A 111,777-nucleotide genomic window follows, 5' to 3' on the forward strand; every position below is an offset into this window, starting at 1 on the left:
GAGCGGTGCCGCACGCCGTCGGTCTCGAGCATCGACTTGCGCGCCTCGATCTGCTCGGCATCCAACTCCTCGAGGTTGACGGTGCCGCGCTCGCTGGAGAAGGTCTCGGTGTCGCGGAGCACGCCAACGATGTCGTGGTACTTCGTCAGCGACCAGAAACCGTGGTTCGGGGCATCCTCTTCGTCCCAGTGCACGGGGGAGTTCGCCCGAAGCTCGTCGAAGACCCGCCAGGGGTCGCCGGTCTCGAAGAGGTCCAGATCGGCCAAGGTGACGTTCGTCGTTGAAGTCAACTTTTATCTCGCTATCAGGTTGTGGGATGTTGTTAGGACACGAACAAGTTCACGATAGGGCATACGGACGCGTCGCGACAGGGCGGCGGAGCACGTCGGGCGGTCAATTAGAGTGAGCCGAGTCAGCATCGTCTGCGAGAAGGAGTCCCGATGGCCGGAGCGCACACGCTCGCCGAGACCGAGCGACAGGTCGACGCGCGGCTCGGTGACCTCCGTCTCGACTACTCCGCGATGGCCGTCGCGTCCAACCTGTTCCGCGCGGCCAACGCGGTGCGCAATCACTTCGAACGCACGGTGCTGTCCGAGAACAACCTCTCCTGGACGGCCTTCGTCGTGCTCTGGGTCACCTGGATCTGGGAGCCGATCGAGACCCGCCAGATCGCCCTGGAGGGCGGCTTCTCCAAGGCGACGCTCACCGGCGTGCTTTCCACCCTCGAGGGGCGCGGCTGGCTCGCGCGCGAGCGCAGCCAGGCGGATGGCCGGCTCGTCCTCGTGCGCATGACCGACGCCGGCCGCGATCTCATGACGCAGCTCTTTCCCGACTTCAACCTGCAGGAGCAGCACGTGTCGAGCCCGATCGACCCGGCCAAGCGCGACGAGTTCGCCGAGATGCTGCGCCTCGTGACGGTTCACGTGGAGAAGCGGGACTAGCTGTACTGCCCAGGGGCGTTGGTTGACCAGCTGATGAGTGGGCGGGCTCCGGTCGCGGTGTGGGGCCTGTGGTGATGGTATTCGTGGAGCGATGCCGGGAGCGTGTTTCGGCCCGTCGTACCCCGCCACTGTGCGGCACTCCCTTGCCCCTGGCACGCGTTGTGCAGGACGGGCCGTACAGGACGGGGTTGTGCAGGACGGGTTGTGCGGATAGCGAGCACGACGGGTGCAGAATCGACGGGAGCGTCCTGCAGACCGGGACCGTTCCGGTCGCCACACCCCTGCCGTGTCCTGCGCACGCTGTCCTGCACAACCAGAGTCTGCGGGCTAGGCACCCAAGAGTCCGGGCCCCGTCCTGCAGAACACGGCCCGACCGACGCGGGCGGCACCGCAAATGGGCCGACAGCGAGAAGCGAACGTCCTTAGGGGTGATTCGGAGTCACAGCAGCATCACCGTGGGACAGGAGGACCGCCCAATCAACCAAGCTGCCTGGGCAGTACAACCAGGCCTCGTGATTGCGGTGGTGGCGCCGGGATCAGCGCCGGGCCCGATCGACCAGCTCCGCGAAGATCGCCGCCTGGGCCGGATCCGTCGCGGCGGTGTCCTCCGGATGCCACTGCACCCCGACGGCCCAGCCGGCGGCGTCGATCACCGCGGCCTCCGGGATGCCGTCCGTCGAGCGCGCGACCACCTCGACCCCCTCGCCGAGCCGGTCGAGTGCCTGGTGGTGGTAGCAGGAGGCGCGCACGACCGGGGAGCTCAGGCCGAACAACTGCTCCTGCTGCTCGAAGCGCACGTCGTGCACGTGGTTGCGGTGGTGCCGGGGAAGGTCCTGCACGAGGGTGCCGCCGCGCACGACGTTGACGACGTGCAGGCCGCGGCACACGGCGAGCAGCGGCAGGCCGGCCTGCAGGGCGAAGCGGGCGCTCTCCAGATCCGCGGCATCCTGCACCCCGTCCACGTCGTAGACGTTCTCGGAGGCGACGGTCTGGCCGTAGCTGGCGGGGGAGAGGTCGCCCCCGCCGGGAAGGAGGATGCCGCCGAAGCCGTCGAGGCGGCTCGCCCAGTCGCTTCCCGCGACCGGCAGGAGGGTGAGGGGCTCGCCGCCGGCGGCCCAGACCGCCTCGAGCAGGGCGCGGGCGTTGACGACGGCGCCGTGGCGCAGGGCGGACGTGCTGGAGGCGAATCGGCCGAGGATGGCGATTCTGGGACGCTGCGAAGTGACCACGATGTCTTTCCCAGGTTCGGAACGGGGAGTTGTAGAGCCAATGGCTATTCTGTAGGGTAACTCATTAGCATCCGAATGATTTAACGGCGAGCCATTCGAGACGGGGAGAGCGCATGACCAGCGTTGACGTGGCAGGAACGGCTGTCGACACGAGACACTACATCGGCGGCCTGCGCGTCGCCTCGGCGTCGACCTTCACCAATACCTCCCCGATCGACGGGACGTTTCTCGGCGAGATCGCCCGCGGCGGCGCCGTCGAGGTGGACCTCGCGGTCGAGGCCGCGCGAAACGCCTTTCCGGTGTGGTCGGGGATGCCGCCCACGGAACGCGCCGCGATCCTCAACCGCATCGCCGACCTCGTCGAGGAGAGCGTGGATTCTCTCGCTGCCGTCGAGACCATGGACAACGGGGCGCTCCTGCGAAGCCACCTGCGGGGAGTGATGCCGCGAGTCGCCCACAACTTCCGCTTCTTCGCCGACTGGCTGGTCAACCACCTCGACCACCCGGACTTCGAGACGCGCGGGCACGTCAACCACGTCTCCTGGGACCCGTCCGGCGTCGCCGGCATCATCACGCCGTGGAACGCGCCGCTCATGCTCGCCACCTGGCGGATCGCCCCGGCGCTCGCCGCGGGGGACACCGTCGTGCTCAAGCCGGCCGAGTGGACGCCGCTCACCGCTTCCCTTCTCGCCGACATCACCAAGCGGGCCGGGCTGCCGGATGGCGCCTTCAACGTCGTGCAGGGGATCGGGCGCGAGGCCGGGGCGGCGCTCGTCGCGCACCCGGGTCTCAGCCGCATCTCGTTCACCGGGTCGGTGCCCACCGCCAAGTCGATCGCGCGAGCCGCGGCGGAGAACCTCACCCCGTGCAGCTTCGAACTGGGCGGAAAGAGCCCGTTCCTCGTGCTCGCCGACGCGGACCTCGAGCTCGCGGCCGAGCTCGCCATCGAGCAGTACGACAACGCCGGCCAGGTCTGCCTCTCCGGCACGCGCATCCTCGTGCACGAGAGCATCGAGGCGGAATTCACCGAGGCGTTCCGTCGCAAGGCAGCCGCCATGCGTCAGGGCGACCCGCGGGATCCGGCGACCGACATCGGCCCGCAGGTGCACGAGGCGCACTTCGCCCGGGTCAAGGGATTCGTGGACCGCGCCCGCGCCGAGGGCGCGACCATCGCCATGGGCGGCGGCCCGAACACCGAACTCGGTGGCCTCTACTTCTCGCCGACACTCGTCTACGACCCCACTCCAGGAAGCGAGATCGTGACGCAGGAGGTCTTCGGTCCGGTGCTCACCATGCAGACCTTCTCGACCGACGAGGAGGTGCTCGCCCTCGCGAACGGCACCGAGTTCGGCCTCGCCGCGGTCGTCGTCTCCGGCGACCGGCAGCACGCCGAGGCGATCACCTCCCGGCTCGTCGCCGGCACGATCTGGGTCAACTGCTTCTTCGTGCGCGACCTCCGGGCGCCCTTCGGCGGCTCGAAGAAGTCCGGAGTCGGCCGCGAGGGCGGCACCTGGTCTTTCGATTTCTACGCGGACGTGAAGAACACGGTCGTCGCTCCCAACGGATGGAAGGAATAGCTCATGGGTGAAGTAGTCGGTGTGGGCCTGATCGCTCACGTACCAACCATCATGCTGCCGAAAGAGACGCGCATGGAGCTCAACGAGGGCAAGGACTCGACGCTCGTCTCCGGGTTGGAGAAGCTGCGCAAAGACGTCTTCGAGTCAGATGACTACGACACGGTGATCGTGCTCGACAGTCACTGGGCGACCACCGTCGAGTTCGTGGTGACCTCGCACGAGCGGCGCAGCGGCAAGTTCACCTCGGAGGAGCTGCCGCGGGGAATGCACGGCGTGCCGTACGACTACCTGGGCGACCCGGAGCTGGCCCACCTCATCGCCGGCGAGGCCGAAAAGAACGGCACCTGGATCACCCCGATCAACGACCCGGACCTGCCGGTGATGTACGCCACCATCAACCTCTGGAAGTACCTCGGCGAGGGGCTCCCCGACAAGCGGTGGATCAGCGTGAGCCTCTGCCAGACGGCCACCGACGAGGACTTCCTCCGGGCCGGCCGCGCGATCGGCGAGGCGATCGCCAAGAGCGACCGCCGCGTGATCCTGCTCGCCTCCGGTGCCCTGTCCCACACCTTCTTCAAGCTGCGCGAGCTGCGCAAGCACGAGATGGCGGACCCGAGCCACATCTTCTCCGAGGCCGCCCGGGTCGCCGACTACGAGCGTCTCGACTGGTTCAAGGCCGGCGACCACGCGAAGGTGCTCGAGACGATGCCGGCATTCCACAAGGTGCGGCCGGAGGGCATGTTCGGCCACTGGCTGCTCACGATCGGAGCGATCGGTGAGGAGAACTGCACCGCCCCCGGCGTGCTGTACAGCGAATACGAGAACTCGATCGGCACCGGCCAGGTGCACGTCTGGTTCCCTCGACCGGTTGGCGGATTCCCGAGAGCCAAAGATCTGACGCTGTCGCGTGACTGAGTATCGTCGCATCCTGCTGGACGGCGTCGCCACGCAGACCGTGCGCCACGGTGACGCCCTCGTCGCCGCCGACGGCCGGGAGGTGGGGGTCGACGCGGCCATCCACCTGCCGCCCACCGAGCCGTCCAAGATCATCGCGGTGCATCTCAACTACGCCAGCCGTACGGACGAGTTCATGACGAAGCTGCCCTCTGCGCCCACCTACTTCCACAAGCCGATCACGGCGCTCAACAGCCACCGCGGTTCGGTGGTGCGCCCGCTCGGCTGCAAGTGGCTCAACTTCGAGGGCGAGATCGTGATCGTGATCGGTCGCACCTGCCGCAACGTATCGCCGCAGGACGCCGGCGACTACATCACCGGCTACACGATCGGCAACGACTTCGGCCTGCACGACTTTCGGGACACGGATGCCGGATCGATGCTGCGGGTGAAGGGCAGCGACACGCTCGCCCCGGTCGGCCCGGGCCTCGTCACCGACTGGGACTTCCGCGGCAAGCAGATCCGCACGATCGTGAACGGGGTGGTGAAACAGGACGACAACACCGCCAACATGGAGTGGGACATGAACTACCTGGTCGCCGACATCGCCCGCACCATCACGCTGAGCCCCGGCGACATCCTGTTCAGCGGCACGCCGGCCTCCTCGCGGCCCGTCGAACCCGGGGACGTCGTGGAGGTAGAGGTGGAGGGCCTCGGCCGGTTGAGCAATACCATCGTCGAGGGGCCCACCCCGATCCGCACCGACGTCGGCGCCCAGCCGACCGAGAGTGAAGAGGTCGTTTCGACGGCGCTCGGCGGCGACTGGGAGTTCCGCGGCATCCGCACGCCATCGAAAGACCTGTACCCATCCACCGTGGAGGAGAAGTAGTTGATAAAGATCCAGGTCGACATGACCCTCTGCCAGCACTACGGGCAGTGCGTCTTCGAGGCGCCCAACGTGTTCCATCTCAACGACGACGACAAGCTCGAGTACCTGGCTGAGGCCGACGACTCCGAGCGCGACAACGTCGAATCCGCCGTTGACGTCTGCCCCATGCAGGCCATCCGGATCGTGGAATAGTGTCTGCGCCCGTGGTCATCGTCGGTGCGGCGATGGGGGGACTCCGCACGGCGGAGGCCCTCCGCCGGGCCGGCTACGCGGGCGCGCTCACGGTGATCGGCGACGAGGTGCACGCCCCGTACAACCGGCCGCCGCTCTCCAAGGACGTGCTCTCCACCGGCGTGAGCCACGAGGCCGTCGCCTTTCCGGCCCGCGCGGCCACCGCCGATGTGGACTGGATGCTCGGAACCCGGGTCACCTCGGTCGATCTCGACGCACACACCCTCGTCACGGACGATGGAACCGTGCTCCCGTGGCGCGCTCTCGTGATCGCCACCGGACTGCGCCCCCGCCGGCTGCAACTGCCGCCGATCGCCGGACGGCACTCGGTGCGCACCCTCGACGACGCGATGGCCCTGCGCGATGAACTCGTGCCCGGCGCGCGTGTCGTGCTGGCCGGCTCCGGCTTCATCGGCTGCGAGGTGGCGGCCACCGCGCGCAAGCTTGGCTGCGGGGTGACCGTGGTCTCGCCGAGCGCCGAACCGATAGTGTGCCCGCTCGGGCGCCTGCTGGCCACGGAGCTCCGCCGGCGCCACGAGGCACACGGCGTGAGCTTCCGGCTCGGCAGGACCATCGCCCAGCTCGACGGCGGCAACCGGCTCGACGAGGTCGTGCTCGACGACGGGGAGATTCTGCCGGCGGAGGTGCTGGTCGAGGCGATCGGCTCCGACTGCAACATCGGCTGGCTCGCCTCCACCGACCTCGACCTGAGCGACGGGGTGCTCGCCGACCCGGCGATGCGCGCCATCTCGGTCGACGGGCGGGTGCACGACGACGTGTACGTGGTCGGCGACATCGCACGCTTCCCCAACCTGATGTTCGACGACGTGCCGCGCCGGGTCGAGCACTGGAACATCCCCACCGACACCGGCAAGCGGGCGGGCGCGGTGCTCGGCGCGTGGCTCGCCGACGACGGCACGTACGCCGAGGTCGCCGCCCAGCGCTTCACCCCGATGCCCGCGTTCTGGTCCAACCAGTTCGAGGTGAGCCTGCAGGCCTACGGCCTTCCTGGGCTCGCCGACCCCAACGGCATCCGCATCCTCGCCGGCGACATCGCGTCGGAGGTGATCGTCGGCTACTTCCGCGGCGAGCGACTGGTGGCCGTGGTCGGCCTCGGGCTCAAGGCCGCCCTGCTGCCCTACCGGGAGCAGATCGCGGCGGGCGTCGGCTGACAACGCGGGCGGACCGACACTGGCCCTAGGCTGGCGGCATGACCGAATCCGGCGTCTCCGGCCTGGGATCCCACGGCGACTCGAGCGTCGGCGTCGCGGTGGCCCAGTTCGCCCCGGGGGACGACACGGCGGCAAATCTCGCCAGCATCCGGGACCTCGCGACCCTGGCGGTGGAGCGCGGCGCCTCGCTCGTCGTCTTCCCCGAATACTCCTCCTACTTCACCCCGGACCTCGGCGCCCACTCGCTCGCCGCGGCCGAGCCCCTCGACGGCCCGTTCGTGGCCGGGCTCGAGGCCATCGCGAAGGTGCTCGGAGTGCACCTCGTCGCCGGGATGCTCGAGAAGACCGCGGGGGGCGACCGGTTCTCGAACACCGTCGTGGCGGTGGGCCCGACCGGGGCGATCGTGGCGGCCTATCGCAAGATCCACCTCTACGACGCGTTCGGGCAGAGGGAGAGCGAGTGGGTGCGCCCCGGCGACATCGAGGCGCCTGAGACGTTCCCCCTCGCCGGCTTCACCGTCGGCATCCAGACCTGTTACGACCTCCGGTTTCCCGAGGTCACCCGACGTCTCGTCGACGCCGGCGCCGACCTCGTCGTCGTGCCGAGCGAGTGGGTGCGCGGTCCGCTCAAGGAGCAGCACTGGCGCACGCTCGTCACCGCTCGGGCGCTGGAGAACACGATCTTCGTGGCGGCCGCCGACCAGGCTCCGCCCATCGGCGCCGGCAACAGCATGATCGTCGACCCGATGGGCGTCGAGCTCGCGACTCTCGGCGAGGAGACCTCGGTGGCGGTGGCGTGGCTCGCGCGGTCCCGGATCGAGTCGGTGCGCGAGATCAATCCGGCGCTCCGGATGCGACGTTTCGGTGTCCATCCGCTGTGAAAGGCCCGCTCCGCATACAATGGAGCCAAATTCTTTCGGGGGAGTTCACTGGTGGATCAGCATTACCGCGTCCTGGTTGTCGAAGATGACCCGGACGTGGCCTTCTACACGCGCACGGTTCTCGAAAAGCGCGGCTGCATCGTCACGGTGATTTCCAACCCGACGTTCGCCCGCGCCACCCTCGGAACGTTCGAACCGGATGTCGTGATCACCGACATCGAGATGCCCGGTCTCACCGGCCACGACCTGCTCGATCAGATCCGCGCCGAACGCCCCGGCACGCCCGTCGTCGTCATGACGGCTCACGTCTCGATCGACTACGCGGTCGCGGCCCTGCGCAGCCAGGCCGACGAGTTCCTCACCAAGCCGGTGTCCTCCGCCGACCTCATCTCGGTCGTCACCAGGCTCGCCGAGGAGTCCAGGCGGGCCCGGGCGGCCGTGCCGCCCCGTGAGGCCGTTGTGTCGATCGGCGCTCACCCCGACGACGTCCTGCCATCACCTTCGACTCAGACACCCAGGAGTTGAGGCACGCCGAAGCTCGGTGGGACAACGTCGAGAACACGGGGAGGGCGCTCGCATGACCACGGATTGCACAGGCAGGCATGCCGAACGCTGTCTGGCGGAGAAGATCGTTCCTGGCAACCACGGCGAGGCCTTCCCCCGCGGGGAAATCGAGCTCGATCACCGCTCCGAGCGGGTGCTCATCCCCAAAGCAATCCTGGCGCTCGCGGTGGTCGCGGCGCTCGTCGTTCTCCGAGAGGTCTTCTTCGTATGAGCATTCCCACCGCGATCAAGACGAAGGTGAAGGTGCTCATCGTCGACGACAGCGACGACCAGCGCACCCTCCTGCGCCGGTACTTCGAACGGGCCGGCTGCGACGTGACCGTCGCCGCGTCCGCCGAGGAGGCGATCCTGGCCTACAGCCGTTCGACACCGGATCTCGCCGTGATCGACCTCGTGCTTCCCGGCATGAACGGCTGGGATCTCACCGAGCGGTTGAAGGCGGACCGCCCGGAGTGCAAGATCGCCGTGAGCTCCGTGCTCGACGCCGCGCAATACCCGGCGAGCGATGCCGTGCTGCCGAAGCCGTTCACCGGTGCGCAGATTCGCAGGGTGCTCCGGGATCTCGTGCCGAAGTGGTCGGCGGAGTGACCGAGTCGGTTCCGGCCCGCGTCGTCATCGCGGACGACGACCCGGACATCCGGGCCCTCGTGGCCATCGCGGTGAAACGGGCCGGCCTCGACCTCGTCGAGTCGGCCGCCGACGGCACGGCGGCCTGGCAGGCCCTGCAGTCCCACCGGCCAGACCTGGCCGTACTCGACGTGTCGATGCCCGGACTGACCGGGCTCGAGGTCTGCCGGCTGGCCCGATCCGACGACTCCCTTGACGGCATCCACCTGGTGCTGCTCACCGCGGCCGTGGACGACCAGTCGAGGGCGGCCGGCGCGGACGCCGGGGCTGACGACTTCTTCGTGAAGCCGTTCAGCCCCCGGGAACTCGCTCTCGCGCTCTCCGCGCTCATGAGCAAGGACAACTAATCGCATGAAGAGAGTGTTCGCATGAAGAGCGTGAAACGGCTCTACGCCACGGCCATGAAACGGCTCTCGGTCGACACCCCGTCGCCGGCCCTCAAGCAGTTCCCCACGGTCGCTGTGTTCTCGCTCGCGGCACTGCTCGCGTTCTTCGCCCCGGCGATCACCGTCACCGACCGGGCCGCGATCGTCTCCGCTTGCGTCGTGATGGTCGGCGCGACGCTTCTCTCCGTGTACTTCAGCCGGCTCAGCCGGGTCACCCGCTGGGCGTTGATAGTGCCCGGTTTCTCGATGCTCGCGATCGCGCTCCTGCGCGTCGGCACCGGCGGCCCCACGTCGCTCTTCTCCGCGCTGCTCATCCTGCCGGTGCTCTGGATCGCATCCGAGCAGGGCCGACGGTGGGTGTTCGTGGCGATCGTTGGCTCGTCGGCGAGCATCATGCTGCCGTACGTGCTCTATTGGCACGTCCCCGAGACGCAGAGCGAGTGGCTTCGCGGGGTGTTCGGCCCGCTCGTCTACGGCGTCGTCGCCGCGATCGTGAACGAGCTTTCCCGACAGGGCCGAACGCAGATGTGGTCGATCACGAGGCTCGCGGAGGAGCGGGAGGGGATGCTGCGGGAGACCCTCACCTTCGCCGGCAAGCTCCAGGAGAACGAGTTGAGCCTGCACGCGGCCAACCGCCTCACTCGCAGCGTGCTGGACGCCGTCACCGAGCAGTCGGTGATCGGCACCGACCTCACCGGGCTCATCGACGTCTGGAACCCGGGGGCGGCGGCGATGCTCGGCCTCACCGCGGGCGAGACGCAGGGCAAACGCTACGTCTTCGAATTCCACGACTCCCACGAGCTCGAGGCCCGGTCGCGCGAACTCAACTATCCACCAGGCGAGACGGTTCTCAACCCCGGATTCTCCGCCCTCGTCGAGTCGGCCAGGCTCGGTCGGGCCGAGGTGCGGGACTGGACCTACCGGCGCCACGACGGATCCGAGCTCTCCGTCAACGTGGCCGTGACCCCTCGCGTGGACGAGGAGGGGGCCACGATCGGCTACATCTTCGTCGCGACGGATGTCACCCAGGCACTCGAGGTCGCGCGTCTCAAGGACGAGTTCGTCGGCCTCATCTCCCACGAGCTGCGCACGCCGCTCAGCTCCATCCTCGGCTACCTCGAGCTGATGCGCGACGACGACGAATCGCCCCTGTCCGACGAGCAGCTGCAGTACCTGAGCGTCGCCGAGCGCAACGCCCATCGGCTTCTCCGCCTGGTGGGGGACCTGCTGTTCACTGCCCAGGTCGCGTCCGGCAAGTTCCCGCTCGATGTCGGCACCGTCGCCCTCAGTGACGTGGTCACGGCCGCGGTGCAGTCGGCGAGGCCGGTCGCCGCGGCGGCGGGAATCACGCTCCTGATGGAGTTGCCGAGCGAGCCCGTGGCCGTTCGCGGCGACTCGGTGCGACTCGGGCAGGCCTGCGACAACCTCATCTCCAACGCCGTCAAGTTCACGCCGAGGGGCGGCACGGTCACCGTCGCGCTGGGCTCAACGGCCGAGGACGCGATCGTGAGCGTTCGGGACACGGGCATGGGCATCCCTGCCTCCGAGCTCGACCAGCTCTACGCGCGCTTCTTCCGGGCCTCCACCGCCACGCGCAACGCGGTGCCGGGGGTGGGCCTCGGCCTCACCATCACCAAGGCGATCGTCACCGCCCACGAGGGTGAGCTCGATGTGGAGAGCCAGGAGGGCGTCGGCACGCTGTTCAGCATGTCGCTGCCGCTGCCGAGGAAGTCGCTCCTCGACGCCGCCTGAGGCTTTGCCGCCCCGTTAGCGCCGCAGGTCGGCGAGCTGGGCGGATGCGCGCTCGAGAACGTCCACGCGCTTGCAGAACGCGAATCTGAGGAGCGACGCGTACTCTCCCTTGTTCTCGTCGCTCACGAACGCGCTGATCGGCACCGCCACCACGCCGGCGAGCTCGGGGAGCTGCCGGCAGAGGGCGGCCGCGTCGGTGAATCCGAGCGGAGCGGCATCCGCGACCACAAAATAGGAGCCGCTCGAGCGGCTCACCGCGAAGCCCGCCTTGGCGAGTCCGGCGGAGAGCACGTCCCGCTTGCGTTGAAGCCCGGCGGCGATCCCGGAGAAGAACGAGTCCGGAAGGCCGAGGCCCACGGCGATCGCGGGCTGGAAGGGCGCGCCGTTCACGTAGGTGAGAAACTGCTTCACACTCAGGATCGGCTCCAGGAGCCGGTTGGGCGCCGTGAGCCAGCCGATCTTCCACCCGGTGGTGTTGAAAGTCTTGCCGCCGCTCGAGATGGTGACGGTGCGCTCCCACGCCCCGGGCAGCGTCGCGATCGGCAGGTGACTGGCGCCGAAGGTGAGGTGCTCGTACACCTCGTCGGTCACGATGATGGCGTCGTGCCGGTGGGCGAGCTCCACCACGAGTTCGAGGATCTCGCGGGAGAGCACGGCCCCGGTGGGGTTGTGCGGGTTGTTGATCAGGATGAGTCGGGTTCGATCGCCGACGACCCGTCGCAGCTCGTCGGGGTCGGGCTGAAAGTCGGGAGCGCGCAGGGCCACCGTGCGGTGCACGCCCCGGGAGAGCGCGATGATCGCCGCGTACGAGTCGTAGAACGGCTCGAGGGTGACCACCTCGTCGCCCTCCTCGACCAGGGCGAGGATGGTGGCCGCGAGCGCCTCGGTCGCTCCGGCGGTGACCAGAACCTCGCGATCGGGGTCGGGATTCATTCCGTAGAAGCGCTTCTGGTGGGCGGCGATCGCCTCGCGCAGCACCGGGTAGCCGAGCCCGGGCGGATACTGGTTGAATCCGTCCGTGATCGCGCGGCGGGCGGCATCCAGCACCTCGATCGGGCCGTCCTCGTCTGGGAAGCCCTGCCCGAGGTTGATCGCGCCGGTGGCCGTCGCGAGGGCGGACATCTCGGCAAAAATGGTCGGCCTGAGTTGGCCGTTCGATCCGAGCAGCATGGCGCCTCGCGCCGTGCGTTCCCAGGCTCCGGAGACTGTCATCCGCGGTTGTCTCCACTGTCGTCGATGGGCAAAATAACTGCTCCAACGGTACTCCGTCGCCGCTCGTCCCCACCGCACTCCGGCTGAATTGCAGTAACAGGTGTGGAAAAAGGTGGCCGCGACGCTCCCGGGTGCCCTACCTTGTGCAGCATGCGGAATTTATCTCGCGTATCCCTCGCTGCCCTCGCGGTCGTCGCGATGCTCACCGGATGCGTGAGATCGGAGCCGATTCACCCGCCGCGGTCGACGTCCACGCCAACCCCCTCCGCCGAGCCGCTCTTCGCCTCCGATGCCGAGGCGCTCGCGGCGGCTACCGCCGCCTACGCCGCGTACTTGAAGGTGTCAGACGAGATCCTCATGCAGGGCGGGATTCATCCCGAGCGCATTGACGCCGTTACTACGAAGAGTTGGGCCGACATTCAGGCGGTGAGCTTTCGCGAGGAGCATCAAAAAGGATGGGTCAGTTCCGGTGGATCCCGGTACGACGGAATGACCCTTCAGACCTACGATTCTGACGCGACCGTCGGGTCAGTTGCCGTCGCGGTCTATGTGTGCGTCGACGTGAGCGCGGTCGATGTGCGTGATCGAAACGGTGTCTCTGTTGTTTCATCCGATCGACCAGATCGTGCTCCAATGGAGGTCTCGTTCGAGCGACGCAACGAAGAATCTCAAGATCTACTCGTGTCGGAGGAGGCGCCATGGTCCGGACTAGGAACCTGCTAGGCGTAGCAATTACCAGCTTTGTTGCTGCTGGATTGGCGTGCGTACTTTCCCTCCCCGCTAACGCAAATGCTTCCCACGCATGCACTCTGCTTGAGCGTCAGACAACGGGGTGCCCCACGGTAAACGCCAACATTCGCGACGGCGAGGCAGTGCTCGACGGGTCGGCTAACACCGCCGGGTCGTCCGGGTCGGGCCGGGGCGCCCCCGGGCGCCCGGGAGCGGCATGCCGACGCGCGGCCGGCTGTGTCGGCACCCCGGCCCCGGTTCCGCCGCCGCCCCTGCGCGACGGCTACACGGTGACCTCCCCGGTGACGCTTCGCGACCTGGTCGGCTTTCGACCGGCATCCGGCATCGACTACATGCAACCGAACGGCTGGATGGTGGTGGGCCTGGACACCAACTTCTACGCGGTAGCCGGCCCCCAGGAGCAGCAGGGCCTGCTTCTGGCCCAGCAGGCGTCCGTTCGATTCACCGCGCTGCGGTTTCACTGGTCGTACGGCGACGGTGCCACGCGCAGCACGGCAACGGGCGGCTCGCCGTGGGCGGCTCAGGGCGCCGGCGAGTTCGACGCCACCTCCACCAGCCACATCTATCGCAACCCCGGAACGTATTCGATCGACCTCACCATCGACTTCTCCGCCGAGTACCGCTACGCGGGCGGCGACTGGACTGCCATCGCCGGTTCGATCCCCGTGCAGGCCAACCGCCTCGTGGCCACCGCCAGCGCCGCGCAGACCGTCCTGGTGGGCTCGGACTGCGCCGCCAACCCCACCGGACCGGGCTGCTGAGCGATCCAGACTGTGCCGCAGCGGGCTCCGGTACGAATGGAGGCAAGGGTCGGCAGCCTCACAGCGCGTCCAAATAGAATGCTCAGGTTGCCAGAGGATGCTAGCAACGCTTGGAAGGAGCAGCCCCCATGACCGACGCACCGAAGGACCCAGCTTCCGGGTCCGACACCCCCGAATCTCTCTCCGAAAACGAAGCGCGACTCAACGCCGCGAGCGACAGCACGCCCGCCGTGGAGACCCAGAGCGAGACCACCCCCGTGGATGTCTCGTCCGGTGAACCTTCGAGCCCGGCGACCAGCCAGGCCGCCACCGAGGAGCAGTTCTACGCGCCCACGGCCACTCAGCCCCTCGACCCGACCCTCCACACCACGGCGGCACCCTCCACCGCCAAGCGATCGAGCACCGTCGGCCTCGTCGCGGCCCTCGCGGTCGGCGCCCTCGTGGGCGGTGTGTCCGGCGCCGGTGTTGCAGCGTGGGCGATCACATCCAACCAGGGCAGCCAGACCGCCTCCTCCACCACCACCCCGCAGAACATCACGGTGAACGACACCGAGAGTGTCAACGTGATTACCGCGGTGGCGGCCAAGGCAGGTCCCTCGGTCGTCACCATCTCCGTCTCCAGCAAGTCGGCGGCGGGCACGGGATCCGGCGTCGTGCTCAGCAAGGACGGCTACGTGCTCACGAACACCCACGTCGTGACCCTCGACGGTGAGATCGCGGACCCGGCGGTCAAGGTCACCACGTCGGACGGCCGCCTCTACGACGCCACCGTTGTGGGCACCGACCCGATCGCGGACCTCGCGGTCATCAAGCTCAAGAACCCGAGCAACCTCACCCCGGCGGACTTCGCCGACTCGAGCAAGCTCAACGTCGGGGAGACCGCTATCGCGATCGGCGCACCGCTCGGCCTCTCCAACACGGTCACGGACGGCATCGTGAGCGCCCTCAACCGCAGCATCTCGATCGCCTCGTCGGCCGCACCGAAGTCCGGTTCCGGCGACAGCTCGAGCCCGAACACCAGTCCGTTCGACTTCTGGAACTTCGACAACGGCCAGGGCAACGGCAGCACCCAGGCTCCGGCCACGGCCGCCGCCACGATCTCCCTCCCGGTGATCCAGACGGATGCCGCCATCAACCCCGGCAACTCGGGCGGCGCGCTCCTCGACTCCAACGCGAAGGTGATCGGCATCAACGTGGCCATCGCGAGCGCGAGCGGCACGTCATCCACCTCCGGCAACATCGGAGTCGGCTTCGCCATCCCCTCCAACCTCGCCCAGCGTGTGGCGAACGAGATCATCAAGAACGGCAAGGCCACGCACGGCCTGCTGGGCGCCAGCGTCACGGATGTCTCGTCCACCGACACGAGTACGGTGGTCGGAGCAGTCATCAAGCAGGTCACCGGCGGCGGAGCGGCTGACAAGGCCGGGCTGCAGGCCGGCGACGTGATCACCCAGTTCGACGGTGTCGCGATCACCAGCAGCACCGACCTCACCGCCCAGGTGCGGTTCCTTCCGGCCGGCGCCACGACCGACCTCACCTACGTGCGGGGCGGAAAGACCTCGAACGCCACGGTCACCCTCGGCGCCCTCGGCTGATAGTCGCCCGAATCCAGGCACGGTCCCCGCGAGACGGCGGGGACCGTGCCTGTTTCGTGTCGGCCGCCCGTTTCGAGTCGGCAGCCCGATTCGCCTCGGCTGGTAGGCTCGACCGACCGACCACCCAGCTGTATTGGACCCCATGACGCCAGAGGCACACGCCCTTCCCGGTGTCTCCTACGTGATCCCCGTGCTCAACGAGGTGTCGTACATCGGCAATGCGATTCGCACGGTCCTGGCCCAGGACTATGCCGGCGACGTCGAGGTGATTCTCGCCCTGGGTCCGTCGACGGACGGCACGAACGAGGTGGTGAACGGATTCGCGGCCGCGGACCCCCGAATCGTCACGGTCCTGAACCCGGACACCGACATTCCGGTCGGTCTCAATCTCGCGATCCGGGCGAGCAAGTATCCGATCATCGTGCGCGTCGACGCCCATTCGGAGCTCGAGCCGAGCTACACCCGCCGGGCCATCGAGACCCTGGACCGCACGGGCTCAGCCAACGTCGGCGGGGTCATGAAGGCACAGGGCAAGACCCCGTTCCAGTCCGCGGTCGCTCGCGCGTACAACAGCCGGTTCGGTCTGGGCGGCGGGAGCTATCACGGGGGAGCGGAGGAGGGACCGGCCGAGTCCGCCTATCTCGGGGTCTTCCGCACGGAGGTGCTCAAGGAGGTGGACTACTTCGACGAGACCATCCGCCGCGGCGAGGACTGGGAACTGAACCTCCGCATCCGGGCCGCCGGCCACTCCGTGTGGTTCGACCCGTCGCTCGAGGTCACCTACTGGCCGCGGGAGAGCTGGACCAAGCTCGTGCGCCAGTTCTGTGCCACCGGAATCTGGCGCGGCGAACTCGTCCGCCGATACGCCGGACGCAACCCGTGGCGATTCTTCGCCCCGCCGGCCCTCGTTCTCGCCCTGGTGCTCAGCGTCGTCGTGTTCGTGCTGCAGGTGACGGGAGTGCTCACCGGATGGGCGAGCGTGCTGCTCTCCCTCGTCTACGCCGGCCCCGCCGCCTACCTGGTGCTGCTGCTGCTCCTGAGCTTCTCCCGGGCGGGCGGCCCGGGCTGGCCGGACCGCTGGCGGTTCTTCCTCGTTCTGCCCACGATGCACCTCAGCTGGGGGGTCGGGTTCATCGTCGGCGTGATCCGGGGTGCCCGGGACACGACGGACACCTCGCGCACCGGAATCTGACCACGCGGCCTCAGCCGATGATCCGCTCCTCGAGCAGCCGCCGCACCACTCGCTCCGCCGCCCCGCCGTCGTCGCGCGGGTTGAACCGGCGCTGCCAGGCTCGGTACTTGTCCGCGTAACGCGCGCGCACGGCGTCGCGGTCGCGCACCAGGGCGACGAGTTCGGCGGGATCCGAGACGACGGGCCCCGGCGCGACGGCGCTGAGGTCGAAGTAGAAGCCGCGAAGCTTCTCGCGGTAGTGCACGAGGTCCGGGGTGAAGAAGAACAGCGGCTTGCCGGTGACGGTGAAGTCGAACATCACCGAGGAGTAGTCGGTGATGAGCGCGTCGGCCACGAGGAACAGTTCGGAGATGTCGGGGTAGCCGGTCACGTCGAGCACGTTGCGGGCCTTGAGGTCCTCCCCGGGGAGGAGGGTGCGGGAGTGCCCGCGGATCAGGGTCACGTAGCCGGCGCCGAGGTTCTCGGCGAAGCGCGACACGTCCAGGTGGTCCACGTGGTCCGGCCGGTCGTCGCGCCAGGTGGGCGCGTAGAGCAGCACCGTCACCCCGTCCGGGATGCCGAGTCGTCGTCGAACGGCCGCCGCATCGCCGGTGAGAAGCACGTCGTCGCGCGGATAGCCCTCCTGCCAGACCGGTCCCAGAAATGCATACGCGGAGCGGAATACTTTGGTCGAGTAAGGATTCTGAGCGAGGAGGATGTCCCACCGGGCACGCTCCCGCAGGGTGGCGAGCGCGGGGCGGGCGCCGAGCCGAAGTCGGCTGAGGGCGAGCTTCTTGAGCATCGTGCCGTGCCAGGTCTGCAGCACCGTCTGGTACGAGCGTTTGCGGAATCTCTTGCGCAGCCAGTCGTTGATCACCAGCAGCCGGGCCGAGCCGCGGATGCGCCACCAGTCCTCGCTGCCCTCGATCAGCGCGATCGACCCCTCCGGCACCGCGACGGAGGCATCCGCGACGCTCCAGTATCGGGCGATGTCCGGTCGCAGCCTGGCGAGTTCGCGGTCGATGGCGAGCGGGTTGCAGGACGCGTTCTGACCGTAGAAGCTCTCGAAGAACACCGCGTCGATCGGCTCGAACGTCGCCGAGCGATAGTCGGCCTCGAGCGACGCCTGCTGCAGCGGCCCGCGTTCCCGGTCGCTGAGGGGTGCGGAGAAGCGCAGGCCGAGGCCGTCCTCCCGGTCGTCGAAGGCCACCCGGGTCACCCCCTCGACGAGCTGGGGGGCGGGAAGGTCGGTGTCGACGTCGAGGCGGAGGGGCGAGCCGTCTGCGGTCAGCAGGATTGCCTCGTACTGCCCGGACCGGGGTGGAAGGGCCGCACCTCCCCAGAGCGAATCGAGCAGGGGGAGGGATGCGCTCCAGCGGCCCTTCGCGACGGCGACCGGGGCACCGAGCGTCTGTCGGGAGCCCCGCACCTCGAGTCTCGCCGGGGTGCCGACGCTGACCGATCCCGCGAAGGCGACTGTCGGCGCCGGCGAGCTGAGCACGGTGACCGAGTCGACGATTGCCAGCCCGACCGGCGGCCCGCCTCGCTCGATCCGTGTCATTTCCGCGCCTTCTGTCTGAGGACTATCTCGGAATACACTCTCTCAGCATTCCGGCCGTCCTGAAACGCGAAGTGCCGCGTCGCGAGGTCGGCGGTGTGAGCACGCACCTCGCCCGCCCAGGAGGCGTCGGCCTCGAGTCGGCGGAGTTGGCCGAGCAGTGCCGACCAGGTGCGCACCTCTCGACCGCCGCTGAATTCGCGGTACGGCTCGTAGAATCCGCGGGACTCGGAGTACGACTCCTCATCCGGGGCGAGAAAGAGGATCGGGCCCCCGGTGAGCGAGTAGTCGAGCGCGATGGAGGAATAGTCGGTGATCAAGACGTCGACGGCGGGCAGCACGGGGGTCACGTCGGCGAGTGCGGTCGAGTCGAGCAGCACGACGCGTTCGGATGCCCTCACGCCGGCCCGGTAGTCGCCGACGCTGTGCGGGTGCGGTCGCACTACCAGGAGGGAGTCGCTCGCCAGAAGGTACTCGTCGATGCGGAGCCAGTCGTCCGCGGAGGGGATGCCGGGGTCGGCCTCACCGTCCCGCCAGGTGGGGGCGAAGAGGAGGAGCGTCGAGTCGGTGGGCGGGAGGCCGAGCCGCGTGAAGAGCAGTTCCCGTGCGCGCGCCGACCGCTCGGCCGGGGTGTCGCGGGAGAGCACGTCGTCGCGCGGGTCGCCGGTCACGGCGATCCGGCTTGCCGGCAGCCCGAAGGCCGTGCGCAGCCGATCGGCGGCCAGGGGGGATGCCGCCGGCATGAACGAGATGCCCGCGAACCCCGCGCGATAGGCGCGGCGGAGGGGACCGCGCAACCGCCGCGCCCCGGGCAGGCGGATGCGCATCGTGGCCGGCGAATCGAGCTGGATGAGCTTGAGCGGGATGCCGTGCCAGAGCTGCACGACGAATCCTCCGCGGGTGCCGTAGCGGTTCACATCTCCGAAGCCGTGGGTGACCACGAGAACCCGGGCCCGCAGGGTGAGCCAGAGGCCTCGCGCGCTCGACTTCAGCGTCGCGTCGAGACCGAACCTCCGCGCCTCCGCGAGTTCCCGCTCGTCGCGGGCGAGCCAGTCGAGCCGCGGCGGGGTGGGCTTCGCCCGGGCAAGCAGGAAGAGTTCGAGGGCTCCCTCCCCGATGCCGGATCCGCAGCCGACCACCCACCGGTCGTCCGACCTGGGTACAGCGAGGCTGGCGAGGGCGCCGAGCGCGTAGAGCGGGAGCGACAAGAGCTTCTTCGCATTCCCTGACGCAAAGTTGAACCCGGGCACGAGTGGAGCCTAGCAGGAGGCAATGCGACCGATCGGGGGCTCGATTGCCGGGCGTTCGCACTCCCGCGGCGGTCGCGCTCAGCGCAGGCTGGTTTAATCAGACGGTGCCAATTCTCCGCGACGCAAAAACAGCTCAACGGATCGTAAAGAACCTGATCCGCTCCCGCCTTCACCGGCGCGAACTTGCCCGCCGGGGACCGACGGTGTCCAGCCTGCCCGGCGGCAGCGTGCAGGTTGCTGTCTATTTCGCCGACACGAAGGTGAACCTCTACCAGCTGCGCCAGTGGTACGCGCCCCTCGCCGAACTCTCGAAGACCCGCCCGGTGGCGATCATCGCGCGATCGCCCGGCACGGCCCTGGCGCTGATCGGGGAGTCTCCGGTGCCGGTCGTCTACCTGCGAACGGTGAGCGAGTTGGAAGACTTCGTGGCCAGCCAGGAGTTTCGCATCATCTTTTACGTCAATCAGAACAGCAAGAACTTTCAGATGTTCCGGTACGGCCGCATGTGGCACGTCTTCATCAACCATGGTGAGAGCGACAAGATGTACATGACGACCAACCAGTTCAAGGCGTACGACTACAGCCTCGTGGCCGGAGAGGCGGCACGCGACCGCCTGCGGCGCAAGCTCTGGGACTTCGAACTCGACCGCCGCACGATCATGATCGGCCGACCGCAGGCCGATCACTTCGTCGGGGCGCTGCCATATTCGCCGGATGACCGCTCGGTGGTGCTCTACGCGCCGACCTGGGAGGGCGACAGGGGGGCGGCCGCCTACGGCTCCGTCGCCTCGCACGGGGAGGCGCTCGTGGCGGCCCTGCTCGCCACCGGCCGGCACCGCGTGATCTACCGGCCGCATCCGCGCACCGGCGTCATCGATCAGGACTTCCGGCGCTCGAACGAGGCGATCATCGCGGCGATCGCCGCGGCGAACGCGCAGGATCGCGCGGCGCAGCACGTGTTCGACGACGGTCCGACTCTCGGCTGGCAGCTGGCGGCCGCCGACGTGGCGATCACCGACATCTCGGCGATGGTCTACGACCGCCTCGCCACGGGCAAGCCGCTCATCGTCGCGCGCCCCGTCTCGCCGGACGCGGAGATCGACGCGAGCGGATACCTCGGCGATGCGGAGTGGCTCGCCGCCGAGGATGCCGGGGACATCGTGGCGGCGATCGACCGGGTGCAGCACAACGAGGAGGCCCAGCGTCGGCTCGAATTCTGGGTGGAGCGGCACTTCGGAGACACCACCCCCGGCGAGGCCACCCGGCGTTTCCATGCGGCGGTCGAACACCTCGTCGCGGAGTGGGAGCAGCACGCCGCCCTGCACGCGGCCGACCTGCTCGCGGTTGACGAGTTCGGTCGGGGGTCGTCGCTCGACCTCGAGTCGGACGACGACTAGGGCGTGCTGCTCAGGCTGTGTGGCAAAATCGGCGGATGGCCAGCACTGTGCGTCTCATCCGATCCGCGGAACTCAGCGATGCGCAGTATGCGTATGCGTCGATCGTGGAGAGTGGTGCACGCCTGATCTTCCTCGCGGGGGCGTGTCCTCTGGAGCGGGATGGGAGAACGGCTGCCGTCGGCGACTATGCGGGCCAAGCCGCGAAATGCGTCGAGACGCTCACCGAGGCCCTCCGAGCGGCCGGAGCAACGATCAGCGATGTGGTCAGCACCCGCGTGTTGGTGGCCTCCTCCCAGCGGTCAGACCTCAGCGTGGCGTGGCAGGTGGTTCGGAAGGCGTTCGGAGATCATGACGTGCCCAGCACATTGATGGGCGTCACCGTGCTGGGCTACGAGGGTCAGCTCGTAGAGATCGAGGCCGTCGCCGCGGTGCGTGACTGACGTCTGACCGCATCAGAAACTCACCCGCCAGAGGTATTCCCGGCCGCTCGGCCTGAACCAGCGCACCACGAGCACGGTGCACCTGGCGAGGTCCCGGCCGGAGACCATCACCTCGAGGGACTCACCGGGCAGCAGGGTCGCGGGCAGGCTGGCCGGCATCATCCCCGACCCGAGAAGGCTCACGGTCACGCCGTCCACCGGCTCGGCTCCCGCGTTGGTGAGCACATATCGCCGTGGCCCGGTGTCCCGGTCGAGCCGGAACGGAACCGGGTAGGCGTCGTCGAGGTCGGGATTGCCGGGGGCTGTCATGCGGCGAATCTAGTGAGGGCGTGCGACGGCGTCGCGGTGCCGGTGCACTCCTCCCGCCCGCCGCCCCTGTGAGGGAGGGGCGGCGCTACGGCTTCGGCGGCCGGAGCGCCTTCGGTGGCCGCGGGGTCCTCGGAGCGCGCGGCGACTTCGGGGCCTTCGGCTCGGATGCCGTGCCTCCGAACCGGGGGAGCGCGATCCGCGAGCGGGCGGTCTGCACCCGCACCGGCCGCACCTTCGGTTCGAGCACGAGGGGGAACGACTCGGGCGGCGGCCCAAACGCGTCCCGCGCGCTGGTGACCACCTTGCGACCGAGCATGTGGTTGCCGGTTCCGCCGATCACCGCGCCGATCCCGAAGGGAATCGACCGCCCGATGACGCTCGCGCCCTGCGTGGCGGCGAACCGTTTCACGAACACCCGCTTCACGCGATCGCCGACCTGCCCCATCGCCGCCTGCGGAAGACTCTTCGTCACGAGCTCGCCCCAGAAGCGTCCTCGGGACGGGCCGACGCCGGCCGCCTGACCGGCGAGCTGCTTGACGAGATCGGAGCCGGCGGTGCCGAGCATCATGGTCATCACGAGCGTCCGCGCCCGCTCCGGATCGTCCACGGCGATGCCGTGCACCTCGGTTACCGACTGCGCGAAGAGGGCGCTCGTCTCGAGGAAGCCCGCCGTCTCCACTCCGCTGAGGGCGAGGGAGATGCCGAAGCCGACTCCGGGGATCACGGCGCTCGCCCCGACGGCGGCGCCTCCGGTCGTGACCGCGGTGAGGTAGTGGCGTTCGAGGATGGTCACGATCTGCGCCGGAGTCGCGTCGGGATGGCGCTGCCGAATTCCGCGCACGTGGGCGATCACGAGCGGCCGCTGCACCGAGAGCAGCCGATCGATTCCCGCCTCCACCGGAGCGGGCGGTCGGGCACCGATGGGGAGCGTCACGAGGTGACTCCGTACTCCTCGTTGTAGCGGTCGAGAACCTCGTCGATGGACGCGTCGAGTACGAGCGCGCCCTTGTCGAGGTACAGGCCTCTGGTGCAGAACCGGCGCAGGTCTCTCTCGTTGTGGGACACGAAGAACAGGGTACGCCCGCCCGCCAAGAGCTCCTCGATTCGCCGGTAGCACTTCTCGCGGAAGCCCTTGTCGCCCACGGCGAGCACCTCGTCCACCAGCAGGATGGGCTCCTCGAGCCTCGAAATCACCGAGAACGCGATGCGCACCTTCATGCCGCTCGACAGGTGCTTGTACGGGGTGTCGAGAAAGTCGCCGATCTCGGCGAACTCAATGATCTCGTCGAACTGGGCGTCGATCTCCGCGCGCTTCATGCCGTGCAGGCCGGCGGTGAGGTACACGTTGTCCCGCACCGTGAGGTCGTCGACGAAGCCGCCGGTGATCTCGATCAGCGGGGCGACGCCGGCGTGCACCCCGATGCTGCCCTCGTCGGGGAACACCACCTCGGCCACGAGCTTGAGCAGGGTGGACTTGCCCTGGCCGTTGCGCCCGACCACGCCGATCGCCTCGCCCGGAGCGACGCTGAAAGACACGTTGCGCAGCGCCCAGAACTCGCCGGGCCGGGCTCGCCGTTGCGAGCCGGCGAAGAGGTCCTTGAAGCTGCGGCGCGAACGGCGGTTGCGCTTGAACCGGATGCCGACATCCGAGACGGTGATCACCGGCGCCTTCACGGCGGTCACCGGGGTGCTGAGGTCCGTCACGTCAGATCTCCTTGAGCACTGTAGGAATGGTGCGCCGGAAGACCAGGGCGCCCACGACGAGGATGACGACGGTGAATACGGCGCTCACCGCCACGTCTACCCAGTTCAGCTCGAGCGGGAAGAAAGCAGAACGGTAGAGAGACAGGATGCCGGACATCGGGTTGATCGCGATGAACGGCTTGAGGTGGGTCGGCACCGACTCGAGCCCGTAGACGATCGGCGAAGCGTAGAAGAGGAAACGCAGGCCCAGTTTCACCGCGCGTTCGAGATCCCGGAAGAACACGACGAGCGGAGCAACGATCAGCGCCACGCCGAAGGCGAGTGCAGCCTGGAGAACGATCGCGAGCGGCACGAAGACGACCTGCCAGTGCAGCTGGGCCGGGTTGTTCGTGCCGAGGGAGACCAGGGCGAAGATGATGATCACCGGGAGGCTGACCACGAACTCGATGCCCTTCGAGAGCACGAGACGGGCGACCCAGATCGTGCGCGGGATCTTGGTGGAGCGGATCAGCTTGGCTTCCTTGGTGAAGGCGCGCGTGGCATCCGACACCACCCCGTTGAACCAGGTCCACGGCAGCAGCGCCGTCAGCAGGAACACGATGTATGGCTGCTCGTGGCCGACGGTGCCGCGGTGGAAGATCTGGGTGAACACGATCCAGTAGATCGCCGCCATCACCAGCGGGTCGAGGATCGACCAGAAGTAGCCGAGGAACGAGGTGGAGTAGCGCACCTTGAGGTCGCGGGTGGTCAGCAGCCACAGCGAATGGCGGTAGTTGGCGAACGCCGACCGTGTCGGGCGTGCTTCAAGAGCTGCACTCACGCGATTCGGGTCCTTAGAGATCAAGCACCCCCGCGCTCCGCACTAGACGAAGAGGTTTGCCCGCTCCAGGTCTTCCGCGAAGTCGATCTCTACGGCGTAGAGGTCGGAGATGTCTACCGGCTCAAATCGTAGCTTGTCCTGCTCGATGGCCAGCTCAATGCCGCGCTCGAAGTAGTCCTGGTCGCCGACGCGGCCCAGCTGGCGCAACAGTGCGGCCTTGTCGGCGCGCGACACGTAGTTGATGCCGACGGCCTCGCCCAGCCCGCCCTTGACGGTCTTGGAGAGCTCGTTGATGTACCCCTCGGCGTCGACGGTGTACTTGACCTCTTCGTCCGAGACGCGCTCGGTGTTGACCGAGACGAAGGACTGGTCGCGAGCGACCATCTTCGCCGCGCGCTCCAGGGCCTCCGGGTCGAAGACGACGTCGCCGTTCATCCACAGGACGCCACCGGTCGATGACGCGCGCAGTGCGCGCATCAGGCTCTTGGACGTGTTGGTCTGGTCGTACTGCTCGTTGTAGACGAACGAGGCGTTGGGGAAGGCCTCGATGATGTGTTCGAGCTTGTAGCCGACGACGATGGTGACCTTCGCGGTCTTGCCGAAGGCGTGGTGGATGTTGTCGAACTGCTGCTGCATGATGGTGCGGCCATCGTTGAGTTCGGTCAGCGGCTTGGGCAGCGAGCGGCCGAGACGGCTGCCCATTCCTGCGGCCAAGATGACGATCTGTGTGCTCACGATTGGTCTCCTCAATTGACTGTTGTCCGACTGGGGCGCGGCGTCAACACCAAAAAGGTTTACCGTTTATTCATCCCCAGACACTTGTCTGGACACATCGTTGTGCTCGGCCAAGCCTACCCGGTAGCCCGCGTTTCCGACAGGGAAGGTCCTGTGGATGTTCTCAATTCGTGACAGAACCCCCGGTCGACGCTCAGGCGCACAGGTGCCGTTGATACGGTTAGCAGGTGGATCCAGAACCCGAGAAGAAGCCAGATGCCGAGCCAGTTGAATCGGCGCGTGAGGCGACTCCGAGCGACGGCCCGCTGGCGCCGGTGGCGCCGATTTCCGGCGTGACGCGCACCCCGCGCACCGCTCGGACACCCCGTCAGCGTCCCGCCCCGAGCACCGCGGGCACGCCCGCTGACGGCGCCCCCGACCCGACGACTGACAAGCCCACGACTGACAAGCCGGCTGCAGACACGCCGACGACTGACAAGCCGACCCCGGCGTCCCGACCCGCGCGCCGGCCAAGCGCCCGCTCGACGAGCGCCGCGAAGGCTCCCCGCGCGACTCAGCCGAGGACGACGGCCGACGTCGCTCCCGCCGTCGACACTCCGGCGACCGCAGATCCCGCGACCGCGAATGCCGGTGCCGCGGATACGGTCGGAGCGGCGTCCGCGGACGCCGCCACGGTCGACCCCACGATTGAGAAGCCCGCCGCGACTCCCGCGGCTCGCAAGCCCGCCGCTCCGCGCCGGCCGGCCACGGCGAGAAAGCCGGCGGCTCCCCGAGCCACGGCGTCCCGCGCGCCCGCGACTCCGCGGAAGTCACCCACGAGCGCCGCGACCCGAGCGGCCCTGGCCGCCAAGACGGCGGCAAGCGCGCAGGATGCGGGAATCGCCGATGCCGTTCACGCCGACGCGGCCGTCACCCCTGCGGAAGCGCCAGAACCCGTTGTCGATCCGCCGGTTGTCGACCCGCCGGTTGTCGACGAGCACGTTGTCGATCCGCCCGTCGTCGACACGTCCGTCGCCGATCCGGTCGCCGTGGGCCTCATCGTGGCCGAGGCTCCGGTCGCGAATGACTCGGTCATCGAGAACGCCGTAATCGAAGACCTGGTCATCGAGGCGCCTCTCGTCGCACCGGCGCCGGCCAAGCGGCCCGTCACCAAGAAGCCGACCACACCGGTCAAGCCGCCCGCCAAGGCCCCGGCGAAGCCCTCGACGAAGACCGCGGCGCGAACGCCGGCGGCGGAATCCGTCGAAGCCGACGTCGTGCTCGAGCTTCACGATCTCGTGAAGAGGTTCGGCGACACGGTGGCGGTGGACCATGTGAGCCTCTCGATTCCCACCGGGTCGATCTTCGGAATCGTCGGACCGAACGGCGCGGGCAAGACCACCACCCTGTCCATGGTCACGGGGCTGCTGCGGCCGGACGGCGGCACGATCGCGGTGCACGGGGCCGACGTCTGGACAGACCCCATCGTGGCCAAGCGCAACATGGGAGTGCTGCCCGACCGCCTGCGGCTCTTCGACCGGCTCACCGGGGGCCAGCTGCTCTACTACGCGGGAATCCTCCGTGGGCTCGACCCCCAGACGGTGAAGAAGCGCTCGGCCGACCTCGCCTCGGCGTTCGGCCTCGAGGATGCCCTCGACCGGCTCGTGGCCGACTATTCGGCCGGGATGACGAAGAAGGTCGCGCTCGCGTCGGCCATGATTCACTCTCCGCGGCTGCTCATCCTCGACGAGCCGTTCGAGTCGGTGGACCCGGTGTCGGCGGCGAACGTGACCGAGATCCTGCAGAACTATGCCGCGGCCGGGGGCACCGTCGTGCTTTCCAGCCACAGCATGGACCTCGTGCAGCGCATCTGCGACTACGTCGCCATCGTGGTGTCCGGCTCGGTACTCGCCTCGGGAACCATGGACGAGGTGCGGGGCATCGGATCTCTCGAGGAACGCTTCGTGGAACTCGCCGGCGGACGCAAGACAGCGGAGGGCATGGAGTGGTTGCACAGTTTCTCGGACTGAAGCTCCGACTGCTCGCGAACATCTTTCGCCGCAGTCCCATGCAGGTGATCGGCATTGTGATCGGTCTCGCCTACGGTCTCGGCACCGCGGCTCTCGTGGTGGTCGGATTCCTCGCGCTGAGGTTTGCCGACGTCGCCTTCGCCACGAGCGTGTCCGTCACGCTCGGTTCGCTCATCGTGCTCGGCTTCCTGCTCGTTCCCCTCGCCTTCGGCACCGATGACACGCTCGACCCTCGCGCGTTCTCGCTGCTCGGGGTGCCCACCACCCGGCTCGCGGCCGGCCTGGCGCTCTCCGCCCTCATCGGAGTGCCGGCCCTCGCCATCGCGATCATCGCCATCGCCCAGGTCTTCACCTGGTCCCGCGACCCGTTTGCCGCCTTCCTCGCCCTGGTCGGTGCCGTCGTGATCGTGGCGACCTGTGTGCTCGGTGCGCGGGTGACCACGTCCGTCGCGGCATTCCTGCTCGCCACCCGGCGCGCCCGCGAGGCCACCGGGCTCATCGCCCTGCTCGTGATCGTGTCGTTCTCGCCGGTGGTGGTTCTGCTGGCGACCGTCGACTGGGCGCGGGACGGCCTGCGGGTGCTCCGCTCCGTCGCCGCCGTGGCCGGGTGGACGCCGCTGGGCGCCGTCTGGTCGGCACCCGCCGAGGCGGCCGCGGGCGAGCCGGGGCTCGCGCTGGCCAAACTCGCGATCGCCCTCGCCTTTCTGGGCGTTCTCTGGCTCGGCTGGCGCGCGCTCGTCGCCTGGATGCTCGTGACGCCGCAGCGCGAATCGCGCAAGAGGGCCTATGTGGGTCTGGGCTGGTTCGACCGGATGCCGGGGACGCCGGCCGGAGCGATCGCCGCCCGCAGCATCACCTACTGGCTGCGCGATGCGAGGTACCACACCTCGCTCGTGGCCATCCCGGTGGCACCCATCGTCTTCGTCCTGGCGCTCTCGGTGGCCGGCGTGCCGTGGAACGTGCTCGCCCTCATCCCGGTGCCGGCCATGTGCCTGTTCCTGTCCTGGGCGATCCACAACGACGTCGCCTACGACAACACCGCGATCTGGCTGCACGTGGCCTCCAACGTGTCCGGATGGGCGGACCGTCTCGGTCGGGTCGTTCCCGCCCTCATCATCGGCGTGCCGCTCGTGTTCATCGGGTCGCCGATCGCCGCCTCGTTCTACGGGGACTGGGCGGTGCTCCCGTCGCTGATCGGAGTGAGTGCCTGCATCCTGCTCGCCGGGCTCGGCTTCTCGAGCGTGATCTCCGCGCGCTTCCCGTACCCTTCGGTGCGACCGGGAGACAGCCCGTTCAATCAGCCGCAGGCCAGCGGCACTGCGGCCGGCCTCATCCAGTCGCTGTCGTTCTTCGCCGCCATCATCGTCTCGATGCCGGCGCTTGCCTTCGCGGCGCTCGGACTGTTCGTCAACCCCGCCTGGCACGTCGGCTCGCTCGTTGCCGGCCTGCTCATCGGGCTCGCCGCCCTCGTGCTCGGCATCCTCTGGGGCGGGACGATCTTCTCCCGCCGGGGGCCCGAGCTGTTGGCCTTCACGATGAAGAACTAAAATCGAAGCATGAGCGGTGACACACAGCAGGGCGGCGGCGGCACAGACACGCTTGACCGCGAACTCGAAGAGCTGCTGAACCAGGAGCAGGTTGAAGACGGCGACCACGACCGATACTCGCATTACGTGCAGAAGGACAAGATCCTCAAGTCGGCACTGAGTGGCAAGCCGGTGATCGCGCTGTGCGGCAAGGTGTGGACGCCCGGGCGCGACCCGGAGAAGTTCCCGGTCTGCCCGACCTGCAAGGAGATCTACGAGTCGATGAAGGCGTAGCGCCCTTCTCCCGGCGCGCCGATCTACTCGTAGCGGGTGGCAATCGCCGGGTCGCCGCGGCCGAGCCTCAACGCGTCGGCCGGCAGCTCGGCCATCGCCGAGGCGCGGTGCTCCCTGGCGAGCGCCGTGCCCGCGGCGCCGCGGTAGCGCTCGACCGGGATTCCGGAGTTCATCAGGGGCACCAGGAGCGGCCGGTGCCGGCTCGTCGCCGCCTCCGGCTCGCCGACATGGATCACTTCGGCCGTCGCGCGACCCGCCTCGTCCAACTCGCGCACGGGGAACTTGCGCCCGCCGACCGTCGCCTTGTGCGAGGACCTCTTGGCCACGGAGAGCCACTCGCCGTCGGAGCCCTTGCGCGCCACGAGCTTGTAGACCATGCCAGCCGCGGGGGAACCCGAGCCGGTGACGACGGAGGTGCCGACGCCGTAGGAGTCGACCGGGGCGGCTCGCAGGGCGGCGATGGTGAACTCATCCAGGTCGTTCGTCACGGTGATCCTGGTCTTCGTCGCCCCGAGCGCGTCGAGTTGCCGGCGCACCGCTGCCACCTGCTCCGGCAGGTCTCCGCTGTCGATCCGCACGGCGCCGAGGCCCGTGCCGGCCACCCGCACGGCGAGCTCGACCGCCGCCGGCACGTCGTAGGTGTCGACGAGCAGCGTCGTTCCGACGCCGAGGGCCGCGACCTGCGCGCGAAAGGCGTCCTCCTCGGTGTCATGGAGGAGGGTGAACGAGTGCGCGGCCGTGCCCATGGTGGGGATGCCCCAGCTGCGCCCGGCCTCGAGGTTGCTCGTGGCGCCGAAGCCCGCGATGAAGGCCGCGCGGGCCGCGGCCACGGCGCTGCGCTCGCCGGTGCGGCGCGATCCCATCTCCGCGAGGGGGCGCCCGCTGGCCGCGGACACCATCCGTGCGGCCGCGCTCGCGACGGCGCTGTCGTAGTTGAGCACGCTCAGCGCGAGGGTCTCGAGCAGCACGGCCTCGGCGAACGTGCCGTCAACGACGAGGATGGGGGAGCCGGGAAAGTAGAGCTCCCCCTCCTGGTAGCCCCAGATGTTGCCGGTGAAGCGGTAGTCGGCCAGCCAGTCGATGGCCTTGTCGTAGACGATCTCGTTGTCCCTCAGCCACTCCAGTTCGGCATCCGTGAACCGGAAGTCGGCGATGAGGTCGAGAAGCCGCCCCGTGCCGGCGACCACCCCGTAGCGGCGACCGCCCGGCAGATGACGCGCGAAGACCTCGAACACGCATTCCCGTTCGTGGGTGCCGCTTCTGATGGCCGCATCGACCATGGTCAGCTCGTACTGGTCGGTCAGGAAGGAACTCACGGGGTGCGGAGCGCTGGTCACCGCTCAAGCCTAGCCAGAGCGGCTGCCGGGGCGCTGCCGTGCGGCCTGCGAACTGCGGACGACCGCGGGTCGCGGCTAAACTCGACTCCCGTGGCTGATCCTCTGACAAACTCCGGCGCCCCGATCGGGATCTTCGACTCGGGTGTCGGCGGGCTCACGGTCGCCAGGGCCATCATCGACCAGCTGCCGAACGAATCCATCCTCTATGTGGGGGACACGGCTCACTCGCCGTACGGCCCGAAGCCGATCGCCGACGTTCGCCGTTACACCCTCGCCGTGCTCGACGACCTGGTCGCGCAGGGCGTGAAGATGCTCGTGATCGCCTGCAACACGGCGTCGTCCGCGATGCTGCGCGACGCCCGCGAGCGCTACACCCAGGCGCTCGGGATTCCGGTGGTCGAGGTGATCCAGCCAGCCGTGCGGGCCGCCGTGCGCCAGACGCGCAACGGGCGGGTCGGGGTGATCGGCACGGTCGGCACGATCGGGTCGAAGGCCTACGACGACGCCTTCGCGGCCGCCCCGCACCTCGACCTGTTCACCCAGGCCTGCCCGCGCTTCGTGGAGTTCGTGGAGGCCGGCGTCACGAGCGGACCCGAGCTGTTCGATGTGGCCGAGCACTACCTCTCGCCGCTCAAGGCGGCCGGGATTGACACCCTCGTGCTCGGCTGCACCCACTACCCGCTCATGTCCGCGGCCATCCAGTATGTGATGGGGGAGGACGTGACCCTCGTCTCCAGTGCGGAGGAGACCGCGTTCGACGTGTACCGCACCCTCGTCAAGCACGGCATCCAACGCACCGCGGCGACCCCGCCCGTGCACGTCTACGAGGCCACCGGCGACAGCCAGGCCCAATTCACCTCCCTCGTGACCCGCTTTCTCGGACCGGCGGTGTCGACCGTCGACCTCGTCGAGACCGGCACCATCCACCTCCCAGCTAAGGACGCCATCGCATGAGCACCAGCCAGGCCACCGACACCCCCAGCGGCCCCCGCAGCGACGGACGCGAGCACGACGAGCTGCGCGCCATCACGATCGAGCGGGGCTGGAGCGACCAGGCGGAAGGCTCGGCCCTCATCTCGTTCGGCCGCACCAAGGTTCTCTGCACGGCATCCTTCACCAATGGCGTGCCGCGCTGGATGACCGGCAAGGGCAAGGGCTGGGTGACGGCCGAGTATTCGATGCTTCCGCGCTCCACCAACGACCGCATGGACCGGGAGTCGGTGAAGGGCAAGATCGGCGGGCGCACCCACGAGATCTCCCGTCTCATCGGCCGGAGCCTGCGAGCAGTCGTGGACATGAAATCCCTCGGCGAGAACACCATCGTGATCGACTGCGACGTGCTCCAGGCCGACGGAGGCACCCGCACCGCGGCCATCACCGGCGCCTACGTGGCGCTCGCCGACGCGCTCGAGTGGGGCCGCTCCAAGCGATTCATCGGCCAGAACGCCAAGCCGCTCATCGATAGCGTGTCCGCGGTGTCGGTGGGCATCATCGACGGCGTTCCCATGCTGGACCTGGCCTACGTCGAAGACGTGCGGGCCGAGACCGACATGAACGTGGTGGTCACCGGCCGCGGCCTCTTCGTGGAGGTGCAGGGCACCGCGGAGGGCGCCCCGTTCGACCGTTCGGAGCTCGACTCGCTGCTCGACCTCGCCCTCGGCGGAGCCGCCGACCTCACGAGGCTCCAGGTGGAGACCCTGGGCCGATGACCACCCAGCCGACGACGGGCGGGCCGACGGCCCTCGAGCCGGTGAGGCTCGTGCTGGCGACGCACAACGCCCACAAGGTGGTCGAGCTGCGCCGTATCCTCGGGGCGTCCCTCGACGGCATCGAGCTCATCGCCTACGACGGGCCGGAGCCGGTGGAGGATGGCGAGACCTTCGAGTCGAATGCGCTGATCAAGGCGCGAGCGGCCTCCGAGCACACCGGCCTGCCGGCGATCGCCGACGACTCCGGCATCGCAGTCGAGGCCCTCGGGGGAGCCCCCGGCATCAATTCCGCCCGCTACGCCGGCACCCGCAACGACGCGGACAACGTGCGGCTGCTGCTCGCCAACCTCGTCGGGCAGGAGGAGCGCGGCGCCCAGTTCATCTGCGCGGCCGCCCTCGTGGTGCCCGCGCCGCCGGGCTCGGTCGGTCCGGACGGCCCTCCGGAGGATGCCACGAGTTTCGAGTGGGTGGAAAAGGGAATCTGGGCCGGCACCGTGCTGCACCAGGCGGTCGGCGGCGGCGGCTTCGGCTACGACCCGGTGTTCAAGCCGGCCGGCTACAACGTCTCGTCCGCCGAACTCCACGCCGACGAGAAGAACGCCATCAGCCATCGAGCCCGCGCGTTCGCGGCCCTCATGCCGGTGGTTCGGGAACGATTGGTGCCCTGAGCGGTGCGCGGCGCCGCTGAGGATTCTGGTGTGGCGATGAATCGGGCAGCGGCGCGCCCGGTGCCGCGGGGCGTGTGGCTCCTCGGGCCGGCCTTCGTGGCCGCCATCGCCTACGTCGACCCCGGCAACGTCGCGGCGAACCTCACCGGCGGCGCCCGGTACGGCTACCTGCTCGTCTGGGTGCTGGTGGCGGCGAATCTCATCGCCGCCCTCGTGCAGTACCAGTCGGCCAAGCTCGGCCTGGTCACGGGGCGAACGATGCCCGAGCACCTGGGCGAGCGACTGCGCACTCCGGCCAGGATCGCGTTCTGGGGGCAGGCGGAGCTCGTGGCGGCCGCCACCGACATCGCCGAGGTGATTGGCGGCGCGATCGCGCTCAATCTGCTCTTCGGGCTGCCGCTCTTCGTCGGCGGCCTCATCGTGGGGGTGGTCTCGATGGCCCTTCTCGCATTGCAGAGTCGCTACGGCCAACGACCGTTCGAGACCGTGATCATCGGCCTGCTCACGGTGATCGCGGTCGGCTTCCTCGCGGGGCTGTTCATCAGCCCCCCGGACGGACTCTCGGTGCTCGACGGCCTCATTCCCCGTTTCGACGGCACCGGATCGGTGCTTCTCGCCGCGAGCATGCTGGGCGCGACCGTCATGCCGCACGCGATCTACGTGCACTCCGCCCTCGCGCGGGATCGTCACGGGAGGGCCGGAACCGCGGATGATCGGGCGCGCCTGCTGCGCGCCACCAAGTGGGACGTGGTGATCGCCCTCGGCCTGGCCGGGGTGGTGAACATCGGCATGCTGCTGCTCGCCGCGGTCAACCTGCGGGACGTGGCCGGCACCGACACCATCGCGGGCGCGCACGCGGCGATCGGGTCGGCGCTCGGTCCGGGCATCGCCCTCGTCTTCGCGATCGGCCTCCTCGCCTCGGGACTCGCATCCACCTCTGTGGGCAGCTACGCCGGGGCGACGATCATGGCGGGGTTGATCAAACGGTCCATCCCGGTCTTCGTGCGGCGAGGGGTGACCCTGATCCCCGCGCTCATCGTGCTGGCCGTGGGGGTGAACCCCACCTGGGCGCTCGTGATCAGCCAGGTCTTCCTGAGCTTCGGCATCCCGTTCGCCCTCGTGCCACTCCTCCGGCTCACCAACGATCCGGCGATCATGGGCGAGAGCGCCAACCGCCGGCCGGTGAGATGGGCGCTCGGCGTGGTCGTGGTTCTCGTGGTCGCGCTCAATCTCGCGCTCATCGCGCTCACCCTCGCCGGCTAGTTGTATTGCCCAGGCAGGTCTGTTGGTGCTCCTCTCCCACGCCGCGGCGTCGGTCGGGCCGTGTTCTGCAGGACGGTGCCCGGTGGGGTGGGTGCCTATCTCGCAGACTCTGGTTCTGCAGGACACCTTATGCAGGACAGCCTGTGCAAGACAGCCCGGGCAACACAGTTTGTGCAGGACACGGCCGGGGTGTGGCGACCCGAACGGTCCCGGTCTGCCGGACGCTCCCGTCGTTTCTGCACCTATCGTCCCTGCGCTCCGCCGGAGCCGTCCTGCACTACCCGTCCTGCAGAACTGGAGTCTGCAGGGTGAGCAACCGTGGACGCCCAAGCCGTCCTGCACACACCGCGACCGGCAGCACGCCCGCCCCTCAGTCGGTTGACCAACGTCACTCGGCAGCAGCCAGGGCGGCGGGCCGGCGCGACGCGGGGTACCGTTGGAGTCGCCATGAACAACACTGACCCCGCCTCCGACGTCCCCCTCGACGACTCACCCGCCCACCGGATCGCGGTCGCCGTCGAGCGGTTCGGTGAGAAGAACGTCGCCGAGCGTGCGGCATCCCTGCTTCGCGGCGGCAACGAGGGCGAGGAGTTCCTGCTCTGGGTGGGCGGCCGCCACGCCCAGGGCGTGCTCGACGGAGCACCGCCCCTCTACTGGCCAGAGGTCTGGGGCGCGCGCGCCCTCAACTACGTCTGGGATGAGTCCTGCGAGTCCGCCGTGATCGCCGGGCTCTCCGACCGGGCCTGGCGGGTGCGCGAAATGTGCGCCCGTGTGTGCCTCGGGCGCAAGATCGGCGGCTCCGAGTCCCTCTCGCCCCTGCTCTCCGACGAGAACGAGCGAGTGCGGATCGCCGGCGCCCGGGCCATCGCCGAGGTCGGGGACGCGGAGAACGCCCCGGCCCTCACCGCGATGCTGCGGGATCCGGAAAAGGAAGTTCGCCGGGCCGCGCAGCAGTCCCTCGTGCGCCTGGCGAAGCGGCTCGACCGGCCGCTCGCCTGACGGTCGTTACTCGGCCTTGCGGTCGAAGTACTTGGCGTCGATGACGACGTCTTCGTCGGTCGGCAGCGGGGCGTTCTCGCGACTGGCCTTCCTCGCCTTGATCACCGACTGGATGTAGTGGAACACCGTGGGGATGAGCGTGAGCACGACCGCGGCGAGCAGAATCACGTCGATGTACTTCGACACGAAGGCGGCAACCGGGGGGATGTAGCCGAGCAGGTACCCGCCGAAGGTGAGGCCGGCCGCCCAGATGAGCGCGCCGATGAGGTTGTAGAGCGAGTACTTGCGGTAGTTCATGCGACCCACGCCCGCCGCCACCGGCACGAAGGTGCGCAGCACGGGAACGAATCGGGCGAGCACGACGGCGAACCCGCCGAACCGCTCGAAGAACGCGTTGGTGCGCTTGACGTTCTCGATGCTGAAGAGGCCGGTCTCCTTGCGTTCGAAGATGCGCGGACCGGCCTTCTTGCCGATGAGGTAACCGACCTCGCCGCCGAGGAAGGCGGCGAGTCCGATGGCGGGCACGACCAGCCAGATCGGCACGCCGATTCCGGGGTGGAAGGCCAGCAGACCCGTGATGATCAGGAGGGTGTCACCCGGCAGCAGGAATCCGACCAGGAGTCCGGTCTCGGCGAAGATGATGAGGCAGACACCGACGAGCGCGTACGGCCCGAAGGCATGGATCAGCGATACCGGGTCGAGCCAGGGGATGAGGCCGGAAGATAGCAAAGGGGGAAGCTCCAGTCGTCTGTACTAGACAGGGTAGCCGGTGGGCCGGGAGACAGGATGGGGATAACCTCCCAATTCGGCTCGGTGCGGAAGAAGGGACTCGAACCCTCACGCCTTTCGGCACAGGTACCTAAAACCTGCGTGTATACCAATTTCACCACTCCCGCGAGTGCCGCTCAAGTGTATCCGCACCGCCGGGAGGCCGCCTCATTCGCAACCGAGCGGTGAACCACGAACAAATTTTCGGTGGCGTGTATCAGGCGAAGCATTGCCCTCCTCCTGTCGGGTGATGAGAATTCAAACCATGAACGATAGCGACGCCATCCGCAGCCGGCCCGACGGCCAGCGGCTGGAGTCCTCTGTCATCTGGGATGATGCGGCGGCCGCCTTCGACCGCTGGCTCAGGGGGGCGCCCGGAGCGATGGATGAGTTAGTCACCACCATGACACCCGTTCTCTGGCATGTCGTTCGCGCGTACGGTCTGACCCGGGACCTCGCGCAGGACGTCATCCAGACGACATGGCTGACGCTCGTCCAGCGCTCCGGGTCGATAAACGACTCGCACGCGATCGCGGCCTGGCTGATGACCACGGCGCGGCGGGAGGCCTGGCGCGCGGCGAAGCGCGGTGCGGTGCAGATCCCGGTGGCGGATGAGGTGCTCCATGCCGCCCTCGACGACGAGTCCTCCGCGGAGGACGTGGTTCTCGCCCGCGACGGGGACAGCCGGTTGTGGGCGTGCGTGAGGGCACTCTCCGAGCGGTGCCAGCGACTGTTGCGCATCGTCGCGTTCGAGCACCGCCCCGACTACAGCCAGATCGCTCGTGACCTCGGCATGCCGATCGGCAGCATCGGGCCCACCCGCGGCCGCTGCCTGTCCAAGCTGCGGGAGGCCCTGGTCTCGAGCGGGGGTGAGCGATGACGACCGCCGATCCGCGCTTCCCGCGCGACGACGGCGCCCTCTTCGCGCGTCTGCGCCAGATGTGGATCCGCCGCGACCCGATGCCGCACGACCTCGTCGATTCGGTGCTCGTCGCCCTTGCCACCGAGGGCCTCGTCGAGGAGTACGCGCTGCTCACCATGCTCGAGACGGACCGGCTCGCCGGCGTGCGCGGCGGTGCGGACGCCTCCGGCCAGACCCGGGTCTTCGAATTCGCCGACGGCTCGGTGACGGTGATGCTCCGGGTGAGCGCCCTGAGCGAGCGTCGTCGCCGCGTGGACGGCTGGGTCGCGCCCGCCCGCCCGCTGTCGGTCGTTCTGCGGCACGGGCACGACGAGTGGCTCGCGTCGGTGAGCGCCGAGGGCAGATTCGAGTTCAACGATGTGCCCGCCGGCTCGGTGCGTCTGTTGCTGCGCCCGGATGCCGACGGACGAATCGACGACACCGCACGCCAGGGGTTCACCACACCGCAATTCGACCTGTAGGGAGTTGGCAATGAGAGAAGACAACGACGACTCGCGCCGTCCGACGAGTGAGTGGGACTGGCAGTCGCGGTATCCGCGCTTCCCCGGCCGACTTCTCGACCCCTCGACGGTGAGTGTCGACGGCATCCGCGCGTTCCCCACCGTGTACGTGCCTCAGCGGCTGGTCGTGTCCACCCTTCGCGGCATCGATTCGGTGCTCGGCACCCTCCGCGAGGCGGCGCGGGGACTCGGCTGGGAGGTGGCGCCGGACGAGAAGTTCGGCGAGCGGATCGTCGAGGAGCCGGAGGGGGCGCGGGAGGATCGCCTCGCCAGGTATCCCTGGGCGACCGGACCGCTCGGGGTGTCCCGCCTGCTGATCACGGTGGCGAAGGACACGGCCACCGCCGCGCCCGACGCCTGGACCCTGCTGCAGCGGGCCCGCGCGCTGCCCGGCACGCCGGACCTCCGCGGGGTCGGCCTCGACCACGTTCTCACCCTCGACTCGTCGCTCTCGTCGAATCCGTTCCACTCGACGAACCCCTTCCACTCCACCAATCCGTTCCACTCCACGAACCCGTTCCACTTCACGAACCCTGCCGACTCGAGCGTCGACGTCGGCGCGATCGCGAGCTATGGCGTGCAGGGCAGCGGCGGACTCCAGCCGGTGGCCTTCGCGGGCGCCGCGCCGCGCCGCCGAGTCGACGACGAGCGCGGCAGCCGCAGGCCGGTCGTGGGCACCGTCGACACCGGATGCGGCAACCATCCGTGGCTGGACGGGATCGTGCGCACCGACGTGGGAATCGACGGCCGCGCGATCGGGCACGTCTCGCCCGCCGACGACCCGGAGGTTCATCCCGACCTCGTCGGTCCGCTCGACGGCGCGATCGATGCCGACTCCGGGCACGGCACGTTCATCGCCGGGCTCATCCATCAGGCCTGCCCGGACGCCGATATCGTCGCCTGGCGGGTGGTGGACTCGGACGGCACGATCGTGGAATCCGACCTGGTCGCGACCCTCACCGACATCGGCACCCTCGTGCAGCGGCACGCCTCCGGCCGCGCGGACGGGCTGGCGCTGGACGTGCTCAACCTCTCGATGGGGTACTACCACGAGACGCCGAAAGACGAACTCTTCGACCCCACGATGTACGAGTTGCTCGCCTCGCTGGGCCGCTGCGGCACCGTGGTCACCTGTTCTGCCGGCAACGATGCGACCGAGCGGCCCATGTTCCCGGCGGCCTTCGCTCCCTGGGCCGGGGGCGGCAACCCGAATCCGCTCGATCCGGCCGCCGTGCCGATCGTCGCCGCGGGTGCCCTCAATCCCAACCGGTCGACGGTCGCCCTCTTCAGCAACACCGGGCCGTGGGTGAGCGCCTGGGCGCCGGGGGCGGCCGTGGTCAGCACGATGCCGTCCTTCGAGGGCGGAGGGCTCCCGTTGGCCAGGACGGTGGCCGGCGGCCACACGAGGGAATCGATAGATCCGGACGACTTCCGCGGCCTGTTCGCCGTCTGGAGCGGCACCTCGTTCGCCGCCCCGCTGGTGGCCGGCGCGGTGGCGGCGGCACTGGACGACATCCTCGCCGACGCCGGTGCGTCGTCGTCGCCGGGGCAATCGGTGGAGCGTGCAATCAAGGCCATCCACGAGGCGACCTCAATCGCGCCATAATGGGGCATGCTGTCGGCGGCGGTCCTCTACGAACGAGGCGTCGAGCACGGCAACGCCGGGCGTCACGCCGCGGCGAGACGCGTGCTCGAGGAGGCGGGGCGACGCACCGAGGATGCCGATCTGCTGGCGCGTATCGGCGGCACCATCGCCTACATCGCCTCGGAGACCGGTGACGCGGATGGCGCAATCGCGCTCTGCCGGTCCGCGCTCGAGACCGCGGGCATCGCCCCGCGCACCCGCACCATCCTCACCAGCCAACTGGGCCTGATTGAACTTCGCCGGGGCGACGGCGAGGCCGCCCTTCCCCTGCTGACCTCGGCGATCCACGAATTGGGCGACGACCCGGCGCGCCTCGGCCGGGTGCACCTCAATCGCGGCCTCGTCTACCTCGAGCGCGGCGAGGTCGCGAGCGCCCTCGCCGACTTCGCACGGGCCGCGGAGGCCTTCGTGCGCAGCGACGAGCCGGTGGAGCTGGCGAAGGCGCTCAACAACCAGGGCTACGCGGCGATGCTCGCCGGTGACCTGATCGAGGCCCTGCGCCTCATGGACGAGTCGCGGCCGGTGCTCGCCGCCCTCTCGCCGGTGGCGCTCGCCACCTGTGACGCCGATCGGGCGGAGGTGCTGCTCGCCGCCGGGATGACCGGCGAGGCGACCGAGCTGCTCTGGGGCGTCGGGCGCACCTACGGTTCCCGCGGGCTCCGGCAGGCCCAGGGCGAGGCGGAACTGGTGCTGGCCAGGGCCCTCGTGCTCGAGGATGCGCCTCGCGCGGCCGCCGTCGCCCGTCGCGCGGCGAGACGATTCCGTGCCCGCGGCGCGGAGGGCTGGGCACTGCGCGCCGACGCGTTCGCCATCATGGCGGGGGTGCAGGCCGGCGGCGGCTCGCGCGCTCTCGCCGGGCGGGCCGATGCCGTGGCCGAGCGACTCGCCGCGAGCCACTTCGACGGTGACGCCACGGCGCTTCGGCTGCAGTCCGCGCGGGTGCGGATTCGGGGCGGCCGCCTCGACGACGCCCGCCGCACGATCGCCGGGGTGCGGGTGTCGGCCGGCACCCGGGTGACCACCCGGTTGCTGGCCCGCGAGGTCGGCGCCGAGCTCGCAATCGCCGAGGGACGTCCGCGCCGGGCGCTCGCCATCGCCCGCACCGGCCTGGACGAGCTGGGGGAGTGGCAATCGACGTTCGGCAGTCTCGACCTGCAGAGCTCCCTCGTGATGCACGGACGTCGCCTGGTGCTCGATGGCCTCCGTATCGCGGTGTCGAACGGCCGCCCGGTGGAGGCGTTCGAGTGGTCGGAACGCACCCGCGGCCTGTCGAGTCGAATCGTGCCACTTCGACCGCCCTCCGATCCGCGCACGGCAGACGATCTCACCGAACTTCGGCAGCTCCGTGCCCTCGACCCGGCACCGCAGTCCGCCGACGGCCGGCGGGAGGCGGCGCTGCGGGAGGCCGTCCGGCGCCGGCAATGGGGGGATCGGGGCTCCGGCAGCGTGGCCGCGCTCGCCGGCATCGACGATGTGCAGCGGGAGCTCGCGTGGAGCGGGGCTGTGCTGCTCTCCTACCTATGGTCGGGGGAGTCCCTCACCGCCCTGGTGGTGACGCCGGACGACGCCACGATGACCGACCTCGGAACGTGGGCGCCCATCCGCGGGATTCTCGACGGACTCCTCGCCGACCTCGACATGGCCGCGGCGACGCTGCCCCCGGCGCTGGAACGGGCGGTTCGCGCATCCCTCCGGGAGCGCCTCGACCGGCTCGCGGCCGCCATCGTGTTTCCCGTCCTCTCGCGCCTCGGCGAGGGCAGGATCGTGCTCACCCCACCCGGGGTGCTGTCCGGGGTGCCGTGGTCGATGCTCTCCCCGCTCACCGGCCGCTCGATCACCCTGCCCGTGTCGGCGACTCGCTGGCTCGAACAGCGGCAGACCGCACTCACGCTGGCGACCGCGGGCTTCTCCGCCGGGCCCGGGGTCGAGCGGGCCGTGGAGGAGGTCACGGCGGCCGCCGCGAGCTGGGCGAGCTCAGACGTGCTCCTCGGCTCGGAGGCGACGAGTGAGCGAGTCTCGGCACTCGCCGAACGGGTGGACGTGCTGCACGTCTCGGCGCACGGCAGGCATTCGGCGGACAACCCGCTGTTCTCCGGCATCGAACTCGTGGACGGGCCGTGGTTCGGCTACGACATCGGCCAGCTTCCGCGGGTGCCGTCGGCCGTGGTGCTCTCGGCCTGCGAGCTCGGCCGGAGCGCCGTGCGCTGGGGGCTCGAGGCCCTCGGGATGTCGCAGGCCTGGTTGCACGCGGGGGCTCGCTGCGTGATCGCGTCCCCGGCGATAGTCGGGGATTCGGCGGCCTGCGACCTGCTGTCGGCGGCCCACGACCTGCTGGCCGCTGGTACGGCCCCGGCCGACGCGCTCGCCGCGGCATCCGTCTCGGTGGGCTTCTCGTCGTCGTTCCAGTGTTACGGCGCCGGCTGGTGAGCCCCGCGCCCGGTTAGAGGTGGTCCCTCTCCGCCTCGACGCGGGGAATGAGCGGCACGGCCAGGGCCGGCGGCGCCGCCACGACGAGGAAGGCGAGCGGAAAGCCGACGAGTCCGATGAGCGCGCCGACGAGCGGCCCCACCGCCGAGGCCGCGAGGAACTGGCCGGTGTTCTGCACTCCGAGGGCACGACCCGACCAGGCCGCCCCCGACATCTCGGCGACGGAGGTGAAGGCCAGACCGTTGTCGGCCACCGTCACGGTCATCGCGATCATCAGCACGATCGCGCCGATCAGCCAGCCGGCGCCACCGACGGCGGAGAGCAGCAGCATGACGACGCACGCCGAGATCGCCACCCAGCGCAGGGGGCGAACCCGGCTTCCGACCCGGTCGCTCAGCACACCCACGCCGATCCGGCCCACCGCGCCCACGAACTGGGCCGATCCGACGAGGATGCCCGCCGCGAGCGCCGGCACGCGCAGTTCCGTCACCAGCCAGAGGAGGCCGAAGATGGAGAGAGTGAACTGGGGCACGACCAGGAGCACCGAGACGGCATGGATGCGCCAGAGGAATCCGCTCGCACGGTAGGGATTGCGCGGCCGTTCGCCGATCGCGGCCGGGGCGGGCCGCGGCGGGTTCACGATTCCGATCGCGCAGGCGACGGCGAGCACCGCGGTGAGCGCGAAGGGCACGATGAGGGCGGCGCCGATGCCTCCCGCCGACGCGATCGACGGCACGGTCACCGCGGCGACCGTCACGCCGAGCGGCTGAGCCATCTGCCGGATTCCCATCGCGAGCCCGCGTCGGTCCTGGGGAAACCAGCCCACCACGACCTTCCCGCTGGCCGAGTTCGTGCTCGCCGAGGCGGCACCGCCGAGCAGCAGGAACACCCCGAGCGAGACGTAGCCGGGCGAGGCCGCGGCTGCCAGGGCCGCGAGGGAGGTGAGGGCGAGCCCGCCGGCGATCACCCACTTCTCGCCCACCCGATCGGCGAGTGCACCCCAGGCGATCAGGGTGAGAACCATGCCCATGGTCGGCGCGGCGGCCAACAGCCCGGCCTGGGCGAGGGTCAGTCCGCGCTCGGCGTGCAGGAGCGGGATGAGGAACGCGGGTGTCGTGACGAAGACGGTGCCGGCGGTCTGCGCGGCCACCCCGAGCGCGAGCGCGGTCCAGGCCCGCGTCGCGTGGGGAAAGGGGGCAGCGGAGACCGTTGTCATGTGCGCGTGTTCCTCCCGCATCCGCCAGCACGCCGAATCCGATGGCCGCCCCCGACGCCGTTTGGTCAGCGGACGGTCACGCGGCGTTCACACTGCGGCCAATTCGAGGCAGCATCCGTTTCCTAGTCTCGCAGGATTATGACTGAGATTCCGACGGTGAACCGATGAGCGTCGTGGCCATCATCCCGGCGCGCGGCGGGTCGAAGGGCGTGCCGGCGAAGAACCTCGCCCGGGTCGGCGGGGTGTCGCTGATCGTGCGCGCGGTGTCGGCCGCGCGGGCGAGCAGGCTCATCGACCGGGTGGTCGTGAGCACGGATGACCCGGCGATCGCCGCGGCGGCCCGGTCGGCCGGAGCCACCATCGTGAACCGCCCACCGAGTCTCTCCACCGACCTCGCGACCTCCGAGTCCGCGCTCCTGCACGTGCTCGAGCAGCAGCTCGCCACCCCGGACGTCGTGGTCTTCCTCCAGGCCACCTCGCCCTTCATCAACACGGCGGAGGTCGACGAGGCGATCGAGAGGGTGCGCAGCGGGGTCGAGGACGTGGTGTTCTCCGCCGTGGAGACGCACGCCTTCCTCTGGCGCATCACCGATTCCGGCGCCCTCGGGGTCAACCACGAGCCGGCCGTGCGGCAGCGGCGGCAGGATCGCGAACCGCACTTCCGGGAGACCGGGGCGTTCTACGTGCTGCGCACCGAGGGCTTCGTGCGGGCGAGGCACCGGTTCTTCGGGCGCGTGGGCGTGACCATCGTGGACGAGCGCACGGCGATCGAGATCGACACGGCGGACGAGCTCGAGATGGCGAACGCCCTCGCGCCCCTCGTCGACCCCTCGCTCGAACCGCATCCGATCGACGTCGATGCGGTCGTCACCGACTTCGACGGGGTGCACACCGACGACCGGGTGCTCATCGGCGCCGACGGCTCGGAGTTCGTCACCACCAATCGCTCGGACGGCCTCGGCGTGCGGCTCCTGCGGGAGAGCGGGATGCCCGTGCTGATCCTCTCCAGCGAGGCGCACCCCGTCGTCTCGGCCCGGGCCGCGAAGCTCCGGGTGGAGGTACTCCAGGGCGTGCGGGACAAGGCAGCGGCGCTCACCGGCTGGGCCGAAGACCGCGGCATCCCGCTCGAGCGCATCGCCTATCTCGGCAACGACGTCAACGACCTCGGCTGCCTCGCCATCGTCGGCTGGCCGATAGCGGTGCCGGATGCGATGCCCGAGGTGATCGCCGCCGCTCGAGTGGTGCTCGGCACGCCGGGCGGCTACGGCGCGGTGCGCGAGCTCGCCGACCTGATTTTGACGACCCGCAGTGCACGGATCAACGAGCAATTGGAGGAACCATGGTTGTATCCATCGGCAGTTCAGAGGTAGGCAACGGCGCGGTGTACGTGATCGCGGAGATCGGGCTGAACCACAACGGCGACGTGGATCTCGCGATGCAGCTGATCGACGTGGCCGCAGACGCGGGCGCCCAGGCGGTCAAGTTCCAGAAGCGCACCCCGGAGATCTCCACGCCGGAGCACATGAAGAACACGCCGCGCGAGACGCCGTGGGGTCTCATGACCTACCTGGAGTACCGCTACCGGGTGGAGTTCAGCCGCGAGCAGTACGTGGAGATCGGCGACTACGCCACGTTCCGCGGCCTCGACTGGTTCGCGTCCCCGTGGGACGAGCCGTCCGTCGACTTCCTCGAGGACCTCAACGTCGCCGCCCACAAGGTGGCCTCGGCGTCCGTGACCGACCTCGGTCTGCTCGAGGCCCTCGCGGCCACCGGCAAGCCCGTGATCCTGTCCACCGGCATGTCCACCCTCGACCAGATCGACCGCGCGGTCGCCGTGCTCGGCACGGACAACCTCGTGATCCTGCACGCCACGTCGACCTACCCGCTCCCGCCGGAGGAGGCCAACCTCCGCACGATCACCACCCTCCGCCAGCGCTACCCCGGTGTGCCCATCGGATACTCCGGCCACGAGCGTGGCCTGCAGATCTCGATCGCGGCCGTCGCCCTCGGCGCCGTCGCCGTCGAACGGCACATCACCCTCGACCGCACGATGTGGGGGTCCGACCACGCGGCCTCACTCGAACCGCAGGGCTTCACGCAGTTGGTTCGCGACATCCGAATCGTGGAGGAGGCGCTCGGCGACGGAGTCAAGCGCATCTTCCCCGGGGAGTTGGCACCGCTGGCCAAGCTTCGACGCGTCCCCGCTTGACGACGCCGACCCGCATCCTCGCGATCGCGGACTCCGACTCGTACATCAAGTGGGGGGCCGCCCTGCTCGACCGCGCGCCGGCCGAGTGGGAGAAGACGCTCGTGGTGGTGGCCAGCCCGGTGATGCCGAGCGCCGACCAGCTGTCTGCCGCGCTCACCGGGAGCGAGTCGGACGACTCCCGGCCCGCCATCCTGGACCTCTCGGCCCTCGCCGTGCGGATCGGCCGCCTGCAACCGGATGTCGTGCTCGTCTCCGTGCGCGGGCCGCTCGTGAAGGTGGTGGTACGTGCCGTCGTGGGGGCGGCCACCCGGCGCCCGGTGATCGTCACCGGGCTGCCCGGCATCTCGGTGCCGGCCACCAGGATGGCGATCGCGCACCGCGCCCAGGCCGACCTCTTCGTGCTGCACAGCCGACGGGAGACCCGGGAGTTCGCCGAGCTCGCCGAACGCATGGGCATCGACCAGCGGTTCGCCCTGGCGACGCTGCCGTTCCTGCCGCGCCGCACGCCGGGCCGGCGTGCGGACGGTGACGTGATCTTCGCCGCGCAGGCGAAGGTTCCGTGGGAGAAGGCCGACCGTCTCGCCCTGCTCAGCTGGCTCGCCGAGTCGGCCAGGCGGCATCCGTACCGTCGCGTGATCGTGAAGGTGCGCGCGGCGCTCGGCGAGGCGCAGACGCACGCCGAGACCCACGACTACCCGAGCCTGATGGCGCAGTTGAAGCCCCCGGTCCCCGGCAACCTCGTGGTGGCGGGCGGCGCGATGTCCGACCACCTGGCCGGTGCCGCCGGCCTGGTCACGGTGAGTTCGACGGCCGCGATCGAGGCCGTGGCGCTCGAGGTGCCGGTGCTCGTGATGGCGGACTTCGGCGTGAACGCCGAGCTCATCAACGCGGTCTTCGAGGGCAGCGGCCTGCTCGGCACCTGCGCGGACCTCGTGGACGGCCGCTTCAAGCGGGCCGACCCGGCCTGGCTCGACGACAACTATTTCCACGGCACCGCCGAAGACGACTGGGTGCACCACACGATCGAGCTGCTCGCCCTGCGCGAGGCGGGCGAGCTGCCGCTCAAGTCGCTGAAGCGCGGCACGGCCGGCGGGGTGGTGCGGCGCGCCTGGGACCGCAAGCGCGCCCTCGGCCGGTTCGACCGCTCGCTCGTCGGCGTGATCGCCCTCGTGATCGGCACGCCCGTGCGCATCCTGCTGCTCGCGGTGCGCAAGGTCAACCGGGATCGCAAGCGGGCCGTTCGACTCTGACCCCGGGCCCGCCGCTACCTGTGGACAACCGGCGCGGCCGGGGGCGCTCGCGGCCCACACTGTCGGCATGTCGAGGGCCGTCACGATCATCACCGAGCAGGTGCGCGAGAGGGTGCGCCTGGATGGGGTGGACCTCGGCAACGACCGCGCGCTCGCTGACCGCTATGTTCGGGATGAGGTTCGGCGGTACAGCGAGCGCGCGCTCGGCGGCACCCTGCCGATGCTCGCCGACGAGGGTGCGGCCACCCGGCAGATCGTCGCCTCGATAGCCGGCTTCGGCGCCCTCCAGCCCTACCTCGACGACCCGGAGATCGAGGAGGTCTGGATCAATGGTCCCTCGAGGGTGTTCGTGGCCCGCAACGGCGTGCCCGAGCTCGCCGACGTGGTGCTCACCGGCACCCAGGTGCGCGACCTGGTCGAGCGGATGCTCCAGTCGTCCGGGCGCCGGGTCGACCTGAGCAGCCCATTCGTCGACGCCTCGCTGCCCGACGGCTCGAGGCTGCACGTGGTGATTCCGGACGTGACCCGCGCACACTGGGCGGTCAACATCCGCAAGTTCACCCGGCGCATCCGCGACCTGCAGACCCTCGTCGCGCTCGGATCGCTCACCCACCAGGGCGCCGAGTTCCTGCGGATGTGCGTGCTCGCCGGGCAGAACATCCTCGTCTCCGGCGCCACCCAGAGCGGCAAGACCACGATGCTCAACAGCCTCCTCGCGGCGGCGCGCCCCGGGGAGCGCATCGTCACCGTCGAGGACACCTTCGAACTCGACCTCGCAGCCCGGGACACCGTCGCGATGCAGTGCCGCCAGCCGAGCCTCGAGGGCACCGGCGAGATCACCCTGCGCCGACTCATCAAGGAGGCCCTGCGCATGCGCCCCGACCGACTCGTGGTCGGCGAGGTGCGCGAGGCGGAGTCGCTCGACCTGCTCATCGCGCTGAACTCCGGCATCCCCGGCATGTGTTCCATCCATGCCAATGGGGCGCGCGACGCGCTCGCGAAGCTCTGCACGCTGCCTCTACTGGCCGGCCGCAACATCGACTCCGCCTTCGTGGTGCCCACCGTCGCCTCGTCGGTTGATCTGGTCGTGCACTGCGAGTTGGCGCGCAACGGCAAGAGGCGGGTGACCGAGATCGTGGCGCCGAGCGGACAGGTGACCGCCGGAGTGATCGAGGCGAGCACGATCTTTGCCAGCGAGCGCGGAGTGCTCGAACCGACGGGAAGCTACCCCACCAAGTCCGCGAAGTTCGTCGCCGGCGACTTCGACCTCGCCTCCGTTCTCGGCACGGTGCGCTCGTGAGCGTCGCGCTCGGCCTGCTGCTCGGTCTGGGGATCGTCCTCGCCCTGTCGCCGGCGCTGTGGCCCGCGCCGGACACGGCGGCGACGCCTCCTCGTCTGGCGCGGTTGCTCAGGGAGCGGCTCGCCCAGGCCGGACTGCAGTTCGTGTCGCTTCCCGCCCTCGCGGCCGCGGCGGTGCTAGCGGCGGTGGCCTCCAGCGCCCTCGTCTTCGCCCTCGTGCCGGTGCTCGCCATTGCCGTGATCGCCGGGGGCGTCGCGCTCGTGCTGCCCCTGTCGATCGTGGGCTGGCGCGCGCGAAACCGACGGCGCCGGGCCAGGGTGGTCTGGCCGGATGTCGTGGACCACCTCGTGTCGGCCGTGCGCTCGGGACTCGCCCTGCCCGACAGCGTCGTGGCGCTCGCCCACTCGGGGCCGCCGCTGACCCGAGAGCAGTTCGCCGCCTTCGAACGCGAATACCGGGCCACCGGCAACTTCGCGCTCTGCGCCGACTCGCTCAAGGCGAGCCTCGCCGACCCGGTCGCCGACCGCATCCTGGAGACGCTCCGGATGTCGCGGGAGGTCGGCGGGAGCGAACTCACGACCGTGCTGAGGAGCCTCGCGGGCTACCTCCGGGCGGAGGCGGCGATCCGATCGGAGGTCGAGGCGCGGCAGTCTTGGGTACTCAATGCCGCCAAGCTCGGGGTCGCCTCCCCGTGGGTGATCCTCCTCCTGCTGTCGACCCGTCCGGAGGCGGCCGCGGCCTACAACACCCCGGGCGGGATCGTGGTGATCGTCGCCGGGCTCGCGGTCACCGCGGTGGCCTACCGCGCCATGCTCGCCCTGGCGAGGCTGCCGGAGGAGCGGCGATGGTTCAGTTGACTGCGCTCACCGGCTGGGCGGTTCTCGCCGGAACGGCGCTGGGCATCGGTCTCTGGTCGCTCCTGAGCCTTGTCCCGCGTCTCGGCCGGCCGCGTCTCGCCGACCGCGTGGCCCCGTACCTCGTCGACGTCTCGCCCGGTGCGCGCGAGCTGCTCGGCAGGCGGTCGGCCGACCCGCTCCCGGTCTTCTGGGCGCTCCTCTCGCCCGTCGCCGCGGGGGCACGGAGGGCGCTCGGCTCCCTCGTCGGCGGCTCGGCGACGATCCAGCTGCGGCTCCGGCAGTCGGGGAGCGACCTGTCCGTCGAGGCGTTCCGATCGCGCGAGCTCGGCTGGGCGTTTGGCGGAGTCGTCGCCGGGGTGTTCGCGGCCCTGGCCATCGGGCGCGCACAGTCTCCACCGGCCGTCGTCTACGCCATCATCGTGGTCGGCTCCGCGATCGGCGGCGTGCTGCTCCGCGACTTCCTGCTGCAGCGGGCGGCGCGGCTGCGACTCCACCGGCTGTCGAGCGAGTTGCCCACCGTGCTCGAGTTCCTCACCCTGAGCCTGTCGGCGGGCGAGGGCATCCTGGATGCGATCCGCCGCGTCGCGCGGGTGAGCCACGGGGAGCTCGCGGCCGAGTTCGGCGCGGTCGTCGCGGCGGTGAACACCGGGATCCCGCTCGGCGAGTCCCTCGCGGCGCTCGCCGAGGGCGTGCGCCTCCCGGCGCTCACCCGCTGCGTCGAGCAGATCACCGGCGCCCTCGAACGCGGAACGCCGCTCTCCGAGGTGCTGCGGGCGCAGGCCCAGGACTCGAGGGACGAGGCGAAACGCGAGCTTCTCGAGGTCGCCGGCAAGAAGGAGGTCGCCATGCTCGTGCCCCTGGTCTTTCTGATCCTCCCGGTCACCATCGTTTTCGCCATCTTCCCGGGAATCTTCGTGCTCCAACTGGGCCGGTGACGGCCGAAAGAGAAAGGAAGAAATCATGTCGAGAGTCCGTCGGATGATGCGCGGCCTTGCCGCGGAGGAACGCGGCGACGTGCCGGGCTGGGTGCTCATCACGCTGATGACCGCGGGGCTGGTGATCATCATCTGGGCCCTCGCGGGGCCCGCGCTGAGCAGCGTGTTCCAGCAGGCGATCGAGCGAGTCACCAGCTTCTGATCCCCGTGCGTGCCCTCCGCTCGGTGTTTCGTCGCGACGACGGCTCCGCCCCGGCCGAGTTCGTCATGGTCGGGGCGCTGCTCACCGTGCTCACCCTCTCGGTGATCCAGCTCGGGCTCGCGCTGCACATCCGCAACACCGTGCTCGATGCGGCGGCGGAGGGTGCCCGGTTCGCGGCCCTCGCCGACAACGGTCTGCAGGACGGAGCCGATCGAACTCGCGATCTCATCACCGCGGCGCTGGGAGCCGGCTATGCGGCGGGCGTCTCGGCCGACTACGGGAGCTACCTGGGGCATCCGGCGACCATCGTCACGGTGCGCACCCCGCTGCCGCTCATCGGCCTCGTCGGAATCGACGGCGGGCTGGAGGTGACCGGTCATGCCTCGGTGGAGACGCTGGGTGAATGAGCACGGGGTCACTGAGCGCTGGGTCACTGAGCGCTGGGTGAATGAGCGGGGGTCCACCTCTCTGGAGTTCGTCACGGCCGGGATGCTGTTGCTGCTCCCGCTCGTCTACCTGGTGCTGTCGGTGTCGTCGATCCAGGCCGGCGCCCTCGCCGTGGAGGGGGCGTCCCGCCAGGCTGCCCGGGTGTTCGTGCAGGCCGGCTCTGACGAGGACGGGCGGCGCCAGGCGGAGCGGGCGATCGATTTCGCCCTGGCCGACTACGGACTCGACGGCCGCTCGGTGACGGTCACGATAGCCTGCAGCCCGCGCCCCGAGCGCTGCCTCACCCGCTCGGGCACGGTCACCGTGACGATCGATGGGTCGGTGCCCCTGCCGCTGCTCCCGCCGGTGCTGACCGGCGACTTCCCCCTGGCCGTTCCCCTGCACGCGAGCGCGACCCAGCGGGTCTCCAGATTCTGGGGCACCCGGTGAGGGACAGACCGCGCGACGCCCGCTTCTCCCGCGGCGAGGAGGGCTCGATTCTGCCGCTCACGATCTTCTACGGTTTCCTCTCGCTCGTGCTCATCCTGCTCGTCGTCGCGGCGACCTCGCTCTACCTCGAGCGCAAGCGGCTCTTCACGCTGGCCGACGGCGCGGCGCTCGCGGGCGCCGAGGCGTTCGCCCTGGATGACGTCGCGCTCGGATCGGGCGGCCCGCGGCCGCGGCTGAGGTCGCCGGCGGTCGCCGCCGCGGTGCGCGGCTACCTGGCGGCCGCGCCGGGCGGTATCGACTCGCTCGCGGTGGAGCGGGCGGTGACGACCGACGGGCGGAGCGCGACCGTGGAACTCTCGGGCTACTGGCGCCCGCCCGTGCTGACCGTGTTCGTGCCGACGGGGCTCCGCATCGAGGTGACCGCGGTGGCCCGGTCGGTGTTCTTCTGAGGCGGCGGTCAGGCGTTCGGGGAGTCGCCGTGGCCGACGAAGGCCAGGGTGGTGCCGATGCCGATCATCATCACGCCGCCGGCCGTGCTGAGGTGCTCCACCCGGCGTGGGGACCGGCCGAACCAGTCGCGCGCCGCCCCCGCGGCGAGGGCCCAGACGCTGTCGCTCGCGAGCGCGATGCCCACGAAGATCGCCCCGAGCAGGATCATCTGCACCGGCACGTTGCCGAGGGAGTAGTCCACGAACTGGGGGAGCACCGCGATGAGGAAGACGATGGTCTTGGGGTTGGAGACGCCGACGACGAAACCCTCGCTGAGGATGCGCCCCTTGCTGCGCCGGGACACGGTGGACGTCGCGGCGCTGGCACGCTCGCGCCGGTGCCGGATGGCCTGGATGCCGAGGTAGACGAGGTAGGCGGCGCCGAGCAGCTTGACCACGGTGAACAGCACTATCGACTCCTGCAGCAGCGGCCCGATGCCGAGCGAGATCGCCAGGGCGGCCACGAAGGTGCCCGCCGACGTGCCCAGCACGCTGAGCAGGCCGCCGATGCGGCCGAGGGAGAGCGAGCGGCCGATCACGAACAGCACGGCCGGCCCCGGCATGAGGATGAGCGGGATCGACAGCAGCGCGAACGCCACGAGGTGCGAGGGGGAGACCATGCAGCGATGCTAGCGCCGACGACGGAAGTAGTGTGGACGCAAATGTTCAGCGAGCAGACCCTCTGGGATGTGGTCGTCGTGGGAGCCGGGCCGGCCGGCTCCACGGCGGCGCGTGTCGCGGCCGAGGGCGGGGCATCCGTGCTGCTCGTCGACCGCGCACGGTTCCCCCGCTACAAGACCTGCGGCGGCGGCCTGATCGGCATCTCGCTCGAGCACGTTCCGCCGTCGGTGCTCGCCACCGTGGAGCAGCGGGCGAGCACGGTGCGGTTCTCGCGGCGCGGTGGAGCCGCGCGGTCCATCCGGTCGGGTCGGCAGTTCCTCGCCCTGGTGCAGCGGGAACGGTTCGACGCGGCCCTCGTGCAGGCCGCGGTTGCGGCCGGCGTCACCTTCGCCGAGGGCGTCACGGTGCGCTCGATCGCCGAGGATGCGGGTGGTGAGGTGCTCGTCTCGACCGACGAGGGCGGTATCCGGGCACGCACGGTGATCGGCGCCGACGGCACGAGTGGCCGCTGCGGCCGGTACGTGGGGGTGGTCGCGGGCGGAATCGACCTCGCGCTCGAGCTGGAGATCGCCCGCCCGGCGAATGGCGCGACCTTCGACGACCGCGTCTTCCTGGACTGGGGCGGGAACCCGGGCAGCTACGCCTGGATGTTCCCCAAACGGGATGTGCTCACGGTGGGGGTGATCCAGGCGAAGGGCTCGCCGGACGCCACGCGCGACTACCTGAGGGAGTGGGTGGAGCGGCTGGGGCTGCAGCACGACGAGGTGGTGCGGTCGTCCGGGCATCTCACCCAGTGGCGCACTCCGCGCTCCCCGCTGCGGCGCGGAAACGTGATCGTGGCCGGGGATGCCGCCGGCCTGCTCGACCCGTGGACGAGGGAGGGCATCTCCTACGCCCTCCGCTCCGGCGAGTGGGCGGGGGAGGCGGCGGCGCGCGCCGCCCACGCCGACGAGACGGGCCGGGCGGCGGCCCTCGACTCGTACCTGGCGCGGGTCGACGCCGGGCTGGCGGCCGACATCGCGGCGGGCCTCAGGCTCCTGCGAATCTTCGAGAGGCATCCGGGGCTCGTCCACTCCTTCCTCGCGTTCTCGGTCCTCGGCGGGCGCCTGTTCGTGAGCGTCTGCACCGGAGCGAAGACCCTCTCCGGCATCGTCGGCGCGAGGGCGATGCGCACGGCGCTCGCCCTGCTGCGGCTCTGACTGCCGGCTACCGAGGCGGTTGCTGAACCTGCCTCTCGCGACCGAACTCCACGTACAGGTACTCGGCGGCGTTGCTCGACGTCTCGGGACTCGCTATCACGGCGTAACCGAAGGCGCTGAAGAATCGGGTGTCCGGCTGCGCGAGGCGCACGTGCACGAAGTCTCCCCAGCGCGAGATCGGCTTCTGCTTCGGCGTGCCGTCGGGGTTGAGAACTGGCTTGCCCTTGGCATCGAGCACCGGCACCAGTGTCTGGGCGGTGAGCACGCTCTCCTTGCCGAACCACACGACGAAGTCACCCAGAATGCCGACGGCGTGGCTCGCGTAGTCGCTCCCGCCTCCCCAGGCGAGCGAGATCCCCACCTCGTTGTCGGAATTGGTGGTGAGGCAGGGGTACGCGAATGCCGTCTTCGCGTTCCAGACCTGGGTCTGCTCGATCAGGGAGTAGTTGTTGCCGATGTCGAACTTGGCGATCTGGATGTGAGCCTGCGGAAACGAGAATCCGCCGTGCCCGCCATCCCCGCTGCCCGCGCTCCAGGCGAACCAGAGCTGGTTGTTGACCCGCGTCGACCCGATGATGCGATGGTCGGCGCTGATCCAGTCGCCGAAGTCGGGCGCGGCGGAGGTGATGTCGGCCGTCATCGGCCAGTTCGACACGTCCCGGTCCCGCCAGAAGTAGTCGGCGTCGTCGCCCTTCGACGAGTAGACCCGCATCCGGCTGTTGCTCATGTGGGCCGCCCAGTAGTTCTTCGGCCCGATGTTCTGGGTGGGGGAACCGAAGGTGAAGTTCTTCTCCTGGATGAAGGCGAAGTAGAACGAGAGACTGCGCCCGGCCACCAGGTCGGCCAGGGGGAGCTCGAAGAAGAGCTTGCCCTGGAAGGTGTCGCCGGGGGGAGTGGCGGTGCCGTCGAAGGCGAAGGTGTTCGTGTTGGCGTACAGGTACCTGTCTCCGTAGCTCACATCCGGAAAGTCCATCCAGGTGCTGCCGAGCCCGAAGGTGTCCGAGCTGAAATGCCACTGGCGCCGCCACGCGAGCTTGCCGCCCTTGTACTTCTTAAGGTCGGCCGGGCTGGCCAGCGCGATCTTCACCACGTTCTTTTCGTTGTTCGCCCCCGACTTGCCCTTGAACGCCTGCACGTAGAGCACGAAGCAGTCGATCGACGGCACGTAGTGCACAACCTGGTCGCACCCCCAGCCGCCGTAGTCCTTCTCCTCGGCGAAGAGGTCGGTGAAGGCGAGATCGGAGAAGGTCTGGCCGCCGTCCACCGACAGCTTCAGCCAGAGATTTCCCGACATGATCACGACGTCGCCCGACTTGGCCCCGCTCATGTCGGGCGGCCACCACGAGGTCGACACCCCGGAGTCGGTGAAGTGCCGGAAGGTGACGGGCTCCTGCGTGCCTGCGCCCGAAGGTCCGTTGCGATAGTCCCGCACCTCGGGGGTTGCCGGGGATGGCACGATCCGCCCGACGAAGGGACCGCGCTGAAGGGGCGGAAAATACTCCCCCTCGTGCGGGATCTTGGTGATCAGCTCCCAGCGCGGGTGTTCTTCCTCGAACGGCAGGGGTTCGGCGTGCCCGAGGGACTTGCGCGAATACCCGTCGCGTCCGTCACCGTCGTTGCCGCCATCTTCCCGGATGCCATGCTGCCCACCGGGATCGCGCCGGCAATCACCGTGGTCGTGGTCGTGGTGACAGTCGTGGTCGTGGTGACAGTCGTGAGCGTGGTGGCACTCGTGGTGGTTATCGTGGCCGCGGTGCCCGCACTCGCCGCAACAGCAGGAGTGCGCCCGCTCGAGGCGGTCCAACCGGTCCTGCATCAGCGCCTCGGCCGGATGCGCGGCACGGTAGAGCTCCAGCAATTGCGCGAGCGTGCGGCGCGTCTCGTCCTGCAGATGCTCGAGCCGCTCGATGTCCCTGTCGGTCATGATGCCCTCCTCGCGGCCCTGCGCCACTCGTAGCCCGCGCCGGCGAGCAGCGCGACCGCGACCGCCGCGGACACGGCGACGATGAGCCACTCGAGCGCCCCGCTGCCCTTGTCCGGATCCATTCGGAAGGCGATTTCGATCCACTCCTTCCAGAGCAGGGTCACGGCGAGCAGGCCAATGCTTACCGTGGCGGCGATGATCTCAAGCCAGAACCTTCTTCGCGGATTCCGCGTCATTTCGCTGTCCCGTCGGTCACTTCGAACGCGCGACATGTCGGCTGCGCCGGCAGAGCGGCCGCGTCGATAAGTCGGGCGCGCAGGGTATCGGGTGTCGACGTCGCCGTCGGCTGCGGTTCGTGGCCGTTCGGTCGGATCCGCACGGTGTTCGCGCTCAAAGTACACCCATCGATCGCCGGTCGGCAACCGTTTTCTCGGGCGGTTGCGCGGGGTGCGAGTGTCGCGAGCGGTGCCCGTGGGCTGCCGAAATGTGCCCGGTTGGACGTACAGTCGTTCAATGGATGTGGCCGATGCCTTCGAGGTGCTGGGGGTGGGCGTCGATGCCTCGCCGGCCGAGATCGAGACCGCGTTCAAGCGGCGTGCACGGGACTCGCATCCCGACCGGTTGACGGGCGCCTCGGCGGCCGAGACGGCCGCGGCCGCGTCAGAGTTCATCAGGATCACCGCCGCCCGCGACCTGCTCCTGCGGTTTGCGGCCGAGCGCGGACGGGACGATGCGCGGCCGACGCCGTTCGTCTACACCTCGGGCTCTGCGGCCGGGCTGGTGCGGCGACAGGGGCGGGTCGTGGTGATCTGGGCCGCGCTGCTCGTGGTCGCGAGTGTGTTCTGCTTTCTCGGCGGCACCATCCCGCGGTCGCCCTGGAACCTGCTGCTTCTGGTTCCGCTCAACGTCTTCGCCATCGCGTTCGCGCGCACCGGCCGTCGGGCCTACCTGGCGGGGACCGTGCTCTGGGCCGCGGCCAACGCCCTCGTCGCGGTGATCATCGTGTCGTTCGGCTCCCTGGTCGCGCTCGAGATCCTGCTGCCGCCGGTGATCGCCCTCATCGTGATCGGTCGGGGGCGCGCTCGACGGCAGGAGCGGCGGCTGGGCTAGCTGTCACTCCCTCGCCCCTTGGCGGGCGTTGTGCAGGACGGCTCGGGCGTCCACGGGCGTCCACTCCGCAGACTCCAGTTGTGCAGGACGGCTCGTGCAGGACGGCTCGGACGGAGAGCGAGGACTTCAGGTGCAGAACCGACGGGAGCGTCCTGCAGACCGGGACCGTTCGGGTCGCCACACTCCTGCCGAGTCCTGCATAAGCCGTCCTGCACAACCAGAGTCTGTGCGGTCGGCCGCCAGGACTCGCGGCCCCGTCCTGCAGAACGCGGCCCGACAGACGCGGTCGGGACGACTAGCTGGTCAGCGGCGGTGCGGGGCGAACCGCGGCACGTAGCGCAACAGGATGCCGGCCCCGATGAGCCCGACCACCCCCATCACTCCGCTCGCGACGGCGATCGACGCGGCGGCCACGATGGCCGAGACGGCGAGCGGGGCGGCGGCGCTGCCGGCGTCGCCGGTGAATCGCCACGCGCCGAGGAAGGGGGCGGGGTCGCGCGGGTCGGCCAGGTCGGCGCCGAGGGTCATCAGGATCCCGCTGCCCACGCCGTTGGCGAGCGACATGAAGATGGCCGCGGCGATGAACCAGGCCACCGCGCCGGGCACGTCGTGGGTGAAGGCGAGGATCAGGTGCCCGATGCCGAGACCGATCATCGACGGCAGGGCGCTCCAGAGCCGGCCCCAGCGGTCCATGATCTGGCCGCTCGCGTAGAACAGGGCGAAGTCCACGGCGCCCGCCGCGCCGATGATGAGGGCGGTCTGGGCATCCGGAATCCCGATGCTCACCGCCCACAGCGGCAGGATCACCTGCCGGCTCGCCCGCATGGCCCCGATCAGGGCGGCGCCGGTGCCGAGCCGCGCCAGCACCGCGCGGCTGTTCCAGATGCTGCGGAACAGGCCGTGGGCCTCGTCGGCCACGAGCTTTTCGCCCTCGCGCATCACGGCCGGCGCGCGACTGACGGCGAGCTGCTCCGCCGGATCCCTCAGCACGAGGAGCAGGATCGCCGCCGTCGCGCAGCCCACGATGTGCACCCAGAATACCGACTGCGTGCTGCCGGTGAAGTGGATGACCGCCGCGCTGATGAACGGACCGACGAAGAAGCCGAGTCGGAAGGTGCCGCCGAGCGTGGAGAGGGCGCGGGCGCGGTAGGCGCGCGGCACGAAGCTCGTCATGAACGCGTGTCTGGCCAGGGCGAACACCGCGGTGGACAGGCCGATCGCGAGGATCCCCACGCCGAGAACCCACGGGTTCGGGGCCAGCAAGGCGGTGACGAGGCCGACGATGGAGAGCAGCGCCGCGTAGATCATGGCGGTGCGTTCGCCGATGCGGGAGACGATCCAGCCGCTCGGGATGTCGCCGAAGAGTTCGCCGAGCATGATCATCGAGGCGATCAGGCCGGCGACCGCGAGCGAGGCGCCAAGACTGTTCGCCACCACCGGGATGATCGGGATGATCGCGCCCTCGCCGAGCGAGAAGGCGAGCGTCGGAAGGATGGCGGGTAGGGCTATCGAGCGGAAGCTGAAGTCCTGCTCGGCGGTGCCCATCTCTCTCGATGCTACCCGCGGTCGGAGCGCAGGAGGGGACACCCGACGGGGCCGGTAGGCTGGTGGGGACATGGACGAGCTCGATTTTTCTGAACAGATCGCCGCGCTTCGCTCGACCTTTGCGGACATCCGCTCTGTTGTCGGGGTCGACAAGCTCACGGCGGAGATCGCGGACCTCAGCGAACAGGCTGGCGTGCCCGACCTGTGGGACGACACCGAGAAGGCGCAGAAGATCACCTCGGCGCTCAGCCACAAGCAGGCGGAGCTCGCCAAGATCGTGAGCATCCAGTCGCGGCTCGACGACCTCGAGATCATGGTCGAGCTGGCCAACGAGGAGGCGGACGCCTCGGCCGCCGCCGACGCGCAGGCCGAGCTCACGAGCATCCAGAAGCTGCTCGGCGAGCTCGAGGTGCAGACCCTGCTGAACGGCGAGTTCGACTCCCGCGCCGCCGTCGTCACCATCCGCGCCGGTGCCGGGGGAGTGGACGCCTCGGACTTCGCCGAGATGCTCATGCGGATGTACCTGCGCTGGGCCGAGCAGCACAACTTTGCGGCCAAGGTTCTCGACACGAGCTACGCCGAGGAGGCGGGCATCAAGTCGACGACGATCGAGGTCGACGCGCCGTACGCCTTCGGCACCCTGAGCGTGGAGGCAGGCACGCACCGCCTCGTGCGGATGAGCCCGTTCAACTCGGCGGGCAAGCGGCAGACCAGCTTCGCCGCGGTCGAGGTGATCCCGCTGATCGAGCAGACCGACGTCGTGGAGGTGCCGGAGGGCGACATCCGGGTGGATGTCTTCCGCTCGAGCGGACCGGGCGGCCAGTCGGTGAACACCACGGACTCCGCGGTGCGGATCACCCACATCCCCACCGGCACCGTGGTGTCGATGCAGAACGAGAAGAGCCAGATCCAGAACCGCGCGGCGGCGATGCGGGTGCTGCAGTCCCGCCTGCTGCTGATCGAGCGCGAACGCGAGGCGGCCCAAAAGAAGGAGCTCGCCGGCGTGATCACCGCGAGCTGGGGCGACCAGATGCGCAGCTACGTGCTCGCGCCGTACCAGATGGTGAAGGACCTGCGCACCGACTACGAGGTGAACAACCCCTCCGCCGTGTTCGACGGCGACCTCGACGGGTTCATCAACGCCGGCATCAAGTGGCGCAAGCGCGACAAGAGCGACTAGCCCTTCACCGCCCCCGCCGCGATGTTGGCGATGAAGTGGCGTGAACCGATCAGGAAGACGCCGATGAGCGGCAGCACGCTGATCAGCGCGCCGGCCATCACCATGCCGTAGTCCGTGCCGTAGATGGAGCTCAGCTGCGCGAGGGCCACCTGCAGGGTCTGCCGCTTCGGGTCGACAAGCACGATGAGCGGCCAGACATAGTCGTTCCACGCGCCGATGAAGGTGAAGATGCCGAGGAAGGCCAGCCCGCCGCGCAGCATCGGAACGGCCACCAGGAAGTAGGTCCTGAAGAATCCGGCGCCGTCGATGCGGGCAGCCTCGACGAGTTCGTCGGGGATGGCTCCGGCCGCCAGCTGCCGCAGCAGGAAGATCCCGAACGCGTTGGCCGCCCCCGGAATGATCAGCGCCTGGAACGAGCCGATCCAGCCCAGCTGGCTCATCACCACGAAGTTGGGAACGAGGGAGAGCTGGGCGGGGATCATGAACGTGGCCAGCAGAATCGCGAACAGCGTTCGCCGGAACGGGAACTCGAACTTGGCGAAGGCGAAGGCCGCGAGCGAGTCGAAGAACATGACGAGCACCGTGCAGGACAGGGCCACGAACAGGGTGTTGCCGAGCGCCCCGAACAGGTCGATGCTGGCCAGCACGTGGCCGATGTTCTCGAACAGGTGGGTGCCGAAGATGAGCTTGGGCGGGAATCCGAAGATGTCGGAGGTGGTGTTGGTCGCCATCACGACGAGCCAGTAGAACGGGAAGATCGACAGGATGACGCCGACGATTATGGCGAGGTGGGTGACGATCCTGGCCACCCGGCCCTGCTTCAGCGCCCGGGCATCCCGCCTGGCCTGGGCATCGTCGATCGGGGGCGACGACTGCGGAGGGGTCTGAACCTGCGTCGGGTTGGTCTGCGTGGTCGTCATTTCGTGCGTCCCCACTTCTTGGTTCCGGTTCGTTCACTGACCAGCCGCCAATTGATCGCCGCGAACAGGGCGGCGATCACGAAGAGCGCCCAGCCGATCGCGGAGCCGTAGCCGAAGTCGAACTGGGTGAACGCCTGGTTGTACTGGTAGAGCACGATGGTCATGCCGGACTCGTTGGGGCCTCCGCTGTTGCCCAGCAGCACCTGCGGTTCGGTGAAGAGGCTGAGCCCGCCAATCGTGGAGGTGATCACGGTGAAGAGGATCACCGGCCGCAGCATCGGGATGGTCACCTGGGCGAAGATGCGGGCGGTGCCCGCGCCATCCATCTTGGCGGCGTCGTAGACGTCGGAGGAGATGGCCTGGAGCCCGGCCAGGAAGATTATCGCGTTGTAGCCGGTGAACCTCCAGATCACCATGACCGCGATCGTGGTCTTGATCCCCCAGTCGGAGGTGAGCCAGGGCACGGTGTCCAGGCTCAGGGCCTTGAGGGCGGAGTTCACGATTCCGAAGGTGTCCGAGAAGACCGAACCGAACACGAGGGCCATCGCCACCATGGAGGTGACGTTCGGCATGAAGTAGGCGACGCGGTAGAAGCCCTTGAAGCGGATGTTCTGGTGCAGCAGCACGGCGATCACGAGGGCGAAGAACAGCATCGGGATCGTGGACATGAACCAGATGATGAAGGTGTTCGAGACGGCGTTCCAGAACCGGGGATCGCTCAACAGGTACTGGAATTGGGCGAACCCCACCCACTTCATCGTGCCGATGCCGTCCCAGTCGTGCAGGGAGATGTAGAGCGAGAACACGATCGGGAAGAGCCCGAAGACCAGGAACAGGATGTAGAACGGCGAGATCGCCAGGTATTGCGGCCAATAGCGCCTGAGGGCGGACACCGGGCGGCGAGTCGTCAGCGGGGAGGTCGTCATGTCATCAGCCCCCTCTTCTCGAGCTGACGTATGCCCTGGGCCATGGCGTCGGCCCAGGCACGATCCGGATCCTTGCCCTGGGTCTCGACGTTCACGAGCTCCTTGAGCACCCCCTCCGAGACCTGGCTGTCGTAGGGGCTGATGAAGGTGATCGGCACCTCCTTCGCCGAATCCTGGAAGACCCCGAGCACGTCCTGTCCGCCGAAGAACTTGTCCGGCGCGCTGAGCTGCGGCGACTCGAACGCCTTCGGGGCCGAGGGAAAGAGCTGAACGTCCTTGTAGGTCTGGATCTGGGCCTCCGGCGAGGTGAGCCAGGTGATGAAGTCGAAGGCGGCCTTGGGGTCCTTGCAGCTCTTCGGGATGGCGAGGAACGAGCCGCCGCTGTTGCCGGGGGCGCCGGGTTGGTGGGCGACCGCCCACTTGCCGGAGCTGTTCGGGGCCGTGGCCTTGAGCACGGGACCCCACCAGACCGCCTCGATGTGGCTGGCGACCTTTCCATTCACCCAGGCGGAGTTCATCTCGGCCGGGGTCTGCACCTTCGCGGTGATCCCCGCCTGGGCCGCGGTGACCGCGACATCCCAGGCCCGGCGGATGGTGCCCTCCTGGTCCTGGAACAGGGCGCGACCGGCGGGGGAGAAGTAGCGTTCGGCGCTCGCGTTCACGATCTGGCTGTAGACGATGCTCGCGTTCGCGATCACGGACACCCCCGAGTTGCGCTTGAGCTTCTTCCCCGCGTCGAGCCACGCCGGCCAGGTGTCCGTGGAGGCGGCGACCTCCTCCGGATCGCGCGGGAGCGAGGCGGCGGCGAAGAGGTCGGTGCGGAAGAACTGCGCGGTCGGACCGGTGTCCATCGGCCAGAAGCACATCCGGTCTTTCGGCGTGACCCCGAACTGCCACTTCCAGGGCAGGTAGTCCGCCTTGTGCTCCTGGGCGCCCAACTCGTTCATGTCCACGAACTGGTCTTCCGAGGGAAAGTAGAGCGCGACGTTCGAATTCAACCCGGTGATGTCCGGCACGTAGGCCCGGCCGGCGAGACTCGTTCGGAGCTTCACGTCGAAGTCGCCGCCGATCATGTCGGTGCGCAGCCTCCGCGGCGTGCCGATGATGCTGCGCCGGGCCGAATCCAGGAGTTTCTCGCTGATCGAGCGATTCCAGTACCACAGCGTGAGGAGGTTCGGATCGGTGGAAATCGACTCCGTTCGGGAGCAACCCGCGAGCGCCCCCGTCGCCGCGAGCCCCGCGACGGCCATCGTTCCGGACATGAATCTGCGGCGGGACAAGTTGTCCATCCGGTTTCCCACTCTCATCATTGAGCATGCGTGAACGTTCACGAAAACGTAGCCGACTCTGTCAGGTTCCCGAATGGGTGTCAAGCATGCGCATGTCGGTGCCGCCCGCCCGCGGGCGTCGGCGGCCGCCCACCCGGGTCGCAAAGAACCATTTGACCTGCGGTGCACGGCTCGGTAACCTCGAGACTTCGTGAACGTTCACTACGCAGAGGGAAAAATGACTGCACACGCCCTGAACTGGGGAATCCTGGGGCCCGGAAACATCGCTCGCCGCTTCGCGGGCCAGCTCGCCGACAGCGCAACGGGGCGCCTCGTGGCCGTCGCCAGCCGTGACGCGGGCAAGGCCGAAGCGTTCGCCAGTCAATTCGGGGCCGAGCGAAGCTATTCGAGCTACGAGCAGCTGCTCGCCGACCCCGACGTCGACGCCGTGTACATCTCGCTCGTGCACACGCTGCACGCCGAGTGGACGGTGAAGGCGGCAAACGCCGGCAAGCACGTGCTCGTGGAGAAGCCGATCGCCGTCAACCATGGAACCGCAATGGTCGCTGCGGAGGCCGCGCGGCGCAACGGTGTCGTGCTTCTCGAGGCGTACATGTACCGGTTCCACCCCCAGATCGACACGCTGCTCGAGCTCGTCTCCGGCGGGGCGATCGGCCAAATCCAGCACATCGACGCGAGCTTCTCCTTCGACACCGGCGGCAGCGAGGGACGGCTGTTCGACGAGAGCCTCGCCGGCGGCGGAATCCTCGACGTCGGGGGCTACCCGGTCTCACTGGCCAGGCTCGTCGCCTCGGCGGCGCTCGGTCATCGCAGCGAGCCGGTCTCGCTCACCGCGCAGGGCGCCCTCGGCGACACGAACGTGGACGAGTGGGCCGCGGCGACCCTGCAGTTCGACTCCGGAATCAGTGCCCATGTGCGCACCGGGGTGCGCCTCGACGACGAGGAACGCGTGGTCGTCTACGGCTCGCACGGCACCATCCAGCTGCACACACCGTGGGTGGTCGACCCGTCGGCGAACCCGCGGATCACCGTGCGCCGGGTGGGCGAGCCGGTGCGGGTCATCGAGTGCCCGGCCGGGTCGCAGTACGCGGCGGAGGCCGACGCCGTCGCCGCGGCCGCGGCCGCCGGCACCGCGTCGTCCGACGTCCCGCGCATGACGATCGACGATTCGCTCGCCAACCTCCTCGTGCTCGACCAGTGGCGGGCCGCGATCGGCCTGCGCTACCCGTTCGAGCGCGACGACGCCACGACCAGCACGGTGAGCGGCGAGCCCCTCGCGGTGCGCGCGAATGCCATGGTCTACGGCAGGATCCCGGGCATCGACAAGGACGTGTCGCGACTCGTGATGGGGTGCGACAACCAGCAGAACCTGGCGCACGCCTCCGCGATGTTCGACGACTTCACGGAGCGCGGCGGCAACGCCTTCGACACGGGATACATCTACGGCGGAGGCCTGCAGGAGCGTCTGCTCGGCCAGTGGATCTCGAACCGGGGACTGCGCGAGCAGACCGTGGTGATCGCCAAGGGCGCCCACACTCCGCACTGCGACCCGGAATCGATTACCCGCCAGCTCACCGAGAGCCTCGAGCGGCTGCAGACCGACTACGTTGACATCTACCTCATGCACCGGGACAACGAAGATATTCCGGTCGGGGAATTCGTCGACGTGCTCGACGAGCATGCGCGGGCCGGCCGCATCCGCTCCTTCGGCGGGTCGAATTGGAGCCTCGCGAGATTCGACGAGGCCAACGCGTATGCCGAGGCGAACGGCAAGCAGCACTTCGGCATCCTGAGCAACCACTTCGGGCTCGCGGAGGCGTACGACGTGCCGTGGGATGGCTGCCGGCACGCCACCGACGACGCCTCGAAGGCCTGGCTCAGGCAGACCCAGACGCCGCTGTTCCCGTGGTCGTCGCAGGCCAGGGGGTTCTTCACGGGCAGGGCTCGGCCGGATGACCTCTCCGACCCGGAGCTCGTGCGCTGCTACTACGGCGACGGCAACTTCGAGCGCCTCCGTCGGGCCGAACAGCTCGGCGCCGAGCTCGGCGTGATGGCGACGGCGGTGGCGCTGGCCTACGTGCTGCACCAGCCGTTCCCGACCTTCCCCCTCTTCGGGCCTCGCTCGATCTCCGAGACGCGCACCTCCATGGCCGGGCTGAGTATCGAACTGACGGATGACCAGGTGCGGTGGCTGGACCTGGCCGGCTGAGGGGCGGCGGCCGCCGGGCCGACTGCTAGGGTGCAGAACATGAAGCCGGAACGGTCGCGAGCGAAGCCCGCGACGATCCTGGATGTGGCGAGCGAGGCCGGCGTCTCGCGCCAAACCGTCACCCGCGCCATGAACAACATGTCGGGCATCAACCCCGCGACGAAGCAGCGGGTGCTCGAGGTGGCGAGGGCACTCAAGTACCGCCCGAGCCGGTTCGCCCGGGGACTGGTCGTCCCGCATCCGCTCACCATGGGGCTGCTGCTCGATGACATGACCAACCCGTTCTACTCCGAGTTGGCGGCCAGCGTGGTGTCGTCGGCGGCGGAGTCGGGCTGGAACGTGATCTTCGCCGACACCGCCCATGGCGTCGCCGGGCCGCGCCCGATCCTCGAGTCGCTCGCCATGCAGGTCGACGCCGTAATCGGCTACCTTCGGGTGGGCCCAGACGAGCTCGACGAGATCTTCGGCGACCTGCCGGTCGTCGTGCTCGAGAAGGCTCCGGAGCCGGGGGACCGGTCGGTGATCACCTTCGACTTCGAGCCCGGTCTGCGCTCCGGCATCGCGCACCTGCTCGACGCCGGCCGGCGGCACATCGCGATGCTCGACGCCGGCAGCGGCCACGAGCCGTCCGACCGCGGCGAGCTGTTCGAGAAGATCATGGTCGAGCGCGGCCTCGAGCCGATCCGCATCGCGGGTGGTCCCACCATTGCCGACGGTGTCGGCGTCATGCGGCGACTGCTCGAGTCGAGGCCCGAGGTCGATGCGGTGATCGCGTTCAACGACCTGGTCGCGATGGGGGCCATGAAGGAGCTCCATCGCGTGGGGGTCGAGATCCCGGGCCGCTGTGCGGTCCTCGGCATCGACGGCCTGTCGATCGGCGAGATCGTCACGCCGGAGCTGTCCAGCCTGGCCCTCGACCTCCGCGCCGTCGGGCGGCTCGCGGTCGAACTGGCTGTGGGGATGCACGCGGGCGAGCTCCCGATGACGGGACCCGAGGTGCAGCGCACGGTGAGCCACACGCTCCTGCTGCGCGCCACCGCCTGAGCGCCCGGTTCGAGGCCCGGCGCCGAGAGACGGACCGGCTCAGACCGGCATGCCGCATCCGCAGCTCTGCCGCACGATGAGGTTGGTGGGGTAGCGGCTGAAGGCGTCGGATGCCGTGGGGGCGACGAGCCGCTCGACCGCCTCCTCCGCCATCTCCGCCACGGGCTGCTGCACCGTGGTGAGGGCGGGCCAGGTGTACTCGGCCTCTGGCGATCCGTCGAAGGAGACGACGGCGATCTCGTCGGGAATGGCGATCCCCGCCTCGTGGAGGGCGCGGAGCACGCCGACGGCCTGGAAGTCCGAGCTCACGAAGATGGCGGTCGGGCGGTTGTCGTCGGCGATCAGCTGCTGGCCAGCGGCGTATCCCCCCTCCCGGGAGAAGGCGGCGGCCGCTGCGGGTCCTGCCGTGAGCCCGGCGGCGGTGAGGGCATCCCGCCAGCCGCGTTCCCTCACGTCCGGTGGCCCCATCTCGCCCACGTACCCGATGGTGGTGTGTCCGTGCCCGATGAGGTGGTTGACGCCCAGGCGGGCACCCTCGTAGAGGTCGGGTCCGACCGACGGCACGCCGTCGACGGCCGTGAATTGGTTGATCAGCACGGTGCGGATGCCGCACTCGCTGATCGCGGCCAGGGTCGGCATCGTCACCTGGGCGGCCACGATCATCCCGTCGACCTGCCGCAGGGCGAGCTCCCGGATGCTGCTGGCGACATCGTGGCCGGGGCCGTCGAAGTTCACCACGATGAGGGCATAGCCGTGCGCGGTCGCGGTGTGCTCGAGAACGCGGCCGAGCTCCACGAAGAACGGGTTTCCGGAGTCCGGAACCACGACACCGAACATCTTCGTGTGACCGATCTTGAGCGCCCGGGCCGCGGCATTCGGGCGGTAGCCGAGCACACGGATCGCCTCTTGCACCCGAGCGCGGGTGGCGGGGGCCACCGCGCGGGGGCCGGCGTTCACGGTGTAGCTCACGACGGCGGGGCTCACCCCGGCGTAACGAGCGACATCGGCCCGCGTCGCCCGTCTGGCGGGGGCGGCGTCAACCGTGTCCATTGCGGCCCGACCTTTCTCGGTGCGCCTGGGTGCCAGGGTGCTCGAACATGACCGCGCGGGGCGGCGTGGAACCGATGATATATCGCCGGTCGATCAGCGCGCCGATGCCGGCTCCGCTCCCGCGCTGACCGCGACCGGGAGCGACTCGGGAGCGTCGCCGAAATCGTCGATCGGCAGGCGGGCGCCGCCGTTGAGCGCTGACTCGTGGGCGACGATTCCCGGGAGCGTGAATCGCGCGGCCACCCAGGCGTTCACCGGCGGCAGCGATCCGTTGACCACCGCGGTGACGAAGTCGTCGGCGAGGAAGTGGTGGCTTCCCTCGTGCCCGTCCGGTGCGCCGATGTACGAGTCGGGGAGGCGAGACGAGTCGTGGACCTCGGCGTGGCCGGAGATGAACGAGGTGCGAAGCTCGGGGGCGACGTGCGCCAGGATCTCGTCGTCGGGCGACATCGTCTCGGCGGTGGCGAGAAGGGTCGAGACGTCTTCGACGCCGTCCTTGGTCTGCCAGACCGAGACCTCGGCGAGCTGCTCGAAGCTGCCCTCGGTGCCGAAGAAGCGGAATCGGGACTCGCGGATGTGGGACGGGTAGCCGACCCGGCGCATCTCGTTGATGCGCATCGATCCGCCGCCGTCCAGTTCGAACAGGGCGGTCGCATTGGAGAAGTCATTGTCGAACATGCTCGTCTCGCGATCGAACACGCCGTCCCCGCGCTGGTCCCGCACACCGATGCAGCTCACGCTGACCGCGTGCGTCGGCAGGGCGCCGAGAACGCCGCCGATGGAATGCGTGGGGTAGAGCATGGGCGGATAGCTCGCCGTGCGCTTCCACTCCGCGCCCCCGCTGTACTCGTACGCGGCGTAGAAGCCCAGGTCCATGTCGTGAACGTAGTCACCCTCCGCGTAGAAGACCCGGCCGAAGGCGCCGGAGGCGAGTTTCTTGCGAGCGAAGACGGTCGCCGGGTTGTAGTAGCTCGTCTCGCCCATCATGTAGGTGAGCCCGGTCTCGCGCACCGCGTCGATGATGGCGGCGATCTCGTCGCGGGAGATCGCCATCGGCACCGCCGAATAGACGTGCTTGCCCGCGCGGAGGGCGGCGAGAACCAGCGCGCCATGCGTCCAGCGCTGGGTGAAGATGGCGACCGCGTCGACATCCGAGGCCAACATCGCCTCGAAGTCGGGAAACGTCCCGTCCAGCCCCTGCAGCTCGTCGAGCTCGCTTGCCCGCTCGGGCAGGAGGTCCGTGACGTGGACGCGGGAGACCCCGGGATGCAGCTTGAACAGCTTCGTGAACTGGCCGGCGAACTGACCGGCGCCCACGACGCCAATGGAGATCGACATGGTGTGACCCTTTCTGGAGATAGCTCACAGTTGCACAGGAAATCTACACGCGTCAACACCCTGTTTGGGCGCCAGGTGTCCAGTCAATGAAACGAGTGCGGCGATCCTTGCGCTTGACTAGTGACTCGTGTAGCTTTTCGCGAAGGTCCAGCAGGCGACTGCCCGGCCGCGGCTGGCCCGACGGCGAAACGAAGCAAATTTCACATCCCAATGGAGGAATGTCAATGAGATCGCGATCGCTGTTCGTCGTCGCCGGTGCGACTGCCCTCGTTCTCGCGCTGGTCGGGTGCGGCTCAGCGCCCGGGTCGAGCCAGCCGAAGTCCACCCTGGAGTTCCAGACCGGGCAGTCGGTGGACTCCGTGTTCCTCAAGCAGCTCACGACCATCACGAAGAAGTTCGAATCGGCGAACCCGGGAATCACCGTTGATCTCAGGCCATCGACCTCCAGCTACGAATCGGACATCAAGGTGCGCCTCGCCTCGGGCAACGTGCCGGACATCTGGTGGACGCACGGCTGGTCTCTGCTGCGGTACAGCAAGTTCCTCGTTCCGCTGCAGAACGAGGCCTGGGCGAAGGACTTCAACCCGGCCCTCGCCCCGGCGATGAAGAACGCCAGTGGACAGTTTTTCGCCTTCCCGGTGGACACGGATGTCGCGGGCATCATCTACAACAAGGACGTGCTCGCGGCCTCGGGCGTCTCGGTCGCCGGCCTCACCACCTGGGATGCCTTCGGCGCGGCGGCCGAGAAGATCGCCGCCACCGGCATCGCGCCGATCACCGTCTCCGGCAAGGCCAACGGGCCGGCCGGCAACCTCGCCGACTGGATCGCCTCCGGGGCGTACTCGAAGTCGGAGCTCGCCAAGTTGTCCGGCGGCACCTTCGTCGACGCCCCGTACACCCACGTGCTCGACCTGATCGCGGCGTGGAAGAAGGAGTCGCTGTTCAACCCCGACTACGTCTCCGCGACATCCGACGACATGTCTCGTGCCCTGGCGACCGGCAAGGCCGCGTTCGCGTTCAGCCAGAACACCACGGCCGGCGATGCGCTCCAGTACAACCCCAAGGCCAACCTGGGCTACTTCCCCGTGCCCTCGCTCACCGGCGGCAAGCCGTACCTGATCGGCGGGGAGATGAACGCGTTCGGGATCTCGAAGACCTCGAAGCACCTCAAGGATGCGAAGGCATTCATCGCCTACCTGGCCAAGCCGGCCAACGCCACGGTTCTCGCGAAGGCCGCTGGCTCCATCCCGGGGCTGACGAATGTGACGCCCGACCTCGGAGCGCTGCAGGCCAGCTATGACTCGGTCGTGAAGCCGGGCAAATACCCACTCGTGCCATACTTCGACCGGGTCTACCTGCCCAACGGCATGTGGAACACCATGGTGACGACCGCGGACTCGGTGGTGACGGGCGGCAAGGCGAACGTCGCCGCGGGGGTTTCCACTATGTCGAAGGACTTCGCCAGACTGGATGCCCAGACCAAGTAGCCGCGAAGGCCGACCGGGAGCGCGCATGACTCAGGCCTCGACGCGGGGCACCGCCCTGGCGGCCGCGCCCGCCCGGGTCGCGCCGAGGAGGGTGCGACCGCGGGTGCGGGGCGGCGGACTCATCAACCTGCTCTACCTGCCGGCGGTGCTGTTGTTCGCCGTCTTCACGGTCTATCCGCTGCTCAGCGGAGTCGGCTTCTCCTTCACCGACTGGGACGGCTACAGCCCGGACAGGGCCTTCGTCGCGCTGCAGAACTACCTGCGGCTCTTCCAGGACGCCACCTTCAGGCTCGTTCTGCTCAACACCTTCGGGTATGGGATCGGCAGCACCGTGCTGCAGCAGCTGCTCGGGCTCGCGCTCGCGGTGGCCCTCGACCGGCCATTCCGCGGCCGATCCGCCGCGCGGGCCATCATCTACCTGCCGGTGCTCGTCTCGCCCGTGATCATGGGCACGATGTACTACCTGCTCTTCCAGTACAACCAGGGGGCGTTCAACGACATCGTCGTGTTCTTCGGCGGGGCGCGCGTGGCGTGGCTGAGCGACCAGTCGGCGGCGGTCGCCATCATCGTGGTGGTCAACTCCCTGCAGTTCGTGGGCATCTCGATGATCATCTATCTCGCCGGCCTGCAGGCGATCCCCACCAGCTACTACGAGGCCGCGATGCTCGACGGTGCAGGGTCGTGGCAGCGGTTCACCGCGATCACCCTTCCCCTGCTGCAGCCGGCCTTCGCGACGAGCATCGTGCTCAACCTGATCGGCGGGCTCAAGCTCTTCGACGTGATCAAGGTCATGACGGGCGGCGGCCCCGGCTACACCACCAACTCGGTGTCGACGCTGATTGGAGTCACCTACTTCGAGAACCAGAGCGCCGGGTACGCCTCGGCGATGGGGATCGTGCTCTTCATCATCATCGCCGTCTTCACCCTCGCGCTCAATGCCCTTCTCAATCGCCGACGACTGGAGCAGCAGTGAGCGGCGCTCGCACGGCGGGCCGGCGCACCGGCAGGATCGCGATCGGCGCGGCGCTCCTCGCGGTGATCCTGCTGCAGCTGCTGCCCTTCTACGTCGCCCTGACCACGGCGCTCAAGACCAGGACGGACCTCTCCTCGCAGTGGCTGCTCCCGATCGGCGACCTGTTCTGGGGCAACTTCGACACCGCCATCCGGGACGGCGGCATACTCCGGGCAATCGGCAACAGCGCGGTCGTCACCGTCGTCGCCACCGCCATCGTCTGCGTTCTCGGCGCGCTCGCCGCCTACCCCCTCGCCCGTCGGCGGACGACGCTCAACAAGGCGGTGCTGCTCGCGATCATCGGCCTGATCATGATTCCGCCGCTGAGCATCCTGGTTCCGCTGTATTCGATGCTCAACCGCTTGGGGGCGATCAACACCTACTGGGGCATCATCCTGGTGATGGCGACGACCCAGCTTCCGCTCGCGATCTTCCTCTACTCCTCCTTCATGCGATCGCTGCCGATCGCGGTGGAGGAGGCGGCGGTGATGGATGGGGCCAACCTGCTCCAGGTGCTCTTCCTGGTGATCTTCCCGATGCTCAAGCCCGTCACCGCCACGGTGGTGATCCTCGCCGGCGTCGCGATCTGGAACGACTACGCGCTGTCGGTCTACGTGCTGACCGACCCGCAGGTGAAGACCATCGCGCCGGCGATCGGCGCCTTCTTCTCCACCCAGTCCAGCAACCTCGGGGCGGCCGCCGCCGCGTCGCTGATGGGCTTCCTTCCGGTGCTGGTGGCCTATCTGTTCCTGCAGCGCTACTTCATTCGCGGGATCGTGGCGGGGTCGGAGCGCTGACGGGCGGCTCGGCAGCCGCACCTCGCACCTCGCGAGGAGTCTCGCCGGTCGAGAAACCTGAGAGTCCGGGCATCCGGCCTGTCGCTGTGCTCAGGATGCCTCGGCCGAACCTAGAGTCGGAGGGTCATGATTCGGTTTGATCAGGTAACCAAGCTCTACAAGGGCAACGCGCGGCCGGCGCTCAATGCGGTGACGCTTGAGATATTACGCGGTGAGTTCGTGTTCCTCGTTGGGGCGTCCGGCAGCGGCAAGTCGAGCTTTCTGCGACTCGTGCTCAAGGAGGAGAGCCCCTCGAAGGGCCAGATCCATGTGCTCGGCCAGAACCTCGGCGGGCTCACGAGCCGCAAGGTGCCGTTCTTCCGGCGCAACCTCGGTGTCGTCTTCCAGGACTTCCGGCTGCTGCCGCAGAAGAACGTGTTCGACAACGTGGCCTTCTCGCTTCAGGTGATCGGCAAGTCCCGCGGCTTCATCCAGGAGGCCGTGCCAGACGTGCTCAAGATGGTCGGTCTCGCCGGCAAGACCAATCGGCTCCCGCACGAGCTCTCGGGCGGCGAGCAGCAGCGCGTCGCGATCGCGCGCGCCATCGTCAACAAGCCGGCCATCCTGCTCGCCGACGAGCCGACGGGAAACCTCGACCCCTCCACGAGCGCGGGCATCATGACTCTGCTCGAGCGGATCAGCCAGAGCGGCACCACCGTGATCATGGCCACCCACGACGCGGGAATCGTCGATCAGATGCAGCGCCGGGTGATCGAACTGGTGAGCGGCCAGATCGTGCGCGACGAACGCCAGGGCGGCTACCAGACCCAGACGATTCCGCTCCAGGGCTTCGGCCCGTCGTCCATGCCGCGCCAGAATCTCGGCATTGCCGGCCAGGCCGAGGAGGCGATCCGATGAGGTTCGGCCTGATCATGTCGGAGGTCGGACACGGACTGCGACGCAACTTCTCGATGGTCGTGTCCGTGGTTCTCGTCACCTTCATCTCCCTCACCTTCGTGGGGGCGGCGATCCTGCTCCAGTTCCAGATCGGCCAGATGAAGGGCTACTGGTACGACCGGGCCCAGGTGGCCGTCTACATGTGCACGAGCCTGTCGACCGACGGCAACTGCAAGCTCGCCGAGGCGACGAAGGACCAGAAGGCGCTGGTCGAGGCGCAGCTCAAGTCGCCCGCCATCGCCGGCCTGATCAAGAGGGTCGACTTCGAGAACCACGACCAAGTCTACGCCGAGTACAAGGCGCAGTTCGGCGACACCACCGGCTCGGACTTCGTGACGCCTGCCTTCCTGCCGGAGACCTTCTGGATCAACCTCAAGGACCCTCAGCAGGCCGACGTGATCGTGGAGAGCGTGTCTGACCTGCCCGGGGTCGAACAGGTGAAGGACCAACGCAAGTACCTCGATCCGATCTTCACCGCGCTCAACGCCGCGAGCTTCACCGCCGTCGGCGTCGCCGCGCTGATGCTCGTCGCCGCCGTGCTGCTCATCGCCACGACCATCCGCCTGTCGGCGTTCTCCCGGCGCCGCGAGCTGGGGATCATGCGGCTGGTCGGAGCATCGAACCGGTTCATCCAGACGCCGTTCATTCTCGAGGGGGTGATCGCCGCGCTCATCGGATCGGTTCTCGCGAGCGCGGCCGTCGTCGCGATCGTGAAGTTCTTCGTGCAGGGCTACCTCGGCGGCCAGGCCCAGGACACCCCGTTCATCGGGATGTCCGACGCCCTGATCGTGGTGCCGATCCTGCTCGTGGTGGGCGCTGTGCTTGCCGCGTCGTCGGCGAGCTTCGCGATCGGCCGGTACCTGAAGGTCTAGAACCCGTCCGCGGTGGAGCGCGGTGGGAAGCTCAGGTTAGACTGATGGGCTGCTCACGACGTGTGGGCCGGACAACAGGAGTGAATCGTGCCCAGGGAACGTGGCCAGAAGGTTGTGGCCACCAATCGTAAAGCCCGCCACGACTACACCATCGAGGACACCTTCGAGGCCGGACTGGTCTTGACGGGAACCGAGGTGAAGTCGCTGCGGGCCGGCAGGGCGTCCCTCGTCGACGGCTACGGGTTCATCGAGAACGGCGAGGCCTGGCTCGACGCCGTGCACATCCCCGAGTTCAACCAGGGGTCGTGGAACAATCATCCGCCCCGCCGCAAGCGCAAGATGCTGTTGCACAAGGCCCAGATCCTCAAGATCCACAACAAGGTGAAGGAGGGCGGGTACACGCTCGTCCCCCTGTCGATCTACTTCAGCGACGGCAATGCCAAGGTGGAGCTCGCCGTGGCCAAGGGCAAGAAGGAGTACGACAAGCGCCAGGCGTTGCGGGAGCGCCAGGACAACCGCGAGGCCGATCGGGCGATGTCCGCCCGGCGCCACCTGGGGGACTGACCGGGCCCCGATCCGGCGTCGGTGGCGACCGCTCGCTTCCGCGCCCGATCCGGCGTAGGATAGAGGGCTGCCTCGGTAGCGAAGCCAGCGCCCGCGAGGGTGCTGATTGACAAGTCAACAGTGCGCGATAACGACCGCCTCCAGCAGAGAATTCGGCTGCCCGGGGTGAGCATGGGGATGATCGGTTTCGACATTGCCTGCGCAAGTGTGAGAAGCGGGTCGAGGATGCAGGGTTAACTCGTTAACGATCTCTGCAAACAATAAGTGCGAAAACAAACCGCGCTGACTTCGCTCTTGCTGCATAAGCAAAAGCACTAAATGAAGTCCGTCAGACCGGCGACGCTCTCTAACCGGATCCTGGCGCAATTTAGAGGGATTGCTGCTGTGTTACGCCTTCGGGGCACAGCGGGACTTTTACCAGGGCTGGGCTCGTCGGATTGGATGCCAGTGGCAAATTCCGGAGCCGAGTAGAACGCTTTCACTGGCTACACCCGTAGAAGGCACATGACCACAGCAGTGGACGGGGGTTCAATTCCCCCCATCTCCACCATGGTCGTTATCGCGCACCGTTGACCACCTTCCGTCGGCGATCGCATTCGGCTACGCGCACGTGGAGAGCGGGACATCGACCGATGGCCAGGAAACGCGAACGGCGATCTGCGCCGGCCCGACCGTACGTGCCGGTGCCCCGCGCCGAGCCCATCACGGTCGAGCACGCGGTCGAGGAGGCCATGCTCATCGCCCGTTCGGCCCTCACGATGGAGGTCAAGAACCGCATAATCGTCGGTGCCCTTCGTGACGACCTGGCGTTCGACCCGGCCGAGACGGCCGGACTGGTGAAGAGCGAGCTCGCCGTGCTGTCCCGGGAACAGGCGGGCTACGCGAGGCGCATGAACCGGCTCGCGGTCGCCGTGTCCGGGGCGAGGGGATCGTCGATCCGCGACCACGACTACGGCCCGCGCGACTACCGGGTGCTCACCCACCGGGGCAAGATCTACGCTGCCCTCTCCGAGGAGCTCGAGCGACTCGTGGGGGACGAGGCGTTCGTGGACGACGTGGTGGAGACCGCCAGGGCCCAGGCCTGGGCGGAACTGGGCAGGACCATCGTGAGCCGGCTCGAGCGCACCTTCGGGGCACACCGGGACCCGGACTATGCCATCGACCGCATCGACCGGATGCGGTCGCTCGTGGAGGTCGACCTCGCCGCCCTGGACCGCAAGTCGCACTAGCCCCGGCTCAGTCCACCCGCAGCCAGACGAACTGGTGCGGGGCGAGCAGCAGACCGCCGGAGAGCAGCACCCGCGTGCCGGTCACGAGGTCGAGGGCGACCGCGGGCAGCCCGGAGAGCGTGAGCGCGGCGACCCTCTCCGCGCTGTCCGCGAAGTTCGCGAGCACCACCACCGCCGACCCGCCGCCCCGGCCGGGTCGCTGGTAGCCGAGCACGTGGTCGTTCTTCGCGTCGAACGGCACGAGGCGGCCGCCCGCGAACTCCGGGGTGCCCGCTCGGGTGTCGATGAGCCGGCGCAGGCGCGTGTAGAGGGCGCCGGCGGCGGTCGCCGGGTCGTTCCGGTGGAAGTAGGCGTCGGCGGGATACTTCGGCCGACCCACCCACCGGCTGTCGTCAGCGTGGGCCGGCACGTCAAGGTAGCCGTAGTCGTTGAGCTGCCCCACCTCGTCGCCCAGATAGAGCAGGGGGATGCCGCCCGTGCTCAGGATTATCGAGTGGGCAAGCAGCACCCGGTCGACGCCCTGGGGGTCGTGCGCCTCGAGTCCGGCGAGCGAGGCCGTGGTGCCGGAGATGCGGCAGTCCCCGGTGCGCGGATTGTCCTGGAACGGCACCCCGCGCGCGAAGCTCCCCTCGAACCGGTTGACGAAGAAGGCGTTGAGGAATCGGCGGTGGTCGGACCCGTTGATGCCGAGCTCGGCGACGTCCTCGTCGGCGAAGGTCCAGCCGATGTCGTCGTGACTGCGCACGTAGTTGACCCAGGCCGTGCCCGGCGCGATCTCATGACGCCGGTCGAGGGCCTGGGACAGCATCCGCACGTCCCGGGTGGCGAGTGAGCTCCAGATCAGCGCCATCTGCAGCGGGTTGTAGCTGAGTTGGCACTCCTTCTCGTCGATGTACTCCACGACCTGGTCGGGATGCACGATCGCCTCCGACTTGAAGAGCAGCGACGGCGCGGCGATTCGGCACACCGCGTTGAAGGCCTGGATGAGCCAGTGCGCCTGGGGCAGGTTCTCGCACGAGGTGCCGAGCTCCTTCCAGATGAACGCCACGGCGTCCATCCGCAGCACGTCCACGCCCTGGTTGGCGAGGAACAGCATTTCGCCCGCCATCGCCCGGAACACGGCGGGATTCTGGTAGTTGAGGTCCCACTGGAACGAGTGGAAGGTGGTCCACACCCATCGGCCGTCGTCCAGCCGCACGAACGAGCCGGGATGGTCGTCGGGGAAGATCTCCCGCACCGTCTGCTCGTAGGCGTCCGGCATCTCCCGGTCCGGGAAGATCCAGTAGAAGGCCTCGTGCTCCGGGTCGCCGGCGAGGGCCTCCCGCGCCCACTCGTGCTCGTTCGAGGTGTGGTTGAAGATGAAGTCGACGACGAGCGAGATTCCGTTCTCCCGCAGCTCCGCGGTGAGGTCGGCGAGCTGCGCCATCGTTCCGAGGCTGGGGTTGACGGCGCGATAGCTCGAGACGGCGTAGCCGCCGTCGGAGTTCTCCGCCGGCGCGAGGAAGAGCGGCATCAGGTGCAGGTAGGTGAGGCCGAGTTCGCGGAAGTAGGGGATCCTGGCCCGGATGCCGGAGAGGTCGCCCGCGTAGAGGTCGACGTAGCAGACTCCGCCCAGCATGCGGTTGGACTGGAACCAGTCGGGAGTGGCCGCGCGCCGCGAGTCGATGGCCTTGAGGTCCGCCGGCCTGTCCTGCCAGGAATTCGCCGCGTCGATCGCCAACAGCGCGAGTTGCTCCACCGCCTCCTGGCCGTCGCCGTAGATGTCACGGAAGAGTCTCTCGAGCCGGGGGAACTCGGCGTCGAAGCGCCTCTCGAGCGACCTCCAGTCCGTATCGGTGGTGGTGTCGCGGCGAACGGCCGCGACTCGGTGCAGGAGGGGAAGCGTCATCGCTTCCGTCCGCTCGTCAGTGGGGCACACGAGTGCAAGTGTATTGCGCGGACCCTCCCGGCCCGGAGCCTGCGCGCCGCACCGTTTGCAATTCTGCAGATGCCCAGTGCGAATACGCCGGTTGACCGGCGTTCCAGGTGCAGGAATACTCATTAGGTCCTCTCCGGGGCCGAAAATGGTGCCGCCAGCACGCCCGGAGCGATGTCGACGTTCACGAGGAGAGAGCACCGATGAGCGAGCCCAGACCGCCTGCTGGCAACGACTCGACGGGCGGGGGTGGGCCGCTGGGCGGGAGCCGTGCCGTCGTCACCGGTGGCGCGAGCGGCATCGGAGCGGCCGCCGCTCGGGCCCTCGCCGCGCGCGGCGCCCACGTGGTGGTCGCCGACGTCGATGCGATCGGTGCGGCGGAGCTCGCCGCCGAGATCGGCGGGTCGTCGTGGGCGATCGACCTGCTCGACGCAGACGCGCTCGGCGACCGCGCGCTCGCCGAGGCCCTCGATGGCGTGGATATCCTCGTCAACAACGCGGGCATCCAGCGCATCAGCCCGATCCAGGACTTCGACCCGCGCGACTTCCGGCGCATCATCTCGCTCATGCTCGAGGCCCCATTCCTCCTGATCAGGGCGGCGCTCCCGGGCATGTACCAGCGGGGCTTCGGACGCATCATCAACGTGTCGTCGGTTCACGGAATCCGCGCGTCGCCGTTCAAGGCGGCCTACGTCTCGGCGAAGCATGGTCTCGAGGGGCTGTCGAAGGTCACGGCGCTGGAGGGCGGGCCATTCGGCGTCACGAGCAACTGCGTGAGCCCCGGCTACGTGCGCACCCCGCTCGTGGAGAAGCAGATCGCCGAGCAGGCGCTCGCTCATGGCATCCCCGAGTCCGAGGTGCTCGAGAGGGTGATGCTCACCGAGAGCGCGATCAAGCGGCTCGTCGAGCCGGAGGAGGTCGGCTCGCTCGTGGCCTGGCTGGCCTCCCGGGAGGCCGCCATGGTCACCGGGGCGAGCTACACGATGGACGGCGGCTGGTCGGCGCGCTGATCGCCCGGGGGCGCCGGCTCGGCCGCGGCTCCCATCAGTTCGGTGTGGAAGGCGCGGGTCTGCTCGCGCAGGGCGTCGGCGACCGCGGCGACCGCCGGTTGCCGAAGCGACTCCGACCGCAGCACCATCCAATACGGAAGCATCTCGGCGAAGTCCCCGGGCAGCAGGCGCACGAGGTCCGGGTGCCGGTCGGCCATGAAGCACGGCAGGAAGCCGATGCCGGCCCCGGCCCTCGCCGCCTCCACGTGCACGAAGACGTTCGTGGAGCTGATCGCGTCGCGCATGGTCGGCACGAGCCTCCTCGGCGCATCGAGGTCGTCCACCTGAAGCATCGAATCCACGAAGTAGACGAGCGGATGCGCGATGAGTTCGTCCACGGTGGTGGGTGTGCCGTGCTCGGCGAGATACTCGCGCGAGGCGTACATGCCGAGCACGTAGTCGCCGAGCTTGATCGCCTCCGCCCGGTGCACCTGCGGTTCGCCGACCACGATCTCGATGTCGAGCCCCGAGCGGTGCTGCATCGCCCGCCGGGTCACGGTGACGATCTCCACGCTCAGGGTGGGATTGTCGCGCTGCAGGGCTGCGATCGCGGGGGCGGCGATGTAGGCGCTGAACCCGTCGGTCGCCGACATCCGCACCACCCCGGTGAGCTGCCGCGCGTCGCCCGGTGCGCCGCCGAGCATCGACACCGCCGACTCCACGTCTTCCGCGGCGCGCACCGCACGGCGACCGAGGTCGGTGAGTTCCCAGCCGCCGACGGTGCGGGAGAGCACCCGCCCGGCGAGGGACTTCTCGAGGGCGCCGATCCGGCGCGAGACCGTGGTGTGATTGAGACCGAGGCTCTCGGCGGCCGTGGTGAATCGTCCGGTTCGCGACACGGCCAGCAGGATGAGAAGGTCGTCGGGATGGGGTGCGGGCGGAGGCGCCATCGGATCCAACATATCTGCAAGTATGCACACGAAATGTGCGCAAGTGGTCATTGATGCCCACCATCTCTGCAGGAATACTCAGTGGAGCCCCGTAGCGCAGCAGTCGAGAGCGGCGGGTTCCCACGACAGGTGTCAGCGACGACACCGGAGGAGACACAGATGAGCGTCAGTAGCAGCGCCGAAACCGTCGAAACGGGACGTGGGGGACCGCGAGGCGGCAGCGCAGAGACCTCCGGGCTCAAGAAGATCGTCGCCGCCTCCATGGCCGGCACCGTGGTGGAGTGGTACGAGTTCTTCCTCTACGCGACCGCGGCCAGCCTCGTCTTCGGCACCTTCTTCTTCCCCAACGCGGGCACCCAGCTCGACGGCATCATCGCCGCCTTCCTCACCTACGCGGTCGGCTTCATCGCGCGCCCCATCGGCGGCATCGTGTTCGGCCAGATCGGCGACCGCCTCGGCCGCAAGCACACCCTGCAGGTGACGATCATCCTGGTGGGGGTCGCGACCTTCCTCATGGGCTGCCTGCCGGGCTACAACACCATCGGCTACTGGGCGCCGGCGCTGCTCGTGGCGCTGCGCTTCATCCAGGGCTTCGCGGTCGGCGGCGAGTGGGGCGGGGCCGTGCTGCTCGTTGCCGAGCACAGCCCGGACAAGTCCCGCGGATTCTGGTCGAGCTGGCCGCAGGCGGCGGTGCCGGTGGGCAACCTCCTGGCGACCCTCGTGCTGCTGACGATGTCGTGGATCCTCCCTTCCGACCAGTTCCTCGGCTGGGGCTGGAGGGTGGCGTTCTGGCTCTCGGCCATCATCGTGCTCATCGGCTACTACATCCGCACCCACGTGAGCGAGGCACCGATCTTTCTCGAGGCGCGCGCCCAGGTGGAGGCCGAGAAGGCGATCAGCTACGGCGTGGGCGAGGTCATCCGCAAGTACCCCAAGGGCATCCTCCAGGCGATGGGCCTGCGGTTCGCGGAGAACATCCTCTACTACATCATCGTGAGCTTCTCGATCGTCTACCTCGTCACGGTGCACCAGTACAACACGAGCCAGCTGCTGCTGGCCCTGCTGATCGCGCACGCTGTGCACTTCCTCGTGATCCCGCAGGTCGGCCGCCTCTCCGACCGGATCGGCCGCAAGCCTGTCTACCTGATCGGGGCGGTGCTCGGCGCCACCTGGGCGTTCTTCGCATTCCCGATGTTCGACACTCTCAACCCGGTCGTCATCGTGCTGGCCATCACCATCGGCCTGTGCTTCCACGCCTTCATGTACGCCGGCCAGCCGGCAATCATGTCGGAGATGTTCCCCACCCGCATGCGCTACTCGGGGGTCTCGCTCGGCTACCAGGTCACGTCGATCCTCGCCGGCTCGCTCGCCCCGATCATCGCGACGGCGCTGCTTCAGCAGTACAAGTCGTGGGTGCCGGTGGCCATCTACATCGTGATCGCCTGCGCCATCACGGCGTTCACCGTGATCACGCTGCGCGAGACCAGGGGAGCCTCGCTGCGGGACGTGGACTTCGCCGACGCGAAGAAGCACGGCCTCGCGACCGCGCACCGCTCGGTGTAGCGGCACCGGGAGACGTCGAGCGCGGTCGCCCCTCGGGGTGGCCGCGCTCTCGCCGTGTCTGGCCCTCGGGGGGAGTCCGCTGGGTTTCGGCCCACCGGTCTGGCAAGCTGGTGTCAGCATCCGGCCGGGAGAGGACGGGAATCATGACCACGCAACCGAGGTCCGTCGTCGTCGGCATCGTGCCAGGGCAATCGGATGACGTGGTGCTCCAGGCCGCGATGTTCGCCAGCCGATTCGAGGCCCAGCTCGTCTGCGCGTTCGTGGAGACGAGCCGCTACGTGGTGGAGGAGCTGGCCGACGGGAGCGTGCGATCGCTCCCCTTCGACCCCGACCTGCCCGAGCTGCGCGACGAGGTCTTCGACCCGGAACTCGCCGCCCACCTCGAGTCGCTGCTCTCGGCACGGAACGTGCGCTGGAGCACTCGCGCGCTCGCCGGTGATCCGGCCCGCGCGCTCGGCCACCTCGCCGAGGCGGTCGACGCCGCGATGATCGTCGTCGGCACCCGACGCACCTCGTCGAGGCGAGGCATCCGGGAGTTCTTCGGTGGCTCGGTCGCGGCCCAGCTCGCCCATCGCCAACACCGCCCGGTCGTCGTGATTCCTCAGGCCCCGGTGTCGATCGAGCAGCCGCTGCCCTGGGAACCCGCTTGACCGGCAGGGCCCACGACGGTCGCGAGGGTGCGCGGCCCATCCATCTGCGCTGGCGCTACCTGGGGCTCGTCGCCGTCGGCGGGGCGGTCGGAACGGCGCTGCGCGAGGCCCTCGGCCTGCTGCTTCCTCCGGTCGGAGGCATCGATGTCGCCGTGCTCGGCATCAACGTCGTCGGGGCCTTCGCGCTCGGGGTGCTGCTGGAGCACCTCGCCAGGCGCGGCACAGACGAGGGCGGCCGGCGAACCGCGCGACTGCTGCTCGGCACCGGGCTGCTCGGCGGATTCACGACCTACAGTGCGCTCGCGGCCGACACGAGCCTCCTCTTCGCGGTCGACCGCGCCTGGCCCGCGCTGGCCTACGGCCTCGGATCGGTGCTGATCGGTGCGCTCGCGGCCTGGGCGGGGATCACCGTCTCGGCCGCCGCCGGGCGGCCGCGCCGCTCGACGGGGGACGGCGAGTGAACCCGCTGCTCTTCCTCGCGATCTCGGTCGCGGGCGGCGTCGGAGCGGCCCTCCGGCTCGCCGTCGACGGCATCCTGCGGTCCCGCATCCGCATCGCCTATCCGCTGGGCACCACGGTGATCAACGTCACGGGCTCGCTCGTTCTCGGCTTTCTCGTCGGTCTCGCGCTCACCGGGGTGCTGTCGACGGAGTGGCGACTCGTTCTCGGCACCGGCCTCATGGGCGGCTACACCACCTTCAGCACGGCGAGCGTCGAGACGGTGCGCCTCCTGCAGAGCCGCCGGTTCGCCGCGGCGCTCGGTACCGGTCTGGGGATGCTCGTGGTCTCCGTGCTGGCTGCGAGCCTCGGGCTGTGGGCCGGGTCCCGGTTCTGACCCTCAGGCGAAGCGCCGCACGACCTCGTCGTGCAGCAGCCCGTTTGTGGCGATCGCGGACCCGTGCCACGGGCCGGACTCTCCGGCCACCGAGGTGAAGCGGCCACCGGCCTCCTCGACGATCGGGATGAGGGCGGCGATGTCCCACGGCTTCATGTCGTATTCGCCGGCGATCTCCACGAGTCCCTCGGCCACCATCATGTACGGCCACATGTCCCCGTAGTCCCGGCTGCGCCAGACGCTCCTCGCCAGGCCGAGGAACTCGTCGAGCTTGCCGGCCTGCTCCCAGCGCAGGAGGCCGCTGCAGCTCATCGACGCGTCGGCGAGGCTGCTCACCGCCGAGACGGCGATCCGCCGCTCGCTCGAACCGGTGGCCGAACCGAGCGTGTCGTCGATGAAGGCGCCGAGCCCCTTCGCGGCCCACCAGCGCTTGCCGAGGGCCGGGGCGCTCACGACGCCGACCACGGGCACGCCGTCGACCGCCAGCGAGATGAGGCTCGCCCAGACCGGGACTCCGCGCACGTAGTTGGCGGTGCCGTCGATCGGGTCGATGATCCATTGCCGGGCGGATGCCCCGCCGGAGTCGTCGAGGCTGCCGGGCTCCTCGCCCGCCTCCTCGCCGAGCACGGAGTCGTGTGGACGGCTGTCGCGGAGCGCGGCCCGGATCGCCGCCTCGACGGCCCTGTCGGCATCCGTCACGTGGGTCATGTCCGGCTTCATCGACACGGCGAGATCGTTGGCGCGGAATCGGTCCATCGAGATGGCATCGGCCATGTCGGCGAGCTCGCGGGCGAGCCTGAGGTCAGACTGCAGGGAATAGGCGGTGTCGGTCACGTCTCAAGGCTAGGGCAGGCGGCCCCGCCCCTGGGCCCGCCGTCCCAATTCCTCCCTCCCTCCCTCCCCTTCCGAAATCCATGCAATCCGTGCCGACACGCCGCTCGGCCGCCCAGACACGCCGGGGCCGGATCAGAAATGCATGGATTTCGGAAGGGGAAGGGGAAGGGGACGGAGGGAGGAGGGAGGCGCGGGTCAGGCGGCGAGGGAGGCCAGCAGGCGCTGGAAGGAGTCGAGCCGCAGCGCGCCGGCCTCGCCGAGTTCGCCCGCCGCGACGCGCTCGGCGATCGCGCAGTCCGGCGCGTCCGGCAGGTGGGTGCAGCCGCGAGGGCAGTCCTCGGCGATCTTCGCCAGGTCGGTGAAGGAGCGCAGGATGTTCTCGGGGTTGACGTGGCCGAGCCCGAACGAACGCACGCCGGGGGTGTCGATGATCCAGCCGTCGCCCACCCGGTAGGAGATCGTGGACGACGAGGTGTGCCTGCCGCGCCCGGTGACGGCGTTCACCCGGCCGATCGCCCGGTTGGCGTCCGGCACGAGGGCATTGACGAGAGTGGACTTGCCCACGCCGGAGTGGCCGACGGCCACCGTCGTGTGGCCCACCAGCAGGGCCATGATCTCCTCGGTCGGCATGGCGTCTGCCCCGCTGCGCACGACGGTCACGTCGAGCGCGGCGAAGTTGGCGAGGAACTCGGTGGGGTCGGCGAGGTCGGTCTTGGTGATGCAGATGATCGGCTTGAGCCCCGCGTCGAACGCGGCGACGAGGTAGCGGTCCACGAGCCGCGGCCGCGGTTCCGGGTTCGCCGCGGCGACGACGATGAGCATCTGGTCGGCGTTCGCCACGATGATGCGCTCGACCTCGTCCGAGTCGTCCGCGCTTCGTCGAAGCACCGTGGTCCGGGGCTGGATGCGCACGATTCGCGAAAGCGTGCCGGTCTCGCCCGAGGTGTCGCCGACGAGGTCGACGAGGTCGCCCGTGACGATCGCCTTCTTGCGCAGCTCGCTCGCGCGGGAGGCGGTGGCCTCGTGCTCCTCCGGCGTGCCCTCTCCCACGAGCACCGAGTATCGGCCGCGGTCGACGGTGAACACGCGCCCGGTGACCGCGTCGCCATGCTCCGGGCGGATCTTGGTGCGCGCGCGGTTGCCCTTGGGGTTCGGCCTCGACTTCGCCTCGTAGTCGGCGTACTTGTCCTCGTCGTCGTCATCGACGTCGGTGAGCCAACTCACCGCCGGGCCCCGATCACCGCTGGCCGGTCACAGGAGACCGAGCGGATCGACGGAGGGCTTGCTGAGGCCGAGGAGCCGGCCCATCCAGAGCTCGACGAACTGGGGCAGCGTCTTGGCCGTGGTGCCGATGTCGTCGACCAGGATGCCGGGAACGGCGAGGCCGATCATGGCCCCGGCGGTGGCCATGCGGTGGTCCTCGTAGCTGTGCCAGAGCCCGCCGTGCATCGGCTTCGGACGGATGACGAGGCCGTCCTCGGTCTCCGTCACGTCACCGCCGATGGCGTTGATCTCCGCGCTGAGCGCCGCGAGCCGGTCGGTCTCGTGGCCACGCAGGTGGGCGATGCCGGTGAGCACCGTCTCTCCGTCGGCGAGGGCGGCGAGGGCAGCGACGGTCGGCGCCAGTTCGCTCGAATTGTCGAGGCGGATGCCGTGGATCGCGCCCGAGCCGGTGACGGTCAGCTCGCCGAGACCGCCCCCGGTCTCGTCGAACCGCACCTCCGCTCCCATGTCAGCGAGGATGGTCGCCATCTGGGCTCCGACCTGGGTGGTCTCGCTCGGCCAGCCGGTGACGGTGACCGATCCGCTGGCGATGAGGGCGGCGCCGAGGAAGGGGCCGGCGTTGGAGAGGTCGGGTTCGATGGCGATGTCCGCGCCGGAGATCGGCCCGGGCGGCACCACCCAGACGCCCGGCTCCGGGCTCTGCACGGTGACGCCGCGCCCGGCCAGGGTGGCGATGGTCATCTCGATGTGCGCGAGGCTCGGCAGTCCGTCCCCGGTGTGCCGGAGGGTGAGGCCGTTCTCGAAGCGGGCGCCGACGAGGAGCAGGCCGGAGACGAACTGGCTGGACGCGCTCGCATCGATCGCGATCTCGCCACCGCGAACCGAGCCCGTGCCGTACAGGCTGAACGGAAGCCGGCCTCGGCCGTCGTCGTTCACATCCACGCCGAGGGCGCGAAGCGAGTCGATGGTGGTGCGCATGGGGCGCCTTCGGGCGGCAGCGTCGCCGTCGAAGGCCACCGGGCCGAGGGCGAGGGCGGCAACCGGGGGGAGGAAACGCATCACGGTGCCGGCGAGGCCGCAGTCGATGGAGGTGCCGCCGGCGAGCTCGGCCGGAGTGATCCGCAGGTCGGCGCCGTAGGCGTTGTCGCCCGGCAGCTCCTCGATCACGGTGCCGAGCGCGCGAAGCGCCTGGATCATGAGGGCCGTGTCCCTGGAGTGCAGGGGCGCCCGCAGCGTAGACGGGCCGTCGGCGATGGCGGAGAGCACGAGCTCACGGTTGGTGAGGGACTTCGATCCTGGCAGGCTCAGGCGCGCCGAAAGGAGGCCGGGCGCGAGTGGCGCCGGCCAGGGGCCCGGGGTGTCGTCGACCACGAGCTCGTCGTCGCCGAAGGGATTGAACTCTGGCCCGGAATACTTGAATACCTGCATCGGTTACTAGGGTATCGGCACTTCACGGAACACAACGGAAAGCACATCGGTGACCCTCTTACTCGAACGGCCAGGCGTAAAGCGCCCGGCTCCTCGACATCCCGGCAAAGTAAGCTTGTCGGCGATGACGAATTCGACGGAAGACACGACGGCGCCGAACAGCACGGCACCGAGCACGACGGCGCCGGGAACCACCGCACAGGCGGAGATCGACGCCAAGGCGGATGTGCGCGCGCTCTTCGAGACCCAGGCCATTCCGTTCATGGACCAGTTGTACGCCGCGGGGCTCCGCATGACGCGCAACCCGGCGGACGCCGCCGACCTCGTGCAGGAGACCTTCGTCAAGGCGTTCGCCGCCTTCGGCCAGTTCCAGCAGGGCACGAACCTCAAGGCCTGGCTGTACCGCATCCTGACGAACACGTTCATCAACAACTACCGCAAGAAGCAGCGTGACCCGTACCAGGGCACGATTGACGATCTTGAGGACTGGCAGCTCGGCGGGGCCGAGTCTGTCACGCAGGGTCGCTCGACCCGCTCGGCCGAGGCCGAAGCGATCGACCACCTGCCGGACAGTGCGGTGAAGGATGCCCTGCAGGCGATCCCGGAGGATTTCCGCATGGCCGTGTACTTCGCCGACGTCGAGGGCTTCTCCTACCAGGAGATAGCCGACATTATGAAGACCCCCGTGGGGACCGTGATGAGCCGCCTGCATCGTGGCAGGCGCCTGCTTCGCGATCTCCTCGCCGACTACGCGCTCGACCGCGGAATCTCGGCGGCGGGGCCCGCCACTGCGAGGAGCAAGAAGAAATGACCGATTGCGGTTGCGACAAGGCCAAGGCCGAACTCGAAGAGTATTTGCATCAGGAACTGGCCGAGCAGGACGCCCAGGACATCGCCGAGCACCTGGCGACCTGCACGGGCTGCACCGAGGAGCACCTCGTGGGCCTGACGCTCACGCTCAAGGTGCAGAAGGCGTGCCAGGAGAAGGCGCCGGCAGACCTGCGTGACCAGGTGCTGCTGCGACTGCGCGAAATGCAGTCCAGCCGCTAGACGGCAGCCCACGGCGACAGCGGCCGGACTCGGCTTCGCGCCGAGTCGCGACTTAACGAACCGACCGCCCCGTCGATGACGAGGCGGTCGGGTTCGCAAGCACTCCGCTAGCCGATCGTCAGCGCCTTGTTGATGAGTTCGACCTGCTCCTGAGCGCTGCGCTTGGCAGACCCCGAGGCGGGAGAGGCGGATGCCGGGCGAGACGCCACCGAGATCGAGCGACCATTGAGCCGCTTGGCGAGTTCGAGCCCGATGAACGGCCACGCCCCCATGTTCTCCGGCTCGTCCTGCGCCCACACGAGGTCGGCGTTCGGATACTGGGCGAGCACGGCGTCGAGCTGGGCCTGGGGGAGCGGGTAGTACTGCTCCAGCCGAACGAGCGCGACGTCGGTCTGCTCGCGCTTCTCCACCTCGGCCAGCAGGTCGTAGTAGATCTTGCCGGCGTTCAGCACGACCCGGCGCACGGCCGAGGCGTCCCGGATGCGGGAGTCGTCGAGCACCGGTTCGAACTTGCCGTTGGTGAAGTCGGAGACATTGCTCGTCGCACCGCGCAGTCGCAGCATGGCCTTCGGGGTGAAGACGATGAGCGGTCGACGGGGCCGGGCGTAGGCCTGTCGACGCAGCAGGTGGAAGTACGACGCCGGGGTCGACGGTCGCGCCACGGTCATGTTGTTCTCGGCACAGAGCTGAAGGTAGCGCTCGATGCGGGCCGACGAGTGGTCGGGTCCCTGGCCCTCATAGCCGTGCGGCAGCAGCAGCACGACGCTCGAGCGCTGGCCCCACTTCTGCTCGGCGGCGGAGATGAACTCGTCGATGATGGTCTGGGCGCCGTTGGCGAAGTCGCCGAACTGGGCCTCCCAGAGCACCAGGGCATCCGCCCGCTCCACCGAGTAGCCGTATTCGAAGCCCATTGCCGCGTACTCGCTGAGCAGCGAGTCATAGATCCAGAACCTGGCCTGGTTGTCGCTGAGGTTGCCGAGCGGCAGCCACTCCTGGCCGTTCACCCGGTCGTGAAGCACCGCGTGGCGCTGCACGAAGGTGCCTCGCCTCGTGTCCTGGCCGGCCATCCGCACCGGCGTTCCCTCGATGAGCAGGGAGCCGAGCGCGAGGAGCTCGCCGAAGGCCCAGTCGATCGAGCCGTTGCGGCTCATGTCGAAGCGCTTCTTGAGCAGCTGCTGCAGCTTGGGGTGCACCGAGAAGCCGACCGGCGGGTTGTCGTGGGCGTCGCCGATGAGCGAGATGACGCTCTCGTTGACGGCGGTCGACGTCGGCTCTCCGGCCGCGTCATCCTGCTGGGACTCCGGGCGCTCGAGGTCGGCGACGGCATTGCCGTCCTGGACGATGATCGGCATCGAGCCGGTCTGGGCCGCGTGGGTCTCGGCGAACGCGCGCTCCAGGCGGTCCTGGAAGTCGGCGTGGGCCGCCTCGTACTCCTCCTGGGTGATGTCGCCGCGACCGATGAGGGCCTCGACGTAGAGGGTGCGCACCGAGCGCTTCGCCTCGATCAGGTTGTACATGAGCGGCTGCGTCATCGAGGGGTCGTCGCCCTCGTTGTGGCCGCGGCGGCGGTAGCAGATGAGGTCGATGACCACGTCGCGGTGGAACCGCTGGCGGTACGCGAAGGCGAGCTCCGCGACGCGCACCACGGCCTCCGGGTCGTCGCCGTTCACGTGGAAGATCGGCGACTGGATGGTCTTGGCCACGTCCGTGGAGTAGATCGACGTACGACCCTCCCCGGGGGGAGTCGTGAAGCCGACCTGGTTGTTGATGTTCACGTGCACGGTGCCGCCGGTGCGGTAGGCGCGCAGCTGCGACATCTGCAGGATCTCCGCCACGATGCCCTGGCCCGCCATCGCCGCGTCGCCGTGGACCATGATCGGCAGCACGGTGAACGTGCCGATCGGCTTGCGGTCCTGCTTGGCCCGCACGATTCCCTCGAGCACGCCGTCGACGGCCTCGAGGTGGGAGGGGTTCGCCGCGATGTAGACCGGGATCTGGTCGCCGTTGGCGCTGGTGAACGTGCCCTCCGTGCCGAGGTGGTACTTCACATCGCCGGAGCCCTGCACCGTGCGCGGGTCCTGGGTGCCCTCGAACTCGCGGAAGATCTGCCCGTAGGTCTTGCCCGCGATGTTGGTGAGCACGTTGAGGCGGCCGCGGTGGGCCATGCCGATGGCGACCTCGTCGAGGTCGGCATCCGCCGCGCCCTGCAGGATCGCGTCGAGCAGGGCGATAGTGGACTCGCCACCCTCGAGGCTGAAGCGCTTCTGGCCCACGTACTTGGTCTGCAGGAAGGTCTCGAACGCCTCGGCCTCGTTGAGCTTGCCGAGAACCCGAAGCTGGGCGTCCTTGGTCGGCTTCGTGTACGCCTGCTCCACGTGCTCCTGGATCCAGCGTCGCTGCTCCGGGTCCTGGATGTGCATGTACTCGATGCCGATGGTGCGCACGTACGAGTCGCGCAGCACGCCGAGGATCTCGCGCAGGTGGGCGGACTTCTTGCCGCCGAATCCGCCGGTGACGAACTCGCGGTCCAGGTCCCAGAAGGTGAGGCCGTGGCTGGAGATGTCGAGGTCGGGGTGCGAGCGCTGGCGGTACTCCAGCGGGTCGATGTCCGCCATGAGGTGGCCGCGCACGCGGAAGGAGTTGATGAGCTCCTGCACGCGGGCCGTCTTGCCGACCTGGTTGGCGAGGTCCACGTGGATGTCCGAGGCCCAGTGGATGGGCTCGTACGGGATGCGCAGGTCGGAGAAGATGTCCTCGTAGAAGCCGCGCTCGCCGATCAGCAGCTCGTGCACCTTCTTGAGGAACTCGCCGGAGCCCGCGCCCTGGATCACCCGGTGGTCGTAGGTGGAGGTGAGGGTGATGGTCTTGCCGATGCCGAGCTCGGCGAGCGTGACCTGGGACATGCCCTGGAACTCCGCCGGATACTCCAGCGCGCCGGCTCCCACGATGCAGCCGGCGCCGCGCATGAGGCGCGGCACGGAGTGCTCGGTGCCGATGCCGCCGGGGTTGGTCAGCGAGATGGTGTTGCCCTGGAAGTCCGGGGCGGTCAGCTTGTTGGCGCGCGCGCGGCTGACCACGTCTTCATACCCGGCGAGGAATTCGTTGAATCCCATCTCCTCGGTGCGCTTGATGCCCGGCACCAGGAGGGCGCGGGTGCCGTCGGGCTTCGGCAGGTCGATCGCGATGCCGAGGTTGATGTGCGCCGGCGCGACGACAGAGGGCTTGCCGTCCTTCTCCTCGTAGTAGACGTTCTGGCTCGGGAACTCCTTGAGCGTCTTGACGATCGCCCAGGCGATGAGGTGGGTGAACGACACCTTGCCGCCGCGGGCACGCTTGAGGTGGTTGTTGATCACGATGCGGTTGTCGATCATGAGCTTGGCCGGGATGGTGCGCACGCTCGTCGCGGTGGGGACCGTGAGGCTGGCGTCCATGTTCGCGGCCAGCGACTTGGACATGCCCTTGAGGGTGGAGACGACATCCTGCGGCTCGCCCGCCTCGGTGTCTTCGGCGACCACGGGAGCCTGGGCGGCAGAGGCCGGCGCCTGCGCCGGGATCGGCTGCGGCTTCGGCTGGATGGAGGTGGTGCGGGCGATCGGCTGGGTGGCCGGCGCGACGTTCGAGGCCGTGGGTTCCTCGACCGGGGTCTCTTGGGCCGGGGCCTCCTGGACCGGGGTCTGAAGTGCCTCGGGGGCGGCATCCGGTGCCTTCGCCGCCTCGACGACGGTCTCGGGAATCTGGGGCTCTGCGGTGACTGGCTGCTCGGTGACCGGCTGCTCGGCGACGGGCTCTTCGGCGACCGGCTGCTCGGCGACGGGCTCTGCGACCGGCTGTTCCGTGGTCTCGGCCTGGGCCGGGTCCGCGGTCGGTGCCTCGGTCGTCAGTTGGTGGTAGCTCTCCAGAATCGGCCACCATGACTGGTCCACCGAATTCTTGTCGACGATGAATCGTTCGTACATCTCGTCAACGAGCCATTCGTTGGCTCCGAACTCGCCCGAGGATCCGTCCTCCGCTGCAAGTCCGGTCACTTGGCTAGACACAGCCCACCGCCCACTCTCTTAACCGTCGCTGTCCGTTGTCACTGTTGGACCGGGTGTCGGCCTTCGCTGGCCACACACTCGTCAAGCTTAATCACTTTCGATCGGCCACACCGACCGCGCCTCCAAGGGATTACCTTTATTTTCATGGAGTTTTACGAGACGACGCCCAGCCACGACCTCACATACTCAGACGTGTTCCTGGTGCCCAGCCACTCCGATGTGGGAAGTCGGCTCGCCGTCTCACTCGCCCCGGGAGACGGCACCGGGGCGACCATCCCGGTCATTTCGGCCAACATGAACTCGGTCACCGGGCCGCGCATCGCGGCGACCCTCGCCCGTCGCGGCGGGCTGGGCGTGCTGCCTCAAGACCTGCATCTGCAGGACCTCGACGCGGCCATCCGCTGGGTGAAGGAGCAGCCGGTGGCGTTCGACACTCCGCTCGTGCTCCGGCCGGATCAACTCGTCGCCGACGCCCTGCGCCAGATTCCGGCCCTCGAGGGGCACGGCATCGTGATCAAGGACTCGAGCGGGGTGTACCTGGGCTGCATCTCCGCCGCGCGCCTCGACACCGTGCTTCCCGAGACCCCGCTCGGCGACCTGCTGACCGGGCGACTGACGTCGATCGACGCCGACGACGTGACCGATGCCCGGGCCGCCTTCGACCTGATGGTCGCGGCCGATCTCGAATTCGCCCCCGTGCTGCACCACGGGGCCATCGTGGGCACCCTCAGCCGCACGAGCGCGCTCCGCTCGACTCTGTACACGCCGGCGCTCGACTCGCACGGCCGCCTGCGGGTCGCCGCCGCGCTCGGCATCAACGGGGATGTCGCCAGAAGGGCGAAGGCGCTCGCGGCCGCCGGGGTCGACATCCTCGTGCTCGATACCGCCCACGGCCACCAGGCCGGCATGCTGCGCGCGATCGAGGCCGTCGCCGCCCTCGACCTCGGGCTGCCGATCGTGGCCGGCAACGTCGTGACCACCGCCGGGGTGAAGGACCTCGTCTCCGCGGGCGCCAACATCGTCAAGGTGGGAGTGGGCCCGGGCGCCATGTGCACGACCCGCATGATGACCGCCGTCGGGCGTCCGCAGTTCTCCGCCGTGCTCGAGACGGCGGCGGCGGCCCGCGAGCTCGGGGCGCACGTCTGGGCGGATGGCGGGGTGCGCTACCCGCGGGACGTCGCGCTCGCGCTCGCGGCCGGCGCATCCTCGGTCATGATCGGCTCCTGGTTCGCCGGCACGATCGAGGCCCCGGGCTTCATCGAGACGGACGAGGACGGCGAACTGTACAAGGACAGCTGGGGGATGGCCTCCACCAAGGCTGTGCACGACCGCTTCGACAGGCTCGACCCGTACGAGCTGGCTCGCAAGGAGCTCTTCGCCGAGGGCATCTCCTCGTCGAGGATCTACCTCGACCCGCTGCGTCCCTCGGTGGAAGACCTCGTCGACATGATCACGGCCGGGCTGCGCAGCTCGTTCACCTACGCCGGGGCGTCCGACCTCGGCCAGTTCCGCGAGCGTGCCCTCGTCGGCATCCAGTCGGCGGCCGGCTACGAGGAGGGCAAGGCGCTCCCGGTCTCCTGGTGACGCCGACCGCGGCGGCGGCGACGACCGGGAGAACGCCGGGTTCTCTCCAGTACACTTGAGCGAATAATGGACGACCCTCCCTCCAGGCGCCGTGCCGGCCAGACCGATGTCAGGCAGTCCCGTGTATGAGCTGATCATGCTGGGCATCGGCCTGCTCCTGACCGTCGGCACCGGTTTCTTCGTCGCCTCGGAGTTCTCGCTCGTCAACCTCAGCCGCCCGGATCTGGAGTCGCGGGCCGCGCGCGGCGAGAAGAACCTCGGCCTCACCATCGGCGCGCTCAAGGTCACCTCCACCCACCTCTCCAGCGCGCAGCTCGGCATCACTCTGACCACCCTCCTCACCGGGTACACCATGCAGCCGGCGATCAGCTCGCTCCTGGTGGCCCCGCTCACCGCGATCGGCTGGCCGAAGGGCGTGATCACCGTCGTCGCCTCGATCGCCGCGGTGGCGATAGCCACGCTCGTCTCGATGATCATCGGCGAACTCGTGCCCAAGAACTTCGCGCTCGCGCTTCCGCTACCCACCGCCAAGCTCGTGATCCCCTTCCAGGTGGGCTTCACCACGGTGTTCCGGCCCTTCGTCACCGTGCTCAACAACACGGCCAACCTCATGCTGCGCGCCGTGGGCATCGAGCCGAAGGAGGAGCTCTCTTCCGCACGCACCGCGGAGGAACTGCGTTCCCTCGTGCGCCGATCGGCGACCGAGGGCAGCATGGACCGTGACACGGCGACCCTGCTCGCCCGCACACTCGTGTTCAGCGAGCACATCGCGGCCGACGTGATGACGCCGCGGCCCAGGGTGTCGAGCGTGGAGCGGGGAGATCCGGCGCAGACGGTGCTCGAGCTCGCGCGCAGCACCGGCTTCTCCCGATTCCCCGTCGTCGATGACGGCATCGACGACGTCGTGGGCCTCGTTCACGTGAAGCAGGCGATGGCCGTGCCCCGGGGCCGGCGTGCCGACGTGCCGGTGTCAGCGCTGCAGACCGAGGCGCTGCGGGTGCCGGAAACCATGAAACTCGACATTCTGCTCGGCGAGCTTCGCGGCCGCGGCTACCAGATGGCCGTGGTCGTCGACGAGTACGGAGGCACCGCCGGCGTCGTCACCCTCGAGGACCTCGTGGAGGAGCTCGTGGGCGAGGTGTCCGACGAGCACGACCGCACCCGCGCGGGCGTCGTGCGATCCCGGGACTGGCTCACCTTCCCCGGAATCCTCCGTCCCGACGAGCTGCTGGAGCGCGCGGATGTCGTGGTGCCGGAGGACGGCCCGTACGAGACCGTGGGCGGCTTCATCATGAGCGAGCTCGGGCGACTCCCGCTGGTCGGCGACGTCGTGGCGGTCGACGGCGGCGAGTTCCGGGTGGAGCGGATGGACGGCCGACGCATCGACCGGGTGCGGTACACCCCCACCGCGATCGACGACGACGGTGCGGCCGAGGGCGGTGTTCGCGCATGAGCGACTGGGCGGGAATCGCGTGGCTGGCCGGACTGCTGCTGGTCAACGCCTTCTTCGTCGGCGCGGAGTTCGCCGTGATCTCGGCCAGGCGGTCGCAGATCGAGCCGCGCGCCGAGGCGGGCAGCCGGGCGGCGAAGTCGACCCTGTACGCCATAGAACACGCCACCCTCATGCTCGCGACCAGCCAGCTCGGAATCACCGTGTGTTCGCTGCTCATTTTGAACGTGTCTGAGCCGGCGATCCACCACCTCCTCGAGGGTCCCCTCCGACTCACCGGCTGGCCGGAGGAGGTGATCGGCACGATCGGTTTCGTCATCGCGCTCATTGCCGTGTCGTTCCTGCACGTGGTGTTCGGCGAGATGGTGCCCAAGAACCTCTCCTTCTCGGTTCCGGACCGCGCCGCCCTCATCCTCGCGCCGCCGCTCGTGTTCCTGTCCATGGTGTTCCGGCCGATAATCTCCGGGCTCAACCACTCCGCGAACGGATTCCTCCGGCTGTTCAGGGTCGAACCGAAGAACGAGGCGAACAGCGCGTTCACCGTGGATGAGGTGGCCAACATCGTCGCCCAGTCCACCAAGGAGGGCGTGCTCACCGACAGCATCGGGGCGCTCAACGCCGCCTTCGAGTTCAGCGCCAAGAAGGTGAAGGACATCGCCGTCGGCATGCCGGATCTCGTGAGCCTCTCCGAGGCGGCGACGCCCAAGGAGGTGGAGCGCGCGGTGGCCCGAAGCGGATTCTCCCGCTACGTGCTCGTCAACGACGAGGGCGAACCCACGGGCTACCTTCACCTCAAGGACGTGCTCGACCTGGAGGACCCGGTGGAGTTCACCGAGCCGGTGCCGCCCAAGCGCATCCGCCAGCTCATCTCGATCTTCCGCGGCACCGATCTCGAGGACGCCCTCGCGGCCATGCGCCGCTCTGGGGTGCACCTCGCCCGGGTGTTCGACGAGACCGGGGCCACCCGGGGGGTGCTGTTCCTCGAGGACATCATCGAAGAGCTGGTCGGAGAGGTGCAGGACGCGACTCGGCGTCGCTAGTATCTCGTTCCGGGATCTCGTGCCGGATCAGCGTTCCGGATTTGCGTTCCGGATTTGCGTTCCGGTTCGCGGAGCCGGGGCGGCAGGGCTCCGCCCAAAGATGCCCGCCGAACCCCGAGCCCTGCCGCCCCGGCTCCGCCGATCGCTGACGGGGTGCTCCGGCTCCGCCGATCGCTGACGGGGTGCTCCGGCTTCGCCGATCGCATTCGGAACGGGGGGTGCTCCGGCTTTGCCGATCGCCGACGGTGCGGTGGGCGCCCGGCCGCTCTCCTGGTGGGTTGGGGTGGGGGTGGTCAGGCGGTGGGCCACTTGGCGCGGAGGTACTGGGCGGGCCAGTAGTCGAGCTCCACGCCCAGCTCGTGCGCCGCGCGCAGCACGAAGTGCGGGTCCCGCATTATCGCGCGACCGAGCATCACGGCATCCGCCTTGCCGGACGAGACGATCTCCTCGGCCTGGCGGGCGTCGGTGATCAGCCCGACCGCGTTCACCTCCACGCTCGAGGTGTGCTTGACGAAGTCGGCGAGCGGCACCTGGTAGCCGGGCTCGAGGGGGATGGTGACGCCGGAGACGAGCCCGCCGCTCGAGACGTCGAAGAGGTCGGCGCCGGCATCCCTCGCCCAGCCCGCGACCGTGGCGACCTGCTCCTTGTCGAGACCGCGCTCCGCGTAGTCGGTGGCGGAGAACCGCACGAACAGCGGAACCGGGTCACCGACCTCCGCGCGCACCGCGCGAACCACCTCGAGCAGGAGTCGCGCCCGATTATCCAGGCTCCCGCCGTACTCGTCGGTGCGCAGGTTCGAGAGCGGGGAGAGGAACTGGTGCAGAAGGTAGCCGTGCGCCGCGTGCAGCTCCAGCACGTCGAATCCGGCCTCGACGGAGCGCCGGGCCGCCGCGGCGAAGTCGGCCACGACCCGCGCGATGCCGCGCGCATCGAGAGCCCCCGGGGTCGCATAGCCCGCGAAGGCGATGGCGGAGGGTGCGACGGCCGGCCAGCCGCCCTCGTCGGCCGGCACGCTGCCGTGCTGCGCATCCCATGGCCGGCGGGTGGAGGCCTTGCGTCCCGCGTGGGCGAGCTGGATGCCGGCGGCGGCACCCTGCGAGTGGATGAACGCGACGATCCCGGCCCAGGCTTCGCGCTGCTCGTCGGTGTAGATGCCGGTGTCCTGCGGGGAGATGCGGCCGGCGGCGGTCACCGCCGTCGCCTCCGTCATGACGAGCCCGGCTCCGCCCTTCGCGAAGCCGCCGAGGTGCACGAGATGCCAGTCGGTGGGCACTCCGTCCTGCTTCTCCACCGAGTACTCACACATCGGCGCGACCCACAGGCGGTTGCGGAAGGTGACGGAGCGGATGCTGTATGGGGTGAAGATCGCGGGAGTTGACACGGCCTACCTGACTGAGAGGGATTCGAGAAAGATCCGCAGTTCCCCGGCACCGACGAAGTGGTGCCCGGTGATGCCGAGCGCCTCGGCGCCGTCGACATTGACCTGCTTGTTATCTATGAAGACCATTTGCTGGGGAGTTATTCCGAGTTCGCGGGCCACCTCGAGGTAGATGTCGGGGTTCGGCTTGATCGTGGAAAGCTCGGCGCTGATGAACATCCGCTCGAAGAAGCGGGCCATCGGGGAGAACCGGAACGGGCTCGCGAAGTCGAACCCCGCGTTCGACAGCAGGGCGACCCGGGTTCCGCCGTCGTGGAGGTCGGCGATCACGTCGAAGGTCGCCGGGTTGACGCTGAGCCAGCCGGTGAAGTCGGCCACCCACAGCTCGTGGATCGTCGCCTCCGACCACTCCACGCCCAAATCGGAGGCCACCAGCATCCAGTAGTCGCGGATGCTCGTCGTGCCCTGGTCGAGCCCGTCGCGATGCTCCCAGTAGGCCGGCCAGAACGACTCGTCCGGCACGCCGGCCACCGCCAGCAGATCGGCCCGGTCGCGCTCGCTCGGGCTGTGCGAGATGACCTCGCCGTAGTCGAAGACCACCACGCGGTCGGGGATCGTCAGTGCCATAGCGCTCCTTGGGTTCGCCATCCAAACTATCGTGAGACCCATGAGCACCTTCACCGACTGGACGCCGGACGACGCTCGCGAGCACATCGCGATGCCACGGGCGCACGACGACAAGTACTCGCGAGGGGTGCTCGGCATGATCACCGGGTCCGACGCCTACCCCGGAGCGGCCGTGCTCGGGGTGGAGGCCGCCCTGCGCACCGGAGTTGGGATGGTGCGCTACCTCGGCGACGACCGGCCGACACAGCTCGTGCTGCAGCGCCGGCCGGAAACCGTCACCGCACCCGGCCGGGTGCAGGCCTGGCTGCTCGGCTCCGGGATGGATGCCGCCCAGCGCGACGAGGAGACGTCGCGGCGGCTCGCGGCCACGCTCGCCGACGGCCACCCGACGGTGATCGACGCCGGCGCCCTCGACCTGATCGGCCGGGCAGCAGGGCCCGTCGTGATCACGCCGCACTTCGGCGAGCTCGCGCGCGTGGTCGGAGCGACGAAGGACCAGGTCGCCTCGAACCCGGCCGCGTGGGCGGTCAGGGCCGCCGAAGAGCTCGGCGTCACCGTGTTGCTCAAGGGCCACCAGACCTTTGTCGCCGCGCCGGATGGCTCCCGGATCGTGGCCTCCAGCGCCCCGCCCTGGCTCGCCACGGCGGGCGCCGGCGACGCGCTCGGCGGCATCCTCGGCGCGCTCGTCGCGACCCACTCCGCCGAGGTCGCCGCAGACCCTGGCGCGCTGGCCAGGCTCGCGGCCACCGCGGCGGTCGTCCACGGTCTCGCGGCCGATCGTGCGAGCGCGGGAGGTCCCCTGGTCGTGCTGGATGTCGCCGTGGCCGTGTCGCGCGTGATCGCCGACCTCGTGCGGCGGTGAGGGCGACCACCACACGCCGGGTGAGGGCCGCACGATACGCTGGGCAGTCATGAGCTCCGCGGCACACTCCAGGTCGGACTGGGCATCCTCCGTTCGCGAGATCACGTCGAGCCGGATCGTGCTGTGGATCGCGTTCGTGCTCGTGCACCTCTGGCTCGGCCTGGTCAACCTGACCGGCCCCGGCCTGCCGCTCGGCGACGTGAGCTATGTCTACAAGTTCTGGACCGACCAGGCCATCGTCTCCCACTACTGGGTGGGCATCGACGGATCGTGGGTCTATCCGATCGTCGCGCTCGTGCCCATGCTGATGGCGCGCGTCTTCGGGCCCGAACTCTACTCGAGCACCTGGTTCAGCCTCGTGATGGTGCTGGACGCCGTCGCCCTCGCGTTCATCGTGGGCTGGGGACGGCAGCGAGGCCACGTCGACGTCGGCTGGTGGTGGGTGCTCTTCCTGCTGCTGCTGGGCCCGATCGCCCTGGGGCGCATCGACTCGATCACCGTTCCGCTCGCCATCGTGGGCATGCTCCAGGTGGTGAAGCGGCCGGGTGCGGCCGCGGCGCTGCTCACGATCGCCACGTGGATCAAGGTCTGGCCGGCCGCGCTGCTCGCCGCGATCGTCATCTCGGTCAGGTCCCGGCTGCGCGTGATCGCGGTGAGTGTGGCCACGAGCATCGCAATCGTGCTGGCCGCCCTCGCCCTCGGCGCCGGATCCAACGTGTTCAGCTTCGTCGGCCAGCAGGCGGCTCGGGGGCTGCAGGTCGAGGCGCCGGTCTCCACGATCTGGCTCTGGGCGGGCTGGGCGCACGTGCCGAACGTCTACGTCTACTACGACCAGGTGCTGCTCACCTGGCAGGTGCGCGGGCCAGGGGTCTCCACCGCGAGCGGGCTCATGACACCGCTGCTCGCCCTCGTGCTGGCCGGAGTGGTCATCGTGGCGGTGCTCGCCATGCGCCGCGGCGCCCGCTCCCTCGAGGTGCTTCCCGCCCTGTCCCTCGCCTTCGTCTGTGCGTTCATCGCGGTGAACAAGGTCGGCTCGCCGCAGTACATCACCTGGCTGGCGGTTCCGGTCATCCTCGGCCTCGTCACGCTCCGGGAGGGTCACGGCCGATCGTTCCGCACCCCCGCCATCGTCGTGCTCGTGCTCGCGGTGCTCACCCAGGCGATCTATCCCTACCTGTACGGCTACCTCATCGGCCTCAACGCCGTCATGCTCCTGGTGCTGAGCGCGCGGAACCTCCTCGTCTTCGTGCTGCTGGGCTGGTCCCTCGTTGCGGTCTGGCGCGCGCCCGGCCTGAGGGACGAGCGGTGGTTCGCCTCGTCCGACGCGGCCGTGTCGGCGGCGAGCTGGCCGTTCCCGGCCAGGAAGCCCGTCGATCGCGCCCGTGCTGCCGATGGTGACCGGGCAGCCGATGGTGACACGCTGGACCGAAGTCCCTGACCGACCGCCAGACCGAACAACCAGAACGAACGAGGGAGTCACCGTGCTTGTGGCATTTTCGATAGCGCCGAGCGGCGGCGCGGAGGGCGACTCGGTGCACGATGCGGTCGCCGCGGCGGTGCGGGTGGTGCGCGAGTCCGGCCTGCCGAACCACACCGACGCGATGTTCACGACCATCGAGGGGGAGTGGGACGAGGTATTCGACGTGATCAGGCGGGCGACAGATGCCGTCGGCGCGTTCGGCACGCGGGTGTCGCTGGTGTTGAAGGCCGACATCCGCCCCGGGCACACCGGTGAGCTCACCGGCAAGGTCGAGCGCCTGGAACGCGCGATCGAGGCGGCCGAGCCCGCCGACTGACCGTCGGCGCGGGACGGGGACGTCCCGACGACTGCCCGGCTATACTGGAGAACGTAGGTTCTCAGTCTGGACGGGAGGCAGCGATGGACGACGACGACGCCCGCGAGCTCGCCCTCGAGGCCGCCGAGCGTCTCTTCACCGCGCGCGGCATCCAGACCGTGGGAATGGATGACCTGCGCAACGAGGCCGGAATCTCCCTCAAGCGCATCTACGGACTTTTCCCGTCGAAGGACGCCATCGTGGAGCAGGTGCTCGTGCGCCTCAACCGGTCCTGGATGTGGGGCGTGATCGAATTCGGCGCACGGGTGGACTCCCCGCGGGACAAGCTGCTCGCGATCTTCGACTTTCTTGAGGACCGCTTCCGCCAGGGCGACTACCGCGGCTGCGTGTTCATCAACGCGTTCGGGGAGCTCGGTCCAACCGCGCCGCTCGTCGCGGAGGTGGTGCGGCGTCACAAGGCCGAATTCCTGGGCTATGTTGCCGGGCTCGTCGAGCGCTCCGACGCCCCGGCATCCCTCGCCCCCCAGCTCGTACTTCTCGCCGAGGGAGCCCAGAGCACCGCCGGCATCTTCGGCGACCCCGATCCGGCCGCCCAGGCCCGCGCGGCGGCCGCCACCCTCATCGACGCCGCCCTCGTGGATGCTCGACCCTGACGGGCCGCACCGCCGTCCGTGGCGCCGCGTCGGTGGCGCGTTCTAGAGTGGTGACGTGCCCTCGCGCACGGTACCGTCGCGAATAGGCACCTCCCCGTCGCTCGATGAAGAGCCGCCCAGCCACCTTCCTCGAGTTCAGAACGGTTCGCCCCATGCCAGCACTCTCCCCGGCCCGTGTGCGCCTCGCGCTGCTCGCCCTCGCCCTCGGCGGCTTCGCCATCGGTTCGACGGAGTTCGTGGCGATGGGCCTGCTGCCCAATCTCGCCCACGACCTGCTCCCCGGCCTCTACGCGCACTCCCGCGAGGCGGCGAACGCGCAGGCCGGCTGGCTCGTCTCCGCCTACGCCCTCGGGGTGGTGGTGGGCGCGCCCACCATCGCCGCGATGGCCGCGCGCTTCCCGCGCAAGAAGCTGCTGCTCGTGCTCGTGGCCGCCTTCACGGTGGGGACGATCGCCTCGGCCGTGCTTCCGAGCTTCGGGCTCGTGCTCGCGGCGCGCTTCCTCGCCGGGCTTCCGCACGGCGCGTACTTCGGCGTCGCGGCTCTCGTCGCCGCGTCCCTCATGGGGCCCGGCAAGCGCGGCAAGGGAGTCGCGATAGTGCTCTCGGGCCTCACCATCGCCAACATCGTCGGCGTGCCATCCATCACCTACCTCGGACAGGTCACCAGCTGGCGGATCGCCTACCTCGCCGTGGCTCTCATCTTCGCGCTCACCTTCGTGGCGATCGCCTTCCTGGTGCCGTTCCAGCCGGGGGATGCCGGGGCGACCATGCGCCGCGAGCTGAAGGCGTTCGCACGGCTGCAGGTGTGGCTCGCGCTGCTCATCGGAGCCGTCGGTTTCGGCGGATTCTTCGCCGTGTACACCTACATCTCGCCGATGGTCACGGAGGTGGCCCGGCTCGGGGCGATCTTCGTGCCGCTCGTGCTCGTCGTCGTGGGGGTCGGGATGACGATCGGCAACCTGATCGGGGGCTGGAGCGCCGACCGAAACGTGATGGGCTCGATCTTCGCCTACTTCGGCGTGTTCGTCGTGGCGCTCACCGGGCTCGCGCTCACGGCCAACACGGTGGCCGGCCTGCTCGCGTTCACGTTCCTCGTCGGCTTCGGAGCTGCGGCGCTGTCACCGGCCATCCAGACGAGGCTGATGGATGTCGCCGGAGACAGCCAGACCCTCGCGGCGGCAGTCAACCACGCGGCCCTCAACCTCGGGAACAGCCTCGGCGCGTTCCTGGGCGGCGTCGCCATCGGTGCGGGTCTCGGCTACCTCTCGCCGAGCTGGTTCGGCCTGCTGTTGTGCGTGCCCGGTCTGGGCCTCGCGATCGCGAGCCTGCTCCTGCAGCGGCGGCGCGGCGGCGGGCAGCTCGGCGAGGCCCCGGCGCTCGCCTGACGCCGGGCGGCCTCCCGCATCCGCCCCTTCCGCCCTCTTCCGAAATCCATGCATTCCTTGCCAGTCCGCGGCGTGTTGCCACAAACTGTTGGCGTGTCGCCAGGATTGCATGGATTTCGGAAGCGAAGCGAAGCGAAGCGAAGGCAGAGGGGAGGGGACCGCGGAGGCGACTAGAGCGAGTGCTGCGGTGCGTCGGTCGAGATGAGGATGCCGTCCTGGATCGCGCGCTTGCGGAGCGCGACCTTCGTGCCGACGTCGATCCCGGCAACGCGGTACTTCTCGCGGATGCGCTTGAGGTACGACTTGGCGGTCTCCTCGGAGATGCCGAGCTGGTAGGCCACGGCCTTCACGGGCTCGCCGCCGCCGTAGAGCGCCATCACGCGCCGTTCCTGGGCGCTGAGCTTCGGTGCGCCGCCCACGTCGCTCGCGTTGAGGGCGAGGTCGAGCTCGGCCGACACGTACGACTCGCCCTTGGAGGCGGCCCGGATCGCCTCGACGATCATCTCGGCGTCCTCGCTCTTCACGAGGTAGCCGAGGGCACCCGCGGCGAGGGCCTCCCGCACCACGTTCGGCTCGGAGTACGTGCTCATGAGCACCGTCTTGACCCCGGTGGTCTTCAGGGTCGAGATCTTGAGCGAGATCGGGATGTTGTCCTTGAGGTCGAGGTCGAGAAGCACGACATCCACCGGGAACTCGGTGTGGGTGAGGAGGTCGGGCCAGGTCGACACGGCAGCGACCATGTTGATGTCGCTTGCGGCGCCGCGGATCCACTCGGTGAGCGCCCCGAGCAGCATCTTGTGGTCGTCGACGAGAGCGAGTCGAATTCGATTGTCTATGTCCGGCACTGGTAATCCCATCCTGTGAACTGCTTGTTGTGCATGTTATTGGTCTGCCGGGTTCGCTACGACGCACTCTATCTCGACACGCAGGCTCGAGTTCTGGGTCGAATCGATGAAACGGCCCACTTTGCCGATCGCATCCCAGGTTGCCGGGTCGACCCGATTTCGGGAGACGCCGGTGGTGGTGATCACGAGCGGCACCGTGATCGTCTTCGAGCCGGGCTCCCGCGGGGCGGTGACCGGGCCCAGGGTGAGCTGCGCGGTCGGACTCGCCTTGCCCTGGTCGTTCACGAGCAGCCACACCGCGGCGAGGAGCCCGTCCCGCTGCTGCGGGCCGAGCAGACCGGCCAGACTGCCGCGGTCGGCGAGCGTGACCGCCTTGCCCAGCTGCTCCGACTCCGTGATGGCGTGGTACAGCCAGGTCTCCCGGCGCCCCTCGATGAGGTGAAGCCGCAGTTCCGTGGCGAGCGACGCCGCGATCGACGCCGTCTTCGGGCCGAGTGGCAGGGGGATCCGCCCGTTGGAGACCGAATCGAGCAACTCCTCCGCCGCGAGGTCGAGCCTGGCGAGCTCCTCGGACGCGAGCATCCCCACGGCGAACCGGGGCGCGGACACCGTGCTCTGCACGAGCACCCGGTCGAGCTCGAGCTGAACTATGCGCCGGAATCGACGGATCACGAACACCCCGAAGAGGGCGGGCATCACGGCCACCGCCACCGCGATGATCTGCGCCGGAGTCGTCAGCGGGGTGAGCTTGGTGGTGAGCAGGATGGCGGCCACGAGGCACAGCCCGAGCAGGGCCGCGGCGCCGAGGATCTCCCGGGCCCGGCGCAGGGTCAGCGCCGCCAGCAGACCGAACCCGGCGGAGATGGATGCCGTGGCGAAGGTGCCGACATCGTGCAGCGGCCAGATGGCGAACAGGTCGAGGCCGACGACCGCGGCGAGGGACAGCAGGTAGGCGCCGAACATCCAGTTGGGCATGCGTTCGCCCCGGGTGGAGATGGCCACCGCCACCGCGATGACGGCGATTGCGTAGATGACCCACGCGGCGGCGACCGGCAGCACGTTGGGGTAGTCCCCGAGGTGCAGCATGAACATGCCGATTCCGTAGAGCCCCTGCAGCCCGGCGAGTGCCGTGGCCCCGATGCCGAGGTATCCCGTGCCCAGGCTCGCCCCGCGCGCGCTGGCCTGGCGCATGGCCCGGCCGGCCGTCGAGCCGGCAGGAACGCCGCCGCGACTGCGCCGGCCGAGGATGATGCCGAGGGTGTTCTCTTCCGGTCGTGCGTACTCGCTCACTTCGGCACCTCGAGCACGACGGTCGTTCCGGCGCCGGGAGAGGAGAAGAGCCGCGCGTTGCCGCCAACGTCCTTGAGCCTGCCGACCACCGAGTCCTTAAAGCCCAGACGCGCCTCGTCGATGTCTTTGAGGTCGAAACCGACCCCGGCGTCGGTCACCATCGCCCGCACGGTGAACTCGTCGTCGGTGATGGTGACGTGGGCGTCGGTGACCCCGGAGTGCCTGCGCACGTTCTCGAGGCACTCGGCGAGGGCGAGCAGAAAGGCGTCGAGCACCTCGCTCGGCAGCAGCACCTGGCCGGTGCCGTGCCAGCTCACCTCGAGGCCCATGCGGCCGAACCGTTGCTTCACCGACTCGAGGGTGGTGCCGAGTGCGCTCTCCTCGACCGGTTCGAGGTTGTAGACGCCAGACGACTGCGGAACCGGGCTCGCACCCAACCGCAGCTGGCGAAGCAGTCGCGCATCCTCGCCCGCCTGCTGCTGCAGGGCGGAGGCGGCGACGCCGACCCCCGAGTGGGCGAGCAGGGTGAGGGTGGCGAGCACGGTGTCGTGCAGCAGCCGCGCGCCCTGGCGACGTTGCGCCTCGGTCTCGCTCGCCTGGCGCTCCGCACGATGCGCGCGGCCGATGCTGTAGATGCGGCGGGCCGCCCGGGGCACGCTCGCGCCGAGCCAGTAGCCGAACACCGTGGCGAGCAGCCAGCCCAGCAGGATCGCAGCGAGCTCGGGCGAGAAGAAACCCGGGGCGCCGATGACCAGCCCGGAGAGGGTGGCCGCGGCCACGAACGACAAGACGAGCAGGCCGAGGCGTCCGATGCCGCTGACGAGCACGATCGCGAATGAGGCGATCGAGCCGGCGGCGAGCGGAACGATGGCCGTGCCGATCGACGCAGCAGGAGGTGCGCCGATTTGCAGTTGCACCACGATCAGGATCGCGAGCCCCGAGGCAACGCCGAGGAGCACCCAGACCACGGACTGGTTCACGCCGACCCGGTACTGGCAGAGCGCGAGCAGCAGGAAGAAGGGCACCACCGCGATGTAGGTGGGCAGGTCAAGGATTCCGGGAACGCTGAAGCACAGCAGGGCTACTGCGGTCGAGCCAAGGCCGATTGCCCGAGCGGCGCGCTGCAAGAGGCGATCGCGCTCTTTGGCGATGAGTTCCACGTAAGCAATGGTCACACACTGGCACCTTAAGTGGGGGTTAGACACCACTCGGCAGGGGAAGCAGAGCGCGCTACTTTTGCGTAAGGAACAAGAGGGGCTCAGCCGAGCTGTCGGACACCATGCTCACAGCCAGACCGTCCGGGGGGATGCGCCGAGGGAGCCGCGGGAGACCGTGGCCCCCTCGCGGCCGGCCTCCGGCTACTCCGGGGTGAGCCAGCCTTCACGGATCCCGTGGCGGCGGAGCAGGATCTTCGTGCCGAGGTCCAGGCCGATGTCGCGGTACTTTCTGCGGCCCCGCTTGATGTACGACTTGACCGTCTCTTCCGTGGTCCCCATCTCGCTCGCGACCTCGCGGATGGACCGGCCGGAGGCGTAGAGCGCGAGGGCCCGGTGCTCCTGCTTGCCGAGGCCGGGGTCGTCGGAGATGGAGATCTCGGCGAGGGCACCGGTGAGGTGCGAGTTGCGGTACTGCTCGCCGTTCGCCACCGTGCGGATCGCGGCGATGAGCTCGTCGGCGGATTCGGTCTTCGGCACGAAGGCGAGGGCGCCAGCCCTGATGGCGCCCTGGATGGACGATGCATCGGCGTGCCTGCTCATCACGACGGTTCGAGTGCCGGCGGCGCTCAGCGCGCGAACCTTGGTTCCGATGGCGATGCTGTCGTCCAGGTTGAGGTCGAGCACGGTGACATCGGTGGGGAAGGCGGGGTGGGACAGCAGCCCGGACCAGGTGGCCTCTCGGATGACGACCGTGATTCCGAGCCGACGGGCCCCGATGTGCGCGGCGATCCCGTCGACCACCAGCCGGTGGTCGTCGACGATGGCGACACTGATGGCGGACGGCACTTCCCGCCTGGTCGTGACAGCCAACGCTTCCTCCCGGCGGTCCGCGTGATCGGGTAATGCCACAGACCGCTCTGTACACCGAGCATAGTCAAGGTGACAGGAACCCGCTTGTACCCCGTTCAGGAGGCGAGCAGCCGCGCGACTTCCGTTCCGACGAGGTCGTCCTCGATGAGGAAGCCGTCGTGTCCGAACTCGGAGTGGATCACGACCGCCGTGCCGCCGTCGATGTTGTTGGTGAGACGACTCGCGATCGCCACCTGGTCGGCGACCGGGAAGAGCCGGTCGCTGTCGATGCCCAGCACGAGGCTCTTCGCGGTGACTGCCGCCAGGGCGGCCGCGCTTCCTCCGCGGTCGCGCCCGATGTCGTGCGAGTTCATCGCCTGCACGAGCAGGATGTAGCTGTTGGCGTCGAACCGGCGGGTGAATTTGTTGCCGTGGAAGTCGAGGTAGCTCTCCACCGCGAACTTGCCCTCGGCGCCGAGCGGGCTGATGCTCGACTGCCAGCTGCGTTGGAACCGGTCGTTGAGCTCCGTGGGGGAACGATAATTGAGAAGCGCCATGCGCCGGGCGAGAGCCAGGCCGCGGTACGGGCCATCGCCATCCGCCGCCTCGTAGTATTCGCCGTCCGCGAAGCCGGGATCCATGTGGATCGCCTCGATCTGCACCGAGTTGAGCGCGATCTGGTCCGCGCTGCTCAGGATGGGCGCGGCGATGATCGCCACCCGCTCGAGCCGATCGGGGTGCCCGATCGCCCACTCGAGGGACTGCATGCCGCCCATCGACCCGCCGATCACCGCCGCCCAGCGGTCGATGCCGATGGCGTCGGAGAAGGCGACCTGGGCCGCGACCTGGTCGCGGATGGTGAGGTAGGGGAAGCGAGGTCCCCACTCGCGGCCGTCCGGGGCGAGGGAGGCCGGGCCGGTGCTGCCCTGGCAGCCGCCGAGCATGTTCGGGGCGACGACGTGCCAGCGGTCGGTGTCGATGTACTTGCCGGGGCCGATGATGCCTGACCACCATCCCGCGGTGGGGTGGCCGTGGCCGGGGGCGCCGAGCACGTGGCTGTCGCCGGTGAGGGCGTGCAGCACGAGGATCGCATTGCTGCGGTCGGCGTTGAGCTCACCCCAGGTCTCGTAGGCGATCCTGGCGAACGGCAGCGCCCCGCCGCGCTCGAGCCTCTGCTCGCCGATCGACACGAACTGGCGGTCGCCGGGCGGGTCGCCCTCGCGCCACGCCCCGGTGGCCGACGGCTTGCCGATGATGGCCCTCACGTTGGCCTCGGTGACGAAGCTCGATGGGACCGTGTCCTCGGGTGTCTGCCAATCCATGTCTAGGCAAGTATCCCCAATAGCGCGGGGCCCGATGTCATTGTTACGACATCGGGCCCCGGCAGGGCGGGCGCGCGGCCCTTCGGTCAGGCGTTCTGCGAGGAACTCGTCGCGGCCCGTGCCGCGGCGAACCCGGCGCTCAGGTCGGCGATGATGTCGTCGATGTTCTCGAGGCCGACCGACAGGCGCACGAGGCCCGGGGTGACGCCCGAGGTGAGCTGCTGCTCCGGGGTGAGCTGCGAGTGGGTGGTGGACGCCGGGTGGATGATGAGGCTGCGCACGTCACCGATGTTGGCGAGGTGACTGAACAGCGTCACGCTGTTGACGAGCGCGCGGCCGGCCTCCACGCCGCCCTTGAGCTCGAACGACAGCACGGCACCGACGCCCTTGGGGGCGTACTCGTTGGCCTTGGCGTACCACGGGCTCGACGGCAGGCCGGAGTAGTTGACCGAGGCCACGTCCGGGTGGTCTTCCAGCCACTCGGCCACCGTCTGCGCGTTCTTCACGTGGCGTTCGATCCGCAGGCTGAGCGTCTCGATGCCCTGGATCAGCTGCCAGGCGCTCGCCGGGGCGATGGCCGAGCCGAGGTCGCGCAGCAGCTGCACGCGCGCCTTGATGATGTAGGCGATGCCGTCGCCGAGCACCGTCGTGTAGCTCGCGCCGTGGTACGAGGGGTCGGGCTCGGTGAGGCCGGGGAACTTCTCCACGTTCTTCGACCACTCGAACTTTCCGCCGTCGACGATCACGCCGCCGATCACAGCGCCGTGGCCGCCGAGGAACTTGGTGGCCGAGTGCACGATGATGTCCGCGCCGTGCTCGAACGGACGGATCAGGTACGGGGTGGCGATCGTGTTGTCGACGATCAGCGGCACGCCGGCCCCGTGCGCCACGTCGGCGACGAGCCGGATGTCGAGGATGTTGATCTTGGGGTTGCCGACGGTCTCCGCGAAAAAGAGCTTGGTGTTCGGGCGGACGGCGCGGGCCCACTCGTCGGCGTCATCCTGGTTCTCCACGAACGTGGTCTCGATGCCGAGCTTGGCGAGGGTGTACTTGAAGAGGTTGTACGTTCCGCCGTAGATCGACGAAGACGAGACGATGTGGTCACCGGACTGGGCGATGTTGAGCACCGCGAAGACCTCGGCGGCCTGGCCGGAGGAGACGAGGAGGGCAGCGGTGCCCCCCTCGAGCGCGGCGACGCGCTCCTCGACCACGGCCTGGGTGGGGTTCTGGATGCGGGTGTAGATGTTGCCGAATTCGGCGAGGGCGAAGAGGTTCTGGGCATGCTCCGCGCTGTTGAACACGTAGGAGGTGGTCTGGTAGATCGGCGTGGCGCGAGCATTGGTCGTGGGGTCCGGCGAGGCTCCCGAGTGGATCTGCTTGGTCTCGAACTTCCAGTCGGCGGCGTTGTCGCTCATGTCGGGTGCTCCTTGGTCGGTGTGCGGCGCTGGTCGCGATTCTCTGGCGAACAAACGCCTCGTGGCATGCAGCCTAGGAACCATGGCTGGGAGACGGCAATGGGCACGACACACGGCGTAATGATCTCGCCGGACGGGATTGTGCCCCGCGACTAGTCGTGTGAGAGTAGTCGCGTGTCATCCATCCGTCTCTTCATCCTGGGCTCGCTCGCGCAGCGCGGGCCCATGCACGGGCACGCCCTGCTCCTGCTCGCCGAAGAGGAACACATCGACGAATGGACCGACTTCGCGGCGAGCGCCGTCTACGGGGCCATGAAACGCCTCGCGGCGGAGGGACTCATCGCGGGGGAGCGGGTGGAGAAGCAGGGCAACTACCCGGAGCGGCAGGTCTACCGCATCACGGTCGACGGCGTGCGGGCGCTCGACCAGCTGCGGTTGCACGGGCTCACCGAGATCGTGATCAAACCCGACCCGCTCGATCTCGCCCTCGCGCGGCTCGACCCGGACCGGCTCGACCGGCTGCCGGCGCTGATCGAAGAACGCCTCGGTCGCCTGCGCGCCACCGCCGAGGCGAACGAGGCCCACCTCGAGTCCATCAAGCAGTACCTCACCCTCGCCGAAACCTGGTCGATGCGGCATCAGCTCTCCCGCTGGCGTGGCGAGATCGCCTGGCACGAACAACTCCTCGCAGCACTACCCGACATCATCGCGGACGAACTGTCCCGAAAGGACGCCCCTCATGAGTGAGACCACCGCAGTCGGGGCTCCCGCCCTGGCCGTCGCCCCCCGCCGAGCCTGGCAGGCCCTCAGTGTGCTGCTGATCGGGATGTTCATGTCCCTGCTGGACGCCACGATCGTGAACGTGGCCCTGCCGACCATCCGCACCAGCCTGGACGCGAACGAGGCGACCCTCTCCTGGATCATCTCCGGGTACGCCCTCGCCTTCGGACTCGTGCTCATCCCGTCCGGACGCCTCGGCGACCGGTTCGGTCACAAGTGGATCTTCTTCACCGGCCTCGTGCTCTTCACCGCCGCGAGCCTCGCCTGCGGTCTCGCGCAGGACAGCACCCAACTCGTCGTCGCCCGGGTGATCCAGGGCCTCGCCGGCGGAATCTACCTTCCGGCCGTGACGGCCTTCATCCAGTTGCTCTTCCCGCCCCGCGCCCGTGGCAAGGCCTTCGCCATCATGGGCGCGGTCATCGGTGTCTCCTCGGCCCTCGGCCCGATCGTCGGTGGCCTGCTCATCCAGGCCTTCGGCGAGAAGGAGGGCTGGCGCTACGTCTTCGACGTGAACGTGCCGATCGGCATCATCGCCCTCGTCGCGGCCGTGTTCCTGCTGCCGCGGGGAGCGGCGAGCACCAAGAGCTTCGGCGGGGTCGACTGGATCGGCCTGGTGCTTCTCGCCGGCGGCCTGGTCGCCATCCTCGTGCCGCTCATCGAGGGGCAGACGGTGGGCTGGAAGCCCTGGACCTTCATCTCCCTCGCGAGCGGAGTGGCGCTGATCGTGCTCTTCGCGGTGTGGGAGATCTTCTACACGAGGCGGGGCAAGAGCCCGCTCGTGCCGCCCCACCTCTACAGCCACGCGGCGTTCACGGGAGGCACCATCCTCGCCCTCGTCTACTTCGCGGCCTTCACCAGCATCTTCTTCTCCATCTCGATCCTCTGGCAGTTTTGCCTCGGGCACACGGCCCTCGAGTCCGGCCTCGTCTCCATCCCGTTCGCGATCGGCAGCATCGTCGGCGCCTCGCAGAGTAATCGCCTCGCGGCGCGGCTCGGCCGCACGGTGCTGGTGATCGGGGTCGGCATGCTGACCGTCGGTCTCGCCGCGGTGTGGATCATCCTGATCGCCGTTCCGGCCGCCGATCTCACCAACTGGGCGCTGCTGCTGCCGCTCCTCGTCGCCGGGGTCGGCAGCGGCCTGTTCATTGCGCCGAACGCGCAGTTCATCGTGGCGACGGTCGACCCGCAGGAGGCCGGCGCCGCGAGCGGAGTGATCGGCACGATGCAGCGCCTCGGCAGCGCGATCGGGATCGCGGTGATCGGCAGTGTCTTCTTCGGCACCCTCGTGATCGAGAAGCCCACCTTCACCGGTCGTCCGAGCGCCGCCGAGATCAAGGATGCCGTGGCCCAGAACGTGGCGATCGGGTTCACCACCAGCGCCGCCTCGGCGATCGCGTTGAGCGCGCTCTTCGCCCTCGTCGCGTTCTTCCTCGTGTTCGCCCTGCCGAGGCGGGTCAACCGCGGGTTCGCCGAGTAGTCGCTACCGACTGCGCCGGGACCCGGTGGGGTCGGTGCGCGACTCACCGCCGCGTTTCTCGTCGACCTCGATGAACAGCCAGCGCGGCTTCGGCTCGATGATCGGCCGGAAGATGCGCTGGCTGAGCGTGCTGGAGAGGGCGATGGAGATGCCGATGCTCGCCAGGATTATCGAGACGAGCCATACCGCCGACGAGTGGTCGCCCGTGAGCACGCCCGTCTCCCGCAGCGGGTAGAGGATGAAGCTGTGCAGCAGGTAGACGTACATCGTGGCCTGCCCGAAGCCCGTGATCCAGGTGTCGGAGCGCGGCACGAGCACGAAGAACGCGGCGCTCAACAGGGCGGCGAGCGCGATGAATCCGAGGCGCACGAAGCCGGCCCACCACTCGCCCCGGCCGAGGCCGTCGTACGAGTCGTCGTAGAAGAACCAGTGCGGGTCGATGGACCTCCACCAGGCGATCGGGACGACGACGGCCGCGCCCCACGCGAGGAACACGCCGATCGCCGCCCCGCGGATCCACCAGGTCTGCCGGTCGACAACCCGCCACTTGTCCACGAGCTTCCACTGCCGCACCTGCCAGCCGAGAACGAAGAACGGCAGGATTCCGATCGCGCGGGAGAGGGAGAACGTGCTGTCCACGTTGTTGATGTACCCCACTCCGACGGAGAGCAGCACGCTCCAGAGCAGGGGGAAGCGCAGGATCGCGAGGTACGGCAGCACGAGCCGGAAGATGCCGAGCGCGAGCAGGAACCAGAGGGTCCAGTGCGGGGTTGTCGGGTTGGCGTTGGTCGAACCCTCGACGAGAAACTGCACGACGCTCCAGACCGTCTGCATGATCAGGTAGGGCAGCAGGATGTCGGTGAACACCTTCTTCATCTGCCTCGAGGTGGGCGGGCTCGCCTTGGAGAAGTAGCCGCTGATCATCGCGAAGGCCGGCATGTGGAACGCGTAGATGAACAGGTAGACGGCCAGGGCGTTGTTGGAGTCCTCGGTGAGGCGTTGCACGCCGTGGCCGATCACCACGAGGGTCACGCAGAGGAAACGCGCGTTGTCCCAGAGCGGCACGCGGCGTTTCGGAGTCGGGTTCGTCCCGTGCGTCGCGGCAATCGGGGCGGTCGTCACCCGACAACCCTAGCCGCGCTACGGTTGAGACCAACCGACCTGAGGGAGTGGATGTGGCCGAGCGACGTGTAGTGGTGACCGGGGCGAGTTCGGGCATCGGGGCCGCGACCGTTCGGCTGTTCCGGGAACGCGGCTGGAGCGTGCTGGGGGTGGCCCGGCGCACGGACCGGCTCGAGCAACTGGCGGCCGAGACCGGCTGCGACATCTTCACCGCCGACGTGACGGACCAGGCCCAGGTCGACGCGCTGCGCGACCATCTCGCCGGCCTCGGACCGGTTCACGCCCTCGTCAACAACGCCGGCGGCGCCTTCGGCATGGCCTCGGTCGAGGCGAGCGAGGCGGAGGACTGGGCGCGGATGTTCGACGTCAACGTCGTCGCCGTCAAGCGCGTCACGAGTGCGCTGCTTCCCCTGCTGAGGGCCGCGGCGGCCGCCGACGGCCACGCCGACATCCTCACCGTCACCTCCATCGCCGGCCATGTGGCCTACGAGGGCGGCGGGGGATACAACGCCTCCAAGTTCGCGGCCCACGCGCTCGTCGCGGTGCTTCGGCTCGAGCTCGCCGGCGAGCCGATCCGCGTGCTCGAGATCGCGCCCGGGATGGTCAAGACCGACGAGTTCTCGCTGGTTCGTTTCGGCGGCGACCGGGCGCGAGCCGACTCGGTCTACGAGAACGTGCCCAACCCGCTCCACGCGGAGGACATCGCCGAGGCGATCGTCCACTCGATCGAGCTGCCCGGCCACGTGAACCTCGACCTGGTGACCATCAAGCCGGTCGCGCAGGCGGCGCCCCACAAGGTGATCAGGGGCGAGCTGCGTCCGAAGGGCCACTAGCCCCGGCGGTCAGGGGCGAGCGGCGACCTCGTCGAGCCGGGCGAACGCGAGCCCGGCCAGGTACGCGGCGGCGGCCGGCAGCACGCTGTCGTCGAACCTGGCCAGGTTCGAGTGGTTGTACGGAGCGGTGGCCGGATCGAGCTCGGGCGGGCACGCCCCCACGAACACGAAGGCCCCGGGCACGGCCCCCAGGATGGCGGCGAAGTCCTCCGCGCCGCCGATCGGGGTCGGCATCTCGCGATAGCCGTCGGCGCCGAACATCTCCACGGCCACGCGCTCGGCGAGCGCCGCGTGTTCCGGGGAGTTGACCACCGGTTCCGTCACCGACAGGAACTCGACGTCGGCGGTGAGGCCGTGGGCCGTGGCGATTCCCTGCACGAGTTCGCGGCTGAACCGCTCGACGTTGGCGAGGCTCTCGAGTGAGAACGTGCGCACCGTCGCGCCGAACGACGAGGTGCTCGGGATGACGTTGTTGGTGCCCTCCTCGCCGCCGCGGATCCAGCCGACGGTGATGATCACCGGATCGAAGGCGTTGAACCGGCGGGTGACCATCGTCTGCAGGCCCGTCACGATCTCGGCGAGCGCCTGGTTCGGGTCGAGCGCCAGGTGCGGGGCCGAGCCGTGGCCGCCGGCCCCCCGCAGGGTCACGTCGAGAGTCGCCGATCCGGCCATCAGGGGGCCGGGACGGGTGGAGACGAGTCCGCTCGGCGCCGCGGTGGTCACGTGCACGGCGTAGGCGCCGACGAGTTCGCCGTGCGCCAGGTCGAGCGCGCCCTCCTCGAGCATGCGGTCAGCGCCGTTGTCTCCCTCCTCGCCCGGCTGGAAGAGGAACAGCACCTCGCCGGCGAGCCGGTCCCGGTGGGTCGCCAGCAGATGGATGGCGCCCACCCCGATCGCGCCGTGCAGGTCGTGGCCGCAGGCGTGCATCCTGCCGGGGAT

General features: G+C 69.0%; 108 protein-coding genes, 1 tRNA gene, 1 other RNA gene and 1 pseudogene (1 of these 111 only partly in view). 72 read left to right on the forward strand and 39 right to left on the reverse strand.

Translation table 11 applies throughout. The features are described from left to right. Nucleotides 1-266 (reverse strand): annotated as a pseudogene (locus ACHZD8_RS04655) (cytochrome P450); the annotation flags it as partial. Nucleotides 267-440: 174 nt separating this feature from the next. Here ACHZD8_RS04655 and ACHZD8_RS04660 point away from each other — a divergent pair. Further along, nucleotides 441-941, forward strand: coding sequence for a MarR family winged helix-turn-helix transcriptional regulator (locus ACHZD8_RS04660; protein ID WP_394768990.1), 501 nt, complete (start codon nt 441-443; stop codon nt 939-941). A gap of 536 nt (nt 942-1,477) precedes the next feature. Here the strand turns inward: ACHZD8_RS04660 and ACHZD8_RS04665 are convergent. Then, nucleotides 1,478-2,170 carry a gamma-glutamyl-gamma-aminobutyrate hydrolase family protein gene (locus tag ACHZD8_RS04665; protein WP_394768991.1) on the reverse strand — a complete coding sequence of 231 codons (693 nt, stop codon included), beginning with the start codon at nt 2,168-2,170 and terminating at the stop codon, nt 1,478-1,480. A 113-nt stretch (nt 2,171-2,283) separates the two neighbouring features. Between ACHZD8_RS04665 and ACHZD8_RS04670 the strand changes: the two genes are divergently transcribed. The 11 genes from ACHZD8_RS04670 to ACHZD8_RS04720 are packed head-to-tail and all read left to right on the forward strand — an operon-like array spanning nt 2,284 to nt 11,143. Next, nucleotides 2,284-3,747 (forward strand): aldehyde dehydrogenase, encoded by a 1,464-nt coding sequence (locus ACHZD8_RS04670; RefSeq protein ID WP_394768992.1) that lies wholly within the window; start codon nt 2,284-2,286, stop codon nt 3,745-3,747. A 3-nt stretch (nt 3,748-3,750) separates the two neighbouring features. Next, nucleotides 3,751-4,662, forward strand: coding sequence for a catechol 1,2-dioxygenase (locus ACHZD8_RS04675; protein WP_394768993.1), 912 nt, complete (start codon nt 3,751-3,753; stop codon nt 4,660-4,662). Next, entirely contained in the window at nt 4,655-5,530 is an 876-nt protein-coding gene (locus ACHZD8_RS04680; RefSeq protein WP_394768994.1) for a fumarylacetoacetate hydrolase family protein, read from the forward strand. The genes ACHZD8_RS04675 and ACHZD8_RS04680 overlap by 8 nt, the downstream gene beginning before the upstream one ends. Further along, nucleotides 5,531-5,722 (forward strand): ferredoxin, encoded by a 192-nt coding sequence (locus tag ACHZD8_RS04685; RefSeq protein WP_394768995.1) that lies wholly within the window; start codon nt 5,531-5,533, stop codon nt 5,720-5,722. Then, on the forward strand, nt 5,722-6,933 hold the full coding sequence (locus ACHZD8_RS04690) for an NAD(P)/FAD-dependent oxidoreductase (protein WP_394768996.1): 1,212 nt from the start codon (nt 5,722-5,724) through the stop codon (nt 6,931-6,933). The genes ACHZD8_RS04685 and ACHZD8_RS04690 overlap by 1 nt, the downstream gene beginning before the upstream one ends. A gap of 38 nt (nt 6,934-6,971) precedes the next feature. Next, complete coding sequence (locus ACHZD8_RS04695) at nt 6,972-7,814, forward strand: carbon-nitrogen hydrolase family protein (protein WP_394768997.1); 843 nt, start codon at nt 6,972-6,974, stop codon at nt 7,812-7,814. A gap of 51 nt (nt 7,815-7,865) precedes the next feature. Next, a complete protein-coding gene (locus ACHZD8_RS04700; protein WP_394768999.1) occupies nt 7,866-8,339 on the forward strand; it encodes a response regulator in 474 nt (157 codons plus the stop codon). A gap of 52 nt (nt 8,340-8,391) precedes the next feature. Next, nucleotides 8,392-8,589 (forward strand): hypothetical protein, encoded by a 198-nt coding sequence (locus tag ACHZD8_RS04705; protein ID WP_394769000.1) that lies wholly within the window; start codon nt 8,392-8,394, stop codon nt 8,587-8,589. Further along, the gene (locus ACHZD8_RS04710; protein WP_394769001.1) at nt 8,586-8,966 is read left to right on the forward strand and encodes a response regulator; all 381 of its coding nucleotides are present in this window, start codon (nt 8,586-8,588) and stop codon (nt 8,964-8,966) included. Before ACHZD8_RS04705 ends, ACHZD8_RS04710 begins: the two co-directional genes overlap by 4 nt. Beyond that, the gene (locus ACHZD8_RS04715) at nt 8,951-9,352 is read left to right on the forward strand and encodes a response regulator transcription factor (RefSeq protein WP_394769002.1); all 402 of its coding nucleotides are present in this window, start codon (nt 8,951-8,953) and stop codon (nt 9,350-9,352) included. The genes ACHZD8_RS04710 and ACHZD8_RS04715 overlap by 16 nt, the downstream gene beginning before the upstream one ends. Before the next feature lie 21 nt (nt 9,353-9,373). Further along, nucleotides 9,374-11,143 (forward strand): ATP-binding protein, encoded by a 1,770-nt coding sequence (locus ACHZD8_RS04720; protein ID WP_394769003.1) that lies wholly within the window; start codon nt 9,374-9,376, stop codon nt 11,141-11,143. 15 nt (nt 11,144-11,158) lie between these two features. Here the strand turns inward: ACHZD8_RS04720 and ACHZD8_RS04725 are convergent, their stop codons facing one another. Beyond that, entirely contained in the window at nt 11,159-12,355 is a 1,197-nt protein-coding gene (locus ACHZD8_RS04725) for an aminotransferase class I/II-fold pyridoxal phosphate-dependent enzyme (protein WP_394769004.1), read from the reverse strand. 150 nt (nt 12,356-12,505) lie between these two features. On the opposite strand from ACHZD8_RS04725, the gene ACHZD8_RS04730 reads away from it, so the two are divergent. The 4 genes from ACHZD8_RS04730 (at nt 12,506) to ACHZD8_RS04745 (ending at nt 16,653) form a co-directional block, all read left to right on the forward strand. Then, nucleotides 12,506-13,078: a hypothetical protein gene (locus tag ACHZD8_RS04730; RefSeq protein ID WP_394769005.1), complete on the forward strand. Its 573-nt coding sequence runs from the start codon at nt 12,506-12,508 to the stop codon at nt 13,076-13,078. Nucleotides 13,079-13,227: 149 nt separating this feature from the next. Next, on the forward strand, nt 13,228-13,866 hold the full coding sequence (locus ACHZD8_RS04735) for a hypothetical protein (protein ID WP_394769006.1): 639 nt from the start codon (nt 13,228-13,230) through the stop codon (nt 13,864-13,866). A 128-nt stretch (nt 13,867-13,994) separates the two neighbouring features. Beyond that, the gene (locus ACHZD8_RS04740) at nt 13,995-15,461 is read left to right on the forward strand and encodes a S1C family serine protease (RefSeq protein WP_394769007.1); all 1,467 of its coding nucleotides are present in this window, start codon (nt 13,995-13,997) and stop codon (nt 15,459-15,461) included. Nucleotides 15,462-15,603: 142 nt separating this feature from the next. Further along, nucleotides 15,604-16,653: a glycosyltransferase family 2 protein gene (locus ACHZD8_RS04745; RefSeq protein WP_394769008.1), complete on the forward strand. Its 1,050-nt coding sequence runs from the start codon at nt 15,604-15,606 to the stop codon at nt 16,651-16,653. Between the two features lie 10 nt (nt 16,654-16,663). On the opposite strand, the gene ACHZD8_RS04750 is transcribed toward ACHZD8_RS04745, so the two are convergent. Further along, a complete protein-coding gene (locus ACHZD8_RS04750; RefSeq protein ID WP_394769009.1) occupies nt 16,664-18,193 on the reverse strand; it encodes a CDP-glycerol glycerophosphotransferase family protein in 1,530 nt (509 codons plus the stop codon). Further along, a complete protein-coding gene (locus ACHZD8_RS04755; RefSeq protein ID WP_394769010.1) occupies nt 18,190-19,440 on the reverse strand; it encodes a CDP-glycerol glycerophosphotransferase family protein in 1,251 nt (416 codons plus the stop codon). Before ACHZD8_RS04755 ends, ACHZD8_RS04750 begins: the two co-directional genes overlap by 4 nt. A 104-nt stretch (nt 19,441-19,544) precedes the next feature. Here ACHZD8_RS04755 and ACHZD8_RS04760 point away from each other — a divergent pair, with 104 nt between their 5' ends. Further along, on the forward strand, nt 19,545-20,837 hold the full coding sequence (locus tag ACHZD8_RS04760; RefSeq protein WP_394769011.1) for a CDP-glycerol glycerophosphotransferase family protein: 1,293 nt from the start codon (nt 19,545-19,547) through the stop codon (nt 20,835-20,837). A gap of 35 nt (nt 20,838-20,872) precedes the next feature. Then, nucleotides 20,873-21,277: a RidA family protein gene (locus ACHZD8_RS04765; RefSeq protein WP_394769012.1), complete on the forward strand. Its 405-nt coding sequence runs from the start codon at nt 20,873-20,875 to the stop codon at nt 21,275-21,277. Between the two features lie 12 nt (nt 21,278-21,289). Here ACHZD8_RS04765 and ACHZD8_RS04770 read toward each other — a convergent pair whose 3' ends face one another. The 5 genes from ACHZD8_RS04770 to ACHZD8_RS04790 all read right to left on the reverse strand — a co-directional run bounded on the left by ACHZD8_RS04770 (nt 21,290) and on the right by ACHZD8_RS04790 (nt 24,845). Continuing rightward, nucleotides 21,290-21,586 carry a hypothetical protein gene (locus ACHZD8_RS04770; RefSeq protein WP_394769013.1) on the reverse strand — a complete coding sequence of 99 codons (297 nt, stop codon included), beginning with the start codon at nt 21,584-21,586 and terminating at the stop codon, nt 21,290-21,292. Between the two features lie 85 nt (nt 21,587-21,671). After that, the gene (locus ACHZD8_RS04775; RefSeq protein WP_394769014.1) at nt 21,672-22,520 is read right to left on the reverse strand and encodes a hypothetical protein; all 849 of its coding nucleotides are present in this window, start codon (nt 22,518-22,520) and stop codon (nt 21,672-21,674) included. Next, nucleotides 22,517-23,290 carry an ABC transporter ATP-binding protein gene (locus tag ACHZD8_RS04780; RefSeq protein WP_394769015.1) on the reverse strand — a complete coding sequence of 258 codons (774 nt, stop codon included), beginning with the start codon at nt 23,288-23,290 and terminating at the stop codon, nt 22,517-22,519. Before ACHZD8_RS04780 ends, ACHZD8_RS04775 begins: the two co-directional genes overlap by 4 nt. A 1-nt stretch (nt 23,291) precedes the next feature. Further along, complete coding sequence (locus ACHZD8_RS04785; protein ID WP_394769016.1) at nt 23,292-24,110, reverse strand: ABC transporter permease; 819 nt, start codon at nt 24,108-24,110, stop codon at nt 23,292-23,294. A gap of 42 nt (nt 24,111-24,152) precedes the next feature. Next, a complete protein-coding gene (locus ACHZD8_RS04790) occupies nt 24,153-24,845 on the reverse strand; it encodes an NTP transferase domain-containing protein (protein ID WP_394769017.1) in 693 nt (230 codons plus the stop codon). A gap of 227 nt (nt 24,846-25,072) precedes the next feature. Here ACHZD8_RS04790 and ACHZD8_RS04795 point away from each other — a divergent pair, with 227 nt between their 5' ends. The 3 genes from ACHZD8_RS04795 to ACHZD8_RS04805 are packed head-to-tail and all read left to right on the forward strand — an operon-like array spanning nt 25,073 to nt 28,674. Beyond that, on the forward strand, nt 25,073-26,854 hold the full coding sequence (locus ACHZD8_RS04795) for an ATP-binding cassette domain-containing protein (protein ID WP_394769019.1): 1,782 nt from the start codon (nt 25,073-25,075) through the stop codon (nt 26,852-26,854). Continuing rightward, on the forward strand, nt 26,830-28,401 hold the full coding sequence (locus tag ACHZD8_RS04800) for a hypothetical protein (RefSeq protein WP_394769020.1): 1,572 nt from the start codon (nt 26,830-26,832) through the stop codon (nt 28,399-28,401). Before ACHZD8_RS04795 ends, ACHZD8_RS04800 begins: the two co-directional genes overlap by 25 nt. A 9-nt stretch (nt 28,402-28,410) precedes the next feature. Further along, entirely contained in the window at nt 28,411-28,674 is a 264-nt protein-coding gene (locus ACHZD8_RS04805) for a DUF3039 domain-containing protein (protein ID WP_394769021.1), read from the forward strand. A 23-nt stretch (nt 28,675-28,697) separates the two neighbouring features. Here the strand turns inward: ACHZD8_RS04805 and ACHZD8_RS04810 are convergent, their stop codons facing one another. After that, nucleotides 28,698-30,011, reverse strand: coding sequence for a nicotinate phosphoribosyltransferase (locus tag ACHZD8_RS04810; protein WP_394769022.1), 1,314 nt, complete (start codon nt 30,009-30,011; stop codon nt 28,698-28,700). A 90-nt stretch (nt 30,012-30,101) separates the two neighbouring features. Between ACHZD8_RS04810 and murI the strand changes: the two genes are divergently transcribed. The 5 genes from murI (at nt 30,102) to ACHZD8_RS04835 (ending at nt 34,650) form a co-directional block, all read left to right on the forward strand. Beyond that, on the forward strand, nt 30,102-30,965 hold the full coding sequence (gene murI / locus ACHZD8_RS04815; protein WP_394769023.1) for a glutamate racemase: 864 nt from the start codon (nt 30,102-30,104) through the stop codon (nt 30,963-30,965). Beyond that, complete coding sequence (rph, locus tag ACHZD8_RS04820; RefSeq protein ID WP_394769024.1) at nt 30,962-31,720, forward strand: ribonuclease PH; 759 nt, start codon at nt 30,962-30,964, stop codon at nt 31,718-31,720. Before murI ends, rph begins: the two co-directional genes overlap by 4 nt. Continuing rightward, nucleotides 31,717-32,388, forward strand: a complete 672-nt coding sequence (gene rdgB, locus ACHZD8_RS04825; RefSeq protein WP_394769025.1) for an RdgB/HAM1 family non-canonical purine NTP pyrophosphatase — start codon at nt 31,717-31,719, stop codon at nt 32,386-32,388. The genes rph and rdgB overlap by 4 nt, the downstream gene beginning before the upstream one ends. Nucleotides 32,389-32,424: 36 nt before the next feature. Further along, nucleotides 32,425-33,651, forward strand: coding sequence for an Nramp family divalent metal transporter (locus ACHZD8_RS04830; protein WP_394769097.1), 1,227 nt, complete (start codon nt 32,425-32,427; stop codon nt 33,649-33,651). 447 nt (nt 33,652-34,098) lie between these two features. After that, nucleotides 34,099-34,650, forward strand: a complete 552-nt coding sequence (locus ACHZD8_RS04835; RefSeq protein WP_394769026.1) for a HEAT repeat domain-containing protein — start codon at nt 34,099-34,101, stop codon at nt 34,648-34,650. Nucleotides 34,651-34,656: 6 nt separating this feature from the next. Here the strand turns inward: ACHZD8_RS04835 and ACHZD8_RS04840 are convergent, their stop codons facing one another. Further along, a complete protein-coding gene (locus tag ACHZD8_RS04840) occupies nt 34,657-35,379 on the reverse strand; it encodes a DedA family protein (RefSeq protein ID WP_394769027.1) in 723 nt (240 codons plus the stop codon). Nucleotides 35,380-35,464: 85 nt separating this feature from the next. Beyond that, nucleotides 35,465-35,546: transfer RNA gene (locus ACHZD8_RS04845), tRNA-Leu, on the reverse strand. 137 nt (nt 35,547-35,683) lie between these two features. On the opposite strand from ACHZD8_RS04845, the gene ACHZD8_RS04850 reads away from it, so the two are divergent. From ACHZD8_RS04850 to ACHZD8_RS04865, 4 genes are read left to right on the forward strand one after another with little or no spacing between them, the layout of a single operon-like run. After that, nucleotides 35,684-36,298 (forward strand): RNA polymerase sigma factor, encoded by a 615-nt coding sequence (locus ACHZD8_RS04850; protein ID WP_394769028.1) that lies wholly within the window; start codon nt 35,684-35,686, stop codon nt 36,296-36,298. Beyond that, nucleotides 36,295-36,801: a hypothetical protein gene (locus ACHZD8_RS04855; protein WP_394769029.1), complete on the forward strand. Its 507-nt coding sequence runs from the start codon at nt 36,295-36,297 to the stop codon at nt 36,799-36,801. The genes ACHZD8_RS04850 and ACHZD8_RS04855 overlap by 4 nt, the downstream gene beginning before the upstream one ends. Before the next feature lie 10 nt (nt 36,802-36,811). Continuing rightward, complete coding sequence (locus ACHZD8_RS04860; RefSeq protein WP_394769030.1) at nt 36,812-38,446, forward strand: S8 family serine peptidase; 1,635 nt, start codon at nt 36,812-36,814, stop codon at nt 38,444-38,446. Nucleotides 38,447-38,452: 6 nt separating this feature from the next. Beyond that, on the forward strand, nt 38,453-40,912 hold the full coding sequence (locus tag ACHZD8_RS04865; protein WP_394769031.1) for a CHAT domain-containing protein: 2,460 nt from the start codon (nt 38,453-38,455) through the stop codon (nt 40,910-40,912). Between the two features lie 13 nt (nt 40,913-40,925). Here the strand turns inward: ACHZD8_RS04865 and ACHZD8_RS04870 are convergent, their stop codons facing one another. Then, nucleotides 40,926-42,128, reverse strand: coding sequence for an MFS transporter (locus ACHZD8_RS04870; RefSeq protein WP_394769032.1), 1,203 nt, complete (start codon nt 42,126-42,128; stop codon nt 40,926-40,928). Nucleotides 42,129-42,292: 164 nt separating this feature from the next. On the opposite strand from ACHZD8_RS04870, the gene ACHZD8_RS04875 reads away from it, so the two are divergent. The 10 genes from ACHZD8_RS04875 (at nt 42,293) to ACHZD8_RS04920 (ending at nt 50,206) form a co-directional block, all read left to right on the forward strand. Then, the gene (locus ACHZD8_RS04875; RefSeq protein WP_394769033.1) at nt 42,293-43,498 is read left to right on the forward strand and encodes a cytidylyltransferase domain-containing protein; all 1,206 of its coding nucleotides are present in this window, start codon (nt 42,293-42,295) and stop codon (nt 43,496-43,498) included. Then, nucleotides 43,468-44,337 (forward strand): N-acetylneuraminate synthase family protein, encoded by an 870-nt coding sequence (locus tag ACHZD8_RS04880; protein WP_394769035.1) that lies wholly within the window; start codon nt 43,468-43,470, stop codon nt 44,335-44,337. The genes ACHZD8_RS04875 and ACHZD8_RS04880 overlap by 31 nt, the downstream gene beginning before the upstream one ends. Further along, nucleotides 44,334-45,587 carry a DUF6716 putative glycosyltransferase gene (locus ACHZD8_RS04885; protein WP_394769036.1) on the forward strand — a complete coding sequence of 418 codons (1,254 nt, stop codon included), beginning with the start codon at nt 44,334-44,336 and terminating at the stop codon, nt 45,585-45,587. Before ACHZD8_RS04880 ends, ACHZD8_RS04885 begins: the two co-directional genes overlap by 4 nt. A 67-nt stretch (nt 45,588-45,654) precedes the next feature. After that, entirely contained in the window at nt 45,655-46,887 is a 1,233-nt protein-coding gene (locus tag ACHZD8_RS04890; protein ID WP_394769037.1) for a CpaF family protein, read from the forward strand. Then, a complete protein-coding gene (locus ACHZD8_RS04895; RefSeq protein WP_394769038.1) occupies nt 46,884-47,744 on the forward strand; it encodes a type II secretion system F family protein in 861 nt (286 codons plus the stop codon). Before ACHZD8_RS04890 ends, ACHZD8_RS04895 begins: the two co-directional genes overlap by 4 nt. Beyond that, nucleotides 47,732-48,679: a type II secretion system F family protein gene (locus ACHZD8_RS04900; protein WP_394769039.1), complete on the forward strand. Its 948-nt coding sequence runs from the start codon at nt 47,732-47,734 to the stop codon at nt 48,677-48,679. The genes ACHZD8_RS04895 and ACHZD8_RS04900 overlap by 13 nt, the downstream gene beginning before the upstream one ends. Before the next feature lie 25 nt (nt 48,680-48,704). Then, entirely contained in the window at nt 48,705-48,881 is a 177-nt protein-coding gene (locus ACHZD8_RS04905; RefSeq protein ID WP_394769040.1) for a hypothetical protein, read from the forward strand. Between the two features lie 65 nt (nt 48,882-48,946). Next, nucleotides 48,947-49,288, forward strand: a complete 342-nt coding sequence (locus ACHZD8_RS04910) for a TadE/TadG family type IV pilus assembly protein (protein ID WP_394769098.1) — start codon at nt 48,947-48,949, stop codon at nt 49,286-49,288. After that, on the forward strand, nt 49,260-49,757 hold the full coding sequence (locus tag ACHZD8_RS04915) for a hypothetical protein (protein ID WP_394769041.1): 498 nt from the start codon (nt 49,260-49,262) through the stop codon (nt 49,755-49,757). The genes ACHZD8_RS04910 and ACHZD8_RS04915 overlap by 29 nt, the downstream gene beginning before the upstream one ends. Continuing rightward, on the forward strand, nt 49,754-50,206 hold the full coding sequence (locus ACHZD8_RS04920) for a pilus assembly protein TadG-related protein (protein ID WP_394769042.1): 453 nt from the start codon (nt 49,754-49,756) through the stop codon (nt 50,204-50,206). Before ACHZD8_RS04915 ends, ACHZD8_RS04920 begins: the two co-directional genes overlap by 4 nt. Before the next feature lie 8 nt (nt 50,207-50,214). Here ACHZD8_RS04920 and ACHZD8_RS04925 read toward each other — a convergent pair whose 3' ends face one another. Then, the gene (locus ACHZD8_RS04925; protein ID WP_394769043.1) at nt 50,215-50,865 is read right to left on the reverse strand and encodes a LysE family translocator; all 651 of its coding nucleotides are present in this window, start codon (nt 50,863-50,865) and stop codon (nt 50,215-50,217) included. A 42-nt stretch (nt 50,866-50,907) separates the two neighbouring features. Between ACHZD8_RS04925 and ACHZD8_RS04930 the strand changes: the two genes are divergently transcribed. Further along, nucleotides 50,908-52,065, forward strand: a complete 1,158-nt coding sequence (locus tag ACHZD8_RS04930) for a geranylgeranyl reductase family protein (protein WP_394769044.1) — start codon at nt 50,908-50,910, stop codon at nt 52,063-52,065. 7 nt (nt 52,066-52,072) lie between these two features. On the opposite strand, the gene ACHZD8_RS04935 is transcribed toward ACHZD8_RS04930, so the two are convergent. Next, nucleotides 52,073-53,521 carry a hypothetical protein gene (locus ACHZD8_RS04935; protein WP_394769046.1) on the reverse strand — a complete coding sequence of 483 codons (1,449 nt, stop codon included), beginning with the start codon at nt 53,519-53,521 and terminating at the stop codon, nt 52,073-52,075. 51 nt (nt 53,522-53,572) lie between these two features. Here ACHZD8_RS04935 and ACHZD8_RS04940 point away from each other — a divergent pair, with 51 nt between their 5' ends. Further along, nucleotides 53,573-54,022, forward strand: a complete 450-nt coding sequence (locus tag ACHZD8_RS04940; protein ID WP_394769047.1) for a hypothetical protein — start codon at nt 53,573-53,575, stop codon at nt 54,020-54,022. Here the strand turns inward: ACHZD8_RS04940 and ACHZD8_RS04945 are convergent. Continuing rightward, a complete protein-coding gene (locus ACHZD8_RS04945; protein WP_394769048.1) occupies nt 53,986-54,225 on the reverse strand; it encodes a hypothetical protein in 240 nt (79 codons plus the stop codon). The two genes, ACHZD8_RS04940 and ACHZD8_RS04945, sit on opposite strands and share 37 nt — an antisense overlap. Before the next feature lie 277 nt (nt 54,226-54,502). Between ACHZD8_RS04945 and ACHZD8_RS04950 the strand changes: the two genes are divergently transcribed. Beyond that, complete coding sequence (locus ACHZD8_RS04950) at nt 54,503-55,099, forward strand: J domain-containing protein (RefSeq protein WP_394769049.1); 597 nt, start codon at nt 54,503-54,505, stop codon at nt 55,097-55,099. A gap of 303 nt (nt 55,100-55,402) precedes the next feature. Here the strand turns inward: ACHZD8_RS04950 and ACHZD8_RS04955 are convergent, their stop codons facing one another. Then, on the reverse strand, nt 55,403-56,644 hold the full coding sequence (locus tag ACHZD8_RS04955; RefSeq protein WP_394769050.1) for an MFS transporter: 1,242 nt from the start codon (nt 56,642-56,644) through the stop codon (nt 55,403-55,405). A 70-nt stretch (nt 56,645-56,714) separates the two neighbouring features. On the opposite strand from ACHZD8_RS04955, the gene prfB reads away from it, so the two are divergent. Then, entirely contained in the window at nt 56,715-57,824 is a 1,110-nt protein-coding gene (gene prfB, locus ACHZD8_RS04960; protein WP_394769051.1) for a peptide chain release factor 2, read from the forward strand. On the opposite strand, the gene ACHZD8_RS04965 is transcribed toward prfB, so the two are convergent. Genes ACHZD8_RS04965 through ACHZD8_RS04975 form a run of 3 tightly spaced genes read right to left on the reverse strand, consistent with a single transcriptional unit; the run spans nt 57,821 to nt 60,959 of the window. Further along, complete coding sequence (locus ACHZD8_RS04965; RefSeq protein WP_394769052.1) at nt 57,821-58,744, reverse strand: carbohydrate ABC transporter permease; 924 nt, start codon at nt 58,742-58,744, stop codon at nt 57,821-57,823. The two genes, prfB and ACHZD8_RS04965, sit on opposite strands and share 4 nt — an antisense overlap. Then, nucleotides 58,741-59,670 carry a carbohydrate ABC transporter permease gene (locus ACHZD8_RS04970; protein ID WP_394769053.1) on the reverse strand — a complete coding sequence of 310 codons (930 nt, stop codon included), beginning with the start codon at nt 59,668-59,670 and terminating at the stop codon, nt 58,741-58,743. Before ACHZD8_RS04970 ends, ACHZD8_RS04965 begins: the two co-directional genes overlap by 4 nt. Beyond that, nucleotides 59,667-60,959, reverse strand: coding sequence for an extracellular solute-binding protein (locus tag ACHZD8_RS04975; protein ID WP_394769054.1), 1,293 nt, complete (start codon nt 60,957-60,959; stop codon nt 59,667-59,669). The genes ACHZD8_RS04970 and ACHZD8_RS04975 overlap by 4 nt, the downstream gene beginning before the upstream one ends. Nucleotides 60,960-61,176: 217 nt before the next feature. Here ACHZD8_RS04975 and ACHZD8_RS04980 point away from each other — a divergent pair, with 217 nt between their 5' ends. Further along, entirely contained in the window at nt 61,177-63,168 is a 1,992-nt protein-coding gene (locus ACHZD8_RS04980) for an aldo/keto reductase (RefSeq protein WP_394769055.1), read from the forward strand. Between the two features lie 39 nt (nt 63,169-63,207). After that, entirely contained in the window at nt 63,208-64,212 is a 1,005-nt protein-coding gene (locus tag ACHZD8_RS04985) for a LacI family DNA-binding transcriptional regulator (protein WP_394769056.1), read from the forward strand. A gap of 39 nt (nt 64,213-64,251) precedes the next feature. On the opposite strand, the gene ACHZD8_RS04990 is transcribed toward ACHZD8_RS04985, so the two are convergent. Beyond that, complete coding sequence (locus tag ACHZD8_RS04990) at nt 64,252-65,262, reverse strand: LacI family DNA-binding transcriptional regulator (protein WP_394769057.1); 1,011 nt, start codon at nt 65,260-65,262, stop codon at nt 64,252-64,254. 93 nt (nt 65,263-65,355) lie between these two features. Continuing rightward, nucleotides 65,356-66,600, reverse strand: a complete 1,245-nt coding sequence (locus ACHZD8_RS04995; protein WP_394769058.1) for a Gfo/Idh/MocA family protein — start codon at nt 66,598-66,600, stop codon at nt 65,356-65,358. A gap of 224 nt (nt 66,601-66,824) precedes the next feature. On the opposite strand from ACHZD8_RS04995, the gene ACHZD8_RS05000 reads away from it, so the two are divergent. From ACHZD8_RS05000 to ACHZD8_RS05035, 8 genes are all read left to right on the forward strand, one after another. Continuing rightward, the gene (locus ACHZD8_RS05000; protein WP_394769059.1) at nt 66,825-68,087 is read left to right on the forward strand and encodes an ABC transporter substrate-binding protein; all 1,263 of its coding nucleotides are present in this window, start codon (nt 66,825-66,827) and stop codon (nt 68,085-68,087) included. A gap of 25 nt (nt 68,088-68,112) precedes the next feature. Next, nucleotides 68,113-69,060 carry a carbohydrate ABC transporter permease gene (locus tag ACHZD8_RS05005; protein ID WP_394769060.1) on the forward strand — a complete coding sequence of 316 codons (948 nt, stop codon included), beginning with the start codon at nt 68,113-68,115 and terminating at the stop codon, nt 69,058-69,060. After that, nucleotides 69,057-69,896, forward strand: coding sequence for a carbohydrate ABC transporter permease (locus ACHZD8_RS05010; protein ID WP_394769061.1), 840 nt, complete (start codon nt 69,057-69,059; stop codon nt 69,894-69,896). The genes ACHZD8_RS05005 and ACHZD8_RS05010 overlap by 4 nt, the downstream gene beginning before the upstream one ends. A gap of 126 nt (nt 69,897-70,022) precedes the next feature. After that, nucleotides 70,023-70,793: a cell division ATP-binding protein FtsE gene (ftsE, locus tag ACHZD8_RS05015; protein WP_331899835.1), complete on the forward strand. Its 771-nt coding sequence runs from the start codon at nt 70,023-70,025 to the stop codon at nt 70,791-70,793. Beyond that, the gene (ftsX, locus tag ACHZD8_RS05020) at nt 70,790-71,704 is read left to right on the forward strand and encodes a permease-like cell division protein FtsX (RefSeq protein WP_147782904.1); all 915 of its coding nucleotides are present in this window, start codon (nt 70,790-70,792) and stop codon (nt 71,702-71,704) included. The genes ftsE and ftsX overlap by 4 nt, the downstream gene beginning before the upstream one ends. Before the next feature lie 87 nt (nt 71,705-71,791). Continuing rightward, nucleotides 71,792-72,268 carry an SsrA-binding protein SmpB gene (smpB, locus tag ACHZD8_RS05025; RefSeq protein ID WP_147782905.1) on the forward strand — a complete coding sequence of 159 codons (477 nt, stop codon included), beginning with the start codon at nt 71,792-71,794 and terminating at the stop codon, nt 72,266-72,268. A 173-nt stretch (nt 72,269-72,441) separates the two neighbouring features. After that, nucleotides 72,442-72,818: a transfer-messenger RNA gene (ssrA, locus tag ACHZD8_RS05030) on the forward strand. An 82-nt stretch (nt 72,819-72,900) separates the two neighbouring features. Next, complete coding sequence (locus ACHZD8_RS05035) at nt 72,901-73,497, forward strand: hypothetical protein (RefSeq protein ID WP_394769063.1); 597 nt, start codon at nt 72,901-72,903, stop codon at nt 73,495-73,497. Nucleotides 73,498-73,504: 7 nt separating this feature from the next. Here the strand turns inward: ACHZD8_RS05035 and ACHZD8_RS05040 are convergent, their stop codons facing one another. After that, a complete protein-coding gene (locus tag ACHZD8_RS05040) occupies nt 73,505-75,385 on the reverse strand; it encodes an alpha-amylase family protein (protein WP_394769064.1) in 1,881 nt (626 codons plus the stop codon). A 230-nt stretch (nt 75,386-75,615) separates the two neighbouring features. Between ACHZD8_RS05040 and ACHZD8_RS05045 the strand changes: the two genes are divergently transcribed. Next, nucleotides 75,616-76,422: a 3-hydroxybutyrate dehydrogenase gene (locus ACHZD8_RS05045; protein ID WP_394769065.1), complete on the forward strand. Its 807-nt coding sequence runs from the start codon at nt 75,616-75,618 to the stop codon at nt 76,420-76,422. On the opposite strand, the gene ACHZD8_RS05050 is transcribed toward ACHZD8_RS05045, so the two are convergent. After that, on the reverse strand, nt 76,389-77,351 hold the full coding sequence (locus ACHZD8_RS05050) for a LysR family transcriptional regulator (RefSeq protein ID WP_394769066.1): 963 nt from the start codon (nt 77,349-77,351) through the stop codon (nt 76,389-76,391). The two genes, ACHZD8_RS05045 and ACHZD8_RS05050, sit on opposite strands and share 34 nt — an antisense overlap. Before the next feature lie 159 nt (nt 77,352-77,510). Between ACHZD8_RS05050 and ACHZD8_RS05055 the strand changes: the two genes are divergently transcribed. The 4 genes from ACHZD8_RS05055 (at nt 77,511) to crcB (ending at nt 80,399) form a co-directional block, all read left to right on the forward strand. Beyond that, the gene (locus ACHZD8_RS05055; protein WP_394769067.1) at nt 77,511-78,914 is read left to right on the forward strand and encodes an MFS transporter; all 1,404 of its coding nucleotides are present in this window, start codon (nt 77,511-77,513) and stop codon (nt 78,912-78,914) included. Nucleotides 78,915-79,057: 143 nt separating this feature from the next. Next, the gene (locus tag ACHZD8_RS05060) at nt 79,058-79,564 is read left to right on the forward strand and encodes a universal stress protein (protein ID WP_394769068.1); all 507 of its coding nucleotides are present in this window, start codon (nt 79,058-79,060) and stop codon (nt 79,562-79,564) included. After that, nucleotides 79,561-80,025: a fluoride efflux transporter FluC gene (locus ACHZD8_RS05065; RefSeq protein ID WP_394769069.1), complete on the forward strand. Its 465-nt coding sequence runs from the start codon at nt 79,561-79,563 to the stop codon at nt 80,023-80,025. The genes ACHZD8_RS05060 and ACHZD8_RS05065 overlap by 4 nt, the downstream gene beginning before the upstream one ends. Beyond that, entirely contained in the window at nt 80,022-80,399 is a 378-nt protein-coding gene (gene crcB / locus ACHZD8_RS05070) for a fluoride efflux transporter CrcB (RefSeq protein ID WP_394769070.1), read from the forward strand. Before ACHZD8_RS05065 ends, crcB begins: the two co-directional genes overlap by 4 nt. 3 nt (nt 80,400-80,402) lie before the next feature. On the opposite strand, the gene ACHZD8_RS05075 is transcribed toward crcB, so the two are convergent. The 3 genes from ACHZD8_RS05075 to aroA all read right to left on the reverse strand — a co-directional run bounded on the left by ACHZD8_RS05075 (nt 80,403) and on the right by aroA (nt 83,885). After that, nucleotides 80,403-81,233: an inositol monophosphatase family protein gene (locus ACHZD8_RS05075; RefSeq protein WP_394769071.1), complete on the reverse strand. Its 831-nt coding sequence runs from the start codon at nt 81,231-81,233 to the stop codon at nt 80,403-80,405. 195 nt (nt 81,234-81,428) lie between these two features. After that, nucleotides 81,429-82,457, reverse strand: coding sequence for a ribosome small subunit-dependent GTPase A (gene rsgA / locus ACHZD8_RS05080; RefSeq protein WP_394769072.1), 1,029 nt, complete (start codon nt 82,455-82,457; stop codon nt 81,429-81,431). A 27-nt stretch (nt 82,458-82,484) separates the two neighbouring features. Continuing rightward, entirely contained in the window at nt 82,485-83,885 is a 1,401-nt protein-coding gene (gene aroA, locus ACHZD8_RS05085) for a 3-phosphoshikimate 1-carboxyvinyltransferase (RefSeq protein WP_394769073.1), read from the reverse strand. A 124-nt stretch (nt 83,886-84,009) separates the two neighbouring features. Between aroA and ACHZD8_RS05090 the strand changes: the two genes are divergently transcribed. Both ACHZD8_RS05090 and ACHZD8_RS05095 read left to right on the forward strand, forming a co-directional pair. Then, complete coding sequence (locus ACHZD8_RS05090) at nt 84,010-84,696, forward strand: sigma-70 family RNA polymerase sigma factor (protein ID WP_394769074.1); 687 nt, start codon at nt 84,010-84,012, stop codon at nt 84,694-84,696. Next, on the forward strand, nt 84,693-84,935 hold the full coding sequence (locus ACHZD8_RS05095; protein ID WP_394769075.1) for an anti-sigma factor family protein: 243 nt from the start codon (nt 84,693-84,695) through the stop codon (nt 84,933-84,935). Before ACHZD8_RS05090 ends, ACHZD8_RS05095 begins: the two co-directional genes overlap by 4 nt. A 107-nt stretch (nt 84,936-85,042) precedes the next feature. Here ACHZD8_RS05095 and ACHZD8_RS05100 read toward each other — a convergent pair whose 3' ends face one another. Further along, nucleotides 85,043-88,972 (reverse strand): multifunctional oxoglutarate decarboxylase/oxoglutarate dehydrogenase thiamine pyrophosphate-binding subunit/dihydrolipoyllysine-residue succinyltransferase subunit, encoded by a 3,930-nt coding sequence (locus tag ACHZD8_RS05100; RefSeq protein WP_394769076.1) that lies wholly within the window; start codon nt 88,970-88,972, stop codon nt 85,043-85,045. A 144-nt stretch (nt 88,973-89,116) separates the two neighbouring features. Here ACHZD8_RS05100 and ACHZD8_RS05105 point away from each other — a divergent pair, with 144 nt between their 5' ends. The 3 genes from ACHZD8_RS05105 (at nt 89,117) to ACHZD8_RS05115 (ending at nt 93,046) form a co-directional block, all read left to right on the forward strand. Continuing rightward, nucleotides 89,117-90,556, forward strand: coding sequence for a GuaB1 family IMP dehydrogenase-related protein (locus tag ACHZD8_RS05105; RefSeq protein ID WP_394769077.1), 1,440 nt, complete (start codon nt 89,117-89,119; stop codon nt 90,554-90,556). Nucleotides 90,557-90,692: 136 nt separating this feature from the next. Further along, nucleotides 90,693-92,009 carry a hemolysin family protein gene (locus tag ACHZD8_RS05110; protein WP_394769099.1) on the forward strand — a complete coding sequence of 439 codons (1,317 nt, stop codon included), beginning with the start codon at nt 90,693-90,695 and terminating at the stop codon, nt 92,007-92,009. Continuing rightward, complete coding sequence (locus ACHZD8_RS05115) at nt 92,006-93,046, forward strand: hemolysin family protein (protein WP_394769078.1); 1,041 nt, start codon at nt 92,006-92,008, stop codon at nt 93,044-93,046. Before ACHZD8_RS05110 ends, ACHZD8_RS05115 begins: the two co-directional genes overlap by 4 nt. A 293-nt stretch (nt 93,047-93,339) precedes the next feature. On the opposite strand, the gene ACHZD8_RS05120 is transcribed toward ACHZD8_RS05115, so the two are convergent. Continuing rightward, on the reverse strand, nt 93,340-94,428 hold the full coding sequence (locus ACHZD8_RS05120) for an NADH:flavin oxidoreductase/NADH oxidase (protein WP_394769079.1): 1,089 nt from the start codon (nt 94,426-94,428) through the stop codon (nt 93,340-93,342). Nucleotides 94,429-94,431: 3 nt separating this feature from the next. After that, nucleotides 94,432-95,052 (reverse strand): HAD family hydrolase, encoded by a 621-nt coding sequence (locus tag ACHZD8_RS05125; RefSeq protein WP_394769080.1) that lies wholly within the window; start codon nt 95,050-95,052, stop codon nt 94,432-94,434. A 40-nt stretch (nt 95,053-95,092) separates the two neighbouring features. Here ACHZD8_RS05125 and ACHZD8_RS05130 point away from each other — a divergent pair, with 40 nt between their 5' ends. The 5 genes from ACHZD8_RS05130 to ACHZD8_RS05150 all read left to right on the forward strand — a co-directional run bounded on the left by ACHZD8_RS05130 (nt 95,093) and on the right by ACHZD8_RS05150 (nt 99,748). Next, a complete protein-coding gene (locus ACHZD8_RS05130; RefSeq protein WP_394769081.1) occupies nt 95,093-95,914 on the forward strand; it encodes an NAD(P)H-hydrate dehydratase in 822 nt (273 codons plus the stop codon). Between the two features lie 49 nt (nt 95,915-95,963). Beyond that, on the forward strand, nt 95,964-97,352 hold the full coding sequence (locus ACHZD8_RS05135) for a glycosyltransferase 87 family protein (RefSeq protein ID WP_394769082.1): 1,389 nt from the start codon (nt 95,964-95,966) through the stop codon (nt 97,350-97,352). 43 nt (nt 97,353-97,395) lie between these two features. Further along, on the forward strand, nt 97,396-97,710 hold the full coding sequence (locus tag ACHZD8_RS05140) for an MTH1187 family thiamine-binding protein (RefSeq protein WP_394769083.1): 315 nt from the start codon (nt 97,396-97,398) through the stop codon (nt 97,708-97,710). Between the two features lie 83 nt (nt 97,711-97,793). Then, nucleotides 97,794-98,363, forward strand: a complete 570-nt coding sequence (locus tag ACHZD8_RS05145) for a TetR/AcrR family transcriptional regulator (RefSeq protein ID WP_394769084.1) — start codon at nt 97,794-97,796, stop codon at nt 98,361-98,363. A 152-nt stretch (nt 98,364-98,515) separates the two neighbouring features. After that, the gene (locus ACHZD8_RS05150) at nt 98,516-99,748 is read left to right on the forward strand and encodes an MFS transporter (protein WP_394769085.1); all 1,233 of its coding nucleotides are present in this window, start codon (nt 98,516-98,518) and stop codon (nt 99,746-99,748) included. A gap of 170 nt (nt 99,749-99,918) precedes the next feature. Here the strand turns inward: ACHZD8_RS05150 and ACHZD8_RS05155 are convergent, their stop codons facing one another. The 6 genes from ACHZD8_RS05155 to ACHZD8_RS05180 all read right to left on the reverse strand — a co-directional run bounded on the left by ACHZD8_RS05155 (nt 99,919) and on the right by ACHZD8_RS05180 (nt 106,626). Next, nucleotides 99,919-100,593, reverse strand: a complete 675-nt coding sequence (locus tag ACHZD8_RS05155) for a response regulator (protein ID WP_394769086.1) — start codon at nt 100,591-100,593, stop codon at nt 99,919-99,921. Nucleotides 100,594-100,629: 36 nt separating this feature from the next. Beyond that, the gene (locus tag ACHZD8_RS05160) at nt 100,630-101,883 is read right to left on the reverse strand and encodes a hypothetical protein (RefSeq protein ID WP_394769087.1); all 1,254 of its coding nucleotides are present in this window, start codon (nt 101,881-101,883) and stop codon (nt 100,630-100,632) included. Further along, nucleotides 101,880-103,043 carry an ATP-binding protein gene (locus ACHZD8_RS05165; protein ID WP_394769100.1) on the reverse strand — a complete coding sequence of 388 codons (1,164 nt, stop codon included), beginning with the start codon at nt 103,041-103,043 and terminating at the stop codon, nt 101,880-101,882. Before ACHZD8_RS05165 ends, ACHZD8_RS05160 begins: the two co-directional genes overlap by 4 nt. Nucleotides 103,044-103,241: 198 nt before the next feature. Beyond that, nucleotides 103,242-103,910 (reverse strand): response regulator, encoded by a 669-nt coding sequence (locus ACHZD8_RS05170; protein WP_394769088.1) that lies wholly within the window; start codon nt 103,908-103,910, stop codon nt 103,242-103,244. Between the two features lie 95 nt (nt 103,911-104,005). After that, a complete protein-coding gene (locus tag ACHZD8_RS05175; protein WP_394769089.1) occupies nt 104,006-105,211 on the reverse strand; it encodes a homoserine O-acetyltransferase in 1,206 nt (401 codons plus the stop codon). A gap of 86 nt (nt 105,212-105,297) precedes the next feature. Continuing rightward, complete coding sequence (locus ACHZD8_RS05180) at nt 105,298-106,626, reverse strand: bifunctional o-acetylhomoserine/o-acetylserine sulfhydrylase (RefSeq protein ID WP_394769090.1); 1,329 nt, start codon at nt 106,624-106,626, stop codon at nt 105,298-105,300. A gap of 174 nt (nt 106,627-106,800) precedes the next feature. On the opposite strand from ACHZD8_RS05180, the gene ACHZD8_RS05185 reads away from it, so the two are divergent. Further along, on the forward strand, nt 106,801-107,373 hold the full coding sequence (locus tag ACHZD8_RS05185) for a PadR family transcriptional regulator (protein WP_394769091.1): 573 nt from the start codon (nt 106,801-106,803) through the stop codon (nt 107,371-107,373). Continuing rightward, on the forward strand, nt 107,366-108,883 hold the full coding sequence (locus tag ACHZD8_RS05190; protein WP_394769092.1) for an MFS transporter: 1,518 nt from the start codon (nt 107,366-107,368) through the stop codon (nt 108,881-108,883). Before ACHZD8_RS05185 ends, ACHZD8_RS05190 begins: the two co-directional genes overlap by 8 nt. Before the next feature lie 3 nt (nt 108,884-108,886). Here the strand turns inward: ACHZD8_RS05190 and ACHZD8_RS05195 are convergent, their stop codons facing one another. Continuing rightward, the gene (locus tag ACHZD8_RS05195) at nt 108,887-110,005 is read right to left on the reverse strand and encodes an acyltransferase family protein (protein ID WP_394769093.1); all 1,119 of its coding nucleotides are present in this window, start codon (nt 110,003-110,005) and stop codon (nt 108,887-108,889) included. Between the two features lie 53 nt (nt 110,006-110,058). On the opposite strand from ACHZD8_RS05195, the gene ACHZD8_RS05200 reads away from it, so the two are divergent. Next, the gene (locus ACHZD8_RS05200; RefSeq protein ID WP_394769094.1) at nt 110,059-110,838 is read left to right on the forward strand and encodes an SDR family NAD(P)-dependent oxidoreductase; all 780 of its coding nucleotides are present in this window, start codon (nt 110,059-110,061) and stop codon (nt 110,836-110,838) included. A gap of 9 nt (nt 110,839-110,847) precedes the next feature. Here ACHZD8_RS05200 and ACHZD8_RS05205 read toward each other — a convergent pair whose 3' ends face one another. Further along, nucleotides 110,848-111,777, reverse strand: partial view of a M20 family metallopeptidase gene (locus ACHZD8_RS05205; protein ID WP_394769095.1) — the 3' portion only. The gene runs 288 nt beyond the window's last position; 930 of the gene's 1,218 nt are visible here — the last part of the coding sequence; its start codon lies off the right edge, out of view — the gene reads right to left on this strand; the stop codon is at nt 110,848-110,850.

It is taken from the genome of Lacisediminihabitans sp. (genome assembly GCF_043726815.1).
Taxonomy (GTDB): domain Bacteria; phylum Actinomycetota; class Actinomycetes; order Actinomycetales; family Microbacteriaceae; genus Lacisediminihabitans.

Excerpts from the sequence above, each read along its gene's own strand:
- ACHZD8_RS04730 (WP_394769005.1), top strand. The coding sequence starts at position 12,506 with ATGCGGAATTTATCTCGCGTATCCCTCGCTGCCCTCGCGGTCGTCGCG.
- ACHZD8_RS04980 (WP_394769055.1), top strand. The coding sequence starts at position 61,177 with ATGACTGCACACGCCCTGAACTGGGGAATCCTGGGGCCCGGAAACATC.
- ACHZD8_RS04805 (WP_394769021.1), top strand. The coding sequence starts at position 28,411 with ATGAGCGGTGACACACAGCAGGGCGGCGGCGGCACAGACACGCTTGAC.
- ACHZD8_RS05180 (WP_394769090.1), bottom strand. The coding sequence starts at position 106,626 with ATGAGCGACAACGCCGCCGACTGGAAGTTCGAGACCAAGCAGATCCAC.
- ACHZD8_RS04985 (WP_394769056.1), top strand. The coding sequence starts at position 63,208 with ATGAAGCCGGAACGGTCGCGAGCGAAGCCCGCGACGATCCTGGATGTG.
- ACHZD8_RS05090 (WP_394769074.1), top strand. The coding sequence starts at position 84,010 with ATGACGAATTCGACGGAAGACACGACGGCGCCGAACAGCACGGCACCG.
- ACHZD8_RS04970 (WP_394769053.1), bottom strand. The coding sequence starts at position 59,670 with ATGACGACCTCCCCGCTGACGACTCGCCGCCCGGTGTCCGCCCTCAGG.
- ACHZD8_RS04660 (WP_394768990.1), top strand. The coding sequence starts at position 441 with ATGGCCGGAGCGCACACGCTCGCCGAGACCGAGCGACAGGTCGACGCG.
- ACHZD8_RS05050 (WP_394769066.1), bottom strand. The coding sequence starts at position 77,351 with ATGGCGCCTCCGCCCGCACCCCATCCCGACGACCTTCTCATCCTGCTG.
- ACHZD8_RS05060 (WP_394769068.1), top strand. The coding sequence starts at position 79,058 with ATGACCACGCAACCGAGGTCCGTCGTCGTCGGCATCGTGCCAGGGCAA.
- ACHZD8_RS04950 (WP_394769049.1), top strand. The coding sequence starts at position 54,503 with ATGGATGTGGCCGATGCCTTCGAGGTGCTGGGGGTGGGCGTCGATGCC.
- ACHZD8_RS05135 (WP_394769082.1), top strand. The coding sequence starts at position 95,964 with ATGAGCTCCGCGGCACACTCCAGGTCGGACTGGGCATCCTCCGTTCGC.
- ACHZD8_RS04915 (WP_394769041.1), top strand. The coding sequence starts at position 49,260 with ATGCCTCGGTGGAGACGCTGGGTGAATGAGCACGGGGTCACTGAGCGC.
- prfB (WP_394769051.1), top strand. The coding sequence starts at position 56,715 with ATGGACGAGCTCGATTTTTCTGAACAGATCGCCGCGCTTCGCTCGACC.
- ACHZD8_RS04705 (WP_394769000.1), top strand. The coding sequence starts at position 8,392 with ATGACCACGGATTGCACAGGCAGGCATGCCGAACGCTGTCTGGCGGAG.
- rph (WP_394769024.1), top strand. The coding sequence starts at position 30,962 with ATGAGCACCAGCCAGGCCACCGACACCCCCAGCGGCCCCCGCAGCGAC.
- ACHZD8_RS05115 (WP_394769078.1), top strand. The coding sequence starts at position 92,006 with ATGAGCGACTGGGCGGGAATCGCGTGGCTGGCCGGACTGCTGCTGGTC.
- ACHZD8_RS05190 (WP_394769092.1), top strand. The coding sequence starts at position 107,366 with ATGAGTGAGACCACCGCAGTCGGGGCTCCCGCCCTGGCCGTCGCCCCC.
- ftsX (WP_147782904.1), top strand. The coding sequence starts at position 70,790 with ATGAGGTTCGGCCTGATCATGTCGGAGGTCGGACACGGACTGCGACGC.
- ACHZD8_RS04750 (WP_394769009.1), bottom strand. The coding sequence starts at position 18,193 with ATGACACGGATCGAGCGAGGCGGGCCGCCGGTCGGGCTGGCAATCGTC.
- ACHZD8_RS05005 (WP_394769060.1), top strand. The coding sequence starts at position 68,113 with ATGACTCAGGCCTCGACGCGGGGCACCGCCCTGGCGGCCGCGCCCGCC.
- ACHZD8_RS05095 (WP_394769075.1), top strand. The coding sequence starts at position 84,693 with ATGACCGATTGCGGTTGCGACAAGGCCAAGGCCGAACTCGAAGAGTAT.
- ACHZD8_RS04865 (WP_394769031.1), top strand. The coding sequence starts at position 38,453 with ATGCTGTCGGCGGCGGTCCTCTACGAACGAGGCGTCGAGCACGGCAAC.
- ACHZD8_RS05125 (WP_394769080.1), bottom strand. The coding sequence starts at position 95,052 with ATGGCACTGACGATCCCCGACCGCGTGGTGGTCTTCGACTACGGCGAG.
- ACHZD8_RS04995 (WP_394769058.1), bottom strand. The coding sequence starts at position 66,600 with ATGTCGATCTCCATTGGCGTCGTGGGCGCCGGTCAGTTCGCCGGCCAG.
- ACHZD8_RS04670 (WP_394768992.1), top strand. The coding sequence starts at position 2,284 with ATGACCAGCGTTGACGTGGCAGGAACGGCTGTCGACACGAGACACTAC.
- ACHZD8_RS04975 (WP_394769054.1), bottom strand. The coding sequence starts at position 60,959 with ATGGACAACTTGTCCCGCCGCAGATTCATGTCCGGAACGATGGCCGTC.
- ACHZD8_RS04965 (WP_394769052.1), bottom strand. The coding sequence starts at position 58,744 with ATGACGACCACGCAGACCAACCCGACGCAGGTTCAGACCCCTCCGCAG.
- ACHZD8_RS04880 (WP_394769035.1), top strand. The coding sequence starts at position 43,468 with ATGGTTGTATCCATCGGCAGTTCAGAGGTAGGCAACGGCGCGGTGTAC.
- ACHZD8_RS04830 (WP_394769097.1), top strand. The coding sequence starts at position 32,425 with ATGAATCGGGCAGCGGCGCGCCCGGTGCCGCGGGGCGTGTGGCTCCTC.
- ACHZD8_RS04945 (WP_394769048.1), bottom strand. The coding sequence starts at position 54,225 with ATGACGCGGAATCCGCGAAGAAGGTTCTGGCTTGAGATCATCGCCGCC.
- ACHZD8_RS05040 (WP_394769064.1), bottom strand. The coding sequence starts at position 75,385 with ATGACGCTTCCCCTCCTGCACCGAGTCGCGGCCGTTCGCCGCGACACC.
- ACHZD8_RS04870 (WP_394769032.1), bottom strand. The coding sequence starts at position 42,128 with ATGACAACGGTCTCCGCTGCCCCCTTTCCCCACGCGACGCGGGCCTGG.
- ACHZD8_RS04765 (WP_394769012.1), top strand. The coding sequence starts at position 20,873 with ATGGCCAGCACTGTGCGTCTCATCCGATCCGCGGAACTCAGCGATGCG.
- ACHZD8_RS04955 (WP_394769050.1), bottom strand. The coding sequence starts at position 56,644 with ATGGGCACCGCCGAGCAGGACTTCAGCTTCCGCTCGATAGCCCTACCC.
- ACHZD8_RS04890 (WP_394769037.1), top strand. The coding sequence starts at position 45,655 with ATGTCGAGGGCCGTCACGATCATCACCGAGCAGGTGCGCGAGAGGGTG.
- ACHZD8_RS04710 (WP_394769001.1), top strand. The coding sequence starts at position 8,586 with ATGAGCATTCCCACCGCGATCAAGACGAAGGTGAAGGTGCTCATCGTC.
- ACHZD8_RS05035 (WP_394769063.1), top strand. The coding sequence starts at position 72,901 with ATGGCCAGGAAACGCGAACGGCGATCTGCGCCGGCCCGACCGTACGTG.
- ACHZD8_RS04770 (WP_394769013.1), bottom strand. The coding sequence starts at position 21,586 with ATGACAGCCCCCGGCAATCCCGACCTCGACGACGCCTACCCGGTTCCG.
- ACHZD8_RS05105 (WP_394769077.1), top strand. The coding sequence starts at position 89,117 with ATGGAGTTTTACGAGACGACGCCCAGCCACGACCTCACATACTCAGAC.
- ACHZD8_RS04905 (WP_394769040.1), top strand. The coding sequence starts at position 48,705 with ATGTCGAGAGTCCGTCGGATGATGCGCGGCCTTGCCGCGGAGGAACGC.
- ACHZD8_RS05055 (WP_394769067.1), top strand. The coding sequence starts at position 77,511 with ATGAGCGTCAGTAGCAGCGCCGAAACCGTCGAAACGGGACGTGGGGGA.
- ACHZD8_RS04910 (WP_394769098.1), top strand. The coding sequence starts at position 48,947 with ATGGTCGGGGCGCTGCTCACCGTGCTCACCCTCTCGGTGATCCAGCTC.
- ACHZD8_RS04695 (WP_394768997.1), top strand. The coding sequence starts at position 6,972 with ATGACCGAATCCGGCGTCTCCGGCCTGGGATCCCACGGCGACTCGAGC.
- ACHZD8_RS04740 (WP_394769007.1), top strand. The coding sequence starts at position 13,995 with ATGACCGACGCACCGAAGGACCCAGCTTCCGGGTCCGACACCCCCGAA.
- ACHZD8_RS04745 (WP_394769008.1), top strand. The coding sequence starts at position 15,604 with ATGACGCCAGAGGCACACGCCCTTCCCGGTGTCTCCTACGTGATCCCC.
- ACHZD8_RS04720 (WP_394769003.1), top strand. The coding sequence starts at position 9,374 with ATGAAGAGCGTGAAACGGCTCTACGCCACGGCCATGAAACGGCTCTCG.
- ACHZD8_RS04835 (WP_394769026.1), top strand. The coding sequence starts at position 34,099 with ATGAACAACACTGACCCCGCCTCCGACGTCCCCCTCGACGACTCACCC.
- ACHZD8_RS04900 (WP_394769039.1), top strand. The coding sequence starts at position 47,732 with ATGGTTCAGTTGACTGCGCTCACCGGCTGGGCGGTTCTCGCCGGAACG.
- ACHZD8_RS05130 (WP_394769081.1), top strand. The coding sequence starts at position 95,093 with ATGAGCACCTTCACCGACTGGACGCCGGACGACGCTCGCGAGCACATC.
- ACHZD8_RS04855 (WP_394769029.1), top strand. The coding sequence starts at position 36,295 with ATGACGACCGCCGATCCGCGCTTCCCGCGCGACGACGGCGCCCTCTTC.
- aroA (WP_394769073.1), bottom strand. The coding sequence starts at position 83,885 with ATGCAGGTATTCAAGTATTCCGGGCCAGAGTTCAATCCCTTCGGCGAC.
- ACHZD8_RS05150 (WP_394769085.1), top strand. The coding sequence starts at position 98,516 with ATGCCAGCACTCTCCCCGGCCCGTGTGCGCCTCGCGCTGCTCGCCCTC.
- ACHZD8_RS04850 (WP_394769028.1), top strand. The coding sequence starts at position 35,684 with ATGAACGATAGCGACGCCATCCGCAGCCGGCCCGACGGCCAGCGGCTG.
- ACHZD8_RS04725 (WP_394769004.1), bottom strand. The coding sequence starts at position 12,355 with ATGACAGTCTCCGGAGCCTGGGAACGCACGGCGCGAGGCGCCATGCTG.
- ACHZD8_RS05110 (WP_394769099.1), top strand. The coding sequence starts at position 90,693 with ATGCTGGGCATCGGCCTGCTCCTGACCGTCGGCACCGGTTTCTTCGTC.
- ACHZD8_RS05175 (WP_394769089.1), bottom strand. The coding sequence starts at position 105,211 with ATGGATTGGCAGACACCCGAGGACACGGTCCCATCGAGCTTCGTCACC.
- ACHZD8_RS05145 (WP_394769084.1), top strand. The coding sequence starts at position 97,794 with ATGGACGACGACGACGCCCGCGAGCTCGCCCTCGAGGCCGCCGAGCGT.
- ACHZD8_RS04990 (WP_394769057.1), bottom strand. The coding sequence starts at position 65,262 with ATGGACACGGTTGACGCCGCCCCCGCCAGACGGGCGACGCGGGCCGAT.
- ACHZD8_RS04925 (WP_394769043.1), bottom strand. The coding sequence starts at position 50,865 with ATGGTCTCCCCCTCGCACCTCGTGGCGTTCGCGCTGCTGTCGATCCCG.
- ACHZD8_RS04675 (WP_394768993.1), top strand. The coding sequence starts at position 3,751 with ATGGGTGAAGTAGTCGGTGTGGGCCTGATCGCTCACGTACCAACCATC.
- ACHZD8_RS04930 (WP_394769044.1), top strand. The coding sequence starts at position 50,908 with ATGTTCAGCGAGCAGACCCTCTGGGATGTGGTCGTCGTGGGAGCCGGG.
- rdgB (WP_394769025.1), top strand. The coding sequence starts at position 31,717 with ATGACCACCCAGCCGACGACGGGCGGGCCGACGGCCCTCGAGCCGGTG.
- ACHZD8_RS05000 (WP_394769059.1), top strand. The coding sequence starts at position 66,825 with ATGAGATCGCGATCGCTGTTCGTCGTCGCCGGTGCGACTGCCCTCGTT.
- ACHZD8_RS04875 (WP_394769033.1), top strand. The coding sequence starts at position 42,293 with ATGAGCGTCGTGGCCATCATCCCGGCGCGCGGCGGGTCGAAGGGCGTG.
- ACHZD8_RS04860 (WP_394769030.1), top strand. The coding sequence starts at position 36,812 with ATGAGAGAAGACAACGACGACTCGCGCCGTCCGACGAGTGAGTGGGAC.
- ftsE (WP_331899835.1), top strand. The coding sequence starts at position 70,023 with ATGATTCGGTTTGATCAGGTAACCAAGCTCTACAAGGGCAACGCGCGG.
- ACHZD8_RS05045 (WP_394769065.1), top strand. The coding sequence starts at position 75,616 with ATGAGCGAGCCCAGACCGCCTGCTGGCAACGACTCGACGGGCGGGGGT.